Source organism: Halorubrum trueperi (assembly GCF_042662525.1).
Lineage (GTDB): Archaea > Halobacteriota > Halobacteria > Halobacteriales > Haloferacaceae > Halorubrum > Halorubrum trueperi.
In genome coordinates, this window is sequence record NZ_JBHSXI010000009.1 from 75,371 (window position 1) to 163,107 (window position 87,737).

The window sequence follows — 87,737 nt, forward strand, 5'->3', positions numbered from 1 at the left end:
ATGACCGACGAGACGCACGTCGAGTGGCGCGATTGGGGCCGCGAGGCGTACGCCGAGGCTGACGATCGGGACTGCCCGGTCCTGCTTTCGCTGTCCGCCACGTGGTGTGAGGGCTGTCACGAGATGGACGCGATCACGTACGCGGAGCCGCGGATCGCCGCCAACGTCAACGAGGGGTTCGTCCCGGTTCGTGTCGACGTCGACCGTCACCCGAGGGTTCGCGAGCGGTACAACATGGGCGGGTTCCCGACGACCGCCTTCCTCACGCCCGAGGGCGAACTGCTCACCGGCGCGGGGTACCTCGACGTCGACGGGATGCGACAGGTGCTCGAATCGGTCCGAACGATGTGGGCCGAGAAGGGGCGGTCGGCGGGACGCGTTCCCCGCGCACTCGACGCCGACCTCCCGCCGCGCGGCGAGCTGACCGACGCGGTCGAGAGCCACCTCGCCGGCCAGATCGAGGTGAAGTACGACGAGGAGTACGCCGGCTGGGGGTCGGACGCGAAGTTCCCGCTCCCGCGGACGGTGGAGTTCGCGCTGAAGCGCGACCGCGACCGCGCCCTGCGGACGCTCGACGCGGTGCGCGATCACCTCGCCGACGACGTCGCCGGCGGCTTCTTCCGGTTCGCGGGCACCCGCGATTGGGGCGACGTGGCCTACGAGAAGCCGATCGACACGAACGCGGCCGTGATCCGAGCGTTCGCGAACGCCTACCTCTACACGGGCGACGCGGCGTACATCGACCCCGCAACCGACGCGATGGACTTTCTCATCGACGACCTCTGGACCGGCTACGGAGTCGGCGGCAGCCTCGGACCGGGGCTCGGGCGGGCCTACTACGCCGCCTCCGCCGCGGACCGCGCCGACCTCGACGCGCCGCGTCGGGACCTGACCGTCTTCGCGGGCGGAAACGCGCTGGCGGCCGACGCGCTGCTCGCGGTCGCGGCCTACACGGACGACGAGCGCGCGCGAGAGTACGCGGAGCGGATCCTCGACGGGCTCGAACGCGACCTGATCGACGTCGACTCCGGGGAAGTGACCCACTACCGCGGCGGCGACGAGGCCGGCGAGTCGGACCTCCTCGACGACGCCGCTCGCGTGGTGAGCGCGTACACCCGCGCGGCGGGCGTGCTCGGCGAGGGGGCGGACGTCGCCCGCGCGGTCGCAGACCGGGCGATCGACCGCCTCCACGTCGACGGATCGTTCGTCGACGGTCCGCGGTCGGGCGCTGGGCTGCTCGATCGTCCGTTCCGCCCGCTCGACGGCAACGTGGAGCTGGCGACCGCGCTGCTCGACCTGGGCGCGCTGACCGGCGAGGACCGGTACCGCGAGGTCGCCCGAGAGACGGCGTCGTCGTTCGCGGGTGCCACCGAGCGACTCGGGGTGCAGGTCGCCGGATACGGGAGCCTCGTCGGTCGGTTGCTCCGCGGGACCACGGTCGTCGCCGTCGGCGACGCGCCAGGCAGCGACCTCCATCGCGCCGCGTGGCGGGTCGCGGATCACGAGAAGGTCGTCGCGCCGAACGCGCACCTGGACGAGTCGCCCGCGCCGCGGCCGGTTCCGGCGGGATCGGCGGTCGCGATCGCCGGCGACACCGTCTCCGATCCTGCGGAAACACCGGAGGAGTTGATGACGTGCATTTCGGAGACGGTGGAGTAGCGCTTAGGGCTCCTTGAAATACCCGTGTGCCCGGCTACTGGTGCGGAAAGCGTCGATACGATCGACCGCGTTCGTGTCCCACCAACCGCTCGATCGTCGCATAAACCGTCGACGTGTTTATACGAATGCCGCCGGATCGGTCGGTATGGCATCTCTCCGCGATCTGGGTCTCTCCGAGTACGAGGCCCGCGCGTATCGCGCGCTCCTGCGCACCGGGCCGACGACGGCCAAGGACCTCTCTCGCGCCAGCGAGGTTCCGATGGGGCGGGTCTACGACGTGCTCAACAGCTTGGAACAGCACAATCTCGTCCGGAGCCAGGCCGCCAGTCGGCCGAAGAAGTACGCGGCGGTCGAACCGGACGCGGCGCTCGATCGGCTGCTCGACGAGAAGAAGCGCGAGTTGGAAACGCGGGCGGAGCAGTACGAGGAGGTCGTCGACGACCTCTCGACCGAGCTCGATGCCGGCGAGCCCGTAGACGGGCAGTTCTGGACCGCCGCCGTCGGGGCCGAGGAGGCGACCGACCTCCTTTTGGAGCGGATCGCGGCCGCCGAGCGCCGGATGGTCGTCGTCGCCGGCGCGCCCGCGACCGGGTTCGACCTCGGGACGATCGGCGAGCGGGTGACCGACGAGCTGGAGTCGGCGCTGGACCGGGGCGTCGGGATCCGGGTGTTGCTGTCGCCGGAGGCGGTGGACGCGCTCCCGCGGAGCGTCGGTCGGCGGTACACCGCAGAGCTCTCCGACATGGAGGGGTTCGAGGTGCGCACGACCGCCGGCGTCGACGGGACCTTCTCCGTCTTCGACGGGATCGAGGTGTGCATCGAGGTGCCGCACCCGCTCTCCGGCGACGAGCCGTTCGCGATGATCGACGTGAAGGACGCGGAGTTCGCAGCGAGCGTAAAAGATCAGTTCGAGCCGCAGTGGGACGAGGCGGAGCCCCTGACGTTCGGATGAGTCTGAACCGCTCGCCGAGTGACCCGCCGACTGCCCCTACGCCGCGTCGAGTTCGCCCCGCAGATCGCCCATCGTGACCTCGCGCTCGGCGTGCGCGTTGTGCTGGTGGATGGATTCGTCGTTCGACTGTCTCATGTGAACGACCGCGCCGTCCGGGAGGTGGTCGAACTCGTCGACGGTCCCCTCGGCGAGCGCGCGGACGCAGTCCTCGACGAACTTCGCGTCGGCGTGGGCCTCGTAGGTCATGTGGTCCTCGTCGGGTCGCTTCGCCATGTTGTAGATGCGGGCGCTCATCGCGTCGCGGGCGACGTCGATCACGTCTCGGAGATCGATCTCGGGGTGGCCGTCGGTGGTGACGGTGAGGGTCGCGTGGCCGCGCTGAGAGTGCCCCGGCTGCGGGACGGCTTCCAGGAACTCCTCGGTCGTCTCCTCGTCGACGCCGAGTTCGGCGAGCTTCTCGCGGGCGCGAGACTCGCTCATCCCCTGCGAGCAGGGGCAGACGGTCATCCCGGTGACCTCCGCGCCGATCTCCTCGCGCGTACCGCCTTCGGTCGCGGTCGCGCTGGCGATGATCGTGGCCGTGCTCTGGGTCTCGATTCCGGACGCCGGGGTGTCCTCGCGGGTGACGAGATCCGCCGTCATCGAAACTTCGGCGGTGGTGGTGTAGTCGTGCTTCTCTAGGAGTCGCTCGGCGGCGTCGCCGCAGACCTCCTCGACGCGGTACGCCTCCTCGCGGGTGATCTCCTCTAAGATCTCGTCGATCGTCGCGAGGTTCCGGGACATGTCTATCCCCTTGCGGCCGCTCGGGAGGTCGACGAACACCTCGAACTCCGCCATGAGGACGATTGGACGCTTGTCCCCCCGGGCTAGCTTGACGAGCTTCTCCACGCCGGTGACGCCGACCTGCGAGAGCCCGACGGTGACGTCGGGCGACGACGCCTGTACGTCCGGCAGCTGATGACTCATTACGTGTGCGGTACGGATGTCACGGGATTAGCCCTTTCGAAAGGGGGCCTTCGAACGGGCGATTCTCGGCCACCGCAGCGCGCATACGCAGACCGCTCACGGACCCGCCGGCACACGCGAGCGCGCGGTGGCCGTGTGGTATCGGGTCTCGGGCGAGCGCCGTAACGCACCATTTATAACCGCGGCAGCGGAAGATTGCCCAAGACCATGCCGAGTTCCAATGGACCCCAGAAGGCGACTCGCGACAAACTCTCGAATAAACCCCGCGACCGCGGTACGTCGCCGCCGCAGCGAGCGATCCAGGAGTTCGAGGCGGGCTCGCAGGTCCACCTCAAGATCGACCCGAGCGTGCAAAAGGGTCGCTTCCACCCTCGATTCGACGGTCGTACCGGAACGGTGACGGGTAAGCAGGGTGCCGCGTTCACCGTCGAGATCCCGGACGGCGGCAAGACGAAGACGCTCGTCGTCCGCGCCGCCCACATGAGCGCGCAGCAAAACTGAGATGACTATCTTCAAAGAGAAGATCGACGAGGAGTACGTCACCACCTCCGAGGCGAAGGAGATCCTCGTGGACATCGAGGCGGAGCGCGCGGAGGACGAGGACCGCGACCTCCGCTACGAACTCGCCCGCGCGATCGAGCACGTCAACCGATTCGCGCACCTCGACGCCGAGGAATCTCGCGAGCTCGTCGAGGAGCTAGCGGAGTTAGATCAGATCGACGTGCCGACCGCCGTGAAGATCGCCGACCTCCTTCCGGAGGACCGCACCGAGCTCCGCTCGGTGTTCGCCCAAGAGCGGTACTCGCTCGACGGCGACGAACTCGACGACGTGCTCGGCGTCGTTGCCAAGTACGCCTGAAACGGGCCTCTCTCCCGTCTTTTCGGTTCTCGATTCGTTCCCGTCCACGCTTTGATTCGCCGTCCGTCAGAAAAACACGCCGTTCGGGAGGCCGCTCTTTCGATCTGCTCGACGGGGGTCGACGATCGTTATTCGAGCGTGCCCTGGCTGACGAGGGTGTCGTCCTCCAGGTAGTGCTCGACGTGATGACCGTGCTCTTCGACGTCTTCGAGGATGTCGCGGAGCAGCTCCTCGGTGTTGTAGTCGCCGAGATTGTTCGCGAGCTGGATGTGCTCGCGGAGCATCTCGATGATGTCGCCGAAGATCTTCAGGTCGTTCTCCAGCGACGTCCGGATGTCGTAGGCGTCGGCGTCCTCGGGGCTCACCGGCGCGTGCTCCTCGTAGTTCGCACCGCCCGAGAGGGGAACGCCGCCGAGCGCTTGCGCGCGCTCCGCCAGCAGGTCGGCACCCTCCTCGAGATCGGCCGCGACCTCGCCGAGATACTCGTGGATCTCGAGGAACTCCGCCCCCTCGACGAGCCAGTGGTGCTTTTTGATCTGGTGATACAGGACGTACGTCGCGGCGAGATCGGTATTGAGCGCGTCGACGAGCTGTTCCGCCTTCTCCTCGGGGACGCGAAGCGCTTCGCTCTCGTGAACGTCGCCGTACCGTTGGCGAGCCTGCTTTTGCGTGCTCATGATCTACGTGGACAGACGCGCGCTGTCCACTTAACTATTCTCACTACGATAAGTAGAATTCCGATATCTGAAAATTATTTTTATATTCTAACCATTCACACGGATTGACGCTGCGCTTCCCGATGCGTCCTGACCCAGCACCTCGCTCGGCTCTCGCTCGAATCTTGTTTCGGGCCGCGCTCTCGAAGGGAAACGTCTTAATGGACTACGCGCGCAGTTCGTGGTGTATGAGCAACGGCGACGACGACCCGGCCGACGCCTCCAAGGGGGCCGACGCCGCGGGAGACGCGGAGGAAGCGGCGGACGCCGGCGAGTCGACGGAGAGGACCGCCGTGCCGACGCGTCCCGACGAAGCGACCGAGGAATCCCTGAACGAGTACCTCGACGAGATAGCTGCGCTCCTCGACGACGCCGAGACAGAGGCGGATCTCGACGACGTCGACGCGCTCCTCGACGACGCGGAGGACGGTCTCGACGAGGCCGACCTCCCCGAGCCTGACGAGGACGACGAGGACGACGATGCCGAGGATCCGCGAGGCGACCTCGAAGATCGGATCGGCGATCTGCGTGAGAGCGTCGAGGATGCACGCGGTCCCTACGCGGCGGACGTCGTCGACGCGATCGAAGCCGCCGTCGCCACCATCGAAGACACCGAGTGGACGGCCGACGGCCGCGATGACGCCGCGGACGCGGTCGACGCGTTCCTCGAAACCGCCGGCGAACTGGTCGATGTCGACGCGTTTCCGGACCACGACGAACTTGAGGAGCAGGCCGCCGCGCTCGGTGCCGTCGCCGAGGCGGTCGCGGACGCGGACCTCGATCCCGATGACGACGCCGACACCGTCGCGGCACTACTCGACGCGACCGACGACCTCGAGGCGGGACTCGACGACGCCGAGGAGTGGGACGACCTCGAAACCCACGAGCAGCTCCGCGCGCAGGGATACTACGACGTGCTCGGTCACTACAAGGACTACCCCGTCGAGTGGTCCGCGCTGAAGGAACACGAGAAGCGCGGCAACGTCGACATGATCCTGCTCGCGCTCGACTCGCTGCAGTCCGACTTCATGGAGCGCCACTGCCTCGAAGCGCTCGAGCGGATGGGCAAGCGCGCCAAGACCGACGCGTCCCTGGAGGAGCTTCTCGGCCGCGCCGAGAAGCGCGACCAGTTCGCCATCAGCATCCTCGGCAAGATGGCGGCGGCGGAGGCGACCGAGACCCTCGTCGAGTACGTCCCGGAGGACTCGAACCCGCAGCTCCAGAAGGCCGTCTTCAAGGCCCTCGGCGAGATCGGCGCTGCGGAGGCCGTCCAACCGCTCGCGGACCAGCTCGATCCACAGGGCGACACCGCCGACCTCGTACGCCCTCACGCCGCCCGCGCGCTCGGGTTCATCGGCGACACCCGCGCGATCGACCCCCTCGCCGACGCGCTCGCCGAGGACGACTCCGACGACGTTCGCGCGGCCGCCGGCTGGGCGCTCCGTCAGATCGGCACCCGCGACGCGCTCGAAACCGTCGCCGAGTACGCCGACGAGCGCTCGTTCCTCGTCTCGACGGAGGCCGAGAAGGCCGAGCGGTCCCTGGACGCGGCGTCGGCGACTGCCTGAGGTCGACCGGCGTTCGGCCGATACTTCTTATCCGATGCCGCGGGCAGACCCCTCGTGTCGCCCGCACCGTCCCGTCTCGCGAGCGCCTCGGTCGCGAGTGTTTCAGCCGCGATCGAGAGTGTCTCAGCCGCGAACGTCATCGCAATCGCGCTCGGGCTGCTCGTCCTGACGACTGCCGCGCCGGTCGCGGCCGCGAGTGACGCCGGCACCGACCCGAAGGTCGCTGGAACCGACCCGGGGGGCGTCGTTACGCACTCGAACGACGAGCCGGAGAACCGGACGCTCGTGTCGACGAGACCGCGAATCCTCGAGCTGTTCCCGAACCCGACGGCGGCGGAGAATCGCGGCGAGTACCTCGTCGTCCGGCTCCCCGAGCGCGGGAACTGGTCGCTCTCCGACGGCTACTACGAGGCGGAGATTCCGGCGAACGCGAGCGGCGTCGTCGCCCTCTCGATGGACCCCGCGAACACGACAGCGCTGCTCGACGACGAGACTACGGTCGCCGGCAGCGGCGGCACCGGCGAACCAGAGCTTCGCGCGCTCGAGGACCACTTCCCGCTCGCCGCCTCCGGCGATCGGATCGAGCTCCGCCGAAACGGGACGGCGGTCGCCGTGGTCGGCTACGACCGCGCGCCCGAGGGGCACCGCTGGCGCGCGGACTGGGGTGAGTGGCGACCACGGGGGTACGACCCACGGCCCGTGACCAGAACGGAGAACGCAACCGTGACGCCGTTCGTGCTGCCGGACAGTCCGATGGTCCCGGTCGAGCCGCTCCGTGAGGCCGACGACCGCCTGCTGCTCGCCGGCTACACGCTCGGGTCTGAGCGCGTCGCCGACACGCTCGTCGCGGCCGCCGACCGCGGCATCGACGTGCGAGTCCTCGTCGAGGGGTCGCCGGTCGGCGGATTCTCCGCTCGGAGCGCGCGGCTCCTCGATCGAATCGCGGCCGCCGGCGTCGAGGTCCGCGTGCTCGACGGCGACCCTGAGCGGTTCCGCTTCCACCACGCCAAGTACGCGGTGGCCGACGACCGCGCGGTCGTCCTCACGGAGAACTGGAAGGCGTCCGGGACGGGCGGGCGGACCAACCGCGGCTGGGGCGTCGTCACCGGGTCGTCTCGATCGCCGACAGCCAGCGAGACGACCGCCGACGACCTCGCCGTCCTCTTCCGTGCGGACGCGGCGGCGTCCGACGCTCGCTCGTGGTCGTCGTTCCGAAACGACGCCGAGTTCCACGAGTCCGGGACGGCGAACGGGAGCTACCCGACGCGGTTCGAGTCGCCAGGGGAGACGACGGCGGACGTCGAACTCCTGACGACTCCGGGAAACGCCGCCGATCGGCTGGTCGAGCGGATCGACGCGGCCGACGACCGCGTGTTGGGCGTGGTCCCGCGGACGGGCGGCCCGGATAACCGGATCGTTCGCGCACTCCGACGGGCCGCGGATCGGGGCGTCGACGTCCACCTCCTGGTGTCCGGCGCGTGGTACGACCGGGAGACGAACCGCGCGCTCGTCGACGAGTTCGCCGACGAGCCGATCGAGGTGACCATCTCGGAACCGCGCGGCCGATTCGGGAAGATACACGCGAAGGGGCTCGTCGTCGACGACGCGGCGATCGTCGGTAGTCTCAACTGGAACGAGGGTGCGGCGACGGAGAACAGGGAGGTGCTGCTCGCTGTCGAGGACGAATCGGTCGCGGAGTTCTATGCCCGCGCATACGCGGCCGATTGGCGCGGCGGCGGAGTCCATCTGCCGGTCGGGTTGCTCGGCGGGTTGGCAGCCGCCGTCGCGGGTGCCAGCGTCGTCGCTCGCAGAACGGTGAATTTCGCGTGAAGTAGCGTTCGTGTGAGGCGACGCGGCGGCTGAACGACCGTGCGGGGCCGCTTCAATCGTCGATCGCGACCGTCGACGAGAGCGTCTCGTCGATCTCCGCTTCGGCCATCTTCTCGACGAGCGTCTCGATGACGGCGCTCCGACGGCCCTTCACGAACTTGATCGAGCCGACGACGAGGTGACCGCCGCCCGAGACGCCCGCCTCGGGGAGTTCATCGTTCAGCTCCGTCACCATGTTCGGGATGTCGAGTCGGACGCCGTCGGAGCGGAGCACGCAGAAGTCGGGGCCATAGCCGATCGTGATGACGGGATCGCCCGTTTCCCGGACGCGGGTATCGTGGAGTTCTCCGGTCGTCTTTCCGGGTGCCGGGTAGGTGAATCGGTGTGCGTACTCGTCCAGATCGATCCGGTAGAGATGCGCGCCGGAGGCGAGCCGCTCGTGTTCCACGTGATCGTCGAGCGCGTCGAGCTGGCGATCCACGTCGCGTTCGGCGCGTTCGGAGAGGAATTCGACCAGCTCCTCGTGGCGCGCTTCGTCGTCACAGCCCACGTTGAGGGCGTCGTTGACGAGCGTCTTCCCCTCGGAGTAGCGGAGCCAGTGGGCGGCGTAGTCGAGCGCCTCCCCGATGTCGAGGAGGGCCGACTCGTCGTAGCCGGCGGACTCCGCGAGCGCGACGTAGTCGTCCATCGCCTCCGCCTTCGAGCGGTCGGAGAGCCCGGCGACCGCCGGGACGTGTTCGAGTTCGCCGGTGATCGACGGGTCGATCAGCCGGGCGAGCTCGACGCACATCATTCCCGTCGTGATCCGGTAGTCCTCGTCGTGGAGGTACGGGTTCACGTGGGCGTCGAGCAGCGGCTCTACCGCCTCGGGATCGGGGTGGTGGTGGTCGACGGCCGCGATGGGGATGTCGTAGTGCGCGAGGTTCTCGTAGGCGGGCACGTCCTCCTCGGTCGACCCGTTGTCGAGCATGAGCAGGAAGGGGAGCTTCTGCCCGTGGCGCGCGCGCCCCTCTAGCGCGAAGTTGAGGTCGCGGGTGACGTCCTCCATCTCGTAGTACGGCGCTTTGCTCGGCAGTCGCTTGAACAAGTGGCGCGCCGCGTCGGGATCCTCGTGGACGTCGCGGACGAAGTTCTCCAGAGCGAGCTGTACCGGAATCGCGGCGCACATTCCGTCGCCGTCGGCGTGGTGGCGGACGCGAAGCGGGCGTCCGGAGAGCGCGGTACGACGGAGGAGCCGGGCCAGGTCCCGGAGGTCGTCGTGGATCGGCTCGAACGCGTCCCACTCGACGAGGGGGTCGACGTCGGCGGGCTCGGCGCGTTCGTCGAGCGCGGATTCGAAGCGCTCTCTCGCGTCCGCAGCGCGGTCCTCGGGCAGCCGCTTCAGGGAGTCGACCTCCAGCTGAATGGCGTTCTCGCGGGTTTCGATCGTCCCGCTGACGTGAACCATATCGCCGACGGCGACCTCGGGGTACGCCCGGACGCCGGCCTCCTCGAAGGCGGCACAGGAGACGACGCCGGAGGCGTCCGCGACGGCGAAGATCGTCGGGCCGCCGGTCTGTTTCGCCTGTACGACCTCGCCCTCGACGGTGACCTCGTCGCCCGGGGTGAGCCCGCGAACGCGCGAGACGGTAGGTTCGTGAGCGACCGCTTCGGTCCGGTAGTCGTCGAGGTCCACCTCGTCGAACGCGACGTCGCCGTTCTCCCTCACGTCGGTCAGCCGAACGATCAGCCGATCGCCGACCGTGTAGGTCCCTTCGAGGTTCGACTCGTGGACGAGCCCCGAGACGGCCTCGGAGACGTCGACGAAGACGCCGTAGTCGACGATGCCGTTAATCTCGGCGTGGTACAGGGCACCGACCTCGGTGTCCTCGCGGGTGCAGTCGGGTGCCAGATCGTGGACGATCGGCCGGTCGTCGGCCGTCCCCTGCGCCGCGTCGGCGTCGGGTTCGGGGCTCGAATCGCCCCGCGTGCCGGAATCCCCGGCGGTGTTCTCGCTCATGGACAGTCATCGGGAACGGCCGATGTTAAGCCTGTTCTCTCGCGCCTCGTCCGGTGTGGGGCGATCGGAGACGTGCCGCACAGGGGAGTCCGTGAACCCCCGGTCGAGCGGTCCGGAATCCCTATGAGGCGACGGCGACTTGCCTCTCGTATGCGACTGTTCCGCTCGGACGAGCTCCTCGGGATCGCCCGGGAGACCATGGAGTTCATCCTCGAGGCGAGCGAGGAGAGCCACCCCGACGAGTACATGGGGTTTCTCCGCGCGGACGACGCCCGGAAGCTCGACATCGACCGAGACGGGCAGGTGATCACCGACGTGCTCGTCATCCCCGGGACTGAGTCGAACCCGACGAGCGCCAGCGTTCGCACGCACATGAAACCGAACGACATGCGAGCCGTCGGCTCGGTTCACTCCCACCCGAACGGCGCGCTCCGCCCGAGCGCGGCCGATCTCGCGACGTTCGGACAGGGACGAGTCCACGTCATCGTCGGCGCTCCCTACGGATGGGGCGACTGGAAGGCGTTCGACAACGAGGGAACGCAGACGACGCTCGACGTCCTCGACGTCGAGGTACCCGACGAGCACTTCTTCGATTTCACTCAGGAGGACATCGACGCGGAGATCGTCGAGGAGAACCGTGACCGCGGCGGCTTCCTCTCGTGGTTCCGATGACGCGGGTCGTCGCCCAGGGGACGTTCGACCTCCTCCACCCCGGCCACGTCCACTACCTCGAAGACGCCGCGACGCATGGCGACGAACTCCACGCCATCGTCGCCCGGCGCTCCAACGTCACGCACAAGCCCGAACCGATCCTTTGTGCGGAGCAACGCCGCGACATGGTCGCCGCGCTCGACGCGGTCGACGAGGCCCACCTCGGGCACCCGGTGGACGTGTTCGTCCCCATAGAACGGCTCGATCCGGACGTGATCGTGTTGGGGTTCGACCAGCACCACGACGAGTCCGACATCGCCGGCGCGCTCGCGGAGCGCGGTATCGACTGTCGGGTCGAGCGCGCGTCGGGCCGCGAACCGCGGTACGACGACGAGCTGCTCTCCAGCGGCGACATCGTCGATCGGATCCTCCGCCGACGCGGGGATGACTGAGACGGCTCCTCGGTGTCGATCCGCTTCCCTGCCTCGGTGCCGGTCCGCTTCCCTGCCTCGATGTCGGTCGGCCACTCGCCGACGTCGCTCCGGAGTCCGTCGACTTCCCCGCACTCGTCGGATCCCCCCGCGCGAACGCCTCGGCCGTCACGGGATCGCGGAGTCGGATCCGGCGAAGCGCGGGACATATATGGGTCGGTTCCTAAGCCACGTCAAGTGACGATACCCGATCGATTCCCCGCGGTCCTCGCGGCGACGGCGATGGGGGTGTACCTCCTGCTCGTCGTCGGTGCCACGACCTCGCTCACCGAGGCGGCAGCGGCGTGTGCGGGGTGGCCCGCCTGCGGCGGGGGCGCTGCGCTGCCCGCCGAGAGTCCCGGGTGGATTGCGCTCGGCCACCGGCTGCTCGCCGTCACCGTCGGCCTCCTCGTCGTCCTTTCGGCCGTGCTCGCGTGGCGCGACGGCGCTAGCGGTCGTGTTCGCGCTGCGCTCGCGGGAGCGGTGCTGTTGTACCCGGTACAGGCCGGCGTCGGCGCGCTCGTCGCCGTGGGCGAACTCCCCGCCGCGCTCGGCTCCGTCCATCTCCTCCTCGGCGTCGTCATCTTCGGGGCCACCCTCGCCGGACTCGCGTGGCGGCTGGAGGCTGAGACCGGCGACGCCGATGACACGCCCGTCGACTTTCGGCCGGGGACAGATCACCTCCCACCCGTTGACCAGGCTCCGGAACCGACGATTCCGACGGCGACGCTGCCACGACTGAAAGCGACGGTGGCCGCCTACTTCCGGCTCATGAAGCCGCGGCTGATGTGGCTGCTCTGCCTCGTCGCCGCCGCGGCGATGGCGCTGGCCGGCGGACCGGGATTCACTCCCGACGCCGTCGCCGCAACGCTCGTCGGCGGCGCACTCTCGATCGGCGCTTCGGGAACGTTCAACCACGTGTTCGAACGCGACGTCGACCGGCGGATGCAGCGCACCAACGACCGTCCGCTCGCGACCGATCTCGTTCCGGTTCCGCACGCGCTCGCGTTCGGCGGTCTGTTGACGTTCGTCTCGGTCGGGCTGTTCTGGACCGTGAACCCGCTGACGGCCGGACTCGGGATGATCGCGATCCTGTTTTACAGCGTCGTGTACACCCTGATCTTGAAGCCGAACACGGTCCAGAACACCGTGATCGGTGGGGCGGCCGGGGCGCTCCCGGCGCTCATCGGCTGGGCGGCGGTCACCGGCACGGTCGGCGGCGGCGGACTGCTGCTCGCGCTGGTCATCTTCCTGTGGACGCCCGCGCACTTCTACAACCTCGCGTTGGCCTACAAGGACGACTACGAGCGCGGCGGATTCCCGATGATGCCCGTCGTCCGCGGCGAGACGGCGACCCGGCGGCACATCGTCTGGTACCTCGGCGCGACGCTGGTCGCGGCGGCCGCGCTCGCGGTGGTCGCCGATCCGCTGGGCGCACTGTACGCCGCCGTCGGCGTCGCGCTCGGCGCGGTGTTCCTGTGGACAGTCGTCCGGCTCCACTACGAACGGACGGAGACGGCGGCGTTTCGAGCGTTCCACGCGTCGAACGCCTACCTCGGACTCCTGCTGTTCGCGGTCGTGTTCGACGCCCTCGTGGTGTGAGCATCCATCGGACGTCGCCGATGCGGGCGGCAGCGCCCGCCCGCGCCCCTTTTAAGCCCGTCCGCGACCAAAGGTGTCGCATGACCCGCGTCGAGATCGAATACTGCGTGCCGTGCGGCATGTTGAACCGCGCTCAGGACGTCTCGGCGGCGCTCCTCCGCCAGTTCGGCGACGACCTCGACGAGGTCGCGGTCGTCACCGGCGACGACGGCGTGTTCGTCGTCCGCGCCGACGGCGAGGTCGTCTTCGACAAGACAGAAGATGATTACGACGTCGACGCCATCGTTCGCGCCGTCAGACCGTACGTCGGCGCGACTGCGTAGATCGGCAAGCGCGGATCCGGTTGCATCGCCGTTTCTTTCGTTCCGCTCGCGTTTCCCCTTTTTCTGTTCCGCTCACCGCTCCGTTTCTTGCTTATATACGGGTCGCGCGGAGTTGGTCACCACGAGGACGCTGCTCGTCGCCATCGCGAGCGCGGCGAGGAGCGGATTGAGGACGCCCGCGATCGCCATCGGAATCGCGACCGCGTTGTAGACGAACGCCCAGCCGAGGTTCTGCGTGAGTCGGCGGTTCGTCCCGCGCGTGACGTCGAACAGCTCGGGGATCGCGGAGAGCCGATCCTCCAGGAGGACGGCGTCTGCCGCGTCGGCGGCCAGGTCGGTTCCGCTCGCGACGGAGACGCCGATGTCGGCCGCCGCGAGCGCCGGCGCGTCGTTGCTCCCATCCCCGACCATCGCGACGCGCTCGGTCGCGGCGAGTCGCCTGACCGTCTCGGCTTTCGCCTCGGGCGGCACCGCCGCGAAGACCTCGTCGACGGACGAATGTTCCTCGAACCGTCGGGCCGCCTCGGGCGAGTCGCCGGTGAGGAGAACGACTCGCCGACCGTCCGCCGCGAGCTCGTCCACGACGTCCTCCCAGCCGCTTCGGACCTCGTCGCCGACGACGAGGACGCCCCTGACGGTCCCGCCCCAGCCGACGTAAACCGGGACTCGACCGCCGTCTCGGGCGTTCGAACCGGCTTCGTGGAGGCGTTCGGGGATCGTCCACTCGTCGCCCCCGAACAGCGAGCGGTGGCCGACGACGACGTCGTCGCCGTCCACGCGGCCCGAAACGCCCCGGTCGGTCACCGTCGCGGTCGTCGTCGCCGTCGCGGTTCTCCCTCCGTCAGTTGCCGCACCGTCGTCGTCGACCCCGGCGACGATCGCCTCCGCGATCGGATGGGGAGAGGCGCGTTCCAGCGCGGCGGCCCGACGCCGCACCGATTCCGGGCGGGCGTCCGCCGCGACGGTGTCGAGGAGCTGCATTTCACCGTCCGTGAGCGTCCCCGTCTTGTCGAGCACGACCGTGTCGACGCCGGCGGCCTGCTCGAAGACGGCGTCCGAGACGATCACGATCCCGCGTCGGGCGGCGTCGCGGATCCCCGCGGCGACCGCGAGCGGGGTCGCGAGTCCGAGCGCGCACGGACACGAGACGATGAGCACCGTGAGCCCGACGAGCGCGGCGTCGGTCGGCACCGCCCCGAGCGCGAGCGTGGCGGCCGCGGCGAGGACCGCGACCGCGACGACCAGCGGGACGAACACCGTCGCGAGTCTGTCGACGAGTCGCTGGATCCCCGATCGCGAGCTCTGGATCTCCCACAGCATCCGGACGAGCGTGTCGAGGGTGCTCGTCGCGTCCTCGCCGACTTCGATCACCACCGGCGCGTCCGTCACCAGGGTTCCCCCGCGAACCGCGTCGCCCTCGCGTTTCGTCGTCGGCAGCGACTCGCCCGTGACCAGCGCCTCGTCGACCGCGGCGGTCCCGTCGGCGACGGTCCCGTCGAAGGGAACGCGCTCTCCGGGGCGAACGAGGAGGCGATCATCCGGCTCGACGGCCGTTGCCGGGACCGTCTCGCCGGTCTCGGTGCGGACTTCGCCGTCGGTCGCGGTCGTCAGCTCCGAGAGCATCCCGGTGGCGCGACGCTTGATCAGCGACTCGTAGTGGTTGCCCGCGGTGACGACCAAGATTACGGCGATCGTCACGTCGAAGTAGAGATCGGTTCGGCCGAGAGCCAGCGCGAGGGTGCTGTACGAGTAGGAGCTCACCGCCGCGAGCGACACCAACAGGTCCATGTTTGGTCGCCGCGCTCGGAGGCTCACGTATGCGCCCCGGAGGATCGGGTAGCCGGTGTAACACAGGACGATCGAGGCGAACACCCACACCTGCGCGAACAGGTACGTTCCGGAGACGCCGCCCAGATCTACAATCGGATCGTACCCGAAGTAGGTGGGGTATAAAAAGAGGACGTACCACAGCATCGCCATCATCCCGAAGAACCCGCCGCCGATCAGGAAGCGAACGACCGCGGCGTCGTCGCCGTCGGTGTTCGGTTCCGCGCGGTCGCTCGCGGTGTAGCCGGCGACCGAGAGCCGATCGGGGAGCTCGTCGGCGCTCACGGCGTCGGGATCGTAGTCGACGCGGATCGTGTCGGTCGCGTAGCTCGCCTCCGCGCCCGCCACCCCGGGCTGTTCCCCCGCGGTCATCTCCAGGAAGGACTCGCAGGTCGCACAGTGCATCCCGTCGACGTGGAGGAACGCCGTCTCGCCGTCGAACTCGGCAGCCGGGTTCGCGTCGGAACGCCGGTCCTCGACGTCGCCGATACCGTCGACGTCGTCGACGCCGTCCAGCGACCGGGCGACGGAGAGACACCCCCGACAACAGAACTCCCCGTCGACGTCGGGAGCGCTGCGGGGATCGTCTCCCGTCGGGAGGCCACAGAGGGTACAGTTCGTCATTTGGGGTTCGATTCCGGCGTCGCCGGGGCGCGCCGTTACGCTTCCTCGGGGTCCGCCGCGTCCGAGGCCTCCGAAGCGGTCGCACCGGGGCGCAGACTGCCGCCGGTGGCGACCCGGAGGCTCCCCCAGATGAGAAGCACGTTCACCAGCGCGACCGCCATGACGATCTCAGCTCGGTCGAGGATGTACACCGTGAGCGGGACGAGCGCTCCCAACACGAGGAGCAGCGCTTGCTGGAGCGAGAAGTCCATAGAATGAGTAATCGTCCTGATGCAATATATCTCACCCGCGTTTTCACGGTCCGAGAACGAATGGACGATATTTGTCTGCTTATCGAGTAGGCCGCCCATGGGCCGAAACGAAACCGCACACGCCTCGGCCGACGACGTGAGCGGTGAGGACGAGGAGTTCGATCCGATAGGGACCCTCACGCTCATCGGGATCTACTTCGCGATCCTGGTGCTCTCGTGGGTGTACATCTACTACATCGAGTTCCTCGGTCGGGATCTCGTCGTCGTGGGGTGATCACCGCATGCACATTCACGCCTACGAGAAGCTCTGGCTCGCGGCGTCGATACTCCTGATACTGCTACTCATCGGTTCCGTCACGTACGGCGCGGTCGGGCCCGGGATCGCGATGGTGAGCGACACCGAGCCGGCTGTCGACGCCGGCGCGCTCGACGAGGACGATCGGTTCTCGGAGCCTCGGGTCGAGCGGGTCGGCGAGAACGAGTACGCCGCGTACGTCGTCGCCTTCCAGTTCGGATTTGATCCGGATCCGATCGTCGTCCCCGAGGACAGCCGGGTGACGTTCTACGTCACCTCCCGGGACGTCATCCACGGATTCGAGGTGGTCGGGACCAACGCGAACACGATGGTCGTTCCCGGCGAGGTCTCCGAGCTCACCGTCGAGGCCGAAGAGCCGGGCGAGTACGGCATCGTCTGTAACGAGTACTGTGGCGCGGCTCACCACTCGATGGAGGGGAAACTGGAGGTCGTCAGTCAATCCGAGTACGAAGACCGGTCCGGAGGTGACGACGAATGAGCGCGGCTATCGAGGGCGAGCGGACCTTCGCCGACAGGTACCCCGAGGAGGCGAGACTCGTTCGCGCGGCGTTCCTCGGCTCCTTTTTGGCGCTCACGCTCGGCGCGATCTTCGGGATCGTCCAGACGCTCCACCGGACCGGGATATTCCGGGGCCTCATCAGCTCGGCGGACTACTACACCTCGCTCACGGCACACGGCGTGTTCCTCGCGCTCAGCTTCACGACGTTCTTCCTCGTCGGGCTGTTCACGTGGGCGCTCGTTCGGAGTCTCGACCGGCCCCTGGTCAACATCAAGATCACGTGGACGTGGTACGCCCTGATGGCGATCGGGATGACGATGACGGGCGTCTCGATCCTCGCCGGGTTCGTCGACGCCCTCGACATGAGCGCCGACGTGCTGTTCACGTTTTACGCGCCGCTGCAGGCCCACCCGCTGTTTTACGCGGGACTCGCCGTCTTCATCGTCGGCTCGTGGATCGCCGGGGCCGACTGGTTCCGCACGTGGCTCGCGTGGAAGCGTGAGCATCCCGACGAGCGGATCCCGCTGCAGACGTTCATGGTGCTGACGACGATGGCGATGTGGTACATCGCGTCGTCCGCCGTCGCGGCCTCGGTGCTGATCTTCCTGTTGCCGTGGTCGCTCGGGCTGATCGATCAGGTGAACCCGACGCTCACCCGGACGCTGTTCTGGTTCTTCGGCCATCCGGTCGTCTACTTCTGGCTGATGCCGGCGTACCTGCTCTGGTACACCGTGTTGCCGACGATCGCCGGCGGACGCCTATTCAGCGACCCGCTCGCGCGGGTCGTGTTCGTGCTGTTCCTCCTCCTTTCGACCCCGGTCGGAATCCACCACCAGTACCTCGATCCCGGGATCGCGGAGGGGTTCAAGTTCATCTCGATGACGAACACGATGTTCTTGCTGTTGCCCAGCCTACTCACCGCGTTCACGGTCGTCGCGAGCGTCGAGTACGGTGCCCGACAGCGCGGGGGAACCGGGCTGCTCGGCTGGCTCACCGACCTCCCGTGGCGGAGGCCGGAGTTCACCGGGATGATGCTCGCGGGACTGATGTTCGCCGCCGGCGGCTTCTCCGGGATGGTGAACGCCGGCATGAACATCAACTACATGATCCACAACACGATCTGGGTGCCGGGTCACTTCCACCTCACCGTGGGGACCGCCGTCGCACTCACGTTCATGGCGGCGACTTACTGGATCTGGCCGCAGATCTCCAACAAGCCGATCTACAGCCGCGTAATCGGGCTATTCCAGGTCGTCCTCTGGTTCATCGGCATGGCGCTGATGTCGAACGCGATGCACGCGCAGGGGATCCTGGGCGTCCCGCGCCGGACCGCAGAGCCCGAGTACACCGGGTTCGACTACCCAGCGATGTTCGGCGGGTTCCAGGAGCTGAACGTCCAGATCGCCATCGGCGGCACCCTGCTCTTCGTCTCGACGGTGCTTTTCATCGGTAACCTCGTGCTCACGATGGGGAACCCGACGGTCTCCGGGCTCGCCGAGCCGCTGTCGCCGGCGCTGTCCGGTCCCGACGACGCGCCGCAGGTGCTCGACACCCTTCGGCTGTGGGTGGGTATCGCGCTCGTCCTGGTCGTACTCGCGTACGCGCTCCCGCTCGGAGCCATCATCAGTCGCGGCGGGCTGCTCGGCCCCGGCGTCGGCACGTACCCCGTGTGGATGACGCCAGCGATCGACGCGCTCGCGACCGCGCCCGCGGCGCTCCTCGGTGCGCTCACCGATGCGGCCGCCTCGCTCGCCGAGGTGGGTCGATGAGCCTCGACATCACCCGCGGCGGGCTGCTCGTGACGCTTGCGATCTTCGGGGTGATCGTCTACGAGCTCCGCACGGTGTTGGACTTCGTCGGGGTCGAGCTCCCGATCATCCCATACATGGCGGCGGTGTTCGGGCTCGCCGGTGCCGCGATCTGGTTCGTGACGCTCAAGGGCGGGTGGCGAACCGATCCCGACGGCGACGACTCGGCGTAGCGTCGGTCCGCGGAGCGACTCCGAACCCCGGCGCGTTCGGGGTGATACCCGGGATCCGGGAACCCCGAGCCCGGTACGAACCCGGGTACGTGTTCGCGATCGCGACGCGGATCGGTCGGTCGCGGGGTAACTCGGTCGAATCGTCGCTTGCTCCCGAGGCGATCCACCGATCCTTTTCGTGGTACAGTTCGTCGTCGGTAGCATATGTCCACACGGAACGGTCGGCTCACCTTCGGCGTGCTCGGGACCGCGGGGATCGCCCGCAAGGCGGTGGTCCCGGCGATCGCGGCGAGCGATCACGTCGTCGGAGCGGTCGCCTCGCGGGACGGAAAACGCGCGGAACGGTTCGCTGCAGAACGTTCGATACCGCGGAGATACGGGTCCTACGAGGCGCTCCTCGCGGACGACGAGATCGACGCCGTCTACATCCCGCTCCCGAACGGGCTCCACGCCGAGTGGACGAGACGGGCGGGCGACGCGGGGCTGGACGTGCTCTGTGAAAAGCCGCTCGCGGTCGACGCCGCGGAGGCGAGCGCGGTCGTCGAGCACTGCGAGGACCGGGGCGTCACCCTGATGGAGGGGTTCATGTATCGGTACCACCCGCGCACCGAGCGCGTCCTCGAACTGGTCGAGCGGGAACTGGACGACGTACGCACCGTGACCTCGACGTTCAGGTTCCCGCTGTACGACCGCCCGAGCGACGTGCGTCTGAACCCGGACCTCGCCGGCGGTTCGCTGATGGACGTGGGCTGTTACCCCGTCTCGCTCGTCAGGACGATGCTCGGCACCCCGGACCGGGCGTACGCGCACACCAACGACACCCGCGACGCCGGCGTCGACACGGAGCTCGCCGGCGTGCTGGAGTACGAGGACGGCCGGTCAGCCCGGATCGCGGCCGGCTTCGACACGCAGCTCGTTCAGCGCTACCGGATCGACGCGACGAACGGGTGGATCACCGTCGAGCGGGCGTTCGACGCGCCCGACGCCGAACCGGTGGAGTTGACGTACGATATCGACGGTCGGCGCGGCGTCGAGACGTTCGATCCGGTGGACCAGTACCGGTTGCAGGTCGAGCACTTTGCCGACCGCGTCGCCGACGGTGTCGATCCCCTGACCGACGGGGCGGAGGCGATCGCGAACATGCGGATCATCGACGCGCTCTACGAGAGCGCTGCCGGCGACGAAGCGGTTCACGTCGGATAAGCGGGCCCTCGGAGAGGCGGTCCGTCCGAAACGGGAGGAGAGAGCGCGTGCGCGTGGTCCGCGGTCAGACCAGAAGCTGGATGTCCGCGTCGACCATGTCCCGGAACGCCGAGGCCGCGCCGACGCCGGTCGTGACGCCGTCGTAGAAGTCGTCCTCGTCGTAGCCGAGCAGATCGATCGTCATCTGGCACGCCTGTAGGTCGACGCCGCTGGCAATCGACGTCTCGACCAGTTCCTCGATCGAGGCGACGTCGTTGTCCTCGATCTTGTTTCGCATCATCCGCGTGGTCATTCGATCCATCCCGGGGAGCGCGGCGATGGCGTTCGGGACCGGCATGTTCGGGTTGCCCACCGAGCTGAGCTTGAGGTCCTTCGAGTTCTCTTCGTGGAGGATCTCGAGGCCCCAGAAGGTGTGGAAGACGGTGACGTCGTAGCCGAAGGCGGCCGCCGTGCTCGCGAGAATCAGCGGCGGGTACGCCATGTCGAGCGTCCCCTTCGTGGCGATGATGACCATCTTTTGGGGCCCGTCGTCCTCGACGTCGGAGCGAAGGTCGGAGACTTCAGCCTCCAGCTCGCCGATCCGTTCTTGCAGGTCGGCGACGGACTCGGGGCAGCGATCGGCGTCCGACGACGCCGGCGTGTCCGCGCTCATTTCACTCGGTCTTCCGGACGTAGTGTTTGAACACGTCCTCGCCGCCCTCGGTCGCTTCCTCCTGATCGACGAGCTCGGCTCCATCGGTCGACTCCGCCCAGCCGGCGATGTCGCTCACGCTACCGGAGTCCGTCGCGACCACTTCGAGCACCTCGCCGGCGGCGAGGTCGTCGAACACGCCTTTGGTCTTTATGACCGGCATCGGGCAGTTCTGTCCCTTCACGTCCAGCGTCTCGGCTGCGGTTTCCGTACTCATTGTTAGATCCCCTGTGTTGGGGTTATCCCACAATACTGAATAGTTCATAATAAGTGTGTCGATACTTGGGACTGATACGAACAGCTGAAATACCGATCCGCTCCAGTTCCCGAACGCACGCCTGTTTAACGCCTTTATACTCTCTGCCGCCATATACTTGACTCAGTTATATTGTGTATATGGTGAATTACTATACAAACTCTTAAGGTCCATCCCCCGTTACGAAGGGGTGTACATGGACGCAGACGAGACGGACTTTCCGACGCCGGAATCGGACGCAGACTCGATCTCCCCCGAATCGCTCAAGCTCCGCATCGACGACGGCGAGTCGATAACCCTCCTCGACGCGCGGATGTCGAGCGACTACGAGGAGTGGCGGATCGACGGCGAGAACGTTACCTCGATCAACGTGCCGTACTTCCGGTTCTTAGACGAAGAGCTCGACGAGGACGTCCTCGACCGGATCCCGGACGACGAACACGTCACCGTGCTCTGCGCGAAGGGCGGAGCCAGCGGGTTCGTCGCGGGCGCGCTCGCCGACCGCGGGTACGACGTCGACCACCTCGAAAACGGGATGAACGGCTGGGCGTCGATCTACGAGGCACACGAGGTCACCGAGTACGACGGCCCGGGGACGCTAATCCAGTACCGGCGTCCCTCCAGCGGCTGTCTCGGCTACCTGCTGTACGACGACGGCGAGGCCGCGATCGTCGACCCGCTGCGCGCGTTCACCGACCGGTACCTCGCCGACGCCGAGGAACTCGGCGTCGAGCTTACGTACGCGTTCGACACGCACGTGCACGCGGACCACGTCTCGGGGCTCCGAGCCCTCGCTGACGAGGGCGTCGAAGCGATGCTCCCGGCCGCCGCGGCCGACCGCGGCGTCACCTACGCCGCCGACGTGACGCTGGTGGAAGACGGCGATGTGTTCGCGGTCGGCGACGCGACGGTCGAGGCGGTGTTCACGCCGGGACACACCACGGGGATGACCTCCTATCTGCTCGGCGACAGCCTGCTCGCCACCGGCGACGGGCTCTTCATCGAGAGCGTCGCTCGACCGGACCTCGAGGAGGGCAGCGACGGGGCCCCGGACGCGGCTCGCACGCTGTACGACTCGCTGCAGAATCGCGTGCTGGCGCTCGACGACGACGTGCTCGTCGGCGGTGCGCACTTCAGCGACGCTGCCGAGACCGCCGCGGACGGCACCTACACCGCGCCGATCGGCGACCTTCGGGAGCGCATGGTCGCGCTCTCGGCCGACGAAGATACGTTCGTCGAGACCGTCCTCGCGGACATGCCACCCCGCCCGGCCAACTACGAGGACATCATCGCGACGAATCTCGGGCAGAACCCCATCGACGACGACGAGGCGTTCACGCTCGAACTGGGGCCGAACAACTGCGCCGCGAGTCAAGATGCACTCACGAGCGACGACTGACCCGACCGTGGTGCGCGCTCGCGAACGCACGGCGGCGGCCTGCGGACGCACGGCGGCGGCGGCCCGGGGACGCACGGCGACAGCCCCCGCTCCCGTTCCACGGGGCGACCGGCGATGATCGACGCCGCCGTCGTCGATCTGCTCGGTCCGGAGGTGGTCGACGCGCTGTTTCCGAACGGGATCTCGCGGTACGCGATCGGGGGGCTCCTCGTCGGGCTCGGGACCGTCCTGATCTACCTCGGAACGGGGATCACGGCGGGCGCGAGCACGTTCCTCGAATCGACGCTGTCGTACGCCTCGGGACTGTCTCGGTTCGAACGGTACGTCCCCTCGCGCGACTGGCGGATCGTGTTCACCGCCGGTATCGTCGGCGGTGCCGCGATCTACGCGCTGATATATCAAGGCGAGCCGTGGTCGCTGGCGGGTAGCGGCTGGACGACCGGGGTGTCCGCGTGGCGGCTCTTCGTCGGCGGGATCCTCGTCGGCGTCGGCACCCGCGTCGGGAAGGGATGTACCTCCGGACACGGCATCTGCGGCGTCGGCTCCGTCTCCCGCACGTCGCTGGTCGGCGTGGCCACGTTCCTCGTCGTCGCGATCGCGACCGCCAACCTCGTCTCGGCGGTGGGGGTGGGGCTGTGAGCCGACACCCCCTGTTCATGCCACTGATCCTGGTCGGGGGACTCGTCTTCGGCTTCGGGCTCGGATTCAGCCACATGGCCCGGCCGGAGGTCGTTATCGACTTCCTGACGTTCGACGACTTCGGGCTCCTGTTCGTGATGTTCGGCGGCTCCGTCGTCGCCGGGAGCGCGTTCTGGACGCTCCCGAATCTTCGAGACTCCGCGCCGTTGACCGGACGACCGTACGGACGACGGCTGAAGTCGTTCGACCGGAACGTCCTGATCGGCGGCTCGATCTTCGGCGTCGGCTGGGGCCTGTCCGGGATCTGCCCGGGGGCGGCCTACGCCAGTCTCGGCGTCGGCAACTGGCCGATCCTGTACGCGATCGTGGGGATGTTCGTCGGCGCGTACGCACAGGGCGGCTGGCGTAGCCGAGGGACCGTCGACGACCCCGCGGCCGCACCGAGCGACGACTGACAGGCGACCCCGTCTCTCGATCCTTCACCTCCCGTCCCCGTACGTGTCTCACGGCTTCGAACACTCGAAACCCGCAGGGTGACGTCCGGACGGACGTCGACTCCATCGACGACCTGCTGGCGACCGACTGGTTCGACACGATGCGCGTCGCGACCGATTCTGGAAGCCGAACGTGATAGCGACGCACGAAGCGAGCCTTTATGCGCTCTGGAACTCAATAGTGTGTATAATGTCCAATACCACTTCCGGTGATCCCGCGTTGGGCCGGAGCGACCGACGGCCGACCTCGCTCGCGGACGAAGACGCCCTCGACGCCTTCGTCGCCGGCGCGGACGCCGCGCTCGTCGAGTTCTACACCGACGGTTGCGGCATCTGCGCGAGCATGGAGCCCGTCCTCGGCAACGTCGCCCGCGAAGTCGACGTCGACGTCGCGCTCGTGAACCCCCGAGACGACCCGCCGCTCGTCGAGCGATTCGACGTGCGGAGCGTCCCGCTATTCGTCCTGTTTGTCGGCGGCGAGCCGGTCGCGCGCCGCGCGGAGGGATTCATCCCCGGCGACGATCTCACCGACTGGGTCGCCGAACACGTCGCGTAACCACGAGCGTTCCGCACAGTCCGAGAGCCGTTCACGGTGCAGATGGCTCTGTGAGATCGAACGAAACGGAAGAACCCGTCTTTCTGCCGACCGGGCGCTCCAACGGCGAAGCGAACTCGTTAGAGGCGACCGACGTTCTCGACGGCCACGGATTCGACGCCGTCGACCTCGATAAACGCCTCCTCGACCGCTTCGGTACCGCCCGCGCCGTCGGGGACGATGACGGTTGGAAGGAGGGCGACGAGCCCGAACGCGACGTCGTCGCGCTGGAAGCCGCGAATCTTCGCGCCCTGCGGGAGCGACTCTTCGAGTCGGTCCTGCAGGTCGTCGAGGTCGACATCGGGGCTGTTCGGCATGACCTTGATCTTGGCGGCGACGTCTCCCATGGTCAGGGACCTCGGAAGCCGCAATCGTGGCACTCGTACAGGTTGCTCTGCTTCCGGCACTTCGCGCACCGATGAATGGTCGCTCCGCAGTCCGGACAGGAGAACCGCGCGGCGTTCATCCCGGCAACTTGGATACCACAGGAGACGCACTGTCGGGCGCTCTGCGTTTCACTCTCGCTCATACACTGAACCACCACCGCGCGACTTTTAACCGTTGTTCTTTGCTCTCGACTTCCGTCGCCTCCGCCGCCCGTGACGCGGTACCGAGGCGCTCGGCCCTCGACCGGTACTCGGCCCTCGACCGGTACTCGGCCTCGATCAGCCTCAGATCCCGGATCAGCATCCGATCCCCGATTAGTATCCGATCCCCGATTAGTATCCGATCCCCGATCAGCGTCTAGTTCTTCATCGGCGTCCGGACAGCATCGAAGCCGCGCGCTCATCCGAGGATCAGCGGCCCGATCAGCACCCCCATCAGGTGGACCCGCCTCGCGGCGAGGCGCGGCGGGACGAGTCCCAACGCGCCGGCGAGGACGAAGACGCCGACGCCGAACGCGCCCGCGAACGCGAAGGAGAGCCCCACGAGCAGGACGAGGACGCCGACGGAGAGACGCGTGTAATTCGCGTTGCCGACTATTCGAAGGTACGCGTCCCCGACCGCCAGCAGGAGTGCGAACCCGCAGGCGGCGGCGGTCGCCGCCGAGACGAGTAGGATCGGGAGCGCGAAGGGAACCTCGGCGCGGTCTATCGCGACCGTCACCCCGGTTCGCGGCGTCCCGAGTGCGACGAGCGCGAACAGCGCGAAGATGGTGTTCGCCGTGTTTGCCCCGCTCGTGGCGACGATAAACCCCCGATCGCCCTCCGACGGCGGGATCGCCGGCATCGCGGCGACGGCGGCGATGGCGGCGGAGACTCCCGGGACGTAGCCGACGACCGCGCCGGAGAGCGATCCCGCGCCGGCGCTCACCCCGAGATCGCGCGGTCCCATCGTTATCCGCGCGTCGGCCTGCGGCGGGACCCCGTCGCCGCCGATCGCGTCGACGAGTACCGGCGCGCCGAACAACCCGGCGAAAAGCGGCGCGAGGACTCCTCCGGCGTCGAGCGGTGCGGCGGGATCGACATCGAGGGTCGCGAGGCCGAGCGTGGCGCTCGCGAGGAAGGCGACGAGCCCGCCGACAGCGGCCCGCTTCGAAGACTCCGTGAGCACGAGAAACGCGACCACGCCGGCCAGAAGCAGCGGGAGATGCGCCCGAACCGTCGGGTAGCCGCGGACCATGACCCACGTGATCGGGACCGAAAGCGGGACCGCGATAGCGACCGCCAGCCCCGACCCGACCGCCGACAGCCTGAGGGCCTCACGCCCCCGCCCGGCGACGACGAGCCGGTGGCCGGGCAGCGCCGCGACCGCGGTTGCGGCGTCGGGGACGCCGAGCGCGAGCGCAGGGACGATGTCGAGGAAGGAGTGGACCACGCCTGCGCCGAGCATCGCGATCCCGACGAGCAGCGGGTCCGCGGGGATCGACGGAGCGAACCCCGCGAGCAACAGCGCGAAGTTGTTGGCATGTAGCCCCGGAACCAGCCCGCTCACGGTGCCGAGCGACGCGCCCCCGAGGAGGAACGCGAGCGCGGCCGCGGAAAAGCCGGGATCGACGACGGGCCGGACCAGCGCGTCCATCCCTCCGGAGTGGCCGCGGATTCGTATATAAGCGATCGGGGATCGCGGACGGCTCGGTACGGACGTCGACATCGGTCTGGCGGAATGGCGAGGTTGCGACCGGATGGGGTGACGGAGCGACGTCGTCGAATCCAGCGCCGCGGCTCATCGGGCGAGGCGGAACGGTAGAAAATTCGATCCCGCTTACGCCGCCTGGGCCGCCTGCGCCTTCTTCTGGGTGACGTAGCCGGCGATCCGGTTTCGGACTCCCTTCGACTCGACGGTCGTCAGCGCCGTGACGCTCTCCTTATTCGTCTCGAAATCCGTGTTGAACGAGTCGGGGTACCGCTCCAACAGGACGTTCCCGAGCTGCTTGATGTACTTGGGTTTGATGGCCATACCGAGCGATACCGCCGGCCCGAACTAAAAGGGTTCGTTCCGCCGCGAGCGGCCGTCAGGCGGTGGCGCGTCGCTCCGTCGTCGGCCGCGCGCTCGACTGCGCCGCCCACGCGTTGCCTCGTCGCGCTCGCGCTATCCCGTCGCGTCGTCGCCGTCGCGTCCGCGGTCCCGCCACCCGGTCGCGTCGTCGATCCGCTCGAACGCCTCTCGCTCGGCCGATCCGCCGCAGCGGTCGACCACGTCCGCGAAGTACGCCAGCCGGTCGAGCAGCGCTTCCGTGTCGAACTCGGACACGTCAAGCCGCGAGGCCGCCACCGTCGCGTCGACGACTGCGCCGAACCCCCTGTTTATCGTCGGAACGCGCTCAGCGACGACCTCGCTCTCGACCGGATCGAGCGCCCACGTTCGGATGGTCGTGTCGCCTCCGCTCTCGATTTCGACCTCCTCGACGGTCACCTCGACCCACGAGTCGGCGGTCGGCAGCACCGGATCGTCGACCTCTCGGACCGTCAGGGCGGCGTCGACGAACGTTCGCGGATCGGTCGTGAACTGCACGACTCCGCCGCCGCGCTCCGTAAAATTCCGCCACGTTCGGGTGCGGCCGTACGTCCGCGCGGTGACCGGCTCGTCGGGTCGCTCCGGCGCGTGGAGTCCGAGCGCGGCGACGTTCCAGCGGTCGTTCGGTCCGAGCGTCGTCACGACCGATTCGGTGACGCCGCGGAGGGGGACAGGCCAGCCGTCGACGGCGATACCCTCGACGTCGACGACGTCGTCTCTCACGGCGACACCTCCGCACCGCGCCGGAGCGCGACGTACAGCGCAGCGCAGGTGAGATCGGCGGTCGTTCCGGGGTTGATCCCCTCGTCGACGAACGCGATCGCGAGCTCCTCGGCGGCGGCAAGGTCGGCTGCGTGAACCGATTCGGAGTCGATCTCGCCATCGAGGCCGTCGGCGTCGATATCGTCGGCGTCGTGTCCGTTGGACGTCCCGCCGTTCGCGCCGAGTAGTGCGGCCGCGCGATCGCTCGCTGCTCGGGCCGCTTCGATACCGTGAGTCGTCGCCACGAGAGTGTCTGGCTCGGCCGCGAGCAGGCCGATGAACGCTCGTGCCGCGCGCTCAGTCAACGGGCCGTCGTCTGACAAAATCCACTCCGCCGCGCGGAACGTCCGCCGGAACCCTCCGATCCACTCCAGGGCGTTTCGGTCGGGGACGCGGTCCGAGCCGTCGTTGGCCGCTCCGCTTCCGTCGCCAGTCGCTCCGCTTCCGTCGCCAGTCGCTCCGCTTCCGTCGCCAGTCGCTCCGCTCCCGTCTCCGATCGACTCGCTCCCGTCGCCGACGTCCGCGGAGAGCGCCATGACGTCTCGAAGGGTCACCTCTCGCTCTCTGAGCGCCGGAGCCGCGTCGCTCCCCCGGCGCACGTCGAGATCGGCGGCGTCGGCGGGCGGGTCCGCGACCGCGACGTCGACGTGCTCGAAGGCCCGATAGAACGCGACCGCGTCGTCGACCGTCGTCTCCCGGGTCACACGGTCGAGTCCCGCCGGGGTGAGGTCGCCCTCGGCGGCCGCCCGCACTAGCGGGACGAGGAGTAGCACACAGCCGAACTGGGTGTTCGTCCCCGCTCGGTCGGCCATTCCGGCCACGCCGTGTTCGAAGGCGGTGCCGACGGATTTCTCGCCGTCCGCCGCGAGTTCGAGTCCTTCGCGAGCCCCGACCGCGCCGCCGAGGAACGACTCGAAACGGAGGTCGTCGAGATCTCGGTGTCGGTCGACGTTCCCCGGCTTCGGCGTCCCGGCGACTTCGAGCAGGAGCGCGAGGATCGCGTCGTCGGCCGGACCGAGGTCGGACTCGCCCGCGCTTCCGCGGCCGCTTTCGCGACCCGGTCCCCCGTCGTCGGACGTCACGGCGACGCCTCCGACCGGTCCGCCGTCTCGCCCGGCGGCAACTCCCCCTCGCGCCACGCGCGCACCGCGTCGGCGACTCGTGCGAGCGCCTCGGGGCGTTCGCTCGGACGACCGACGCTCACGGCGTCGGCCCCGTACTCGGCGTACTCGGCGATCGTTTCGCGCCCTCGGACTCCGTTGTTGGCGACCACGGTGAGGGAACAGCGGGGAAACTCGTGGGAATCGGAGGCATCGAGAGGATCGGGAGCATCGAGACCAATCGGATCATTCGGACTATCCGGACTGCCGGTGTCGCCCGTCGGCCGGCCGGCCGTCAGCTCCTCGACGACGGCTTCAGAGTCCATCGCGTCGACGTGGAGCCAGTCCGCCCCGGCGTCCGCGACCGCGTCCGCGACGGCGACGAGGTCGACGCCGGGGACCTCGGTTCGAACCTTCACGCTCGTCGTCGCGCCCGTCTCGGCCGCGGCGGCGACGTACTCGGCGAGCCGATCCACATCCCGGAGGAGCGACTCGCCGCAGCCGACAGCGCGAAGTTCCGGCTGCCGACAGTGGGCGTTGATCTCGCAGACAGCGTCGCGATCGGCGCAGATCTCGGCCGCCTCGCGGACCGGTTCGACCGTCGCGCTTCGGAGGTTCACCCCGGGTCGGACCGGCGCGTCGTCGACGGCGCGGACCTGCCGATCGATCCACTCGACCGGATCGTCGGGGAGGAACTCGGAGCGGTCGCGGGCGACGAGGTCCCGCGCAGCCGCCCTGCTGGCCGGATCCAGGGCGATCCCGCCCATGACCGCGACGTCAACGTGCGGGGCTGCCGCCCGAGCCCAGACGGCGTCGGACGCACCGCTGAGGCTGGCCGCGACGAGGAACGGGCCGCCCTCGAGTTCGGGGTCGCTCACGAGACTACCTCCAGCGCGCGATCGCACGCTCGGGCGACGCGCTCTGCGTCGTCCGCGTCGTCGATTCGGGTGTCGGTGCGCTCGACGTGGAGCCCGGGGTGCCGGTCGCGCAGGTCGGTGTCGTCCCGGTCGTCGAGGACGAACGCGTCCGCGAACGGGTACGCGTCCGCGACGCCCGCGGTCGACGGCTCTCGGCCGACGCCGGCCATGAGATCGGCCGCGGGGCCGGAGAACACCTCCTCGCCGACGAATGGCGAGACGGCGACGACGGGCGTCTCCGCGAGCGTCGCCTCGACGCCCGGGAGCGCGAGCATCGGGCCGATGCTCGTCACGGGGTTCGAGGGACCGATCACGACCGAGTCGTCGAGGGCGTCCCGGACCGCCGCGGTCGGTTCTGCGTCCGCGGAGCCTCGGAACTCGACGTCCGCGACCGCGGGCTCGCCCCGGCGGGCGACCCAGTACTCCTGGAAGTGGAGCGTCTCGCCCGCCTCGGTGTGGACCAGCGTCGCAACCGGATCGTCGGACATCGGGAGGAGGTCCACGTCGAGACCGAAGGCGTCGGCGAGCGTTCCGATCGCCTCGGTGAGCGATTTCCCCTCGTCGAGCAGGCTCGTCCGGGTGACGTGGACCGCGCGGTCGCGGTCGCCGATCTCCATGAACTCTCCCACGCCCGAGAAGCGCCGCCAGCGAGCGATCTCGCGCCCCGCCGTCTGCGCCGCTTCGTCGAGGTACCGGGGAGCCGTCCCGAGCCCGACCGCTGCCGCGAGCCGCCGCAGTTCCTCGTGAGTCGTCGTCGTGTCGTCGGCGATCCCCCACCACGTCTCGCGATCGAGGACGTCGCCGCCGGCAAACAGCACGGTGTCGACGTCGGGGCAGACGAGGTGGCCGCCGAGCTCGATGTCGTCGCCTGTGTTGGCGACCACCGTGATCTCGTCGGGGTCCCACAGGCTGGCTGCCCCGTCGAGGAGTTTCGGCGTTCCCGTGCCGCCGGCGAGGAACGTGACCATACCCGGGCAAGGCGGCGGGCGGATTTGTATCCTCGCCTCTCCGGTCGACAGCGCGGATCATGTGTGGAGTGAAGCCACGTCGAGCCCACGACCACGGAATAATCTAGAACTACCGAGAGCCCGACCCTGGAACTCCTTTTACTGCTGATACCGTACCGCTCTGTATGACCGATGACACGGCAGCCGACTCCGAATCGGCAGAGGAACCCGAACTTGGCAGCGAAATGGCCGATCACCGCACGGAGATGAGTTCAATATTGGGTGATGCCTATCGCGGAGAATTGGACCGGGAGACGACGTGGCGATCGCGCCTCGATCAGACGACTACGTGGGGGGTAACGGTTGTGGCTGCAATTCTCACGTTCGCGTTTTCCAGTCCCGATAATCCACATTATATTATCCTCGTCGGTATCCTCGCTGTCTCTCTCTTCCTGTTGATCGAAGCGCGGCGATATCGCGACTATGATGTCTATCGCTCGCGAGTGCGTCTCTTCCAGCAGAACTTGCTTGCGAACGCGCTCGATCCGTCAGCGGGGGTCGAACACGAGGATTGGCGGAGCAAACTCAGTCAGGATTATCGGACACCGACGCTGAAAGTAGCGTCATGGGAAGCCACAGCAAACCGCCTGCGGCGAATTTACCTCCCGCTGTTGGCCGTTTTACTCGTCGCGTGGCTGTTCCGAATCACGGCGTTCGCGCCAAACGAAAGCCCACTGACCACTGCCAGCATCGCCGTCGTCCCCGGAGTTCTTGTCGTAGCTGTCATTGCGCTCTATTATGTCGCCCTCAGTATGATTGTACTCTGGCCACAGGACAGAGAAGCGAAAGGAGAGTTTCGGGAAGGGGATCCAAACGAATGGAAAGAATCGAACTGACCACGGTCAGTGGTGCGTGATTGGTCAATCATCTGTAAAACGACTCTGTGGAACCCTTCATCGGATGAGAGACACCGGCCCCAGTGATCCGCACTCTGTTACCCGCTTACCGCGCCAGCGACTACTTATAAACGACACTCGTCTGCATCCCGTCCGTATTAAAGGCACTCCCGGTGCCGACCTCGTCGAGGACGATCAGGCCGGCGCCAGACCCCGTGATCTCCTCGAACTCGTCGATCGCCCTGTCGGCCGCTTCCTGCGCGCCGAGCCCGTCGTCGAGAAAACCGACCGCGCGCCGCGAGAGCGTGACGCGCGCGATGTCTTCACCGGCGCCCGTCGCGCTCGCCCCGCCGGCCTCGGTGCAGAAGAATCCGGAGCCGACCTGTGGCACGTCGCCGACGCGCCCCGCGAGCGCGAACGATCGCCCGCCCGTGGAGGTCGCCGCGGCGAACGTCTCACCGTCGGCGGCGACAGCGCCGACCGTGTCGTGGTCGGGCGCTCGGCCCGGATCGTCTTCGTTTTTTCCGTCACTCCCTGACCCACCACCGGCCTGATCGTCGCCCGATCCGAACCGCGTCGCGAGCCAGTCCAGGTGCTCGCGGGGACCGCCCCGCGGCGGGTCCTCGCTCTCGTACCGCTCGCGCGTCTCGTCGGTGCGCAGGTCGACGCCGGTCTCGATACCGAAATCCGCTGCGAGATCGACGGCATGCTCGCCCGAGACGAAGATGTGCGGCGTCTCGGAGTGAACGACTCGGGCGACGCTCGCCGCGTGTTCGACGCCCGGCATCGAGCAGACGGCACCGACCTCGCGGTCCGATGTCATCACGCCCGCGTCGGTGCGGACGACACCGTCGGACTGTACCGCGCCGCCGACGCCGGCGTTGAATCGGGGACTCGATTCGAGAATCGCGAGCGCGTCCGCGACAGCGTCGAGCGGCGTCTCGGCGAGAATGCCGCGGTCGGCCGCGTCGTCGAGAACCGCCTGTCTCGCTTCTGGCTCGTCGGGGACGCCGCCGGCTCCGCCGTGAACGATGACGCGCATACGCGCGCGTCTCTCGGGGAGGTAATAAGGATCCGGAACCCGCCGGAGGGACGACTAAGTGTCCGCGTCTCGATCGATAGATCATGGACGCGCCGCCGACGTCCGTTCTGCTCCCGACCGTCCGCTGGACCGAGGCCTGCGAGGAGGTGGCGAACCAGCTCGGCGCGGACGACGAGCTGCTCGTGATCTGCGACACGGCGACGGATCCGGTGGCGACTCGAAGGAGTGAATCCGGAAGTGGCATCGAGGAGGATGTCGCTTCCGGGAGTGGTGCCGAGGTTGACTGCGGATCCCTCCCCGACGGCGTCCGGATTGTGCTCGCCGGCGAACCGGAGGACTGCTCCGGGAAGGCGAACGCAATCGCCACGGGAATGGAGGTGGCGACACGCGATCGGATCGTCTGGACCGACGACGACTTTCGGCATCCGCCGGACTGGCTCGCAACGCTCCACGCCGACTACGACAGGCAGGGATCGACAACCGAGGTCCCGGTGTTCGTCGGACGGGATCCGCTCGCGCGGCTGTTCGAACCGGCGTACGCCATCGGCGGGACCGTCTCGGTCGCCGTCGGCGGGATCGTCTGGGGCGGTGCGGTCGTCTTCGAGCGCGTCGACCTCCGAGATCCCACCGACTGCGACGGTGCAAGCGACCGCGCCGCCGCCAGTGACCGCGACGGCGACGCTACCAGGAACCGTGAGGCCGTCGAGTCCCTCTGTCAAGATCTCCGCCGAACCGTTAGCGACGACGGCACGCTCACGGAGTATCTCGACGTGACGGCCGCGGACCGAACGCGGACTGTTCCGTCCGGCGGGTCGATCCGGGGATCGCTGGAGCGATTCGTTCGGTTCTTTCAGATCGTCCGGCACCACGCGCCGCGCTCGGCCGCGCTCAACGTCGTGCTCTCGGTCGGCCTCGCTGGGCTCTGTCTCTTCGCGCCGGTGATCGGGGTGGCGCTTGTCACGATCCTCTCCGTGGCGGTCTACGCGCGGTTCGGGATCCGGCGGGCGACGTTCTTGCTGGCCGGTCCGTCGGTGCTCGTCTCACCGGTCTTCATCGCGTATGCGGTCGCGAGGCGGACCTTCGTCTGGGGCGGGCGTCGCTACCGATGGCGATCGCTGTTCGACGTGGAAGTCTCGGCGGTCTGAACGCCGGTGTTCGGGTGAGCCCTCATCTTTCGATTCCGGCGAACGTGACGGTCAGCGGCAAAGCGGCAGGCACTTTAGGTGGGTCCAACAACGCACGAACGTTCATGAGCTACGACAAGGTCGAGGTCCCCGAAGACGGCGAGGCGATCACGCTCGCCGACGAGGAGACCGGCGAGTTGATCGTCCCGTCGAATCCCATCGTTCCGATCATCCACGGTGACGGGATCGGTACCGACGTGGGCCCGGCCGCACAGCGGGTTCTCGACGCGGCTGCGGAGGCGACGGGCCGTTCTATCGCGTGGATGCGGGTGTACGCTGGCGAGAGCGCCCGTGAGAAGTACGACGAGAATCTTCCGGCGGACACGGTGTCGGCCATTCGCACTCATCGCGTTGCGATCAAGGGTCCGCTGACGACGCCGGTCGGTGCGGGGTTTCGCTCGCTGAACGTCGCGTTGCGCAAGACGCTCGACATGTACGCGAACGTCCGGCCGACGTATTATCTCGAGGGGGTTCCGTCTCCTGTGACGAATCCCGAGAAGATGGACATGGTGACGTTCCGTGAGAACACCGAAGACGTGTACGCCGGTATCGAGTGGGAAGCCGGAACCGAGGAGGTCGAACGAGTTCGGGAGTTCGTCGAAGGTGAGATGGGTGTCGACGATATTATTCACGATGGCCCCGTCGGCATCGGGATCAAACCCATCACCGAGTTTGGGTCAAAGCGACTGATTCGCGAGGCGATCGAGTACGCGCTGGCGAACGATCGGGACTCGGTAACGCTGGTCCACAAGGGGAACATCATGAAGTTCACGGAGGGCGCGTTTCGGGATTGGGGGTACGAACTCGCGGCCGACGAGTACGGCGAGGAGGTCATCACCGAAGACGAGCTGTGGGACGAGTACGACGGCGACCAGCCCGAAGGCACGGTCGTCGTGAAAGACCGGATCGCCGACAATATGCTCCAGCAGGTTCTCACCCGGACCGACGAGTACGACGTGGTGGCGACGATGAACCTGAATGGCGACTACTTTTCGGACGCGGCGGGGGCACAGATCGGGGGGCTGGGCATCGCGCCCGGCATCAATCGCGGGCACGGTCGCGCGCTCGCCGAGCCGGTGCACGGCTCTGCGCCCAAGTACGCGGGCGAGGACAAGGTGAACCCGACGGCGATGATCCTCTCGGGTCGCGAGATGCTCGAGTACCTCGGGTGGTCCGACGCCGCCGATCTGGTGCGCGACGCGGTCGAGGAGACCATCGCATCCGGGAAGGTCACGTACGATCTCCACCGTCAGATAGAGGGCGGGGAGAAGCTCGCGACGAGCGAGTTCGCGGACGCGGTCGTCGACAAGATCGACGAGCTCGCGTAAGCGTCAATTCGAGGTTCGACGCGGACGCGCTCGTCTTCGTTTTTTATTCGGAATACTCGCAGAACATCGACCACTACATTACGTTGACCGCAACAGTACCCCGAATCGACGGCCGGCGCTACCGTCCGGACGCGTAGAACTCCTCGCGGTACACGCGCCCGAAGGCGTTCCGACGGAGGGTGCTGGCCGCCGCGTCGGGCTCGTCCTGAAACGTCGCCGCGATCACGGCGTCGGCGAATGGGACCGGATGCCACACGAGGTTGTCGACGTTGTCGGAGCCGATCTGGACGACATCCTCGGCGTCGAACCCGCTCTCGTCGAGCCACGCGTCGAACTCGCTCTCGTCGCCGACGTGGACCGCGAGCAGCTCGGCGAAGGTGGCGTCGCGGGCGGTCTGAACCACTTCCGAGGTGACCCGCTCGTCGTACTCCTCGGCGTCGAACTCCATCGCCTTCGTCGCCTCGCGAACCACGACCTGCGCGACCGGGCCGACCTCCTCGTACCGTTCGAGCGCGTCGGCGCGGGTCTCCGGCGCGAACGTCCCTCTGGTGTGCATACCGGACGTTCGCCGTCGACCGAAAAGGGCGTTCCGCTACGTGGACGGATCGTCGCTGTCGCCGTCGTCGCCGTCGTCGCGGTCGCCGTCGTTGCTGACGCTGTCGTTGCTATCGTTGCTGACGCTGTCGTTGCTATCGTTGCTGACGCTGTCGTCGCCATCTCGCATCTCTCGCGTCATCTCCCTCGCCTCGCGGAGCGCCTCGGCGGTCTCCGGGTCGGTCGCGCCGTGCTCGTCGACGACACCGGTCCGCGCGGAGGGGTCCTGTGCGTGAGCGTGCGCGTGACTGCTGTGGCCGCGATCGCGACCGGCGTGACCGTGCGCGCCCACGCCGACGTTCGGTCGGCCGCGGTCGACGGTATCCTCGAACACCTCGTGGTACTCGGCCGTCTCAGCGTGTGGGGTCACGTCGGCCGCGAGTCCCGCCGGGTCTCGGTCGCCCCAGTTCGGAACGCGCTCGTTGAGCCACGCTTCGTGGTCGTCCCCGTGTAACATCGCCGTGAACGCGAGGTGATGCGCGAGGTGTTCGCCGTCTCGCTGTGGCGTCTCGCACACCGGGCACGCGTATCCCATGATGGCACGTGGTACGGCCGTGATCCGTAAAGCGGCGTCGGACGACTCCGACGTCCCGGCCGCTCGCTTATAAGCAGCTGTTGGCGCGGTGAACGCCCACAAAGCTCCAGCCTCGCCGCTCGCGCCTTCAGTAAGTGCTCGCGACTCCAGCGAGCATCGAAGATCCTCTGTCAGCCGATGACTCCGCCGCCGCCGACCTCGCGCGGGCTCCTTACGCCCTCCGGGCGCTCGGAGGCGCGTGCCACCATGCCGCGATTTATAAGTGATCGTTACAGCGATTTATAAGCGATTGTCACCGGTTCGCGCGGGATTTGCTCACCGGTCTGTTTCTCTCGCGTACGCGCTCGGTGAACCCGTATCGCCACTATAACAGCAACTTTATCACTCGCACGGGGCGAATTTCGCATAAGACTACTCCGTTAGGAGGTCCAACAGTGACTGAAGCCAACACACAACCGGAGGTGAACATCGGTCTCGTCGGTCACGTCGACCACGGCAAGACGACGCTCGTGCAGGCGTTGTCCGGATCGTGGACCGACCAGCACAGCGAGGAAATGAAACGCGGCATCTCGATCCGGCTGGGATACGCGGACGCGACGTTCCGCCGCTGTCCCGGCGTCGACGCGCCCGAGTGTTACACCGTCGACGAGGAGTGCGAGGACGGCTCCACGAGCGAGCCGGTGCGGACGGTCTCGTTCGTCGACGCCCCGGGCCACGAGACGCTGATGGCGACGATGCTGTCGGGTGCCTCGATCATGGACGGGGCCGTGCTCGTCGTGAGCGCGACCGAGGACGTCCCGCAGGCACAGACGGAGGAGCACCTGATGGCGCTCGACCTCATCGGGATCGAGAACGTCGTCATCGCGCAGAACAAGGTCGACCTCGTCGACCGCGACCGCGCCGTCGCCAACTACGAGCAGATTCAGGAGTTCGTCGACGGAACGGTCGCCGAGGACGCGCCGATCGTCCCCGTCTCCGCACAACAGGAGGTCAACATGGACCTCCTCATCGACGCGATCGAGACGGAGATCCCGACGCCCGACCGCGACCCGGGCGAGAGCGCCCGCATGTACGCGGCCCGCTCGTTCGACATCAACCGTCCGGGCGCGACCGCCGACACGCTGAAGGGCGGCGTCGTCGGCGGCTCGCTGGTCAGCGGCGAACTGTCCGTCGGCGACGGCCTAGAGATCCGCCCGGGCCGCGAGGTCGACGAGGAGGGGCAGACGGAGTGGCGTCCCCTCGAAACGACGGTCCGGTCGCTGCAGGCCGGGAGCCAGGACGTCGAGAGCGCCCGGCCGGGCGGCCTGCTCGGCGTCGGAACCGGGCTCGACCCGAGCCTGACGAAGGGCGACGCACTCGCCGGACAGGTCGCCGGCGAACCCGGGACACTCCCGCCGACGCGCAACGAGTTCGAGATGCAGGTCGACCTGCTCGACCGCGTCATCGGCAGCGAGGAGGGCGACGGCGACGACGGTGCGGTCGAGGAGATCACCACCGGCGAGCCCCTGATGTTGACGGTCGGCACCGCCACCACGGTCGGTGCGGTGACGAGCGCCCGGGACGGCGAGTGCGAGGTGAGCCTCAAACGCCCCGTCTGCGCCGAGGAGGGCGCACAGATCGCGATCAACCGACGGGTCGGCGCGCGGTGGCGGCTCATCGGCGTCGGGACGCTCTCGTAGCGTGACCCGAACCGCCCGCGCGGACGACGCCGACGACGCTGACGGTGCTCTCGGCGGTGCCCTCGCGGCCGGCGGCGTGGACGACAGGGCACCGATCGTCGCGCTGGACGCGAGCGCCCTGATGTCGCCGGTCGAGGCGAATCTCCGGCTGTTCGAGGAGCTCGACCGGCTCCTCGGCGCGTACGAGACCGTCGTCCCGGCGGCCGTTGTGTCCGAACTCGACGGGCTTCGGGGCGGAGCGGGAGAGGCGGCGACGGCGGCGAGCGTGGGAGCGGACCTCGCGACGCGGGCTGAGACGGTGGAGACCGACGAATCGTACGCCGACGACGCGCTCGTCGAGCTGGTCGACGACGACCGGGTCGACGGCGTCGTCACCAACGATCGACCGCTGGCGAACCGGGTGCTGGAGGCGGGCGCACCAGTAATCGGTTTAAGGGGTCGGAACGCACTGGCGATAACGGAACCCTAGCGGACGCGGACAACCAACGAATATGTACAAACGAGTTCGACTCAAGGATACGGTCGAGGTACCGCCGAAACACCTGGCGGACGTCACCGACGAGCGGGTGAAAGCCCTGCTCCAGGACAAACTGGAAGGACGAATGGACGAGGACGTGGGGAGCGTGGTGAGCGTCATCGAGGTCCACGACGTCGGCGAGGGCGCGGTGTTGCACAACCGCCCCGGCGTCTACTACGAGGCCGAGTTCGACGCGCTGACGTACGACCCCGACATGCAGGAGGTCGCCGACGGGACGGTCGTCGAAACGGTCGAGTTCGGTGCCTTCGTCGGGATCGGCCCGGTCGACGGCCTGCTCCACGTCTCGCAGATCACCGACGAGTACCTCACGTTCGACGGGGCGAACCAGCAGCTCGCCTCGTCGGACTCGGATAAGACGCTCGGCGTCGACGACGCCGTTCGGGTCCGCGTCGTGACCAAGAGCATCGACGAGCGCAACCCGCGCGACTCGAAGATCGGGCTCACGGCGAAACAGCCCGGGCTCGGCAAACACGAGTGGCTGGAGGGACAGCGGCAGCACCGCGAGCAGACGGGCGAGGAGGCAGACTGATGGCCGAGGACCGCCTCGCGTGTCGGGAGTGTCACCACGTCAACGACCCTGACTCGCAGACCTGCGAGCACTGCGGGTCGTCGTCGCTGACGGAGGACTGGGCGGGCTACGTCATCATCACGCAGCCCGAGGGGAGCCAGATCGCCGAGGAGATGAACGTCACGAAGGCCGGATCGTACGCGCTGAAGGTCCGCTAGCGACGACCCGGCGGCGATTCTCATCCACCGTACACGTCACTTCCGCACTCTAATGCTCACGCTCCCCGACTCCCTCCGAGACGCGTTCAAAGACCCGCTCGGCCCGGTCACGACCGACGCGTCGGAACTGCTCGCCGCGGCGGCCGAGACGCGCGCCGACCGGATCGACCGCGACGCTCCGATCGTCGCCGTCGGCGACGTGGTCACGTACCACCTCCGCGAGGCCGGGCGCGTCCCCGACGTCGCCGTAGTCGACGGGAAGACGGAGCGCGAGGTGGTTCGCTCCGAGATCGAATCGGCGCTCGCGGCGGCCGACGTCCGTCGGATCGCCGTGGAAAACCCCCCGGCGTCGCTGTCGATCGATCTCCTCTCGGCGCTCGCCGAGGCCCTCTCAGCGAGCGAACCGGTCATGATCGAGGTCGTCGGCGAGGAAGATCTCGCCGCACTTCCGGCTATCGTCGCCGCTCCCGACGGCGCGAGCGTCGTCTACGGCCAGCCGGGCGAGGGGATGGTCCGCGTCGCGGTCACGCCGGAATCCCGCACCGAGGCCAGAACGCTGTTCGAGGCTCTCGACGGCGACCTCGACGCGGCGTACGAGGCCCTCGGGATCGCTTCGAACGACGCCTCGGAGGGAGCCGGTCGGTGACGGTCGAGCGCTCGAACGGGAGGGCACCCCCGCTTCGAAATCCTTTTACAGCTTTCGAGGGGATATACGCCTAACTGAACCATGGACGTCGATATCATCTCCGAGGAGGAGAACCCGATGTTGCACCGCACGGACATCCGATTCGAGACGACCCACGAGGAGGCGACGCCCTCCCGTCTGTCGGTCCGCGACTCGCTCGCGGCCAAGCTGGACAAGGCCTCCGAGGAGGTCGTTGTCCACGAGCTGGACACGAAATTCGGCATGCGCAAGACGGTCGGCTACGCGAAGGTGTACGACACCGCCGAGCACGCGCTCGACGTCGAGCAGGAGTACATGCTCGACCGAAACAAGATCGGCGGCGAAGGCGACGCGGACGCCGAGGAAGCCTAACGGCCCCGCCGAATGCGCGTTCTCGGCATCGAGGGGACCGCGTGGTGTGCGAGTGCCGCGCTGTACGACGCCGAGGCCGATTCCGTTCTCATCGAATCTGATCCGTACGAGCCGGATAGCGGCGGTATTCATCCTCGCGAGGCCGCAGAGCACATGTCGGAGGCGATCCCCGAAGTCGTCGATGCGGTCTTGACCGCCGCCGAGGCCGAGTACGGCCCCGACGCCATCGACGCGGTCGCGTTCTCTCGCGGACCCGGTCTCGGCCCCTGTCTTCGCACCGTCGGCACGGCGGCTCGCTCGCTCGCGGGGGCGCTCGACGTTCCGCTCGTCGGAGTCAACCACATGGTCGCGCACCTGGAGATCGGCCGGCACCGCTCCGGGTTGGAGAACCCGGTGTGTTTGAACGCCTCCGGCGCGAACGCGCACCTGCTCGCCTACCACGACGGTCGCTACCGAGTGCTCGGCGAGACGATGGACGCGGGCGTCGGTAACGCGATCGACAAGTTCACCCGTCACGTCGGCTGGGACCACCCCGGCGGGCCGAAGGTGGAGACCGCGGCACGGCGGTACGCCGAGGAAAACGGCGATCCGGAGGATCTCCTCGATCTCCCGTACGTCGTCAAGGGGATGGACTTCTCGTTTTCGGGGATCAGCTCCGCCGCCAACGACGCGTACGACGACGGGGTGCCGGTCGAAGCGATCTGTTTCTCCCTTCAGGAGCACGTGTTCGCGATGCTGACGGAGGTTTCAGAGCGGGCGCTCTCGCTGACCGGCGCGGACGAGCTCGTCCTCGGAGGCGGTGTCGCGCAGAACGACCGGCTCCGCGGGATGCTGACGACGATGTGCGCGGCACGCGGAGCCGACTTCCACTCCCCCGAGCCGCGGTTTCTCGGCGACAACGCGGGGATGATCGCAGTGTTGGGGGCGAAGATGGCGCGGGCGGGAGAGACGATGCCCGTTCCCGAGTCGGCCGTCGATCCGAACTTCCGACCCGATCAGGTGCCCGTGACGTGGAGGGCGGGTGACGTACCGGTCGCCCGCGGGCGGGGTGACGAGGATGCGTGCGGTGACGGGGACACGGACCGGCGCGGCGCGGAGGCGACCGTGGAAATCGCGGCGGTCGGGTCCGACGCCGGGGCCGCCACCGATCGGTGTGACGCCACCGCCCGCGTCCGCAAGCGCCGGGTCCCGAAGCCGTACCGGCACCCGGAACTGGATCGGTCGATCAGGCGAGACCGGACCGTCTCGGAGGCCCGCTTGACGAGCGAGGCGCGGCGCGCGGGCGTTCCGACCCCGCTGGTGTACGACGTGGACGTGCCGAACGCGACGCTGACGCTCCAGTTCGTCGGCGACCGCGATCTCGCCGCCGCTCTCGACGGCGGCGAGGCGTGGACCGACGCTGTCGGGCGACACCTCGCGCGGCTCCACGGGGCCGGGATCGTCCACGGCGACCCGACGACGCGGAACGCTCGAATCGCCGACGCGACCGGAGATACTTCGACCGCCGCCGACAGGACCGCACTCATCGACTTCGGGCTCGGCTATCACTCCGGCCACGTCGAGGATCACGCGATGGACCTACACGTGTTCGAGGGGTCGGTGCGGGCGACGGCGACAGATCCGGATCCGTTGATCGAGTCGTTCGAGACGGGGTACGCCGCCGTCGGCGACACCGCCGTTCTCGACCGTCTCCGTGACGTCGCGGCGCGCGGGCGGTATCGTTAAAATTCGCCCGGTACGCGGCGATTTCGCTGAGAATCGCCAGGAGACGGCGGACCACCGGGCGACGGGTTGCGGCGAGTTGTATCGCCGCCGCAGGTGCGACGCGAGCGGTTGCGCCACGATTTATATGTCCGGCGAGCGACGTACCAGTATGGCAGACAAACCGTCCTCGGGAGAGATACTCGGTATCCCGTACAACTTCGACCGACCGAGCCTCGGTCGGCTCGTCTCGTCGTACTGGCAGCCCGGAAAGGGGATGCTCGTCGAGAAGCCGTTCGGCATCGGCTACACCCTGAATCTCGCCAACTGGCGGTCGTGGATCGTGCTCGCTGTCGCCGGCGGGCTCTACTACCAGCAGTCGCAATCCGGCGCTGTGGACGGGAGCGACGCGGGCGACGACGGCGACGCGACCGACGACGGCCCCGTCGAAGTTATCGTCGACGACTGAGTCGCTTCGATCGCCTCTTCCCCGGTTCGTCTGGCAGTTCTCACGACCGATTTCGGGACGGATTCTTTTAAATATGAGAACGCCGTATCGACGATAATGAGAGTTCAGTTCGAATGCTCGTGTTCGGAGGAGATTTCCGAGTTCACGCGCGGGCAGACGAGCCGCGGTGTCCACGTCGAATGTGGGAACTGCGGCGCGGTGTACGCGGTGACGATCACTGAACTCGACTAACGGTCATTCGCTTCCGTCCCCGATTCTCGCGGTACGGGTGCGTCCGCTGACTCGAACCGGAGCCGGACGGTCGTCCCGTCGTCGGACGTTTCGAACCCGACGGTCCCACCCTGCGTCTCACACATCCACTTGACGAGCCAGAGGCCGATGCTGCTCGCGTGCGAGAGCGGCGTCTCCTCTTCGGCCCGCAGCACCGCGCGCTCGTCGGCCGGAATTCCGGGACCGTTGTCGCTGACCGTCAGGCTGGTCGTCGCGTCGTCCGCTTCGATGCGTGCGTCCACCCGACACCCCGACTCGTCGTTGTGGGTGACCGCGTTCTCGAACACCTCGCGGATGGGGTACTCGACGGAGCTATCGGCGCTGATCCACGCCGCCGCCGGCGCTTCGAGCGTGACCGTCACGGCCGGGTCGTCGACGTGTTCGGCGGCCTCGCGGACCGCGTCGACGAGGTCCACTCGGCCGGCCGGGGAGTCGGGCGACGCGTCCTCGATGATTCGGAGCTTCTCGCTGATCGCGACGACGTCGTCGGTGGTCTCTCGGATCGTCTCCAAACACGCTCGACTCCGTTCGTCGTCTTCGATCCGGTCGGCGAGCAGGTCCGTGTACCCCTGAATGACGTTCAGATCGTTCCGAACGTTGTGACGGAACACGCGACTCAACACCTGCAGCTGTTGGTTCGACGTCTCAAGGTCCCGTCGAGCGCGCTCTGCCCGGTCTCGATGATAGCGCATCGCGCCGTAGAGAAACAGCGACGAGACGCCGACGAACGTCCATCCGTCGACGAGCCGTGCCGGCGTCCACGACGCGATCGAGCCGCCGACGGACGCGACCACGAGATCGACCGCTAGCACGAACAGCACCCCGAAACAGAGATAGACGGCCGCGACCCCTCGCGGAGATCGATCGAAGACGAGATCAGCGTCAATTTTCATTTGACTATCACTAAAGCTCACTCAAACTGCGGTGTAAGTAACGACTCACTCGCGACGTATTAAGCTTTGACGCGAATTACTGATCACCACTCCTTGCAGTCGGTACAGACGAACGCCCCGTCGTCGAGCCAGCGGCGAGCGACCGTCTCGTCACAGCGCTCGCAGTCGGCACCGTCCTCCGTCCACGTCGACGTCGCGATCGCCGGATCCGAAGCAACCGTTCCGGCGCTCTCGCCGCTCTCATCGCATCCGTCGATCTCGTTACCGTCTTCGATCCCTCCGGAACCGTCGTCTTCGACTCCGTCGCCATCGCGGCCGCCGCCGTCTGGATCGCCCGCGTTCGCTCCCGCGAACTCGTCGAGCGAGCGGTCCTCGGGCATCTACGCCTCCTGGCGGAGCCGCGCCACGACGTAGTCGCGCTCCAGTTCGCCGAGGAACTCACCGAGCCGCGGCCCCTGCGTGTCGTCGAAGAAGAGCCGGTAGCCGGCCGAAAAGAAGTCACCGACCTCGACGTCGTGCGCTCGCGCCGTCTCGTACATCTCGGCCTGTATCGCCTCGCCGCCGTGGCCCGCGGCGACGAAGTCGGCGAGATCGTCGAGCGCGGCAGCGACGTCCTCGTCGAAGTCGACGTCGGGCAGCGCCGTCTGGAGCCGGTAGTCGTACTCGTTTTCGGTGCGCTCGGCCCAGTTTCGCGCCTTCTCGACTCGGGCGAGCGCGGCCTCGACGGTCTCGTCGGAGGCGTCCGCCGGGATGTGCCCCTCGTCGCGGGCGAGTCGCTCGCGGAAGTCCGAATCGTCGACCATCCCGAGGACGGCCGCGAACGTGTAGGGAAGCCGAACCGGCCTCTCGGTCGGGGGGTTGTCCGTGCGACCGACGACGAACGGGTACGCGCGCTCAGCGAAGGCCGTCAGATCCTCGTCGTCGACCTCGCCGAAGTAGGCGCGCTCGAATCGATCGAACCGATCGACGAGCTGGTCGAGCCGCTCGATGTCGAGGTCGCGGGCCTTCTTCGGGTGGAGCGCGAAGAAGTACCGGAGGACCTCGGGTTCGAGCAAGTTCAGCAGCTCGGGCACGGTGACGATGTTTCCGGCCGAGGAGGAGAGCGGCTCGCCGTTGAGGGTGAACCACTCGTACACCATCGGCACCGGCGGCTCGATCCCGAGGACGTTGCGGGCCACGTCGATGCCGGAGGGCCACGACCCCTCGGCGTGGTCCTTTCCGAACGGCTCGAAGTCGACGCCGAGCACGTCCCACTGGCCGGGCCACTCCAGTCGCCACGGGAGCTTCCCCTCGCGGAACGTTGCGGTCCCCTCGTGGCCGCACCCCTCGATCGTCTCGTCGCCGACGTCCATATCGGTGCAGACGTACTCGACGGTCTCGGCGGCGACGTCGATCGCCGTCACGGTCTCCGTCACCTTGCCGCACTCCGCGCAGATCGGGTTGAAGGGGACGTACTCGTCGTCGACCTTTTCCTGGTACTGCGAGAGGATCTCGCGAACGCCGTCGAGGTCGGCGAGGACGGTTCGCGTCACGTCGTCGAAGGCTCCCTCGGCGTACAGATCCGTGTTCGACACCATCTCGACCGGAATCCCAAGTCGATCGGCGTCGGCCTTGAGGAGGTCGGCGAAGTGGGCGGCGTACGACTCGCGCTCGCCGAACGGGTCCGGGATCGACGTGTACGGCTTCCCGAGGTTTCGGCCGAGCGCGCCCGCGTCGACCTCGCCCAGTCCGACGATCTCGCCGTCGGCGTTCGCCAGTTTCCGGGGGAGCTTGCGGAGCGGGTCCCTGTCGTCGGAGGTGAACACCTGCCGAACCTCGTGGCCGCGCTCGCGGAGCACTTCGGCGACGAAGTAGCCGCGCATGATCTCGTTGAAATTGCCGAGGTGTGCGACCCCGGAGGGAGAGACGCCGCCCTTGATCACGATCGGCTCGTCGGGGTCGCGCGCCTCGATCTCGTCCGCGACGACGTCGGCCCAGAAGGCCCGGAACCCCTCCCTGTTGCCCTCGTCGTCTCCGGTTGCGCCCTCCCCGTTGCCCTCGTCGTCGGCTCCGGCCGCGCCGTCCGCCCGCCCGGACGGAAGATGTGCGGACCCGGACTGTTCCGAGAGGATGTGCGGAGAGTCATCGTGCGCGACGTCACCGGTCATGCGTCCTCCGCGGCCTCCGCCCAGTCGTCGGGTTCGTCCGCTCCCGTCGGAACCACGTCGGTCCCGGAGTGGTCGCCGCGCAGCACCGCGTCGACGACGACGCCCGGATCGGTGCCGTCGAGGACGATGGAGCGGATGCCCGCGCGGTCGACGAGCTTCGCCGCGAGCAGATCGACCGGAGCGGAGGCACCCGCGTCCCGGCTCATTGGGAGGACGATATCGACGAGCTCCGCCGGCGACATCGACCCGAACTGGGTCGCGTCGTCGTCGACGTTGGGGTCGGCGTCGTACACGCCGTCGGCGCTCGTCGCGTAGACGAGCAGACCGGCGTCGACGGATTCGGCGAACGCGGCGGCGACGGCATCGGTCGTCTGACCGGGGGTGATCCCGCCCATCACAGACACCTCGCCGCGACGGAGGGCGGCCGTGGCCTCGTCGTACTCCGTCGCCGGCGAGACGTTCGCTCGCTCGCCGAGCGCGGCGATCAGCAGCCGGGCGTTGAGCCGGGTCGTCCCGATCCCGAGCCGGTCGAGTTCGACCTCGTTGGCACCGAGACTGCGCGCCGTCTCGATGTACTCGCGCGCGACGCCGCCCCCGCCGACGACGATGCCCACCTCGCAGCCGGCGTCGACCAGCCGTTCGATCGCCCCGGCGTACGCGGCCACCCGATCTGGATCGAGATCCGGCGCGAGCACGCTCCCGCCGATAGAAACGACGACTCTCATTACCGTGGAATACCCCTGTCGCGGTCTTAAGGATTATCAAGCCTGGACGCTGGCCGTGCACATCTCGCCGGGGATCCAAACGACTCGTCGGCGGGTCGTTAGGGCGGGAAACGCCTAAGCCGCTCGCACCCTGCCCTCGGGTATGCAACCGATATCGATCGTCGGTCCGGGATCGGCCGACCTCGCGGTCGCCCTCGCCGAACGACTCGACGGGAGGGTCGCCCTCGTCGGGCACGCCGACGGGAGCGTCGAGATCGAGAGACGATCCGACGCGACCGAGGGACGATCCGACGCGCCCCCATCCGCGACGGCCGCCGTCGACACCGAGTTGGCCCTCGCCGCGGACGGATCGTGGACGGGAGGCGGGACCGTCGACGGGTTTGACGACCTTCTCGACGGACTCGCGCCCGATCACGACTACCTCGTCGCTGTCGACGAGTCCCGCCTGCGGGTTCCGGTGATTCTGCTCGGTACCGATCTCGACCCGACGGACGTTCCGGGAACGGCGATCGCGACCGCGGAGTCTCCCGACGCGGCCGATCTCGATCGGATCGTTGCGTCCCTCGACGACGCGGAGCCGTGGGTCACGCGGGAGACGCTCGTGCGGCGGGTGGAGGCGTCAGCGGACGCCGACCGTGCGGGCGCTATCGCGACGTTCACGGGACGCGTCCGAGCGCGGGACGCCCCCGAGGACGATCGGACGACCCACCTCGCCTTCGAAACGTACGAGGGTGTCGCCGCGGAGCGGATGGACGCCATCGCCGCGGAGCTGACCGAGCGCGACGGCGTGTTCGACGTCAGGATGCACCACCGGACCGGCGTGATCGAGGCGGCCGAGGACATCGTGTTCGTCGTCGTTCTCGCAGGCCACCGGAGGGAGGCGTTCCGGACCGTCGAGGACGGCATCGATCGCCTCAAAGACGAGGTACCGATATTTAAAAAGGAGACCACGGAGTCCGAGGAGTTCTGGATCCACCGTCGGGAATGACGGACTGCCTCGGGGATAGATACGGAGTTGGCCCGGGATAGATACGGAGCCGATCCAAGATAGATACGGGGCCGCTCGGGTCGCTCCGACACAGGCCGAATGTTCGGGAACGGTCCGCGCTGAAACTGACCCGGTCTCGATCGTGAGCCAACGCGCCCGTCCGCAGTTCGACTGCGGAGAGGGGTCCACTCCGGGAGAAACAGGATAATATTGCTGGGAATCTCGCGTTCACGTCGGGCACGAGCAGTCGGATGCGGCCGAACAATGCATCCTTGAAAAGTGTATTAGAGGCGGCTATAAAACGTCTCGAGAGATCTAAAACCGTTGTGAAAGGTTCGTCTGACACCTTTTAGTTCCCGGTGGTGCATGAAAAACCGTGAAAGCCGCTGAACACCGTCCAACGGTCTCCCCTTTATAACACCGTTCGGTTACAAGCGTGGAGTGTACCATGAGCGCGACTGCGAACCCCTCCACGAACGCGACGCCGACCGACGGCCTCTGCAAGGAAGAGCGACTGAAGCGATACCTGCTCGACCGCGCCGAGGACGGTGAGATGTACTTCAAGGGGAAGTTCATCGCCGAGGACGTCGACCTCTCGCCGAAGGAAATCGGCGCACTGATGCTGAAGCTCCGCGATTCGGCCACGGAGCTCACCGTCGAGAAATGGTCGTACACGGGCGCGACGACCTGGCGCATCGAGCCGGTCTGACCCCCGCACCGCACCGGCTTCACCCCGACGAGACGTGAACAGCGCGCTCTTGCGCGTCCTCGCACTGCCTCTCCATCACTCCCTCCCGCGACCGCAATTCCCCCGCTTGATCCCCTGGTGGCGGCATCGCTGCCGCGGCTGTTCCCCGGTCCGATCGCGGAGCGGCCGTCGTCCGACGCGGGGTTTATACTCGCCGACCAGTTACCACGGACGATGCCAGAACAGGAGGACGCGGAGCCGTCGGAGGCGGTCGACGCTCCGCGTCCCGAGCCGCTCAGGACGTTCTTCCGGACAGACGAGGTCCGTCGCGAGGACGGGCGCGTCCGATACGTCGGCGAGTCCTACATTCCGGAGCGGACGCTGTTGCGAAAGCTGGTTCCACCGTTTCGCGAGGCAGGGTACGACGTCGATTTCGAAGTGGCCGAGGGGCGTCACGTCGTCGTGGCGACGCCGTTCGACCGCGGCCGGGACGGGGTCCCGTGGATCAACGTCGCCCTGTTCGCGGCGACGGTCCTGTCGACGCTGTTCGTCGGCGCATACGGCTGGTACTACGTCGGGTGGGAGGAAATCGCCGCGAACCCCCTGACGATGCTGCGAGCGTGGCCGTTCACGGCTGCCGTGCTCGGCGTGCTGATGACCCACGAACTCGGCCACTACGTCGCCGGGAAGTACCACGGCGTCGACGTGTCGCTCCCGTATGTCATCCCGTTCGTGTTCCCGTTCGGCACCCTCGGGGCCGTCATCCGGATGCGCGGTCGGATGCCCTCGCGAAAGGCCCTGTTCGACGTCGGCGTCGCCGGACCGCTTGCGGGGCTCGTGGCGACCGTCGTCGTCACCGTCGTCGGTCTCTCGCTCGACCCGATCCGCGTCCCGGCGGAGATCGCGAACGCGTCCGGCACGATGATCCGATTCAACAACCCGCCCCTGTTGGCGCTCATCGCCGACCTGATCGGCCAGCCGACGGCGTACGAGGATCCGAGCCTCTCGGCGCATCCGGTCGTCATCGGCGGCTGGGTCGGGATGTTCTTCACGCTCCTGAACCTCCTGCCGGTGGGCCAACTCGACGGGGGCCACATGGTCCGCGCGATGCTGGGCCCGCGACAGGAGACCGTCGCGGCGCTCGTCCCCGGGGCGCTGTTTTCCGTCGCCGCGTATCTCTACTTCTGGCGCGGGCTTGGGATCGACGAGTCGGTCGGGCTGTGGGCATTCTGGGGCGTCTTCTCGCTCATCATCGCCTTCAACGGTCCGGCGAACCCTGACGACGAGGAGCGACTGGGCTGGCCCCGTCTCGCCGTCGGAATTGCGACGTTCGCGCTCGGGGCGCTCTGTTTCCTCCTCGTTCCGATCCAAGTGGTTACGGCTTGAGACTGGGATATTCATAAAATCGGTCGATAGAATCGTTGGAACCCGGCATTCGGCCCGTTTATTGACAACCGCTTTTGATCGATTGCGGGAGTGAGTAGTGCAGACCGCCGCCGGCAACGTGGTATGTAAAAGAGAAAACGCGGCAGCGACGATTGCTTATAACTGATCGAGGCGGTGGCGCACGCCGTGAGCGGGCCGAAGGCCCGCGAACGACCGTGCGAGGGACGCGGCGAACGGAGTGAGCCGCGAGGCTGGGGAGGCGTGAGGTGCGGGGCTGTGCGGTGCGGGGTGGGATTCAAAGGGGCAGCCGCGAGGCGGGCGCAGGCGACGTAAGCACCGCAGCGAACGAGCGTAGCGACTGAGCGAGGAGCGCAGCGAGCGTGCGTCCGCCTCGCGGCTGGGGCTTTGAAGAGGTTCACCGCGCAGTCAACCACTTATAAGCTATCAACACCTGAAACACAACGAGTCACCGTGCCAACAACGATATATAAACAGCCGCCAGCAACCACATTCGAGCACTTATAAACGGCCACTCCAACGGGATGACACACTTACTCCCGCAATGTTTCACCGCTACTTCCGTATCGGCTACAAGGATATTTGGACGTGTACTCCACGGGGAGTTTCACCAACCTGGGACGATACGGGACCTGTGCAGTCGAGACGGAGTCACTTCTCTCGACGCTTCTTCATTCCCTGTCTGGTGAACTGCGGCGTCGCGCGGATCCCCTGCTTCTTCCGGAACGAGCGGTAGAGCGCGACGGCGAGGGGAGCCGAAAGCAGGAGTACGACCGCGGCGAGCCGCCACGACTGGGCGAACGAGTAGAGGATCGTCGCCGAGAGCACGCCGACCGCGAGCAGCACCGAGTAGGCGATACGCATCGCGAGCTTGTCGAGGACGTTCGAGTCGTCCTCGATCGTGACGTCGACGTGGAGATCTCCCCGGTTCGCCCGATCGAGGAAGTCGTCCGCCTTCGGCGGGACCGTGAACAGCGCCTCGGCGGTCTGCTGGGCCTGTTTCCCGGCATCCTCGGCGAGGTTGCGCGCGGTTCGCTCGTAGTACCCCTCCTCTTTGAGGTACTCCGTCGCGGTCGAAATGAAGTCGAACTCAGGGTCGAGGGTGACGCAGACCCCTTCGACGACCGTCGCGACCCGCAACACGAGCGCGAGGTTCGGGGGGAGCCGGAGCGGGAACTCGTAGATCGTAGATTCCACCTGCTCGATTATCTGGTTCACCTGGTACTGCTCGATGTCCTCGCCGCTGGCGTCTGCGATGGCCAGCTCCATCACGTTACCCATCACATCGCGGTCGGCCTCCGGCGAGAGCGTCCCCATCGCGATCAGGGTGTCTAATATCGCGTCGATGTCCTGGCGCGCGACCGCGACGTAGAAGTCGACGATCTTCTCTTGGACGAACGGGTCCACCCGCCCGGCCATTCCGAAGTCGTAGAAGATCACGGCACCGTCGTCGTCGACCGCGAGGTTCCCCGGATGCGGATCGGCGTGGAACACGCCGTCTTCGATGATCATCTGGAGGTACACCTCCTGGAGCGTCTCCGCGATGTCGTTCCGATCGAATCCCGCCGCGTCGAGCTCGTCGATGTCGCTGATCTTCGTTCCGGGGATGTACTCCATCGTGAGTACGCGAGGACCCGAGACGGCCTCGTATGTGGTCGGAATCCGTATCCGCTCCTCGTCCGCGAAGTTAGCGCGGATCTCTTCGAGCATTTCCCGCTCGCGGTCGTAGTCCATCTCCTCGCGGATCGTCGTCGCGAACTCGTCGGCGAGGTTCTCCAGCGAGAACGCCCGTCCGCTTCCGATGAATCGCTTGACGAGCGGAATCGACCACCGGATCGTCCGGAGATCGGCCTCGACCAGCGACTCGATCCCGGGGCGGCGCACCTTCACGGCGACCGGCTCGCCCTCGTACCGCGCGGTGTACACCTGTCCGAGGCTCGCTCCGCTTATCGACTCCCGATCGAAGTCGTCGAACGTCTCGTCGACGGGACCGAGTTCGTCCTCCAGCACGACCTTCGACTCCGCCCACGGGGCCGGAGGAACGTCGTCTTGGAGCCCCTCCAACACCTCGATGTATGCGGGCGGGAGAACGTCGGGTCGCGTCGAGAGGAGCTGGCCGAGCTTGATGAACGTCGGGCCTAGCGTGAGCAGGATATCGAGGAGGATCGCGGCGCGCTCGCGCTGGGTCTCCGCGTCGATTTCGCGGCTCCCGCCGAACAGGAGGTACCGCTTTCGATCCCGCCAGTAGGCGACGATAAGCGGCGAGAACCGCCGCATAACGACGACGAACCGCCAGTAGGCGCGAAGGATGACCAGCGTCACCACCCGTCAGGCGTCGTTCTCGTTGCCGTTGCCGTCCATCTCGCTGTCGACACCGCCCCGCTCGTCGTCGGATCCGTCCGTCCCGTTGGAGTCGCCCCCGTCGGCCTCGTCGATCGGGATGGTGCGGGAGGCGTCGCCGGTCCGTTTGGGGATCGTCACTTCGAGGACGCCGCGATCCATTTCGGCGTCGGCACCGCTCCCGTCGGCGTCGGAGGGAAGGGGCAACTCGGCGTCGAGGAACAGCGGCCGGTCCTCGCGGACGTACCGGAACCCCTCAGGAACGTCCTTCTCGCGGCGGCCCTCGATGACGATCCGACCGTTCTCCGCCAGGACCTCGGTCGTCTCCGCGGTCGCGCCCGGGAGGTCAACGACGAGCACGTATCCGTCGTCGGATTCGAGCAGGTCCGCAAACACCGCGTCCGGGAGGTCCCGGAGCGCGTCGCGTAACGCTGACATGGGCAAACGTACGGTCGCCGCGGCGAAAAAGGTGTGGAAAGGACGGATATCGCCGAGGAGGTCAGTCCTCTCGGTTCCGCTCGCCGCGGTCGAAATCGAGGTCGAACTCGCCGAGATCCTCCCCCTGTGATTCGCCCGGAAGGATATCGCCCAACCCCGCCCCGAACGCGGCAGCCGCCCAGACGACGGTCACCCTACCGATCCGCTCGATCGTCGTCGGATCTCCTTCGTGGAGCCGTCCCCAGAGAAGCAGCATGAAGACGGTCGTGAACAGGGAAACGAGCAGGATACCCGCGTACCGGCGCGGGATGAGCCCGAAAATCGGGTGTTTGACCTCGATCTGCCGGAAGTCGGCGAAGTAGAGCAGTCCGGCGGTCATGGTGAGTACGAACCCGACGTGCGCCACGAGCAGGACTGGGGCCCCGGCGACGGTCGTCGCGGCGAACCACGCCGCGATTTCGAAGACGCCGCCCTCCACGAGCAGCGGGAGCGCGAAGAGGACCGCCCCGACGAACGCCTCGGCCATGTCCCGAGAGGTGTACTTGGTGATCCGGGTCGTGAACGCTGCGCTCCCGGGCATTCGCTCGACGAGCGATATCGTCTGGCGGACCTTCTCCCGCTCGTGACCCTCGTCGACGGTGTCGCTCAGGGCGTCGAGCTTCGCGAGCAGGTCGTTGATGTCCGGATCCGCGGGGTCGCGCGCGAGATCTCCCGAACCGCCGGGCGGGCCGGTCGCGTCACCGGGCGAGTCGGTCGCGTCACCGGGCGAGTCGGTCGCGTCACCGGGCGAGTCGGTCGCGTCACCGGGCGAGTCGGTCGCGTCGTCGGACGGTTCCGGACTGTCCCTGGCCATATCCCACCGATCGCATCGAATCGTGGAAAGCGTACCGACGGAACGTCGCACTCCGCGAGACGCCGGTCCGGGCGGCGGATCGGCGAACGATTTATGTATTGTTAGGTGGTAACACGCATCACGAGGTGAGTACCGACGACATCGAGACCCATAATCACCCATCCCCGACCGTCGAGCGGTACCGCACCGAGTTCAGTCTAGGCGGCCTTCGAGACTCGAAGCGCGCTCGTTAATACCGAACGCGCGTCCCGCGCGGGCGTTCTCGTCCGCCCGTAGCGGTTTTGCCCGGTACGCAGCAATTTTCGCCGTCGCATTCCTCCGAGAGCCGTCGCGGTCGCGGCCTCGCGCATCTACGAGTTGTCCGGGAGGCGGCCGAGAAACGTCGAAAGCGCAGCGTTGAACGCCGCGGGGCGTTCGAGCATCGCGAGGTGGGCGGCGTCCTCGATCGTCTCGCGTTCGCAGCGGTCGATACGCTCCGCGAGGTAGTCGTGGTACCACGGCGGGGTGAGTCCGTCGTACCCCCCGACCGCGGCGAGCGACGGGACCGCGACCTCGTCGAGTCGGTCGCGAACATCGAACGCGTGGCAGGTGCGGAAGTCGCGCTCGGTGACGGCGCGACCGCAGTCGCGCATGCCCGCGCGTGACAGCTCGGTGTATTCCGCCGGCGCGTCGTGGAACAACCGGTCGGGTTCGTGTAGGAGCGCTATCGCTCGTTCGAAGTCGGTCGCGAGCGCGTCGAGCAGATCTTCGGCGACCGCGAGCTTCGCGCCGGTGCCGACGAGAACGAGCCCGTCGAGCGCGAGGTCGCGTTCGAGCGCGACCCACAGCGCGACGGCCCCGCCGAGCGAACTGCCACAGAGGACGGTCGCGCCCGTCGCCTCCGCGACAGCGACCACGTCGTCCGCGTACGCGCCGCGCGCCTCCGGGCCGGCCGCTGCGTCGACGTCGTCGCTGTCGCCGTGCCCCGACAAGTCGAGCGCAACGGCTGGAAATCGGTCGCTCACGCGCGCCTGCGCCTTCCAGACGTCCTTGCTTCCGCCGCTCCCGTGGACGAAACAGACGATCGGCCCGCTGCCACCGCGGTCGGAGAGCCGGTAGGCGGTGTCCCGCCCGTGGTGCGTGACCCGTTCCATACGCAGCGTTCCCGCGCACCGCTTATGAAACGTCGGACGGTACGACGTGTCAGTCGTCGCCGATTTCATCAATTAGACGTCGACGATCCGGCCCCGACCGCAGCTCCGACTTCGACCGCAGATCCGGCCGCGGCCGACGTCCGAACCGCAACACCACCGATGTTCGATCTCTATTCTCACGTCGTGCGGTTTTGTACGATACGTTTAAATACTTTCGCGCTTAACTTGTAGTTAGCATGAATCACCAACAGACCCGCTCGACCGGCGACGGCGCGTTGCTCCGCCGGTACGAGTACGAGGACGGGTGGGTCGTCGCGGCCGATCTGGGTGCCGACGCCGAGGACGTGAGCGTCGACACGGTCGGCGAGACGGCGATCGTCGTGATCGAGGGCTCCGGTGAGCCGATCGAATCCGAGTTCGAACTCCCCGGCGCGGCCGAGTCGGTCTCGGTCGAGAACGGCGTGGTCACGGTGGAGGGCGAGCGATGAAGCTCACCGTCAGGCCGCTGAAACAGAAGGACGCCGGTCGCCGCCTCGCGGCGATCGACCGCGTCGCGGCCGAAGAGCTCGGGCTCTCCGGTGGGGACATCGTTCGGGTCGAGGGTCCGGACGGTGCCGCGATCGCGCGCGTCTGGCCCGGATATCCCGAGGACGACGGGACGGGGGTCGTCCGCATCGACGGACGGCTCCGACAGGAGGCAGACGTCGGGATCGACGACCGCGTGACCGTGGAGTCGGTCGACGTCTCACGGGCGGAGTCGGTCACGATCGCCTTCCCGAGCCAGCTCCGCGTGCGCGGACAGATCGCGCCGTTCATCCGCGACAAGCTCTCCGGTCAGCCGGTGACCGAGGGCCAGACGATCCGCACGTCGATGGGCTTCGGGCTGATGGGCGGCCAGTCGCAGGCGGTTCCGATGAAGGTCGCTTCGACGACCCCCTCGGGGACCGTCGTCATCACCGACGACACAGAGATAGAGATATCCGAGGTACCCGCCGAGGAGCTGACCGAGCGGAGCGGCGGCGGCGACGGAACGAGCGACGGCCCCGACGTGACCTACGAGGACATCGGGGGGCTCGACAACGAGCTCGAACAGGTCCGCGAGATGATCGAGCTACCGATGCGCCATCCGGAGCTGTTCAAGCGGCTCGGGATCGACCCACCGAAGGGCGTTCTCCTGCACGGGCCGCCGGGCACGGGGAAGACCCTGATCGCGAAGGCCGTCGCCAACGAGATCGACGCGAACTTCCACACCATCTCCGGTCCGGAGATCATGTCGAAGTACTACGGCGAGTCCGAAGAGCAGCTCCGCGACGTGTTCGAGGAGGCGGCCGAGGAGTCGCCCTCGATCATCTTCATGGACGAGCTCGACTCCATCGCGCCCAAGCGCGAGGAGGCCGGCGGCGACGTGGAGCGCCGCGTCGTGGCCCAGCTGCTCTCGCTGATGGACGGGCTGGAGGAGCGCGGCGAGGTCGTCGTCATCGGCGCGACCAACCGCGTCGACGCTATCGACCCCGCGCTCCGGCGCGGCGGTCGATTCGACCGCGAGATCGAGGTCGGCGTCCCCGACCGCGACGGCCGCAAGGAGATCTTGCAGGTCCACACGCGGAACATGCCGCTCGTGGACGGGATCGACCTCGACGAGTACGCGGAGAACACGCACGGCTTCGTCGGGGCCGACCTCGAGTCGCTCGCGAAGGAGTCGGCGATGCACGCGCTGCGACGGATCCGTCCGGAGCTCGACTTAGAGAGCGACGAGATCGACGCCGACGTGCTGAACTCCATCCAGGTCACCGAGAGCGACTTCAAGGAGGCGATGAAGGGGATCGAACCCTCGGCGCTGCGCGAGGTGTTCGTCGAGGTCCCCGACGTCACGTGGGACCAGGTCGGTGGGCTGGAGGACACCAAAGAGCGTCTCCGCGAGACGATACAGTGGCCCCTTGAGTACCCCGAGGTGTTCGAGGAGCTCGACATGCAGGCCGCAAAGGGCGTCCTGCTGTACGGCCCGCCGGGCACGGGGAAGACCCTGCTCGCGAAGGCCGTCGCCAACGAGAGCGAGTCGAACTTCATCTCGATCAAGGGTCCGGAGCTGTTGAACAAGTACGTGGGCGAGTCCGAGAAGGGCGTCCGCGAGGTGTTCAGCAAGGCCCGCGAGAACGCGCCGACGATCGTGTTCTTCGACGAGATCGACTCGATCGCGACCGAGCGCGGCAAGCACTCGGGCGACTCCGGCGTCGGCGAGCGCGTCGTCTCCCAGCTGCTGACGGAACTCGACGGGCTCGAATCGCTGGAGGACGTCGTCGTCATCGCGACGACGAACCGTCCGGACCTGATCGACTCGGCGCTGCTCCGGCCCGGTCGACTCGACCGCCACGTGCACGTGCCCGTTCCGGACGAGGAGGCCCGCCGGAAGATCCTCGAGGTCCACACCCGCAACAAGCCGCTTTCCGACGACGTCGACCTCGACGTCATCGCCCGGAAGGCGGAGGGATACGTCGGGGCCGACATCGAGGCGGTGGCCCGCGAGGCGTCGATGAACGCCTCCCGCGAGTTCATCGCCAGCGTCTCGCGCGAGGAGGTCGGCGAATCCGTCGGCAACGTCCGCGTGACGATGGCGCACTTCGAGGACGCCCTCGACAAGGTGAACCCGAGCGTCACCCCCGAGACGCGCGAGCGCTACGAGGAGATAGAACAGCAGTTCAAGCGCTCCGAAGTCGACCGCCGGGACGCCGAACCCGGTGCCGCGTTCCAGTAGTCGGAGCCGCGGCCGCGTCGATCGAGGATGCAGTTTTTGACTTTGTTGAATTTCTCTTCTTCAGATATATTCTGTCCGAAATAGCTGGTCGCTGAACGGGTAAATTGATCGAGTACGAAAATGGGTATTGCAGACCGCCGCCGGCGACGTGGTATGTAAAGGGGGAACTGCGGGAGCGACGGTTGCTTATAACTGATCGAGGCGGTGCGGTGGCGTGCCTCCGAGCGCTCGCTTTGAAGCGAGCGCGAGTAGGGAGGGACCGAAGGTCCCTCTGACAGCCGGCGGCGAAGCCGCCGGCGAGAGCCCGCGAGGTCGCCGGATTACGTCCGGCTGCCAGAGAATCTTCGATTCTCGCTGGACGCGGCGACCGCAGGGAGCCGCGAGGCTAGGGAGGAGTGAGGTGTGGTGCGGTTGCGGTGCGGGGTGGGACTCCTCGCGGCTGGGGCTTTGGACGTGTTCACCGCACCAGCAACGATGTATACCCGAGCGGCTGGGGCTTTGTGAGTGTTCATCGCACAGTCAACGATCACTTATAAGCAATCAACGCCAGAAACACAGCAACTCACCGCGCCGTCAACGACTTATAAACAGCCGCCGGCAACACCACTCGTTCACGTATAACCGATCACCCCACGCAATGAGATCCCTACTCCCGGATTCGCTCGTCGCTATTGTTGTACAGACCGAAATCAGATCCGGATGTGTCGCTCGGTAAGCCTTTCAACGGAGCCAGTATTTTAAATGAGTCCCGTTGCCGATAGCAGGAAGAACGCGGCGACGACGACGATCCCGATCGTGACGAGCCGCCACGCGAGCTTCAGCACGAACTTCCCCACGACGATCACGATCGCCGCGGCGACCAGCGCGGCGAGGAGCTGACCAGTCTGGGTGCCGAGGATCCCGGCCTGTAACGACGGCGAGGTTGCGAGCGCAGCGAGGGTCGCGAGCGAAGCGGTCATATGAAGGCCCACGGAGAGGTTCGGCATAAGCTTGTGGGGACGCTCTCCCCAAAAATAACAAATCTGATAAAAACACCGTGAATACCACGTGATCGACTCGATAGCGGACATCGAAGCGACGGATATCGTCGCGGTAACACGGCCCATTTCCGGGAACGTATCTGTCTGATAACCCCCCTTCTGTTCCGGTGGGAAGGCGTCCTCATCGCGTACTTTTTTGCCCAAAATATCAGTTTCACTCTGGTCTGACTACGCTTATGTGCTCGGAGCCCATTTGTTGGCGACGTACCCGAAATAGCGTCAGGCGAACTGAATCGAGATTATATAAACAATCAGATATGTACATGGCTGAGATGCCTGTCGGGGTCCGACATCCGAACGTACAAGGGGCCGCCTCACCAGTACATCAACACTACAGATGATCCATATCCAACACCGACTCAGCGGGGTGGCCGTCGAATGACCAACGACGGCGTCGCCGCGGACGAACTCGAACTGCCGATCAAACGAACCACCGGGGAGACGATGGAGGAGTGTCTCACGGCCAACGCCTACAGTAACATTCTGCCGGCGCGGTACCTCCGGAAGAACGCGGACGGGGAGGCGATCGAGGCTCCGGAGGAGCTGTTCGATCGCGTCGCGCGCAACGTCGCGCTCGCTGAGGCGGTCTTCGAGGCCGAAAACCAGGGCGTCGAGGTCACCGTGACGCCGGACCAGCTGAAGCCCGACCACCCGCGTCGCGACGAGCTCGCCGCGGAGGTCTTCGGTGCGGGCGTCTCCGCCGCCGACGAGGCCGAGACGACGCTCACTGCGCGCAACGTCAACAAGTTCGCATACGACACCGTGGTCCCCGAGCTGCCCGACGGCGTGCGCGACCACGTCGAGGCGACCGCGGACCGCTTCCGCGACGGGATGGAGCAGCTCTCCTTCATGCCGAACTCGCCGACGCTGATGAACGCCGGCGACGAGCTCCAGCAGCTCTCCGCCTGCTTCGTCGACTCCCCCGGCGACGACATTACCGACATCCACCAGACCGCCAAGGAGGCGGCCGAGGTGTTCCAGTCCGGCGGCGGCATGGGGTACGCGTTCTGGAAGCTCCGCCCCTACGGCGACGCGGTCGGCTCCACTGGCGGGATCGCCTCCGGACCGATCACGTTCATGCGGACCTTCGACCAGATGTGCGAGACGATCGCGCAGGGCGGCGCGCGCCGCGGCGCACAGATGGGCGTCATGCGCGTCTCGCACCCCGACGTCATCCAGTTCATCCACTCGAAGAACAAGGACGTCTCCCTCGCCCACTCGCTGCGGCTCAACGACCCCGACGACTTCACCCACAACTCCTTCGCGGACGCCTTGGAGGAAGCTCGCGAGCTGATCGACGAGGACGGTCGCGTGCCCGAACACCTCCGGAACGCCGTCGAGGGCCACCTCTCGAATTTCAACATCAGCGTCGGCGTCACCGACGACTTCATGGAGGCGCTGTACAACGACGAGGAGTTCACCTTCACCAACCCGCGAACGGAGGAGCCGCACGTCGCGACGCCGGAGACGAAGGAGATCTACGACATGTTCGGCCTCGGCGAGCACGTCGAGGTCGGCGAGGTCCTCTCGATCCCGGCCAGCGAACTCTGGGACGACATGATCGAAGGTGCCCACGAGAACGGCGAGCCGGGGGTCATCTACCTCGAACGGGTCAACAAGGAACATTCGTTCGACGTTGAAGAAAATCCAGATCACAGAATCCTTGCAACAAATCCCTGTGGCGAACAGCCGTTGGAGGAGTACGAGGCCTGTAACCTCGGTCACATCAACCTCTCGACGCTCGCGGCGCAGGACGCGCCCGACTGGCGGGTCTGGTCCGAGGAGCACGCCGACGAGTACGACTCGGAGGCCGCGGCGATCGACGCCTTCCTCGAGGAGGCGATCGACTTCGAGGAGTTCGACGAGCGCATCGACTACGGCACGCGCTTCCTGGAGAACGTCGTCACGATGTCGGACTTCCCGGTCGAGAAGATCGAAGAGAAGGTCCGTGACATGCGAAAGATCGGACTGGGTATCATGGGGCTCGCTCAGCTGTACATCCAGCTCGGCATTCAGTACGGCACCGACGAGGGCAACGAGGTTGCCCGCCAGCTGATGACCCACATCAACCACGCGTCGAAACGGACCTCCCACGAGCTCGCGACGGAGCGCGGGCCGTTCAACGACTGGGAGGACTCGAAGTACGCGAACCCCACCGAGCACCGCGACTGGTTCGAGCACTACACCGGCCTCGACGCCGACGAGTGGGCGGACGGGTTCCCGATCCGCAACCACAACACGACGACTATCGCGCCCACGGGCACGACCTCGATGATCGGCAACACGACGGGCGGCTGTGAGCCCATCTACAACGTCGCCTACTACAAGAACGTCTCCGACGACGTGCAGGGCGACGAGATGCTCGTCGAGTTCGACGACTACTTCCTGCGCACCCTCGAGGAGAACGACGTCGACGTCGACGCCGTCAAGCGGGAGGCCCAGGAACAGATGGCGGAAAACGAGTTCGACGGCGTGGACGGGCTGGAGACGGTGCCGGACGCGATCGGCGAGCTGTTCGTCGTCACCGGCGACCTCTCCGGCAAGCAGCACGCGGCGGTCCAGTGCGCCTGCCAGCAGGGCGTCGACTCGGCCATCTCGAAGACGTGTAACTTCCCGAACGACGCCACCGCCGAGGAGATGGAGGAGGTGTACCGCTACATCTACGACCACGGCGGGAAGGGCGTCACCGTCTACCGCGACGGGACCCGCTCGAAGCAGGTGCTCACCACCCGCGCGAAGAACGCGGAATTCGCCGACGAGAGCGAGGCGGCCGAGACGATCGTCGAGCAGATCGGCGAGGTGTTCGGCGGAATCGAGGCGTTCCTCGACAACGAGGACGTGCAGGCGGCGATCGACACGGAGATCGCGGACCTGCTCGAAGCCAGTGAGCAGCCGCGGATCGACTACAGCGAGCGCAGCCCCCGTCCCGATTCCCTGAACGGCGTCACCCAGCGCGTCGAGACGGGGTACGGAAAGCTGTACGTCACCATCAACGAGGACGAGAACGGCCGGCCGTTCGAGCTGTTCGCGAACATCGGCCACTCCGGCGGCTACACGAACTCCTTCACGGAGGCGCTCGCGAAGGTCATCTCGACGGCGCTCCGTTCGGGCGTCGACCCCGAGGAGATCGTCGACGAGCTGCAGGGCACTCGCAGCCCGAAGGTCGCGTGGGATAAAGGCGAGCAGATCCAGTCGATCCCGGACGCGATCGGGACGGCGCTCCGCCGCTACCTCGACGACGACGTCGACAAGGGGATTCCACAGCAGCAGAGTCTCGACGACGTCGAGCGCGACCTGGCGAGCGAGTCGACGAGCCAGACCGACGGCGGCGCGGTCGACGCTGACGCGGCGACCGACGCGCCGAGCGGGAACGGGGTCGATGCGCCGACCGGTCCGGCCGACGACGCGTCCGGCACCGACGACGCGATGCAGGAACTCATCGCGGCCGGCGAGTCGCCCGAGTGCCCGGAGTGCGGCGGGATGAGCCTCTACTACTCCGAGGGCTGCAAGACGTGCGAGTCGTGCGGCTGGTCGGAGTGTTAGGCCGATCCCGGAGCCGGTAACGAGATTTCGACCACGCGGTTCGGCGGGTGAGAACCTGTTCGTTTAACCCGCCGTGGGCCGTTGATCCGCGCATATGGTCGAGGGCCTACTTCTCGTCGGATTCGTGGTCGCGGCGTTCGTCGGATACAACATCGGGGGTGCGACCACCGGGCCGGCGTTCGGACCGGCGGTCGGCGCGAATGTGATCTCGAAGGCGGGCGCGGCGGCGCTGATGTCGGTGTTCTTTTTCATCGGCGCGGGGACGCTCGGACAGCGCGTCGTGACGACGCTCGGCGAGGATCTCGTCACGGGATCGAACGTCTTCACGCTCGAAACGAGCATCGTCGTCCTGTTTTTCATCGGCGGCGCGCTGTTCATCGGCAACTACGCGGGCGTGCCGGCGTCGACGTCCATGACGGCGGTCGGTGCCATCGCCGGACTCGGGCTGGCGACGGGCACGCTCGATAGGGCGGTGATGGGCGAGATCGCTATCTGGTGGCTCGTCGCGCCGATCATCGGCTTCTGGGTCTCCGGCGTCGTCGGGCGGTACTTCTACCCGACGATCGATCGATGGGTGGCGATCGAGAGCACCGACGGGGCCCTGTTCGAACTCGACCGATCGGGGCTGATTCCGCGGCCCGTCCCGGGACCGAACACGACCCGTCGCGAGCTCGTCGGGGGGATCGTCGTCATCGCCATCGGTTGTCTGATGGCGTTCTCCTCGGGCACCTCCAACATCGCGAACGCCATCGCGCCGCTCGTCGCGCTCGACAACGTCGAGATGACGCCGATGATCCTCCTCGGGAGCGCCTCGGTCGCGGTCGGGGCGTTCACGATCGCCCGCCGGACGCTCGACACGCTCGGGAACGACATCACCGACCTCCCGCTGACAGCGGCGATCGTCGTCGCCTGCGTCTCGTCGGGGATCGTCATCAGCCTCTCGGCGGTGGGGATCCCGGCGTCGTTCGTGATAATCGCGACGATGTCGATCGTGGGGCTTGGCTGGGGACGCGCGACCCGGACCGTCACGGTCCGCCAAGGGATCAGCGGCGAGAAGGAGCCGACGGTCTCCGTCGGGGCGCTGAAGGCCGACGAGATGCCGGCGATAGGGGAGGGTGATCCGGCCGACATTCCGTCGGCCGCCGACCTGTTCAACCCGACGACGAGCGCCCGCGTCGTCCTGATGCAGAACGTCGTACCGATCCTCTCGACGGTCGGCGCGCTGGTGACGTTCTGGGTGCTGTTCGGATTCGTCTGGTGAGACGTCGCTTCCTGCAGCTCGTCCGGTGAAACGCCGTTCGCAGGAGTCCGGCTGGTGAGGTGTCGCGACCCGGGAGCCATCCGATCGGAGTTCGGCGGCGGCCGACGGGGTTGGGCCGACTGACCCGGTTCCGTCACCTTCCGAACCGCCGCTGCCGGTCCTGGAAATCGATGACCGCCCGGAGATAGTCTCGTTTCCTGAAGTCTCGCCAGTTCACGTCGGTGAAGTAGAGTTCGGCGTACACCGACTGCCAGATCGCGAAGTCGGAGAGCCGCTCTGCGCCGGTCTTGATCACGAGATCTGGCTCCTCGGGGAACACGAGCCGGTCGGCGACGTCGTCTGCGTCGATCGACGCCGGATCGAGCGTCCCGTCGTCGACGTCGCCCGCGATCTCGCGAACTGCGGCCGCGAACTCCGCCTTTCCGCCGAGCCCGACGGTGATACGGACGGGGACGTCGGCGGCCGTGTCGGCGGCTCCCGCCTCGGACTCCTCGGCGTCGTCGGGGCCGCGCACGACGAACGGGGCCGGCGCGTCGAGCCGCCGAAGCTCTCGCGTGAGCGTCGGAACCACCGACTCGTCGAGCACGGAAACCGAGACGGTGACGCGCTCCGCGCCGTACTCCATCGCCCACCCGAGCGCCTCGGAGAGGGTGTCGAACGCGCCGTCGACGAGGAGATCGCGTTCGGTGATGACGATCGCGACGTGTTCGGGCGGGTCGCCGTCGTGGAACCGGTGGCGAATCGAGAGGTACGTGTCGTACAGGCCCACGTGAGCACGTCTCCGCCACGCGTATAAAGAGTCACGTCCGCGGACGGTGTCGAACCTCCACGGACGGTGTCGAACCTCCACGGACGGTGTCGAACCTCCACGGACGATATCGAACCTCCACGGGTGGTTTCGAACTCCACAAGAGGTGTCGATCGCGTCCGCGACGAGGGGTTTAATTCGCCGTCGGCCGTATCCCGGGCGATGGCAGACAGCTACCGCGGGGTGTTCGGTGCAATCCCCTACGCGATTCGACACACCGAGTCGTGGACCATGCGACTGTACGGCGTCGTGGGGGCGCTGGCGGCCGGGCTCATCGCGACCGTGGTCACCCTCGCGCTCGTCGTCTGGATGGGCGAGACCGTGGGCGTCCAGAGCGGGACGTTCCTGTTCTCGCGGTCGCTGTTCGTGGTCGGCGGGTTCGCCGCGGTCGCGCCGCTCTTGGCCCCGCTCTTGTTCGTCGCGCGGCGTCACCGGCGCGGTGAGCCCGTCGCCGACGGCTACGACCGCAAGATGGCCTACGGCGGGTTCCTCTTCCTCGCCTCGCTGTACGCGGGACTGGTCGTCTCCGCGCCGGCGGATCTTCGTGACCCGACCGAGTCGGTCGTCCTCGGCGCGCTCTACGCCCTCCCGCGGGCGGCGGGTATCGTTCCGCCGATGGCGGCCGCAATCGTCGTCTTCGCTATTCACTTCCGGCTCCGCGAACGCGGCGGGTCGGAGACGGAAGCGATCGAATCGTCGGCAGACGACGCGCAGTAGCGCTTCGGCGGTCCGTTCCGAACGGAGCGGCGGTATCCGATGAGACGCGGCTCGAAACCCGGAAAAGGGCTGACCGTCTACGGTGACGCAATGACTGCCGAGACGGAGCGCACGAACGAGAAGGAGAGCACGTTCCTCGTCACACACGTCGAGAGCGACTCCGCGGTGTTGAAAGACGTTCACGACGGGCAGGTACACACGTTGAGCTCGAACCCCGGGTTCGACGTCGACGACGCCGTCGAGGCGACCGTGGCGCTCGACCCGCCGATGGAGGTCACGTACCAGGTGATCGAGGTGGCCGAGCGTCGAGCGCTCTCGATCGAGGAGAGCGAGGAGCCGCCGACGGTTCACGAGCGAGCGCTCGCCGAGGAGTCTGACGCGGGAGCGCTCGCCCGCGAGCCCCGAGCGGGCGTCGGCGAAATACACGTGTTGACGCCGCCAGAGAGTGACACCGAGGACGCGGTCGCCGACGTGCTCGAGGATCGCGAGGGAACGCTCTCGCGGGCGGCTCGATTGGGCGTGAACCGCGTCGAGATCCGGTCGGAACCGGGCGTTGTGAGCGTGCGGTACCTGCCCTGACGGCGAGAGCGGTGGGATGAGGGCGGTGAGACGAGGACGAGGTCGGTGAGAAGCCGGCAAAGGAGGGGGCGATCATTGACGACGGGCGAACGAGTGAGAAGGCTTATTCACGCCCGCGCAGGAACCGGTATTTATGGTAGCGATCGAGGTACCGGAGATCAACTACACAGAGTACTCGAACCGGCAGCTCGTGGCGATCCCGCTCGCGGTCCTCGTCCTCGCGCTCGCGATTATCGGCGGGTGGTATCTCGTCACGGGCGCGCCGGCGGATCTCGGGCTGGAGTTCACGGGCGGCGTCGAGCTCCGAATCGCCGACGACGGCGACGGCGTCGAGGAACGCATCCGGACGGAGTTCGAGAGACAGCCCGATTCGATCCGGTCGATCCCCGCGGACGACGTGTACGTCGTCACCTTCCGCGCGGCCGACGACGATCCCGACGACCTGGCGGGTAGTCTCGACAGGCAGGCGAACGAATCCGATCTGAACACGACCGCCGTCGATCAGGTCTCGCCGAGCTTCGCGAGCGACACGGCTCAGACCGCAATATTCGGCGTCGCGCTGGCGTTCCTCGGGATGAGCGTGCTCGTGTTCGCGCTGTTCCGGACGTTCATTCCGTCGATCGCGGTCGTCGCGTCGGCGTTCTCGGACCTGGTCATCCCCATCGCGGTGATGAACCTCCTCGGGATCCAGATGACGCTCGGGACGATCGCGGCATTGCTCATGATCATCGGGTACAGCGTCGACTCCGACATCCTGTTGAACAACTCCGTCCTGCGTCGGACCGGCGGCTTCTACGAGTCGGTGAGCCGCGCGATGCGGACCGGCGTCACGATGACGCTCACGTCGATGGCGGCGATGATCGTCATGGCCATCGTCGCGACCCTCTTCGGCGTCGACCTCCTTCGAAACATCGGTATTATCCTCGCCGTCGGGCTCTGTGCCGACCTCATGAACACGTACCTGCTGAACGTCTCGCTGCTTCGCTGGTACAAGTTCGAGGGGGTGAAGCGCTGATGTTAGAGCCGATCAAAAAGAACTGGCGGATCCTGCTTCTGGTGGTCGTCGTCCTCGGTGCGACCGTGGCCCTGTTCGCGCCGCAGTTCGGTCCGCAGACCGCCCCTGGGGAGGACGCGAGCGAAGCGCAACAGGGAGTCACGAACCTTCAGTACGGGTTGGACCTCGCGGGCGGAACGCGGGTCCGCGCACCGCTTCTCGGCCACACTGCGACCGGCGTCGATTTCGGGGGCGATCAACCCGACACGGTCGAACAGAACGTCGCCGCCGAGCTCGACGGCGTTTCGATCCGCGACGTGGGGACCTACGTCGAGGAGGACGCACGAGAGGTGGAGGTCACCGACTCGTCGGTGAGCGAAGCGCAGTTCCGAGCAGCGATGGACGCCTCTGGCTACGCGTACGGCGACATCCGTTCGGGCGTGACACAGGAGACCCGCGACCTCGCCGAAAGCATCATAACGGGGAAGATCAACGAGGCCGGCCTCTCCGGCGGAAGCGTTCAGCAGGTCCAGTCGGTCACCGGCGAGTACTTCATGCTCGTCGAGGTGCCCGGCGAGGACCGAAACGACGTTGTCTCGCTGCTCCAAGAGCGCGGCACGGTCCAGATCGACATCGCGTATCCCACCGAGAACGGGACCGCGATCGAGGAGGCCGTGCTGACGCAAGACGACTTCGAGAACATCGGAACCGCCGCGGAGCGCGAGGGGACCACCCGTGCGTACGTACCGGTGACCGTTCGGAACACGGCACCAGACGGCGAGCAGTCGCCGGCCCACAGCTTCCAGCAGTCCGTCGCGGACCGCGGATTCGCGTCGGCGTATACCGACGACCAGCGGGACGTGTGCGACTACGGGGAGAACCCGGACGACGTGAGCAAGCCGTGTCTCCTGCTCACCGTCGACGGCGAAGTCGTCAACTCGTTCGGAATGAATCCCGACCTCGCGTCCAGCATGGACCGCGGCGCGTGGGCCGACACCGGGAACTTCGAACTGACCACGAACGAATTCTCCACCGCACAGACCATCTCCGTCAATCTGCGCGCCGGCGCGCTCCCGGCAGAGCTGGATATCAGCGGACAGGGGACCTCCAGTACCATCTCGGCGACGCAGGGTGAGAACTACAAGAACTACTCGCTGGTGACCGGGGTCCTCGCCATCTTCGCGGTCGCCGGGATGGTGTTCCTCCGCTACCGCGAGCCCGCGGTGGCGCTACCGATGATCGTCACGGCGCTCGCGGAGGTGTACGCGCTGCTCGGGTTCGCCGCGCTGGTGAGTTACCCCCTCGAGCTAGCGGTAATCGCCGGCTTCATCGCGGTTGTCGGGACCGGGGTTGACGACCTCGTGATCATCGCCGACGAGGTGATGAGCGAGGGCGAGGTGAACTCCCGTACGGTGTTTAACTCCCGGTTCCGGCGCGCGTTCTGGGTCATCGGCGCGGCCGCCGCGACGACGATCGTCGCCATGTCGCCGCTGATGGTGCTCTCGCTCGGAGATCTCTCCGGATTCGCGATCTTCACCATCCTCGGCGTCCTGATCGGCGTCCTGATCACCCGACCGGCCTACGGCGACATCCTGCGTCGCCTGTTGACGGTCCGGTAACGAACGCCGGACTGCCCCAGCGCCAGACTGCCCCAGCGCCAGCGGTTCCAGACGCCGATTCCCCGAACAAACATTCGACGAACCGATCGGTTCGATCCGGACGTATTTCGCCCCGATCGCCGCGAGCGAACCCCGTGAACGACGCCACTCCGAACGCCGACGAACGACAGCTCCTCGGTCGTGAGCGCCTGCCGTCGGCGGGCCGTGTTTTCCGGGTGGTCTGCGCGTGACCGCCTACGCCGAGATCCTCGTCGTCGCGTTCGTGGCCCAGTTGGCGGTCCTTCCCGGCGAGAAGGTCCAGTTCATGATCGCGGCGCTGTCGACGCGGTACGACCCGAAGGTCGTCGTCGCCGCCGCGGGCTCGGCGTTCGCCGGCTGGACGGCGGTGGAAATCGCCTTCGGACGGGCGTTGCAGTCGGTGCTCCCCGGCGTCGCGCTCGACGCCGTGACCGCGGCGCTGTTCTTCGCGTTCGCGTACCTGCTGTACGCGTCCATGCCCGGTCGACCGTCGGAGCGAGGGACGTCCGATGCCGAGATCGATCCGTCGTCGGCCGAGGGCACCGTCGACGCGCTGGAGTCAGTGCCGCTTCCCGGACCGCTCGATCGGTACGCGGGGTCGTTCGGCGGCTTCCTGCCGATATTCGTGCTCACCGCCACGGGCGAGTTCGGCGACAAGACCCAGTTGGTCACGATCGGGCTCGCCGTGCAATACGGTGCGACCTCCGCTATCTGGGTCGGCGAGATGCTCGCGATCATCCCGATCAGCCTCGCGAACGCCTACTTCTTTCACACGTTCGCCCACCGCTTCGATATGCGGCGAGCGCACCTCGCGTCCGCGGTGCTGTTCGCGTTCTTCGGCGTCGACACCCTGCTCTCGATCGTGGCCGGCTTCTCCGTCTGGGAAACGTTCATAGACGCCGTGAGCGCGGCGGCCGCCGGGTTCCTCTAGAACTCGTCCAAGCCGGACTGTTCGGCCGCCGCGAGCACGTCGTCGCAGGTCGCCCACGATCGACGAGCGCAGTCGGGGACCTGGCCGCGGTCGGCGACGTACTCGCGCAGGAACGACCGCGTCGTCGGATCGCTCGGATAGCCGCTCCCCGCGCCTCCGTAGTCGGGATATCTCGCGTCGATCGCCGACATCCGCGCGTCGCGGGCCACCTTCGCGACGACGCTCGCAGCGCCCACGATCGGATCGTCCTCGTCTGCGCCGTGGGCGGCTTCGACGTCGACGGCGGGGAGATCGACGAACCCGTCGTCGCTGTCGTCTCCCGTCTCGATGAACTCGGACAGGCGGCTGGCGAACCGCTCCTCGCTCGTGTCACCCGCGTCGGCGACCGCGCGGATCGGCTCATCGATATCGGTGGCCACGACCCCGGAGAGCGCGATCCGCGCCGCACGGGCCTGTCCGCTGACGGTGAGCGTGTTCATGTCGGTGTCCGGTCGGTCGATCTCGTCGGGCGTGACGAACGCGACGCCGAGGGCGACGCCGTCGCTGTCGCGGATCTCGGCGTCGATCGCTTCGCGCCGCGCCGGGGAGAGCCGTTTCGAGTCGTCGACGTCGTCCGGCAGGCTCTCCGGATCGGCGAGCACGGCTGCCGCGACCATCGGTCCGAGCACGGGTCCCTTGCCGGCCTCGTCGACGCCGAGGTACACGCGTCGCCGATCGGCGGGTACGGATAAATACGTTCAGAAAACGGACGGCGGTTCGGGCGGAGAGTCGGTCGTCGGCAGATGGTCAGTCGTCGGTCGTCGGCAGATGGTCAGTCGTCGGTCGTCGGTCGGTCGTCGGGTGGAGGGTCGACCGCCGGACGGCCGGTATCCGCTCAGTCGAGGAGGACCGCGTTGACCTGTCCGGACTGACCGGGGCGCGAGGTGACGCGGGCGCGACCGGCGGACGTCTCGATGACTGCGCCCTTGGTGATGATGTTTCGGCGGGCGTAGTTGACGTTCGAGGGGTTGTCGACGACGTTCTCGATCTCCGCTTCGGAGACCTCATCGCCCTCGGCGACCTGCGCGACGTTGGTCGAGAGCGCGCGGACCTTCGTTTCGGTGCCGCGGGAGTCGATGTACTGGACCCGCGTCTCGCCGACGGTCGTCTCCGCGGGCTCGCGCCCGAGCTGGTGGCGTTTCTTGTTCGAGGCGTGCTTGAGTCGGCCGCCGGTGCGCTTGCGCGTGGAGCGTCCCTGGTCTTTCATACAGGTACGAACAGCCAGCGAATACTTGAAGCGTTCGACTCGTCCCGGCTCAGAGAGCCCTGGTACCGCCGATCGGCGTGGTACGATGCGGGAAGCGCCAGCGGACGACGGTGCGGGAAGCGCCGGTGGGCAACGAAGACGCGGCGATCACCTCTCGTCGCGGTCACGGTCGCAGTCGCGGTCACGGTCGCAGTCGCGGTCACGGTTGCGGTCGCCGTCGCGGTTCCTCCCTCTCAGGTGAACGAGCGCTCGAACTCCCGGATCCCCTCGTCCGTGCCGACGACGACGAGTTCGTCGTCGCCCTCGATCCGCGTGTCCGGGCCGATGTCGGTGACGATCTCCTCGCCTCGTTCGATGGCGATGACGGTACAGCCGGTTCGCTCGCGGACGTTCACTTGGCCGATCGTCCGGCCCGCGATCCGAGGGACGCGACTTCTGACGACTTCGATCTGTTGATTGAGGGACAAGACGTCTCGCTTCGCGAGGACCGTGGACGCGCACATCCGGCCGGTGACCGTCGCCAGCGAGAGCACGTAGTCGGCCCCCGCACGGTGCATCTTCGGAACGCTCGCGCTCTCCTCGACCCGCGCGAGGATCTCCACGTTCGGCGCGAGATCGCGGATCACGAGCGTCGTGAACTCCGTGGTCGTGTCGTCAGGGAGCGCGAGGACGACCGTCCGTGCGTCCTCGATCCCGGCGTCGATCAGCGTCTCGGGCTCCGTGGCGTCGCCGACCACGTCGACGCCCTCGGCCTCGGCTCGATCCACGACCGTCACCGGGAGGTCGGCGTCGTCGAGCGTTTCGGTGACGGTGCGGCCGACCTGTCCGAACCCGACGACGACCGTCTCGCCGGCACCGAACCGGCGGGTGGCGGAGTTGCTCAGGTCGACCAGCCGCTCCAGTTGGTCCGAACGCCCGGAGACGAGAAGCACCGTCCCGGCCGTCAGCGTCGCGTCCGGGGCGGGTGCCACTTCGAACTCACCGTTGAACCACGCGCCGAGCACGTTGACGCCGGTCCGCTCGCCTATCCCGCTGTCAGCTAGCGTCGAGCCGGCCAGCCCGCTTCCGTGGTGTATCGACACCTCCGCGAGCCGCAGGGAGTCGCCGATCGTGACGGCCTCGCTGAGATCGGTCTGCAGCGCCGTCGTCACCTTCGCGGCGAGGCTCTCACCGAGCAGCGATCGCGGAGAGAGGACATCGTCGGCACCCGCGAGCCGGTGGTACCGCTCGCGCTCTGGGTTCTCGACGACGCTGATGACTCGGACGTCTGGTGCCAACTCCTTCGCGGCGAGAACGATACTCGCGTCGACTTGGTCCGACACGTCGGTCACCAGCGCGCGTGCGTCGGTCAGTTGGGCACCCTGCAGTCCCGCGGTCGACTCAGGATCCGCGCGGATCACGGCGTGTCCCGCCTCGTACAGGTCAACCGCGCGCTCGGCGTCCGGCTCGACGACCACGTAGGAAATCCCCTGCGAGTCGAACTCGTCGAGGAGCGCGGCGGACCGCGAGGTGTCGGAGCAGACCACGACGTGATCGGCGTGCTGCTCGTCCAGTTCTCGGGGAACCGTCGTCGAAAACGCCGCCTCCAGGAGCGGCGTCACCACGACCGGAAGCGCCCCGATCAGGAGAACCATGCCGACGAGGTCCATCACCGCGATGAACGCGTTCATCTGCTGGCTCTCCCACGGCGCGTCGCCTCCGAACCCCGTCGTGGAGAACATCTCGACCGAGAACCGGAGCGCCTCGATCAGCGTCCGCGCCTCGCCCTCGTACACCCGCATCCCCCAGCGATAGGCGAGGGCGGTGGAGATCAGCACGGCGAAGACGAAGACGGAGTACCCGACGACGCGACGCTTCCACGAATCCATCGGACCGACGTACGAAAGCCACCTACAAAAACGGCGGCGTGTGCCGCCGCGGAGAGCGTCGGGGTTCGAACCGCGCCGCTCCGAAGCTCGATGGTTTAAGTTCCGGGGGTCGAACCGTCACGTATGGTGCGGGACCCGTCGCGCGAGGAGGATCCGCCGCCGGTCGGCGACGTGCTGGACGCGCTGGCCGACGACGCCGCACGGCGGATCGTCTCGGCGCTCTCCGAACCGAAGACCGCGAGCGACCTCTCCGAGGAGTGCGACATTCCCCTGTCGACGACGTACCGAAAACTGGAGCTGCTCACGGACGCCTCCCTCCTGACCGAATCGACCGATATCCGGCGCGACGGACAGCACACGACCCGCTACTCGGTCTCGTTCGAGAGCGTCATCGTCTCGATCGGCGACGGGGACGACGACGAGGGCGACCGGGACTTCGACGTGGAGTTCATCCGTCCGGAGCGCAGCCGGGACGAACGCTTGGCCGACCTGTGGTCGGAGCTACGCGAGGAAACATGACTACCCACATCGACCTGATCATCATCGTCGCAAAGACCGCCATCCTCCTGCTCGGTGGCAGCATCACCTACTACGCGCTCCGCGCGTACGGTCGGACAGGGGATCCCTCCCTCCGCGCGCTCGGGATCGGATTCGGCATCGTCACCGTCGGCGCACTGATCGGGGGCGTCTCCCACCAGATCATCGGCGCGGACCTCGCCGTCGGGATCGCGATCAACAGCCTGCTGACCGCGATCGGGTTCGGCGTCATCGTCTACTCGCTGTCCGTCGAGTGAGTTCGACGGCGCGTCGTTTGGGTCTGCGGCCTCTTGTGAGTCGTCGGAATCGGCCGTTTCGGCGTTCGATGTCGACGACCGACGAACCCCGGTTTCGGTAGCCTTTTGCGGCGTTCGGTCCTCGGATCGTTCAATGAGCGACGCACGCGAGGAGCTCTCCCGTCGGATCGCCGGCGAGATAACGCTCAGCGACGACCCCGGGGCGACGCTCCGGAAGTGGCGAACCGATTTCGACGTCTCCCAGACCGAACTCGCCGACCAGCTCGACGTCTCCTCCTCGGTGATATCCGACTACGAGAGCGGTCGGCGCGAGAGCCCCGGAATCGGTGTCGTGCGACGCACCGTCGACGGCCTCTTGGATATCGACGAACGTCGCGGTGGCGGCCGACTCAGGCAGTACGCCCGGGTGCTGTCTGCGGGGTTCGAGAGCGACATCGTTCACGACCTCCGCGAGTACTCGACGGCGGTTCCGCTCGAGGAGTTCTACGAGGCGATGGGCGCGACGGAGATCGTCCGCGGCGATCGAGATCACGTGAACGGCCACACCGTCATCAACTCCATCGAGGCGATAACCCGGCTGTCGAGCGAGGAGTTCTACCGGCTGTACGGTCAGTCGACGAACCGCGCGCTCGTGTTCACGGGGGTGACCCGCGGCGAGTCGCCGCTCGTCGCGCTGCGCGTCGTGAGCCCGACGCCGAACGCGGTCGTCCTTCACGGGATCGAGGGCGACGACCTGTGGCCCCACGCGGCCGATCTCGCGCGCGTCGACGGCTTCTCGCTGGCGACGTCGACCCGGGACCTCGACGAGTGTCTCGCCGACCTCCAGGCGCTCTGATTTCCGCGCGAAGAGAGCCACCGCCGCGGACGCGCCGAACCGCGACCCTGAAACCGCTCGCAGCCCTCCGGGCTGGTATGAGCGACGACTACGCCGAGCGGCTCCGCGCGAACCGCCGCGAGAAGGACGAGTTCTTCGCCGAGCACCCGCAGTCGCCGATCCCGCCGGAGCTCCGCGACGGCTTCGACGGTCTCGCGTACTTCGATCCCGATCCGGACTACCGCGTCGAGGCCACAGTGACCGTCCACGATGACCCGGAGCCCGTCGAGATGGAAACGACCGCGAGCAACCCGGTTCGTTACCTCCGGATCGTCACGTTCGCGTTCGAGATCGGAGGGGAGGAGCACACCCTCGCGGGCTACCGACAGGAGGGCGACGACGGCGCGATATTCGTCCCCTTCCGCGACAAGACGACGGGCCAGCAGACGTACCACCACGGCCGGTACATGGAGCTGGAACCGGAGAACGATCTCTCGGACACCGCCGACGTCGTGCTGGATTTCAACCTCGCGTACAATCCCTTCTGCGCCTACAGCGAGACGTTCTCCTGTCCGCTCCCGCCCGAGGAGAACTGGCTGGAGATCGTCGTCCCGGCCGGCGAGCGATCACCAGACATCGAGTGACTACCGGAACATCGACGAGCGATTCCGGGAGTGAGTATGTCAATTCGGAGGAGTGGTCGTTTATAAGTGAACATGTGGTGTTGTTGGCGGCTGTTTAGATATCGTTGCTGGCGCGGTGAATTGCTGTGTGTCTGGCGGTGAGTGTTTATAAGTGATTGTTGCTGGCGCGGTGAACACTTACAAAGCCCCAGCCGCTCGGGTATAAATCGGTGCTGGCTCGGCGAACACTTACAAAGCCCCAGCCGCGAGTCGGGCGCACGCTCGCTGCGCTCCTCACTCGGTCGCTCACTCCGTTCGCTCCCTCATTGCGGTGCTTGTGTCGCCTGCGCCCGCCTCGCGGCTGCCCCTTTGAATCCCACCTGCACCGCAACCGCCCCGCACCTCACGCCTCCCCAGCCTCGCCGCTCGCTTCGCTCGCGGCGTCCCTCGCACGGTCGTTCGCGGGCCTTCGGCCCGCTCACGGCGTGCGCCACCGTACGTTCATTTATTAGTAGTCGTCGCCGTCGCGCTCGCGCCTTTAAATACTACGTCGCCGGCAGCGGTCTGCAATACTCACTCCCGCAATCGATCGAGAGTCGTTGGTGAACGCCTGTCGCAGTTGCGTTCTTCACGGGTGAGTAGCACTTCGACGGGGCCACTTTCCGAGACCCCGGAACCCCTTTTAATTGGGACGACGACCGTTCACGTATGATCGACGAGACCGTCGCCGAGATCCGGGCGATGCGGACCCACAGCACGTCGGCGGTGGCCGTGAAGGCGACGCGGTCGCTCGCGGAGCTGCTCGACCGGGAGTACGCGGCCGTCGACGAATTCGAGCGCGATCTCGAACACAACGCTGGCGTATTGCGCCGGTCGAACCCCTCGCACGCCGCCCTCCACAACGCGATGCGCGAGGTCGAGCGCTCGATCGTCGGCGAGGCGACGAGCGTCGAGGCCGGAAAGCAACTCCTGGAGGACGTGATCGCCCGCGTCGCGGACGAGATCGAGACGGCGAAAGGGGAGGCCGCCGCCAACGCGGCCGAGCGCATCGAGGACGGCGACACCCTCCTCGTCCACGACTACTCGACGACGGTCTTGGAGGCCATCGAGACCGCCGCGAGCGACGGTGCGCACCTGACGGTGTACGTCACTGAGGCGCGCCCGCGCACCCTCGGTCGGAAGACGGCCCGCGTGCTCGCCGGGATGTCACGCGTCGACACGCGGATGGTCGTCGACAGCGCGATGGGATACGCGCTCCGCGAGTGCGACCGCGTCCTCCTCGGGATCACGTGTATCACCGGCGGCACGTACTACAACCGAATCGGAACGTTCCCCCTCGTCGTCACCGCTCGGGAGCTCGGCGTTCCGATCACCGCAGTCGGCTCCGCGGCGAAGACGATAGAGGAGTTCCGCTTCGAGAACGAGTTCCGCGACGCCGTCGAGGTGATGCGCGAGCCGGTCGAGGGCGTCACGATCGAAAACCCGAGCTACGACGCGACTCCGATAGATATGGTCGACACCGTGATCACCGACGAAGGCGTTCTCGAGTAGCCAGCTCCCTCGAACCGCCGATTCCGTCCGACGATATCCGTCATATCAACGCGTGAGACGGGTCACAAACGCTTTGTGCGTGCGCCGTGTTAACCGGATACAATGAGCATGAGTTCGGGGGCGTCCGGGGTCTTTCGAGTACCCAGCGAGGAACCGGCGGTAGCGGAGTGTACGAGCCTCTCGTGTGAGATCGGGAATCTCGCGAGCGAGCCGGGGGCCGTCACCGCCGTCGTCATCGCCGGTCTCGTCGCGTTCGTCGCGTTCGCGTACGTTCGCGACGCGAAGGCCGACTGTCGGCGCGAGCGCGCTCGGGTGCTCGACGAGCGCGAGGCGTTCGAGGAGTTCGCCGATCGCGTCTCGTCGTTCGAGCCCGTGCCTGCGGGCTCGACGGCGACGGCGCTCGACGGTCCGGTCGCGGCCGTGCGCACCGTGGATCGGATGGGCGGTGCGGACGTGAAACTCAGGCGGGTGCTGGCCGCGTACCGGGACACCGTGATGTCGCTGCCGCACTACAGACGTGAGTACGACGAGACGATACCGGAGAGCCTCGCGGCGGAGTTGGGACCGGACACGGCCACCGCGCTGGCGTCGAACAGGACCCTTTCTCCCGGCGCTCAGTCGGCGCTCGTCAGCCGGAGTCGGCGGGCTGTCGACGCCCGGTCCTCGCTGGCCGACGCGATCGACTCGGAACTCGACGCGCTCACCGCCGTCGAGGCTGACCTGGCGGGCGTCGATCGGCGGCGTCGTCGGCTCCTCGAACACCTCGACGGCATCGAACGGGACCCGACCGACGCGGCCATCGACGTCTGGCAGCGGCTCGACGATCTCGAACGCGAGTGCGACGAGATCGCCGCCGACCGACAGTCGGCGCTCGACGATCCGCCGCTGACGCCCGACGCCACGGTCGACGCGGACAGGGAGCGCGCGTTCTACGAGTACCTGTACGGGCCGACGGACGGGCCGCGATTCCCCGTGTTATCGCAGGTTAGCGAACTCGCCGACCGGATCCGGACGGACCAGGACCTCGTCGCGAACCGACTCGTCGGCGGACGCTGAGCAGCAGATCGCTGCGCGGCCGTTCGTCGACGTGAGCGGTCGTCGCCGCTGGCGGTTCGCGTCGCTGATGCCCGCCGCCGCTGGCGATTCGCGCTGCTCTCGTCACGAGAGGTTTATCCGTGGCGACGACCACGCTCGTGGTGGTGGCCGTGACGACGTGTTACCCCCACTGAGCCCCTTGTGATGAGGGTTATCCACCGAGCCACCACTTCCACCCACCGAGCGATCGCTCCGCGCTGCGGGCCGAGGCTCTCGCCCGCGAGTCGGCTTCGACGGGTCCGGCGAACGCGGTTCGCGGGCCGCCGATTCCACGCGGTTCGCGAGTAGCGAATCCACGCGGTTCCTGAGTCGACGACTCACGCTGTTCGGGATCCGATGATTCGGTACCGGCACGTCGACGCGAAAAGTCGAGATCGTTCGAGGGGCTCAGTACGACGCGGCGCGCTTGTCGAGGCCGGCGGCCTCGATGTCCTCGCCGCCGACGGAGGTTCGGAGAACGTCCATCCCGTCGTCGCGGTCGACGTCGAAGTTGCGAGCGTACAACTCTTCCAGCCGGTCGTACTCGTCCGCGGAGAGTGCGGGAACGTCGCTGGCGGCGCTCCACGCGGCGACGTCGTCGCCGTCGCGGAAGGTGGGCGTCACGGACGCGACCTCGTCGTGGGCGAGCAGCCAGCGGATCGCCGCCTGCGCCATCGTGCGATCCCTCCCGGCGTGGTCGGGATCTTCGAGGAAGCGGATCGTCTCCACCTTCTCCCAGCCCGTCTCGTACCACTCTTCGGGTCGGTGCGAACGGTGGTCGCCGTCCCCGAGGACGGTGTCGGGCGTCACCTGCTCGTTGAGGAGTCCCGAGGAGTGCGGGACGCGAGCGATGACCGACGTGTCGGATCCCGTCTCGCGAATCGCGTCGACGAAGTGGCGGCCGGGCTGCTGCTCGAACAGGTTGAACACCGTCTGGACCGCGTCGAACTCCTCGTACTCCACGGCGGCGTCGCCCTCGGCGAGCCAGCCGATCGAGGGGCCGAGCGCCCAGCCGAGCGCGCGGACGCGACCGTCGTCTTTCCACTCGCGGAGGAGGTCTCGCACCTCGGGCGTGACGTCGTCGACGTTCGCGTTGTGGAGCTGGAGCAGGTCGACGTGGTCGGTGCCGAGCCGGTCGAGCGACCGCTCGAACGCGGTCTGGAGGTACTCGCGGTCGAGCTCCTTTGGAAGTTCGCCGTGGCCGGCCTGCGGGTTGTTGTAGAAGTCGTAGCCGATTTTCGTCGCGAGCGTGACCTCGTCGCGTCGGTCGGCGATCGCTCGCCCGACAATCTCCTCGCTGTCGCCGTGGCCGTACACGTCGCCGGTGTCGACGTAGGTGACGCCCGCGTCGAGCGCGTCCGCGACCATTCCGACCGCCTGTTCGTCCGACCGGTCGCCCCACCAGTCGGTGCCGACGACCCACGCGCCGAAGCCGATCTCAGAGACTTCGACGCCGGAGTTCCCGAGTTCGCGGTGCTGCATACCCCACGTTGGGGATCGGGACACTTAGCGGGTGCGGTCTCCCCCACGCACCGGGATCGCGCGGGGATTTTTAAATTCGTCGCGGAGTCGTCGCCGCTGCGCGCGCGCCGCACAACCGAATCCCTTTGGGGGATGCCGACGAAGGGGCGACGATGACAAAGCGACACGTGTCCCTGCCCGACGGTGCGGAGGCCGGGGTTCGGGCGTTCATCGACGAGGTGGACGAACGGCTCTCCTCGGACGAGGACACCTGCGAGGTCGTGCGGGACACGCTGATTGATCTGCACGGGGATCGCGAGCGGTGGGACGCGTGGCAGGACGGCGAGTCGGTCTCGAAGGCCGAGCGCGTCCGTCTCCAGGGATACGACCCGTGTAACGCGACGCTGGAGTCGGAGTACTACGCCGAGAAGGACGAGGACCGATTCCAGCGGTCGAAGTATCTCCAGTGGCTCTGGCGGCAGTTCGACGCCACGCCGATGGCCGACAACGTCGAGTTCGCCCTCCGGTTCCGCCAGATGCTCGGGAACCACCTGTTCGCCGAGTGCGGGGACGACTGCCGCTTTTTCAAGGGAATCTCCGTCACCTACGGCCACAACATCGAGATCGGCGACAACGTCGTGATCCACGACGACGTCCACCTCGACGATCGCGGAAAGCTGACTATCGGCGACCGCGCGTCCATCTCCGACGGCGTCCACCTCTACAGCCACGATCACGACCTCGTGGACCAGACCGAGGTCCGGAACTTCCACACGAGAGTCGACGACGACGCCCGCGTCACCTACGATGCCATGGTCCGGGCCGGCTGCCGGATCGGCGAGAACAGCGTTGTCGGCGCGCGCTCGGTCGTCCAGGGCGACGTCCCCGCACACCACGTCGTCGTGGGATCGCCCGCCCGCAGCGTCCGCGTGAAGCCGGGATGGGAGGATGCCGCCGCGGAGCTGGAGGACGGTCGCCTCCCCGACCGGCAGCACGAACGGGAGATCGAATACGATCTCCCCGAGGATCTCGACGTCTTCGACGAGTTTCAGCGAGACCTTCGGCCGCCCGCCCCGGATCGGTAACGGGCCGCCTCCAGCGGATCGTCGTCGGAATCGACGACCGCTGGCGTTCTCGCGTATACATCGTTGCCGACGGCGCGGTGACCGCCTCTTGTCGCTCTGGTGATCGTGTCCTGAGACCGCCCGCCAGTATCGTTATGTTCCATGCTACCGTTACTCGACTCATGAGCGAAGACGACGCGGACGCGACGGAAACGGTCGGCAGCGGGCGCACCGCGCCCTCTCGGCTCGGTCGGGTCCTGCTCGGTATCGGACTCGCCGCGCAGGCATCCGAGGACTTCCGCGACATGGACGACACGATCGAGTACGCCGAATCGGCCGGCGTCCCGGTCCCGGAAGTCGCCGCGCCGGTCGCCTCGGGAACGATGGTCGCCGCCGGGGTCGGGATCGCGCTCTGGCGACTGCCGCGGCTCGCCACCGGCGCGGCCGTCACGTTCCTCGCGGTCGTGACGGCGACGATGCACGACTTCTGGAACGCCGACGCGGACGACAGGAGCGGCGAGCGGCTCGCCTTCTTCGGGAATCTCGCGATGCTCGGGGGAGCGCTCGTCTTCCTGCGCGAGGCGTTCGAGTAGCACGCGCCGAAACAGCCTTGCAGACGCCGACAGTGCGGTCGTTTTGACCCGGTTATAAATCGCCGGCGTCGAGCGGATCTTCGAGCTGTCCCATCACCGCCTCCAGCGTGTCCGTCGCGGTGACAAGCCCGACGACCTGGTCGTTCCGGAGAACGAGCGCGAGCTCCTGCCCCTCCGCTTGGAACTGGTCGAAGGCGTCGCTGACGCTCGTCGACGCCGCGATCGTCATCGGCGGGGCCGCAATCTCAGAGAATGTCAGGTCGCCGCTTCGAAGCTCGGCGAAGTGACTCACGATCGAGGGAGCGTACACGATCCCCTCGAAGTCGGTCAGCTCCGTGCCGACGAGGGGGAACCGGCTGTGCGGCGTGTCGCGGATCGATTCGAGGTTGGCCTCGACGGATGCGGTCGTCGACAGGGAAACGATCTCGTCGGCGGGCGTCGCGATCTCCGCCACGTCGACCTCGTCGATGTCGAGCGCGTTGAGGACTTCCTCTCGGCGCTCCTTCGGGAGCTCGACTTCCTCCATCATCGAGCCGAGCCGGCTCCGAAGCTCCGCGCGCGTTTCGAGCACGTCAGCCTCGGTCTCCGTCCACGCGCCGGTCATCTCGACGCCGAACAGCCGCAGCGTCGCCTTCGCGACCCAGTCGCCGACCGTGATCAGCGGCGAGATGAGCCACGCGAACCAGTACAGCGGTCTCGCGCCGTGCTCGGCGACCTGCTTCGAGCGCTCGACGCCGAGGTACGTCGGCGTCTGCTCGCCGTGCGTGAGGTGGACCATGTTGATGATGAAAAAGCCCAGAAGCGATCCGGCACCGGCGGACGCGAGCGCCGTGTTCGCGAAGACCGGGGCGAAAAGCGCCGCGAGCCCGGGCTCAGCGACGATGCCGAGCGCGATGCTCGTCCCGGATATCCACACCTGACAGGTCGTCAGGTAAAATTCGAGGTCGTCGGTCATCTCCCAGGCGCGCCGAAGCCCCGGCGTGTCTATCTCCGACTCGGGGTACTGCCTGAGACGGGTCAACGCGAACTCGACAGCGACGAAGTACGCGTTGATCAGGATGAGGAGGACGCCGGCGAGCACGCGGAGACCGATCTCGACCGATGGCATCGCGGTCGACAGCGGTATCGGGGTCATCGCATCCACGTTTTCGGCGCGCGTCCAAAAAAGCCGTTGAGGACCGCGATCAGTCCCGAACCGGCTCCTACTCGTAGTCCTCGTCGGTCGGGCGACCCGACTCGGACGGGAACTCGTCGACCGGAACGGTCGTCTCGTCGCCGCTCGCCATGTCTTTCACCGTGTACTCGCCGTTCTCCAGATCGCGCTCGCCGACGACGACCACGGTCTCCGCGTTGATCGAGTCGGCGTACCCGAGCTGTGCGCCGAACGATCGGTCGGAGACGTCGCTCTCGACGACGACGCCGTCGCCGAGCGCGCGGAGATCGCGGGCGACGTCGGCCGCCTCGGTGCGAGTGTCGCCGACGGAGAGGACGTAGTAGTCGGTGGTCAGCTCTTCGTCCGGCCAGACGCCGGCGCGCTGACAGAGGAGCTTGAGAGTGGCGTGGCCGGGTGCGACCCCGACCGCGGGGGTCGGCTGGCCGCCGAAGCTCTCGATCAGGTCGTCGTAGCGCCCGCCGCCGAAGACGGAGCGCGACACCTCGCCGGTGGAGTCGAAACACTCGAACACGACGCCGGTGTAGTAGTCGAGCCCGCGGGCGGTCGTCAGGGACACGTCGCAGAACTCGCCCGCGCCGAAGTCATCGGCGGCCGCGAGCACGCTTCGGAGGTTCTCGACGGCGGCCTCGACGTCCTCGCCGCCCGCCTCGGCGACGGCGTCGAGGTCGTCGACGGTCTCGACGCCCGCGATAAGGTCGTCGAACTCGCGGGCGGTCGCGCGGTCAAGCCCGGCGTCGGAGAGGAGGCCGAGGTATTCGCCGTCGTCGACCTTCGCACGCTTGTCTACAGCGCGAATCGCCGCCTTCGCGTCGATCGCGCCGGGATCGTCGGAGAGCGCCCGAACCAGCCCGCCGAGGATGTCGCGGTGGGAGACGCGGAACTCGAAGTCGTCGCCGGTGAGGCCCAGATCGGTGAGGGCGTCGGCGGCGACGGCGAGCACCTCGGCGTCGGCCTCGGGGGCCGACGAGCCGAACACGTCGATGTTCGTCTGGTAGAACTCGCGGAAGCGGCCCTGCTGGACCTGTTCGTAGCGCCAGAACGGGCGAGTGGAGACCCACTTGATCGGCTTCGAGAGCTCCTGGCCCTTCGCGACGACCATCCGGGCGACGGTCGGCGTGAGTTCGGGGGTCATCGACACGCCGCGACCGCCCTTGTCGTCGAAGGCGTACAGCTCCTCCACGATCTCCTCGCCGGACTTGTCGACGTACATCTCCGTCCGCTCGAGCGCGGGCGTGGCGATCTCGCGGAAACCGTACCGGCTCGCGGCGTCCTCGATCGCGTCCGTCACCTCGCGGCGGGCCGACTGCTCACCGGGGTAGAAATCGCGAAATCCCTTGAGTCCCTCGTACATGGACGCCGATTCGGCGAGCGCCCGCTTGAAAGCATCCTTTCGGGGCGATAGCCGAGGACGACCGCCTCGGTGCCGGCCGCCTCAGGCCCGCCGATCAGTCGTTCCGGCCGTGCACGTACGTCTGATCGTGGTCCGGGAACACCTCGCCGACCGTCTCCTCCCCGTGTTCGTCGGCGATGAGCGTCCGGAGCTCGTCCTCGTAGTCGGCCTTGGGGACCTCCTCGCTCGGTCCCTGCTGGACGTCGAACGTCGCCTCGACGAGCCGGTCGACGGCGTGGCGGCCGAACCCGGACAGCGGCGAGATGTAGTCGACGCCGTGGCGGTCCTCCAGGCTCTGCGCCTGCGCGCGCGACACCGTGGGAACCCGATCGTCCCGTCGCGTGCCGTCGGCGATCGCGTCGACGTCGCGCTTCGCGATCGTCTCGAGAGCGTGCTCGTGGACGCGCTGAATTCCGTTTCGGGGATAGCCGTCCGCGATCATCATCGCGGCCGCTTCCTCGGCGACCTCGCGGTCGAGATCGACGCGCTCGAACGCGAATCCGAGCTCCGTGGCGGCGCGTTCGGCGTGCTCCCAGTCGTCGGTGAGCCCGAAGCTTCCGGTGACGCAACGCACGTCGTAGAACCGATCGAGCAGGTGGGCGGCGAGCGAGGAGTCCTTCCCGCCGCTGTACAGCAGCGCGAGCTCCATCTATCGCCGCCGGATATCGAAGCTCTTCTGTTCGGGCTGGAGTTCCTTCAGGAGATCGCGCATCTGGTCCTCGTCGATACGTCCCTGGATCCGACCGCTCTGGGCGAGGGCCGCGACCTGCTGTTTCACCTTCTCGCCGAACTCCGGCTTCGACATCTCGACCGCGTTGAGCCGCTGTCGCGCACCGTCGGTCAGGTACTGCTTGAGCACCGCCTCCTGTTGGGCGTCGGCGCGCTCTTGGGCCTCTTGTTGGGACTCGGCGTCGGCACTGCCTCCCTGTTCGCGCTCGCGGAGTTCCTGCATCTTCTGTTCTCGGAGCTCTTCGAGTCGTTCGTCGTCGGGATTCCCGCTCATACGCGTACGTTCACGGCCCGCGCGAAAAACCATTTCGGAGGGATCGGTCCCCGCGACCAGACCGACCGTGACGGTGACCCCATTCACCGCGGAACGACATCACCGGCGGTCGCACCTTCACGGGTGAGGTCGGACGGCCCGTCCAAGCGCGGTCCGCGCCGCTTAAACGCCTCCTCGGCGTATCCGAGTGTAATGAGCGAGTTGCGGGAGTTCTGTCCGCGCTGTGGCGACGCCGTCCCCGAGCGTCGCGAGCCGCTTCCGGGCGAACCGAGGGGGCGAGATGCGCTGCTGTGTGACGACTGCTACTTCGAGGACTTCGATCTGGTCGACGCGCCCGACCGGATCGAGGTGCTCGTCTGTTCCGGCTGCGGCGCGGTCCGCCGCGGGGAGTCGTGGCGCGACGTCGGCGCGCGCGACTACACCGACGTCGCCGTCGACGAAGTCGCGGAGACCCTCGGCGTTCACGTCGACGCGGAGGACGTCGAGTGGGGCGTCGAGCCCGAACAGGTCGACGAGAACAACGTTCGGATGCACTGCCGCTTCTCGGGCGTCGTGCGCGGGACGCTCCGCTCCGCGGAGGTCACCGTCCCTGTCAAGATCTCGCGAGGGACCTGCGACCGCTGCGGGCGGATCGCCGGCGGCTACTACGCGGGAATCGTCCAAGTGCGCGCGGACGACCGCGAACTGACGCCCGGAGAGCGCGCCGAGGCGCTCTCCATCGCCGAGTCGTACGTGGCCGACCAGGAGGCCGACGGCGACCGCGAGGCGTTCATCACCGAGGTCAAAGAGACGGACGACGGCCCGAACGTCAAGCTCTCGTCGAACCGCCTCGCGCAGAACGTCGCGACGCGGATCACGGAGCGGCTCGGCGGCAGCTTCGAGTCGTACCCCACGCTCGTCACGGAGGACGGCGACGGCAACGAGGTGTACCGGGTGACGTTCGCGGTCCGGCTCCCTCGCTACGCCGAAGGCGAGGTGATCGACCCCGAGGACGGCGACGGCCCGGTCCTCGTCACGGGCGTCGCCGGGCGGCTCCAGGGAGTGCGGCTCGCCACGGGCGAGTCGTACGCGTCCGACTTCGAGGACGCGGAGGCCCCGGACGCGGCGCGGCTCGGCACGCGGGACGACGCCGCGGAGACGACCGTGGTGACCGTCGAGGACGAGAACGCGATCCAGGTGCTCGATCCGGTCACGTACGAGGCCAAGACGATTCCAAACCCCGACTTCGTCGGCGACGACGTTGACACCGTGCTCGCGTTCGAACACGACGGCGAGGTCCACCTCGTCCCCGAGGAGTAGTCGACGATTCACTAGATCCACTCCGGCGATGTCCGAGGCCGACGGAAACACAGTGAGTGGGTTCTGTTTAAATACGGAAGCAGCGACGAGCCAGTACGGGAGTAGGGATCGCCGACCGTCGCCAGAGACGTGGTATTTAAAAGCGATGAGCGTGGCAGCGACGACTGTTATAATGGAACGTGGCGGAGGCGCGCCGGTGAGCGGCCGACAGGCCTCGAACAGCGAGGGACACAGTCCCTCGGGCAACCGGGCTTCGCCCGGTGACAGCCGGACGTAGTCCGGCGACGAGGCTGGGGAGGCGTGAGGTGCTGTGCGGAGCGGTGCGGGGTGGGACTCAAAGGGGCAGTCGCGAGGCGGGAGCAGGCGACACAAGCACCGCAAAGAGCGAGTGAAACGAGCGATTGAGGAGCGTGGTTCGAGAGAGCAAAGCTCTCTCGTCATCCCGAAAATCTCTGATTTTCGGGCGACAGCGAGCGTGCGTCCGCCTCGCGGCTGGGGCTTTGGAGGTGTTAGCCGCGTTATCAATTATTTATAAGCAATCAACGCCGGACACACAACGATTCACCGCTCCGTCAATGATATATAAACCGCCGCCAGCAACACCACTCTCTCACGTATAACCGATCCCCCCAACACTCTGTGATCCCTACTCCCGCAATCGATCAAGAGGCACCGTTCAGTGCCTCGCTGTTTCGGACGAAAACGCGTCTGAAGAAGATTAAAACAGGGATCAGTCGGCGCGGGCGTCGCGTTCGTTGCCGAGCGCGGCCGCGCGCTCCGACTCCGCGACGTCGATACCGCGACGTTCGAGTTGGTCGACGAACTCGGCCTCGCTGAGACCGGCCTGTACGGCCGCCTGGGAGAGTGTCAGCGTTCGCGCCCCGTACAGCGTCAGCGCACTCGACAGCCCCTTCGTAGCCATATCAACAGTAGTGACGTGAAGGTTTATGAAGGTTACTACATCATTGAGGTGCCTGATACACCTTATACGATATATATTGACGATCGATCAGCGAGCCGGTGTATAATCGCTACCCCCTGCGTGACTCTCGATCGTCCGATCAACTCCTCGCTCGGCCGAGCGGCGGTTCCGCTCGGCCGACCCCGCAGGAATTATCACCGTCTATACCGGATCTCGGTGCATGGACAGACAACAGTTCTTCGCGCTGTTTTTCGCGTTCCTCATGGTGAGTTCCATGGCGGCGTGGGGCGTTAGCCTCCTGTGAGCCCGCGTCGGGGCGCGTCGAGCGGTCGAACGGGTCCCGGGCCGATAGTCCGTCCGATCGCCCGTCGTTTCGGGATCGCCTAGCCGTCGCCCCACACGTCGGATAGCGGGTGGTTCGCCCGCCGTTCCGCGTCCGCTTCCGACCGAGTCCGCGTCTCGTTCGAATCGGATCTCTCGTCGGACGGGCCGTCGTCGTCGCCCGCAGTGCTCTCGTCCGCGCGGTTCTCGCTCCGAATTCCGCCGTCGCCGCTCCCGTCGCTCCCTCCCGTATCCGCGCCGTTCCCGCCGATCAAATGTCCATCGGCGGCTCCGCGGCGTCGGCCGGCCCGCGACGGTCCCGACGGTTCGGCGTCGATCCCGGCGAGCGCGGCGGCGGGATCGAACGCCGGGAGCGACGGGGTCGTCATCGCCTCTATCTGGTCGCGGAACCACGGCGGCGTATCGGCTCTCGCGCGCTCGAAGAGATCGAGCAGCGAGTCGTCCGCGAGGTAGGTCGCGCCGTAGTCGTCCGGCGCGCGGACGACGCGCCCGCACGCTTGAATCACGGTTCGGAGCGCGGTCCGGTGGTACCACGCCCACTGGTCGTCCGCGAGACGGCGAGCGACCCGCGAGTCGTTGGTGTTGCGGTACGGGGCCTTACACACCACCTGCCACCGACAGCGGTCGTCCCTGAGGTCGAGCGCCTCCTCCATCTTCACCGAGACGAACACCGTCGGATCGTCGCTCGCCCGCCACGCCGCGAGCTCCGCGTCCCGGTCCGCGCGCCCGTGTCTGCGAACTCGCGCGGCGACGCCGAATTCCCCGAGCTTCTCGACGAGACGGCCGGCGATGTCGTACGAGTGCGCATGTATCAGCCCCTTCTCGTCGGGGTGTTCCGCCATCAGCCGAACGACGAGCCGGGCGATCTTCGGCACCGTCTCGTCGCGGTGCTCGTATGTCATCGGCCCCCGCGTCACGTCGTACAGTGGCCGGTGTTCGAGCGGAAACGTGTGCTCGACGTCGACGAGGGCGACGTTCGCGGGGTCGAGGCCGACGCCGCGACAGAACGCCTCCTTCGAGAGGATAGTAGCCGAGAGCAGCGCGAACCGGTTCCCGCGGTCCCACACGGTGTGCCGGAGGTACCGCGCGGGGTCCAGTGGCTTGATCGCGAGCGACCCGCCCTCCCCGTCGGGCTGGTCGACGACCCACGTCGTGGGCGACTCCGGATCGCGGTAGTCCTCCAGGAACCACCCGAGTTCGGAGATCAGTTCCTGTAAGCGGTCCCGACGGGCCACTTCCTCGCGATCGAGTTCGGGCCGACCCGTCAGCTCGTCTTTCGCTCGCTTGGCGACGTCGTGGAGGGACGCGACGAACCGGGCGGTTCGGTCGAGCGCGTCCTCCTCGGGGCCGGCGTCGGCCTCGACGTCGGGGACGCCCACCTCGTCCCAGACTGGGACGCGGTCCGGGGAGAGCTCGATCGTCGCGTACATCTCCGCCCACTCCGCGAGCCCGTGAGCCTCGTCGATCACGACCACGTCGCGCTTGCGGAACACGTCGGAGCCCGCGGTGCGCATGAAGTACGCTAACGTCAATGCGGCGTACCGGTTTCCGGAGGCGATCGCTCGGTCCGAAAAGTACGGACAGCGGTGCTTCACCGAGCAGTCGAACCCCTGCTGGCGGACGCAGGGGGCGCGGTTGACCGGCGTGTCGTGCTCGCCCGGGAGGATGCAGTCGTAGTTCGACTTCCCGCGGATCACCGCCAGGTCGTCGAGCAGGTCGTCCGCCTCCACGTCGTCGATCTGCGACACCTGCGGGGTCGTGTAGTACGCCCCCGTCGCCTCGCTCGGGGCCGTCTCGTCGACCGTACTGGACGCGCCCATGATGGCCCGCGCGAGGAGCGACTTGCCGCTGCCGGTCGGCGCGCGCACGAGAACGACGTCGTTACCGGCGGCGAAGGCGTCGCTGATATCCGCGAGCGCTCGCTCCTGTGCGCCGCGGAAGCTCGGCGCAGGAAATTCGGCGGGGATCCGATCGGGGTCCACGTGCGACCCTGGCGCGCTCGCGGAATTAAACCCTCGCTTGCGGGCGACGGTCCGGACAAATCCCAGGCGGACGCGAACGATCGGATCCGTGGCGGACGCGAACGGCCGGATCCGT

At 67.3% G+C, this 87,737-nt stretch carries 90 protein-coding genes; 52 read left to right on the plus strand and 38 right to left on the minus strand.

What is annotated here, in order from left to right; translation table 11 throughout:
* A partial coding sequence (locus tag ACFQEY_RS08005; protein ID WP_379766896.1) for a DUF255 domain-containing protein occupies positions 1-1,659 on the plus strand: 1,659 nt, incomplete at its 5' end.
* 145 nt (positions 1,660-1,804) lie between these two features.
* Entirely contained in the window at positions 1,805-2,611 is an 807-nt protein-coding gene (locus tag ACFQEY_RS08010) for a TrmB family transcriptional regulator (protein WP_379766899.1), read from the plus strand.
* 36 nt (positions 2,612-2,647) lie between these two features.
* Here the strand turns inward: ACFQEY_RS08010 and mptA are convergent, their stop codons facing one another.
* Entirely contained in the window at positions 2,648-3,577 is a 930-nt protein-coding gene (gene mptA, locus ACFQEY_RS08015) for a GTP cyclohydrolase MptA (RefSeq protein WP_379766902.1), read from the minus strand.
* A gap of 207 nt (positions 3,578-3,784) precedes the next feature.
* Between mptA and ACFQEY_RS08020 the strand changes: the two genes are divergently transcribed.
* The gene (locus ACFQEY_RS08020; RefSeq protein ID WP_379766905.1) at positions 3,785-4,078 is read left to right on the plus strand and encodes a 50S ribosomal protein L21e; all 294 of its coding nucleotides are present in this window, start codon (positions 3,785-3,787) and stop codon (positions 4,076-4,078) included.
* 1 nt (position 4,079) lies between these two features.
* Positions 4,080-4,436, plus strand: coding sequence for an RNA polymerase Rpb4 family protein (locus ACFQEY_RS08025; protein ID WP_379766908.1), 357 nt, complete (start codon positions 4,080-4,082; stop codon positions 4,434-4,436).
* A gap of 128 nt (positions 4,437-4,564) precedes the next feature.
* On the opposite strand, the gene dpsA is transcribed toward ACFQEY_RS08025, so the two are convergent.
* Positions 4,565-5,113 carry a DNA starvation/stationary phase protection protein DpsA gene (dpsA, locus tag ACFQEY_RS08030; RefSeq protein WP_379766911.1) on the minus strand — a complete coding sequence of 183 codons (549 nt, stop codon included), beginning with the start codon at positions 5,111-5,113 and terminating at the stop codon, positions 4,565-4,567.
* Between the two features lie 227 nt (positions 5,114-5,340).
* On the opposite strand from dpsA, the gene ACFQEY_RS08035 reads away from it, so the two are divergent.
* Entirely contained in the window at positions 5,341-6,720 is a 1,380-nt protein-coding gene (locus ACFQEY_RS08035) for a HEAT repeat domain-containing protein (RefSeq protein WP_379766914.1), read from the plus strand.
* Positions 6,721-6,774: 54 nt separating this feature from the next.
* Positions 6,775-8,550 carry a phospholipase D-like domain-containing protein gene (locus ACFQEY_RS08040; protein WP_379766917.1) on the plus strand — a complete coding sequence of 592 codons (1,776 nt, stop codon included), beginning with the start codon at positions 6,775-6,777 and terminating at the stop codon, positions 8,548-8,550.
* Positions 8,551-8,602: 52 nt separating this feature from the next.
* On the opposite strand, the gene ACFQEY_RS08045 is transcribed toward ACFQEY_RS08040, so the two are convergent.
* Positions 8,603-10,549 carry a DHH family phosphoesterase gene (locus tag ACFQEY_RS08045; protein WP_379766920.1) on the minus strand — a complete coding sequence of 649 codons (1,947 nt, stop codon included), beginning with the start codon at positions 10,547-10,549 and terminating at the stop codon, positions 8,603-8,605.
* A 150-nt stretch (positions 10,550-10,699) separates the two neighbouring features.
* On the opposite strand from ACFQEY_RS08045, the gene ACFQEY_RS08050 reads away from it, so the two are divergent.
* From ACFQEY_RS08050 to ACFQEY_RS08065, 4 genes are all read left to right on the plus strand, one after another.
* Positions 10,700-11,221, plus strand: coding sequence for a Mov34/MPN/PAD-1 family protein (locus ACFQEY_RS08050; RefSeq protein ID WP_379766923.1), 522 nt, complete (start codon positions 10,700-10,702; stop codon positions 11,219-11,221).
* Positions 11,218-11,652, plus strand: a complete 435-nt coding sequence (locus tag ACFQEY_RS08055; protein WP_379766926.1) for an FAD synthase family protein — start codon at positions 11,218-11,220, stop codon at positions 11,650-11,652. Before ACFQEY_RS08050 ends, ACFQEY_RS08055 begins: the two co-directional genes overlap by 4 nt.
* Before the next feature lie 216 nt (positions 11,653-11,868).
* The gene (locus tag ACFQEY_RS08060) at positions 11,869-13,272 is read left to right on the plus strand and encodes a heme o synthase (protein ID WP_379766929.1); all 1,404 of its coding nucleotides are present in this window, start codon (positions 11,869-11,871) and stop codon (positions 13,270-13,272) included.
* 80 nt (positions 13,273-13,352) lie between these two features.
* The gene (locus ACFQEY_RS08065; protein ID WP_379766932.1) at positions 13,353-13,595 is read left to right on the plus strand and encodes an Rdx family protein; all 243 of its coding nucleotides are present in this window, start codon (positions 13,353-13,355) and stop codon (positions 13,593-13,595) included.
* Positions 13,596-13,667: 72 nt separating this feature from the next.
* On the opposite strand, the gene ACFQEY_RS08070 is transcribed toward ACFQEY_RS08065, so the two are convergent.
* Together ACFQEY_RS08070 and ACFQEY_RS08075 are read right to left on the minus strand one after the other, a co-directional pair.
* On the minus strand, positions 13,668-16,046 hold the full coding sequence (locus tag ACFQEY_RS08070) for a heavy metal translocating P-type ATPase (protein ID WP_379766935.1): 2,379 nt from the start codon (positions 16,044-16,046) through the stop codon (positions 13,668-13,670).
* 35 nt (positions 16,047-16,081) lie between these two features.
* Complete coding sequence (locus ACFQEY_RS08075; protein WP_379766938.1) at positions 16,082-16,297, minus strand: hypothetical protein; 216 nt, start codon at positions 16,295-16,297, stop codon at positions 16,082-16,084.
* Between the two features lie 97 nt (positions 16,298-16,394).
* Here ACFQEY_RS08075 and ACFQEY_RS08080 point away from each other — a divergent pair, with 97 nt between their 5' ends.
* The 5 genes from ACFQEY_RS08080 (at position 16,395) to ACFQEY_RS08100 (ending at position 20,296) form a co-directional block, all read left to right on the plus strand.
* Positions 16,395-16,571, plus strand: a complete 177-nt coding sequence (locus tag ACFQEY_RS08080; protein ID WP_379766941.1) for a hypothetical protein — start codon at positions 16,395-16,397, stop codon at positions 16,569-16,571.
* Positions 16,572-16,578: 7 nt separating this feature from the next.
* Positions 16,579-17,091, plus strand: a complete 513-nt coding sequence (locus ACFQEY_RS08085) for a cytochrome c oxidase subunit II (protein ID WP_379766944.1) — start codon at positions 16,579-16,581, stop codon at positions 17,089-17,091.
* Positions 17,088-18,881, plus strand: a complete 1,794-nt coding sequence (locus tag ACFQEY_RS08090; RefSeq protein ID WP_379766946.1) for a b(o/a)3-type cytochrome-c oxidase subunit 1 — start codon at positions 17,088-17,090, stop codon at positions 18,879-18,881. The genes ACFQEY_RS08085 and ACFQEY_RS08090 overlap by 4 nt, the downstream gene beginning before the upstream one ends.
* Entirely contained in the window at positions 18,878-19,093 is a 216-nt protein-coding gene (locus ACFQEY_RS08095) for a CbaC protein (RefSeq protein WP_379766949.1), read from the plus strand. Before ACFQEY_RS08090 ends, ACFQEY_RS08095 begins: the two co-directional genes overlap by 4 nt.
* A 204-nt stretch (positions 19,094-19,297) precedes the next feature.
* Entirely contained in the window at positions 19,298-20,296 is a 999-nt protein-coding gene (locus ACFQEY_RS08100; protein ID WP_379766952.1) for a Gfo/Idh/MocA family protein, read from the plus strand.
* A 64-nt stretch (positions 20,297-20,360) separates the two neighbouring features.
* On the opposite strand, the gene ACFQEY_RS08105 is transcribed toward ACFQEY_RS08100, so the two are convergent.
* Both ACFQEY_RS08105 and ACFQEY_RS08110 read right to left on the minus strand, forming a co-directional pair.
* Positions 20,361-20,948: a DsrE/DsrF/DrsH-like family protein gene (locus ACFQEY_RS08105; protein ID WP_379766955.1), complete on the minus strand. Its 588-nt coding sequence runs from the start codon at positions 20,946-20,948 to the stop codon at positions 20,361-20,363.
* A gap of 1 nt (position 20,949) precedes the next feature.
* Complete coding sequence (locus ACFQEY_RS08110) at positions 20,950-21,204, minus strand: sulfurtransferase TusA family protein (RefSeq protein WP_379766958.1); 255 nt, start codon at positions 21,202-21,204, stop codon at positions 20,950-20,952.
* A gap of 235 nt (positions 21,205-21,439) precedes the next feature.
* On the opposite strand from ACFQEY_RS08110, the gene ACFQEY_RS08115 reads away from it, so the two are divergent.
* From ACFQEY_RS08115 to ACFQEY_RS08130, 4 genes are all read left to right on the plus strand, one after another.
* Complete coding sequence (locus ACFQEY_RS08115; protein WP_379766961.1) at positions 21,440-22,642, plus strand: MBL fold metallo-hydrolase; 1,203 nt, start codon at positions 21,440-21,442, stop codon at positions 22,640-22,642.
* Positions 22,643-22,756: 114 nt separating this feature from the next.
* Positions 22,757-23,281: a YeeE/YedE family protein gene (locus tag ACFQEY_RS08120; RefSeq protein ID WP_379766964.1), complete on the plus strand. Its 525-nt coding sequence runs from the start codon at positions 22,757-22,759 to the stop codon at positions 23,279-23,281.
* 17 nt (positions 23,282-23,298) lie between these two features.
* On the plus strand, positions 23,299-23,736 hold the full coding sequence (locus ACFQEY_RS08125; protein ID WP_379767531.1) for a YeeE/YedE family protein: 438 nt from the start codon (positions 23,299-23,301) through the stop codon (positions 23,734-23,736).
* Positions 23,737-23,962: 226 nt separating this feature from the next.
* Positions 23,963-24,331: a thioredoxin family protein gene (locus ACFQEY_RS08130; protein WP_379767534.1), complete on the plus strand. Its 369-nt coding sequence runs from the start codon at positions 23,963-23,965 to the stop codon at positions 24,329-24,331.
* A gap of 119 nt (positions 24,332-24,450) precedes the next feature.
* Here ACFQEY_RS08130 and ACFQEY_RS08135 read toward each other — a convergent pair whose 3' ends face one another.
* From ACFQEY_RS08135 to cofD, 8 genes are all read right to left on the minus strand, one after another.
* A complete protein-coding gene (locus ACFQEY_RS08135; protein WP_379766967.1) occupies positions 24,451-24,717 on the minus strand; it encodes an elongation factor 1-beta in 267 nt (88 codons plus the stop codon).
* A gap of 2 nt (positions 24,718-24,719) precedes the next feature.
* The gene (locus ACFQEY_RS08140) at positions 24,720-24,899 is read right to left on the minus strand and encodes an HVO_2753 family zinc finger protein (RefSeq protein WP_379766970.1); all 180 of its coding nucleotides are present in this window, start codon (positions 24,897-24,899) and stop codon (positions 24,720-24,722) included.
* Between the two features lie 257 nt (positions 24,900-25,156).
* Positions 25,157-26,392 carry a tripartite tricarboxylate transporter permease gene (locus ACFQEY_RS08145; RefSeq protein WP_379766973.1) on the minus strand — a complete coding sequence of 412 codons (1,236 nt, stop codon included), beginning with the start codon at positions 26,390-26,392 and terminating at the stop codon, positions 25,157-25,159.
* A 183-nt stretch (positions 26,393-26,575) separates the two neighbouring features.
* On the minus strand, positions 26,576-26,770 hold the full coding sequence (locus tag ACFQEY_RS08150; protein WP_008001197.1) for a 30S ribosomal protein S17e: 195 nt from the start codon (positions 26,768-26,770) through the stop codon (positions 26,576-26,578).
* A 132-nt stretch (positions 26,771-26,902) separates the two neighbouring features.
* Positions 26,903-27,550, minus strand: coding sequence for a DUF447 domain-containing protein (locus ACFQEY_RS08155; RefSeq protein WP_379766978.1), 648 nt, complete (start codon positions 27,548-27,550; stop codon positions 26,903-26,905).
* Positions 27,547-28,671, minus strand: coding sequence for a triphosphoribosyl-dephospho-CoA synthase (locus tag ACFQEY_RS08160; protein ID WP_379766981.1), 1,125 nt, complete (start codon positions 28,669-28,671; stop codon positions 27,547-27,549). Before ACFQEY_RS08160 ends, ACFQEY_RS08155 begins: the two co-directional genes overlap by 4 nt.
* The gene (locus ACFQEY_RS08165) at positions 28,668-29,567 is read right to left on the minus strand and encodes a tRNA-dihydrouridine synthase (RefSeq protein WP_379766984.1); all 900 of its coding nucleotides are present in this window, start codon (positions 29,565-29,567) and stop codon (positions 28,668-28,670) included. Before ACFQEY_RS08165 ends, ACFQEY_RS08160 begins: the two co-directional genes overlap by 4 nt.
* Complete coding sequence (gene cofD / locus ACFQEY_RS08170) at positions 29,564-30,574, minus strand: 2-phospho-L-lactate transferase (protein WP_379766987.1); 1,011 nt, start codon at positions 30,572-30,574, stop codon at positions 29,564-29,566. Before cofD ends, ACFQEY_RS08165 begins: the two co-directional genes overlap by 4 nt.
* A gap of 164 nt (positions 30,575-30,738) precedes the next feature.
* Here cofD and ACFQEY_RS08175 point away from each other — a divergent pair, with 164 nt between their 5' ends.
* Positions 30,739-31,449, plus strand: a complete 711-nt coding sequence (locus ACFQEY_RS08175; RefSeq protein ID WP_379766990.1) for a DUF2270 domain-containing protein — start codon at positions 30,739-30,741, stop codon at positions 31,447-31,449.
* A gap of 121 nt (positions 31,450-31,570) precedes the next feature.
* On the opposite strand, the gene ACFQEY_RS08180 is transcribed toward ACFQEY_RS08175, so the two are convergent.
* Positions 31,571-32,491 carry an isoaspartyl peptidase/L-asparaginase gene (locus ACFQEY_RS08180; protein ID WP_379766992.1) on the minus strand — a complete coding sequence of 307 codons (921 nt, stop codon included), beginning with the start codon at positions 32,489-32,491 and terminating at the stop codon, positions 31,571-31,573.
* Between the two features lie 83 nt (positions 32,492-32,574).
* Between ACFQEY_RS08180 and ACFQEY_RS08185 the strand changes: the two genes are divergently transcribed.
* Together ACFQEY_RS08185 and icd are read left to right on the plus strand one after the other, a co-directional pair.
* Positions 32,575-33,636 (plus strand): glycosyltransferase family 2 protein, encoded by a 1,062-nt coding sequence (locus tag ACFQEY_RS08185; RefSeq protein ID WP_379766995.1) that lies wholly within the window; start codon positions 32,575-32,577, stop codon positions 33,634-33,636.
* A gap of 104 nt (positions 33,637-33,740) precedes the next feature.
* The gene (gene icd / locus ACFQEY_RS08190) at positions 33,741-35,003 is read left to right on the plus strand and encodes an isocitrate dehydrogenase (NADP(+)) (RefSeq protein ID WP_379766998.1); all 1,263 of its coding nucleotides are present in this window, start codon (positions 33,741-33,743) and stop codon (positions 35,001-35,003) included.
* 118 nt (positions 35,004-35,121) lie between these two features.
* On the opposite strand, the gene ACFQEY_RS08195 is transcribed toward icd, so the two are convergent.
* Together ACFQEY_RS08195 and ACFQEY_RS08200 are read right to left on the minus strand one after the other, a co-directional pair.
* Complete coding sequence (locus ACFQEY_RS08195; RefSeq protein ID WP_379767001.1) at positions 35,122-35,559, minus strand: DUF5809 family protein; 438 nt, start codon at positions 35,557-35,559, stop codon at positions 35,122-35,124.
* A gap of 36 nt (positions 35,560-35,595) precedes the next feature.
* Entirely contained in the window at positions 35,596-36,132 is a 537-nt protein-coding gene (locus tag ACFQEY_RS08200) for a DUF5810 domain-containing protein (protein ID WP_379767004.1), read from the minus strand.
* 434 nt (positions 36,133-36,566) lie between these two features.
* Here ACFQEY_RS08200 and ACFQEY_RS08205 point away from each other — a divergent pair, with 434 nt between their 5' ends.
* The 9 genes from ACFQEY_RS08205 (at position 36,567) to ACFQEY_RS08245 (ending at position 42,512) form a co-directional block, all read left to right on the plus strand.
* Positions 36,567-37,811 carry a translation initiation factor IF-2 subunit gamma gene (locus tag ACFQEY_RS08205; protein ID WP_379767007.1) on the plus strand — a complete coding sequence of 415 codons (1,245 nt, stop codon included), beginning with the start codon at positions 36,567-36,569 and terminating at the stop codon, positions 37,809-37,811.
* 76 nt (positions 37,812-37,887) lie between these two features.
* Positions 37,888-38,280, plus strand: a complete 393-nt coding sequence (locus ACFQEY_RS08210; protein ID WP_379767537.1) for a DUF188 domain-containing protein — start codon at positions 37,888-37,890, stop codon at positions 38,278-38,280.
* 22 nt (positions 38,281-38,302) lie between these two features.
* Positions 38,303-38,878, plus strand: coding sequence for a DNA-directed RNA polymerase (locus ACFQEY_RS08215; RefSeq protein ID WP_379767010.1), 576 nt, complete (start codon positions 38,303-38,305; stop codon positions 38,876-38,878).
* Entirely contained in the window at positions 38,878-39,075 is a 198-nt protein-coding gene (spt4, locus tag ACFQEY_RS08220; protein ID WP_379767013.1) for a transcription elongation factor subunit Spt4, read from the plus strand. The genes ACFQEY_RS08215 and spt4 overlap by 1 nt, the downstream gene beginning before the upstream one ends.
* A 52-nt stretch (positions 39,076-39,127) precedes the next feature.
* On the plus strand, positions 39,128-39,721 hold the full coding sequence (locus ACFQEY_RS08225; protein ID WP_379767016.1) for a GTP-dependent dephospho-CoA kinase family protein: 594 nt from the start codon (positions 39,128-39,130) through the stop codon (positions 39,719-39,721).
* An 81-nt stretch (positions 39,722-39,802) separates the two neighbouring features.
* Positions 39,803-40,111, plus strand: a complete 309-nt coding sequence (locus ACFQEY_RS08230; RefSeq protein WP_379767019.1) for a 30S ribosomal protein S24e — start codon at positions 39,803-39,805, stop codon at positions 40,109-40,111.
* Positions 40,112-40,123: 12 nt separating this feature from the next.
* The gene (locus tag ACFQEY_RS08235; RefSeq protein WP_379767022.1) at positions 40,124-41,836 is read left to right on the plus strand and encodes a bifunctional N(6)-L-threonylcarbamoyladenine synthase/serine/threonine protein kinase; all 1,713 of its coding nucleotides are present in this window, start codon (positions 40,124-40,126) and stop codon (positions 41,834-41,836) included.
* Between the two features lie 148 nt (positions 41,837-41,984).
* Positions 41,985-42,281 carry a DUF5808 domain-containing protein gene (locus ACFQEY_RS08240; RefSeq protein ID WP_379767025.1) on the plus strand — a complete coding sequence of 99 codons (297 nt, stop codon included), beginning with the start codon at positions 41,985-41,987 and terminating at the stop codon, positions 42,279-42,281.
* 96 nt (positions 42,282-42,377) lie between these two features.
* On the plus strand, positions 42,378-42,512 hold the full coding sequence (locus ACFQEY_RS08245; protein ID WP_277752399.1) for a hypothetical protein: 135 nt from the start codon (positions 42,378-42,380) through the stop codon (positions 42,510-42,512).
* Here the strand turns inward: ACFQEY_RS08245 and ACFQEY_RS08250 are convergent.
* The 4 genes from ACFQEY_RS08250 to pyrH all read right to left on the minus strand — a co-directional run bounded on the left by ACFQEY_RS08250 (position 42,509) and on the right by pyrH (position 46,316).
* On the minus strand, positions 42,509-43,444 hold the full coding sequence (locus ACFQEY_RS08250; protein ID WP_379767028.1) for a sensor histidine kinase: 936 nt from the start codon (positions 43,442-43,444) through the stop codon (positions 42,509-42,511). The genes ACFQEY_RS08245 and ACFQEY_RS08250 overlap by 4 nt on opposite strands.
* Before the next feature lie 83 nt (positions 43,445-43,527).
* Complete coding sequence (locus tag ACFQEY_RS08255) at positions 43,528-43,824, minus strand: DUF7573 domain-containing protein (RefSeq protein WP_379767031.1); 297 nt, start codon at positions 43,822-43,824, stop codon at positions 43,528-43,530.
* On the minus strand, positions 43,825-45,591 hold the full coding sequence (lysS, locus tag ACFQEY_RS08260; protein ID WP_379767034.1) for a lysine--tRNA ligase: 1,767 nt from the start codon (positions 45,589-45,591) through the stop codon (positions 43,825-43,827).
* The gene (gene pyrH / locus ACFQEY_RS08265; protein WP_379767037.1) at positions 45,588-46,316 is read right to left on the minus strand and encodes a UMP kinase; all 729 of its coding nucleotides are present in this window, start codon (positions 46,314-46,316) and stop codon (positions 45,588-45,590) included. Before pyrH ends, lysS begins: the two co-directional genes overlap by 4 nt.
* A gap of 142 nt (positions 46,317-46,458) precedes the next feature.
* On the opposite strand from pyrH, the gene ACFQEY_RS08270 reads away from it, so the two are divergent.
* From ACFQEY_RS08270 to ACFQEY_RS08280, 3 genes are all read left to right on the plus strand, one after another.
* Entirely contained in the window at positions 46,459-47,304 is an 846-nt protein-coding gene (locus tag ACFQEY_RS08270) for a molybdopterin synthase (protein ID WP_379767040.1), read from the plus strand.
* A gap of 448 nt (positions 47,305-47,752) precedes the next feature.
* Positions 47,753-48,013 (plus strand): DUF7123 family protein, encoded by a 261-nt coding sequence (locus tag ACFQEY_RS08275; RefSeq protein ID WP_379767042.1) that lies wholly within the window; start codon positions 47,753-47,755, stop codon positions 48,011-48,013.
* 213 nt (positions 48,014-48,226) lie between these two features.
* The gene (locus tag ACFQEY_RS08280) at positions 48,227-49,378 is read left to right on the plus strand and encodes a site-2 protease family protein (RefSeq protein WP_379767045.1); all 1,152 of its coding nucleotides are present in this window, start codon (positions 48,227-48,229) and stop codon (positions 49,376-49,378) included.
* Positions 49,379-50,047: 669 nt separating this feature from the next.
* Here the strand turns inward: ACFQEY_RS08280 and ACFQEY_RS08285 are convergent.
* The 4 genes from ACFQEY_RS08285 to ACFQEY_RS08300 all read right to left on the minus strand — a co-directional run bounded on the left by ACFQEY_RS08285 (position 50,048) and on the right by ACFQEY_RS08300 (position 54,160).
* A complete protein-coding gene (locus tag ACFQEY_RS08285; RefSeq protein WP_379767049.1) occupies positions 50,048-51,721 on the minus strand; it encodes an AarF/UbiB family protein in 1,674 nt (557 codons plus the stop codon).
* A gap of 3 nt (positions 51,722-51,724) precedes the next feature.
* A complete protein-coding gene (locus tag ACFQEY_RS08290; protein WP_379767052.1) occupies positions 51,725-52,174 on the minus strand; it encodes an Hsp20/alpha crystallin family protein in 450 nt (149 codons plus the stop codon).
* Between the two features lie 61 nt (positions 52,175-52,235).
* Positions 52,236-53,027 (minus strand): DUF2391 domain-containing protein, encoded by a 792-nt coding sequence (locus ACFQEY_RS08295; protein WP_379767055.1) that lies wholly within the window; start codon positions 53,025-53,027, stop codon positions 52,236-52,238.
* A gap of 350 nt (positions 53,028-53,377) precedes the next feature.
* Complete coding sequence (locus tag ACFQEY_RS08300; protein ID WP_379767058.1) at positions 53,378-54,160, minus strand: alpha/beta fold hydrolase; 783 nt, start codon at positions 54,158-54,160, stop codon at positions 53,378-53,380.
* 236 nt (positions 54,161-54,396) lie between these two features.
* Here ACFQEY_RS08300 and ACFQEY_RS08305 point away from each other — a divergent pair, with 236 nt between their 5' ends.
* Both ACFQEY_RS08305 and ACFQEY_RS08310 read left to right on the plus strand, forming a co-directional pair.
* Complete coding sequence (locus ACFQEY_RS08305; RefSeq protein WP_379767060.1) at positions 54,397-54,648, plus strand: DUF7127 family protein; 252 nt, start codon at positions 54,397-54,399, stop codon at positions 54,646-54,648.
* Positions 54,645-56,912 carry a CDC48 family AAA ATPase gene (locus ACFQEY_RS08310; protein ID WP_379767062.1) on the plus strand — a complete coding sequence of 756 codons (2,268 nt, stop codon included), beginning with the start codon at positions 54,645-54,647 and terminating at the stop codon, positions 56,910-56,912. The genes ACFQEY_RS08305 and ACFQEY_RS08310 overlap by 4 nt, the downstream gene beginning before the upstream one ends.
* A gap of 737 nt (positions 56,913-57,649) precedes the next feature.
* Here the strand turns inward: ACFQEY_RS08310 and ACFQEY_RS08315 are convergent.
* The gene (locus ACFQEY_RS08315) at positions 57,650-57,898 is read right to left on the minus strand and encodes a hypothetical protein (RefSeq protein WP_379767065.1); all 249 of its coding nucleotides are present in this window, start codon (positions 57,896-57,898) and stop codon (positions 57,650-57,652) included.
* Between the two features lie 432 nt (positions 57,899-58,330).
* Here ACFQEY_RS08315 and ACFQEY_RS08320 point away from each other — a divergent pair, with 432 nt between their 5' ends.
* Positions 58,331-61,495: an adenosylcobalamin-dependent ribonucleoside-diphosphate reductase gene (locus tag ACFQEY_RS08320; protein WP_379767068.1), complete on the plus strand. Its 3,165-nt coding sequence runs from the start codon at positions 58,331-58,333 to the stop codon at positions 61,493-61,495.
* 94 nt (positions 61,496-61,589) lie between these two features.
* Positions 61,590-62,756 (plus strand): inorganic phosphate transporter, encoded by a 1,167-nt coding sequence (locus ACFQEY_RS08325; protein WP_379767071.1) that lies wholly within the window; start codon positions 61,590-61,592, stop codon positions 62,754-62,756.
* 133 nt (positions 62,757-62,889) lie between these two features.
* Here the strand turns inward: ACFQEY_RS08325 and ACFQEY_RS08330 are convergent, their stop codons facing one another.
* Complete coding sequence (locus ACFQEY_RS08330) at positions 62,890-63,525, minus strand: undecaprenyl diphosphate synthase family protein (protein WP_379767074.1); 636 nt, start codon at positions 63,523-63,525, stop codon at positions 62,890-62,892.
* A 201-nt stretch (positions 63,526-63,726) separates the two neighbouring features.
* Here ACFQEY_RS08330 and ACFQEY_RS08335 point away from each other — a divergent pair, with 201 nt between their 5' ends.
* The 5 genes from ACFQEY_RS08335 (at position 63,727) to ACFQEY_RS08355 (ending at position 68,422) form a co-directional block, all read left to right on the plus strand.
* On the plus strand, positions 63,727-64,281 hold the full coding sequence (locus ACFQEY_RS08335) for a hypothetical protein (protein WP_379767077.1): 555 nt from the start codon (positions 63,727-63,729) through the stop codon (positions 64,279-64,281).
* Between the two features lie 90 nt (positions 64,282-64,371).
* Positions 64,372-64,860 (plus strand): DUF5812 family protein, encoded by a 489-nt coding sequence (locus ACFQEY_RS08340; RefSeq protein WP_379767539.1) that lies wholly within the window; start codon positions 64,372-64,374, stop codon positions 64,858-64,860.
* A 133-nt stretch (positions 64,861-64,993) separates the two neighbouring features.
* Entirely contained in the window at positions 64,994-65,875 is an 882-nt protein-coding gene (gene secF / locus ACFQEY_RS08345; protein ID WP_379767080.1) for a protein translocase subunit SecF, read from the plus strand.
* A complete protein-coding gene (locus ACFQEY_RS08350; protein ID WP_379767083.1) occupies positions 65,875-67,473 on the plus strand; it encodes a preprotein translocase subunit SecD in 1,599 nt (532 codons plus the stop codon). Before secF ends, ACFQEY_RS08350 begins: the two co-directional genes overlap by 1 nt.
* A gap of 226 nt (positions 67,474-67,699) precedes the next feature.
* The gene (locus tag ACFQEY_RS08355; RefSeq protein ID WP_379767086.1) at positions 67,700-68,422 is read left to right on the plus strand and encodes a TMEM165/GDT1 family protein; all 723 of its coding nucleotides are present in this window, start codon (positions 67,700-67,702) and stop codon (positions 68,420-68,422) included.
* On the opposite strand, the gene rnhB is transcribed toward ACFQEY_RS08355, so the two are convergent.
* From rnhB to ACFQEY_RS08370, 3 genes are all read right to left on the minus strand, one after another.
* Entirely contained in the window at positions 68,419-69,126 is a 708-nt protein-coding gene (gene rnhB, locus ACFQEY_RS08360) for a ribonuclease HII (protein ID WP_379767090.1), read from the minus strand. The two genes, ACFQEY_RS08355 and rnhB, sit on opposite strands and share 4 nt — an antisense overlap.
* 170 nt (positions 69,127-69,296) lie before the next feature.
* The gene (locus tag ACFQEY_RS08365; RefSeq protein WP_379767092.1) at positions 69,297-69,668 is read right to left on the minus strand and encodes a 30S ribosomal protein S8e; all 372 of its coding nucleotides are present in this window, start codon (positions 69,666-69,668) and stop codon (positions 69,297-69,299) included.
* A gap of 233 nt (positions 69,669-69,901) precedes the next feature.
* Positions 69,902-71,536, minus strand: a complete 1,635-nt coding sequence (locus tag ACFQEY_RS08370; RefSeq protein WP_379767095.1) for a potassium channel family protein — start codon at positions 71,534-71,536, stop codon at positions 69,902-69,904.
* 123 nt (positions 71,537-71,659) lie between these two features.
* On the opposite strand from ACFQEY_RS08370, the gene ACFQEY_RS08375 reads away from it, so the two are divergent.
* The 6 genes from ACFQEY_RS08375 (at position 71,660) to ACFQEY_RS08400 (ending at position 76,374) form a co-directional block, all read left to right on the plus strand.
* Positions 71,660-72,055 (plus strand): ArsR/SmtB family transcription factor, encoded by a 396-nt coding sequence (locus ACFQEY_RS08375; protein WP_379767098.1) that lies wholly within the window; start codon positions 71,660-71,662, stop codon positions 72,053-72,055.
* Positions 72,052-72,330 carry a DUF7521 family protein gene (locus ACFQEY_RS08380; protein WP_379767101.1) on the plus strand — a complete coding sequence of 93 codons (279 nt, stop codon included), beginning with the start codon at positions 72,052-72,054 and terminating at the stop codon, positions 72,328-72,330. The genes ACFQEY_RS08375 and ACFQEY_RS08380 overlap by 4 nt, the downstream gene beginning before the upstream one ends.
* Before the next feature lie 133 nt (positions 72,331-72,463).
* Positions 72,464-73,165, plus strand: a complete 702-nt coding sequence (locus ACFQEY_RS08385) for a helix-turn-helix domain-containing protein (RefSeq protein WP_379767104.1) — start codon at positions 72,464-72,466, stop codon at positions 73,163-73,165.
* 77 nt (positions 73,166-73,242) lie between these two features.
* Entirely contained in the window at positions 73,243-73,788 is a 546-nt protein-coding gene (locus ACFQEY_RS08390) for a DUF1684 domain-containing protein (RefSeq protein WP_379767107.1), read from the plus strand.
* A gap of 687 nt (positions 73,789-74,475) precedes the next feature.
* Entirely contained in the window at positions 74,476-75,318 is an 843-nt protein-coding gene (locus ACFQEY_RS08395; protein ID WP_379767109.1) for an eIF2B alpha/beta/delta subunit family protein, read from the plus strand.
* A gap of 102 nt (positions 75,319-75,420) precedes the next feature.
* Positions 75,421-76,374, plus strand: a complete 954-nt coding sequence (locus ACFQEY_RS08400) for a DUF7260 family protein (protein ID WP_379767111.1) — start codon at positions 75,421-75,423, stop codon at positions 76,372-76,374.
* A gap of 426 nt (positions 76,375-76,800) precedes the next feature.
* Here ACFQEY_RS08400 and ACFQEY_RS08405 read toward each other — a convergent pair whose 3' ends face one another.
* Positions 76,801-77,874, minus strand: coding sequence for an aldo/keto reductase (locus ACFQEY_RS08405; protein WP_379767114.1), 1,074 nt, complete (start codon positions 77,872-77,874; stop codon positions 76,801-76,803).
* A 152-nt stretch (positions 77,875-78,026) separates the two neighbouring features.
* Between ACFQEY_RS08405 and ACFQEY_RS08410 the strand changes: the two genes are divergently transcribed.
* Positions 78,027-78,938 carry an acyltransferase gene (locus ACFQEY_RS08410; protein WP_379767117.1) on the plus strand — a complete coding sequence of 304 codons (912 nt, stop codon included), beginning with the start codon at positions 78,027-78,029 and terminating at the stop codon, positions 78,936-78,938.
* 161 nt (positions 78,939-79,099) lie between these two features.
* Entirely contained in the window at positions 79,100-79,510 is a 411-nt protein-coding gene (locus ACFQEY_RS08415) for a DoxX family protein (RefSeq protein ID WP_379767120.1), read from the plus strand.
* A gap of 52 nt (positions 79,511-79,562) precedes the next feature.
* Here ACFQEY_RS08415 and ACFQEY_RS08420 read toward each other — a convergent pair whose 3' ends face one another.
* From ACFQEY_RS08420 to ACFQEY_RS08435, 4 genes are all read right to left on the minus strand, one after another.
* Positions 79,563-80,645: a CNNM domain-containing protein gene (locus ACFQEY_RS08420; RefSeq protein ID WP_379767122.1), complete on the minus strand. Its 1,083-nt coding sequence runs from the start codon at positions 80,643-80,645 to the stop codon at positions 79,563-79,565.
* A 67-nt stretch (positions 80,646-80,712) separates the two neighbouring features.
* Positions 80,713-82,035, minus strand: a complete 1,323-nt coding sequence (hisS, locus tag ACFQEY_RS08425; protein WP_379767126.1) for a histidine--tRNA ligase — start codon at positions 82,033-82,035, stop codon at positions 80,713-80,715.
* A gap of 94 nt (positions 82,036-82,129) precedes the next feature.
* Positions 82,130-82,723 carry a DUF7411 family protein gene (locus ACFQEY_RS08430; RefSeq protein ID WP_379767129.1) on the minus strand — a complete coding sequence of 198 codons (594 nt, stop codon included), beginning with the start codon at positions 82,721-82,723 and terminating at the stop codon, positions 82,130-82,132.
* Complete coding sequence (locus ACFQEY_RS08435) at positions 82,724-83,077, minus strand: DNA-binding protein (RefSeq protein ID WP_379767132.1); 354 nt, start codon at positions 83,075-83,077, stop codon at positions 82,724-82,726. It abuts the gene before it with no gap.
* Between the two features lie 192 nt (positions 83,078-83,269).
* Between ACFQEY_RS08435 and ACFQEY_RS08440 the strand changes: the two genes are divergently transcribed.
* A complete protein-coding gene (locus ACFQEY_RS08440) occupies positions 83,270-84,376 on the plus strand; it encodes a 60S ribosomal export protein NMD3 (protein ID WP_379767134.1) in 1,107 nt (368 codons plus the stop codon).
* Positions 84,377-85,106: 730 nt separating this feature from the next.
* Here ACFQEY_RS08440 and ACFQEY_RS08445 read toward each other — a convergent pair.
* Together ACFQEY_RS08445 and ACFQEY_RS08450 are read right to left on the minus strand one after the other, a co-directional pair.
* Positions 85,107-85,298: a DUF7317 family protein gene (locus ACFQEY_RS08445; RefSeq protein ID WP_379767137.1), complete on the minus strand. Its 192-nt coding sequence runs from the start codon at positions 85,296-85,298 to the stop codon at positions 85,107-85,109.
* A 383-nt stretch (positions 85,299-85,681) separates the two neighbouring features.
* On the minus strand, positions 85,682-87,622 hold the full coding sequence (locus ACFQEY_RS08450; protein WP_379767542.1) for a helicase C-terminal domain-containing protein: 1,941 nt from the start codon (positions 87,620-87,622) through the stop codon (positions 85,682-85,684).
* Positions 87,623-87,737: the final 115 nt, after the last annotated feature.

Bases quoted from the DNA above. Each gene is read 5' to 3' on its own strand.
- ACFQEY_RS08200 (WP_379767004.1), bottom strand. From the start codon at position 36,132: ATGGGATACGCGTGCCCGGTGTGCGAGACGCCACAGCGAGACGGCGAA.
- ACFQEY_RS08180 (WP_379766992.1), bottom strand. From the start codon at position 32,491: ATGCGCGTCATCGTTCACGGCGGAGCCGGCGGCGTCCCCGACGAGCCA.
- ACFQEY_RS08010 (WP_379766899.1), top strand. From the start codon at position 1,805: ATGGCATCTCTCCGCGATCTGGGTCTCTCCGAGTACGAGGCCCGCGCG.
- ACFQEY_RS08115 (WP_379766961.1), top strand. From the start codon at position 21,440: ATGGACGCAGACGAGACGGACTTTCCGACGCCGGAATCGGACGCAGAC.
- secF (WP_379767080.1), top strand. From the start codon at position 64,994: ATGGTAGCGATCGAGGTACCGGAGATCAACTACACAGAGTACTCGAAC.
- ACFQEY_RS08320 (WP_379767068.1), top strand. From the start codon at position 58,331: ATGACCAACGACGGCGTCGCCGCGGACGAACTCGAACTGCCGATCAAA.
- ACFQEY_RS08240 (WP_379767025.1), top strand. From the start codon at position 41,985: ATGGCAGACAAACCGTCCTCGGGAGAGATACTCGGTATCCCGTACAAC.
- ACFQEY_RS08395 (WP_379767109.1), top strand. From the start codon at position 74,476: ATGATCGACGAGACCGTCGCCGAGATCCGGGCGATGCGGACCCACAGC.
- ACFQEY_RS08150 (WP_008001197.1), bottom strand. From the start codon at position 26,770: ATGGCCATCAAACCCAAGTACATCAAGCAGCTCGGGAACGTCCTGTTG.
- ACFQEY_RS08390 (WP_379767107.1), top strand. From the start codon at position 73,243: ATGAGCGACGACTACGCCGAGCGGCTCCGCGCGAACCGCCGCGAGAAG.
- ACFQEY_RS08225 (WP_379767016.1), top strand. From the start codon at position 39,128: ATGCTCACGCTCCCCGACTCCCTCCGAGACGCGTTCAAAGACCCGCTC.
- ACFQEY_RS08175 (WP_379766990.1), top strand. From the start codon at position 30,739: ATGACCGATGACACGGCAGCCGACTCCGAATCGGCAGAGGAACCCGAA.
- ACFQEY_RS08435 (WP_379767132.1), bottom strand. From the start codon at position 83,077: ATGAGCGGGAATCCCGACGACGAACGACTCGAAGAGCTCCGAGAACAG.
- ACFQEY_RS08035 (WP_379766914.1), top strand. From the start codon at position 5,341: ATGAGCAACGGCGACGACGACCCGGCCGACGCCTCCAAGGGGGCCGAC.
- ACFQEY_RS08230 (WP_379767019.1), top strand. From the start codon at position 39,803: ATGGACGTCGATATCATCTCCGAGGAGGAGAACCCGATGTTGCACCGC.
- ACFQEY_RS08135 (WP_379766967.1), bottom strand. From the start codon at position 24,717: ATGGGAGACGTCGCCGCCAAGATCAAGGTCATGCCGAACAGCCCCGAT.
- ACFQEY_RS08300 (WP_379767058.1), bottom strand. From the start codon at position 54,160: ATGGAACGGGTCACGCACCACGGGCGGGACACCGCCTACCGGCTCTCC.
- ACFQEY_RS08440 (WP_379767134.1), top strand. From the start codon at position 83,270: ATGAGCGAGTTGCGGGAGTTCTGTCCGCGCTGTGGCGACGCCGTCCCC.
- dpsA (WP_379766911.1), bottom strand. From the start codon at position 5,113: ATGAGCACGCAAAAGCAGGCTCGCCAACGGTACGGCGACGTTCACGAG.
- ACFQEY_RS08400 (WP_379767111.1), top strand. From the start codon at position 75,421: ATGAGCATGAGTTCGGGGGCGTCCGGGGTCTTTCGAGTACCCAGCGAG.
- ACFQEY_RS08195 (WP_379767001.1), bottom strand. From the start codon at position 35,559: ATGCACACCAGAGGGACGTTCGCGCCGGAGACCCGCGCCGACGCGCTC.
- ACFQEY_RS08430 (WP_379767129.1), bottom strand. From the start codon at position 82,723: ATGGAGCTCGCGCTGCTGTACAGCGGCGGGAAGGACTCCTCGCTCGCC.
- ACFQEY_RS08105 (WP_379766955.1), bottom strand. From the start codon at position 20,948: ATGAGCGCGGACACGCCGGCGTCGTCGGACGCCGATCGCTGCCCCGAG.
- ACFQEY_RS08245 (WP_277752399.1), top strand. From the start codon at position 42,378: ATGAGAGTTCAGTTCGAATGCTCGTGTTCGGAGGAGATTTCCGAGTTC.
- ACFQEY_RS08085 (WP_379766944.1), top strand. From the start codon at position 16,579: ATGCACATTCACGCCTACGAGAAGCTCTGGCTCGCGGCGTCGATACTC.
- ACFQEY_RS08075 (WP_379766938.1), bottom strand. From the start codon at position 16,297: ATGGACTTCTCGCTCCAGCAAGCGCTGCTCCTCGTGTTGGGAGCGCTC.
- ACFQEY_RS08375 (WP_379767098.1), top strand. From the start codon at position 71,660: ATGGTGCGGGACCCGTCGCGCGAGGAGGATCCGCCGCCGGTCGGCGAC.
- ACFQEY_RS08295 (WP_379767055.1), bottom strand. From the start codon at position 53,027: ATGGCCAGGGACAGTCCGGAACCGTCCGACGACGCGACCGACTCGCCC.
- ACFQEY_RS08025 (WP_379766908.1), top strand. From the start codon at position 4,080: ATGACTATCTTCAAAGAGAAGATCGACGAGGAGTACGTCACCACCTCC.
- ACFQEY_RS08050 (WP_379766923.1), top strand. From the start codon at position 10,700: ATGCGACTGTTCCGCTCGGACGAGCTCCTCGGGATCGCCCGGGAGACC.
- ACFQEY_RS08120 (WP_379766964.1), top strand. From the start codon at position 22,757: ATGATCGACGCCGCCGTCGTCGATCTGCTCGGTCCGGAGGTGGTCGAC.
- ACFQEY_RS08310 (WP_379767062.1), top strand. From the start codon at position 54,645: ATGAAGCTCACCGTCAGGCCGCTGAAACAGAAGGACGCCGGTCGCCGC.
- ACFQEY_RS08100 (WP_379766952.1), top strand. From the start codon at position 19,298: ATGTCCACACGGAACGGTCGGCTCACCTTCGGCGTGCTCGGGACCGCG.
- ACFQEY_RS08410 (WP_379767117.1), top strand. From the start codon at position 78,027: ATGACAAAGCGACACGTGTCCCTGCCCGACGGTGCGGAGGCCGGGGTT.
- cofD (WP_379766987.1), bottom strand. From the start codon at position 30,574: ATGGTCACGTTCCTCGCCGGCGGCACGGGAACGCCGAAACTCCTCGAC.
- ACFQEY_RS08065 (WP_379766932.1), top strand. From the start codon at position 13,353: ATGACCCGCGTCGAGATCGAATACTGCGTGCCGTGCGGCATGTTGAAC.
- ACFQEY_RS08215 (WP_379767010.1), top strand. From the start codon at position 38,303: ATGTACAAACGAGTTCGACTCAAGGATACGGTCGAGGTACCGCCGAAA.
- ACFQEY_RS08275 (WP_379767042.1), top strand. From the start codon at position 47,753: ATGAGCGCGACTGCGAACCCCTCCACGAACGCGACGCCGACCGACGGC.
- ACFQEY_RS08365 (WP_379767092.1), bottom strand. From the start codon at position 69,668: ATGAAAGACCAGGGACGCTCCACGCGCAAGCGCACCGGCGGCCGACTC.
- ACFQEY_RS08070 (WP_379766935.1), bottom strand. From the start codon at position 16,046: ATGACGAACTGTACCCTCTGTGGCCTCCCGACGGGAGACGATCCCCGC.
- ACFQEY_RS08340 (WP_379767539.1), top strand. From the start codon at position 64,372: ATGACTGCCGAGACGGAGCGCACGAACGAGAAGGAGAGCACGTTCCTC.
- ACFQEY_RS08250 (WP_379767028.1), bottom strand. From the start codon at position 43,444: ATGAAAATTGACGCTGATCTCGTCTTCGATCGATCTCCGCGAGGGGTC.
- ACFQEY_RS08270 (WP_379767040.1), top strand. From the start codon at position 46,459: ATGCAACCGATATCGATCGTCGGTCCGGGATCGGCCGACCTCGCGGTC.
- ACFQEY_RS08335 (WP_379767077.1), top strand. From the start codon at position 63,727: ATGGCAGACAGCTACCGCGGGGTGTTCGGTGCAATCCCCTACGCGATT.
- ACFQEY_RS08055 (WP_379766926.1), top strand. From the start codon at position 11,218: ATGACGCGGGTCGTCGCCCAGGGGACGTTCGACCTCCTCCACCCCGGC.
- ACFQEY_RS08020 (WP_379766905.1), top strand. From the start codon at position 3,785: ATGCCGAGTTCCAATGGACCCCAGAAGGCGACTCGCGACAAACTCTCG.
- ACFQEY_RS08445 (WP_379767137.1), bottom strand. From the start codon at position 85,298: ATGGCTACGAAGGGGCTGTCGAGTGCGCTGACGCTGTACGGGGCGCGA.
- ACFQEY_RS08370 (WP_379767095.1), bottom strand. From the start codon at position 71,536: ATGGATTCGTGGAAGCGTCGCGTCGTCGGGTACTCCGTCTTCGTCTTC.
- ACFQEY_RS08405 (WP_379767114.1), bottom strand. From the start codon at position 77,874: ATGCAGCACCGCGAACTCGGGAACTCCGGCGTCGAAGTCTCTGAGATC.
- icd (WP_379766998.1), top strand. From the start codon at position 33,741: ATGAGCTACGACAAGGTCGAGGTCCCCGAAGACGGCGAGGCGATCACG.
- ACFQEY_RS08125 (WP_379767531.1), top strand. From the start codon at position 23,299: ATGCCACTGATCCTGGTCGGGGGACTCGTCTTCGGCTTCGGGCTCGGA.
- ACFQEY_RS08290 (WP_379767052.1), bottom strand. From the start codon at position 52,174: ATGTCAGCGTTACGCGACGCGCTCCGGGACCTCCCGGACGCGGTGTTT.
- ACFQEY_RS08380 (WP_379767101.1), top strand. From the start codon at position 72,052: ATGACTACCCACATCGACCTGATCATCATCGTCGCAAAGACCGCCATC.
- ACFQEY_RS08385 (WP_379767104.1), top strand. From the start codon at position 72,464: ATGAGCGACGCACGCGAGGAGCTCTCCCGTCGGATCGCCGGCGAGATA.
- ACFQEY_RS08325 (WP_379767071.1), top strand. From the start codon at position 61,590: ATGGTCGAGGGCCTACTTCTCGTCGGATTCGTGGTCGCGGCGTTCGTC.
- ACFQEY_RS08185 (WP_379766995.1), top strand. From the start codon at position 32,575: ATGGACGCGCCGCCGACGTCCGTTCTGCTCCCGACCGTCCGCTGGACC.
- ACFQEY_RS08280 (WP_379767045.1), top strand. From the start codon at position 48,227: ATGCCAGAACAGGAGGACGCGGAGCCGTCGGAGGCGGTCGACGCTCCG.
- ACFQEY_RS08350 (WP_379767083.1), top strand. From the start codon at position 65,875: ATGTTAGAGCCGATCAAAAAGAACTGGCGGATCCTGCTTCTGGTGGTC.
- ACFQEY_RS08305 (WP_379767060.1), top strand. From the start codon at position 54,397: ATGAATCACCAACAGACCCGCTCGACCGGCGACGGCGCGTTGCTCCGC.
- hisS (WP_379767126.1), bottom strand. From the start codon at position 82,035: ATGTACGAGGGACTCAAGGGATTTCGCGATTTCTACCCCGGTGAGCAG.
- ACFQEY_RS08045 (WP_379766920.1), bottom strand. From the start codon at position 10,549: ATGAGCGAGAACACCGCCGGGGATTCCGGCACGCGGGGCGATTCGAGC.
- spt4 (WP_379767013.1), top strand. From the start codon at position 38,878: ATGGCCGAGGACCGCCTCGCGTGTCGGGAGTGTCACCACGTCAACGAC.
- lysS (WP_379767034.1), bottom strand. From the start codon at position 45,591: ATGACCGGTGACGTCGCGCACGATGACTCTCCGCACATCCTCTCGGAA.
- ACFQEY_RS08420 (WP_379767122.1), bottom strand. From the start codon at position 80,645: ATGACCCCGATACCGCTGTCGACCGCGATGCCATCGGTCGAGATCGGT.
- ACFQEY_RS08110 (WP_379766958.1), bottom strand. From the start codon at position 21,204: ATGAGTACGGAAACCGCAGCCGAGACGCTGGACGTGAAGGGACAGAAC.
- pyrH (WP_379767037.1), bottom strand. From the start codon at position 46,316: ATGAGAGTCGTCGTTTCTATCGGCGGGAGCGTGCTCGCGCCGGATCTC.
- ACFQEY_RS08255 (WP_379767031.1), bottom strand. From the start codon at position 43,824: ATGCCCGAGGACCGCTCGCTCGACGAGTTCGCGGGAGCGAACGCGGGC.
- ACFQEY_RS08235 (WP_379767022.1), top strand. From the start codon at position 40,124: ATGCGCGTTCTCGGCATCGAGGGGACCGCGTGGTGTGCGAGTGCCGCG.
- ACFQEY_RS08090 (WP_379766946.1), top strand. From the start codon at position 17,088: ATGAGCGCGGCTATCGAGGGCGAGCGGACCTTCGCCGACAGGTACCCC.
- ACFQEY_RS08145 (WP_379766973.1), bottom strand. From the start codon at position 26,392: ATGGACGCGCTGGTCCGGCCCGTCGTCGATCCCGGCTTTTCCGCGGCC.
- ACFQEY_RS08315 (WP_379767065.1), bottom strand. From the start codon at position 57,898: ATGCCGAACCTCTCCGTGGGCCTTCATATGACCGCTTCGCTCGCGACC.
- mptA (WP_379766902.1), bottom strand. From the start codon at position 3,577: ATGAGTCATCAGCTGCCGGACGTACAGGCGTCGTCGCCCGACGTCACC.
- ACFQEY_RS08140 (WP_379766970.1), bottom strand. From the start codon at position 24,899: ATGAGCGAGAGTGAAACGCAGAGCGCCCGACAGTGCGTCTCCTGTGGT.
- ACFQEY_RS08415 (WP_379767120.1), top strand. From the start codon at position 79,100: ATGAGCGAAGACGACGCGGACGCGACGGAAACGGTCGGCAGCGGGCGC.
- ACFQEY_RS08080 (WP_379766941.1), top strand. From the start codon at position 16,395: ATGGGCCGAAACGAAACCGCACACGCCTCGGCCGACGACGTGAGCGGT.
- ACFQEY_RS08095 (WP_379766949.1), top strand. From the start codon at position 18,878: ATGAGCCTCGACATCACCCGCGGCGGGCTGCTCGTGACGCTTGCGATC.